The organism is Pseudomonas paraeruginosa PA7, from assembly GCF_000017205.1.
Lineage (GTDB): Bacteria > Pseudomonadota > Gammaproteobacteria > Pseudomonadales > Pseudomonadaceae > Pseudomonas > Pseudomonas paraeruginosa.
Map to the genome: position 1 here is coordinate 2,872,961 of NC_009656.1, position 115,343 is coordinate 2,988,303.

Sequence of the window (115,343 nt, forward strand, 5' to 3'; positions counted from 1 at the left end):
GCCGTGGTGGCACGCCAACTGGCCGAGGGCGCGGCAGAGGAGGCGCCGATCGCGCACCTGCCACGTGGCATCGACCTGCCGCAGTCGGCGGCGCAGCAGCGTCTCTGGCTGACCTGGCAGATCGATCCGCGGGGCGCCGCCTACAACATCCCCGGCGGCCTGCGCCTGCGCGGCGAGCTGGACGAAGCGGCGCTGCGCGCCAGCTTCCAGCGCCTGGTCGAACGCCACGAAGCGTTGCGCACGCGTTTCCTCGAGCGCGACGGCGTGGCCTTGCAGCGTATCGATGAGCGGGGCGAGTTCGCCTGGCAGTTCATCGACCTCGCTAGGCTGGCCGAGCACGAACGCGCCGCGGCTGCCGCGCAACGCCGCGAAGCCGAGGCGCAGCAGCCGTTCGACCTGGAAAAGGGGCCGCTGCTGCGGGTCAGCCTGGTGCGCCTGGACGAACAGGAGCACCAACTCTGGGTCACCCTGCATCACATCGTAGCCGATGGTTGGTCGCTGAACCTGCTGCTCGACGAATTCTCGCGGCTCTACGCCGAAGCCTGCGGCGGCCAGCCGGCCGACCTGGCGCCGCTGGAACTGCACTACGCCGAATTCGCCGCCTGGCAACGGCAGTGGCTGGACGCGGGCGAGGGCGCCCGCCAACTGGCCTACTGGCGGGAACGCCTGGGCGACGCGGCGCCGGTGCTGGAACTGGCCACCGACCATCCGCGCACGGCGCGCCAGGCGTCGCCCGCCGCGCGCTACAGCCTGCGGGTCGACGAAGCCCTGGCGCGGGCCATCCGCGAGGCCGCGCTGGACCATGAGGCGAGTGTCTTCATGTGGCTGCTGGCGGCGTTCCAGGCGCTGCTGCATCGCCACAGCGGGCAGGGCGAGATCCGCATCGGCGTGCCCAGCGCCAACCGCCAGCGCCTGGAGACCCAGGGGCTGGTCGGCTTCTTCATCAACACCCTGGTCCTGCGTGGCAGGCCCCGGGCGCGCCAGCCGTTCGCCGCGTTGCTCGGCGAGGCTCGCGAGGCGACCCTTGGCGCCCAGGCCAACCAGGACCTGCCGTTCGACCAGGTGCTCGCGGCCTGCGGCCAGGGCGGCCAGTTGTTCCAGGTGCTGTTCAACCACCAGCAGCGCGACCTGTCGGCGTTGCGCCGGCTGCCCGGCCTGCTCGCCGACGAGCTGCCCTGGCACAGCCGCGAAGCCAAGTTCGACCTGCAACTGCAGAGCGAGGAGGACGCTCGCGGTCGCCTGACCCTGAATTTCGACTACGCCGCGGACCTCTTCGACGAGGCCAGCATCCGGCGTTTCGCCGCGCAATACCTGGAGCTGCTGCGCCAGGTCGCGGAAGACCCGCAGCGCTGCCTCGGCGATATCGCCCTGGTCGACGCCGAGCAGGCGGCGCGCCTCGCCGAATGGGGCAGCGCGCCCTGCGCGCCGGCGCGCGCCTGGCTGCCGGTTCTGCTGGAGCGGCAACTGGCGCAGTCCGCCGAACGCGTCGCCCTGGAGTGGGACGGCGGCAGCCTCGGCTACGCCGAGTTGCACGCCCGGGCCAACCGTCTGGCCCACTACCTGCGCGACAAGGGCGTCGGCCCGGACGTGCGGGTGGCGATCTGCGCCGAGCGTTCGCCGCAGCTGCTGGTCGGTCTGCTGGCGATCGTCAAGGCGGGCGGCGCCTACGTGCCGCTGGACCCGGACTACCCCAGCGAACGCCTGGCCTACATGCTCGCCGACAGCGGCGTCGAGCTGCTCCTGACCCAGGCCCATCTGTTCGAGCGCCTGCCTGGCGCGGAGGGCGTCACGCCGATCTGCCTGGACAGCCTCAAGCTCGACAGCTGGCCGAGCCAGGCGCCGGGCCTGCACCTGCACGGCGACAATCTCGCCTACGTGATCTACACCTCCGGTTCCACCGGCCAGCCGAAGGGTGTGGGCAATACCCACGCGGCGCTGGCCGAGCGCCTGCAATGGATGCAGGCGACCTACGCCCTCGACGGCGACGACGTACTGATGCAGAAGGCGCCGGTGAGCTTCGACGTGTCGGTGTGGGAGTGCTTCTGGCCGCTGCTCACCGGTTGCCGGCTGGTCCTCGCCGCCCCCGGCGAGCACCGCGATCCGGCGCGCCTGGTGGAACTGGTGCGGCAGTTCGGGGTGACCACGCTGCACTTCGTGCCGCCGCTGCTGCAACTGTTCATCGACGAACCCGGCGTCGCCGCCTGTGGCAGCCTGCGCCGCCTGTTCTCCGGCGGCGAGGCGCTGCCGGCGGAGCTGCGCAACCGCGTGTTGCAACGCCTGCCGGCGGTGGCCCTGCATAACCGCTACGGGCCGACCGAGACCGCCATCAACGTCACCCACTGGCAGTGCCGCGCGGAGGACGGCGAGCGTTCGCCGATCGGCCGGCCGCTGGGCAACGTGGTCTGCCGCGTACTGGACGCCGAGTTCAATCTGCTGCCGGCCGGCGTCGCCGGCGAGCTGTGCATCGGCGGCCAGGGCCTGGCTCGTGGCTACCTGGGACGTCCGGCGCTGAGCGCCGAACGCTTCGTCGCCGACCCGTTCTCGGCCGACGGCGAGCGCCTGTACCGCACCGGCGACCGCGCGCGCTGGAACGCCGACGGCGTGCTGGAATACCTCGGTCGCCTCGACCAGCAGGTCAAGCTGCGTGGCTTCCGTATCGAGCCGGAGGAGATCCAGGCACGCCTGCTGGCGCAGCCGGGCGTGGCCCAGGCGGTGGTGGTGATCCGCGAAGGCGTGGCCGGCAGCCAGTTGGTCGGCTACTACACCGGCGCTGCCGGCGCCGAGGCGGAAGCCGAGCAGAACCAGCGCCTGCGCGCCGCGCTACAGGCCGAACTGCCGGAATACATGGTCCCGGCGCAGTTGATGCGCCTGGCGCAGATGCCCCTCGGTCCGAGCGGCAAGCTGGATACCCGGGCGCTGCCGGAGCCGGTCTGGCAGCAGCGCGAGCACGTCGAGCCGCAGACCGAGCTGCAACGGCGCATCGCCGCGATCTGGAGCGAAGTGCTCGGCCTGCCGCGGGTCGGCCTGCGCGACGATTTCTTCGAGCTCGGCGGGCATTCCCTGCTGGCCACCCGCATCGTCTCGCGCACCCGCCAGGCCTGCGACGTCGACCTGCCGTTGCGCGCGCTGTTCGAGGCCAGCGAACTGGAGGTCTTCTGCGAACAGGTCCGCGCAGCCCAGGCCGCCGGACGCACCGATAGCCACGGCGCGATCCGCCGCATCGACCGCGAGCAGCCGGTGCCGCTGTCCTACTCGCAGCAGCGCATGTGGTTCCTCTGGCAACTGGAGCCGGACAGCCCGGCCTACAACGTCGGCGGCCTGGCGCGCCTGAGCGGGCCGCTGGACGTGGCGCGCTTCGAGGCCGCGCTACAGGCCCTGGTGCAGCGCCACGAGACCCTGCGCACCACGTTCCCCAGCGTCGACGGCGTGCCGGTACAGCGCGTGCACGGCGATGGCGGCCTGCACATGGACTGGCAGGACTTCTCCGCGCTCGACCGCGACAGCCGCCAGCAGCACTTGCAGACCCTCGCCGACAGCGAGGCGCACCGGCCCTTCGACCTCGAGAGCGGACCGTTGCTGCGGGTCTGCCTGGTGAAGATGGCCGAGCGCGAGCACTACCTGGTGGTGACCCTCCACCACATCGTCACCGAAGGCTGGGCGATGGACATCTTCGCCCGCGAGCTGGGCGCGCTCTACGAGGCCTTCCTCGACGATCGCGAATCGCCGCTGGAGCCGTTGCCGGTCCAGTACCTGGACTACAGCGTGTGGCAGCGCGAGTGGCTGGATAGCGGCGAGCGCCAGCGCCAGCTCGACTACTGGAAGGCCCAGCTGGGCAACGAGCATCCGCTGCTCGAACTGCCGGGCGACCGGCCACGCCCGCCGGTGCAGAGCCACCGGGGCGACCTCTACCGCTTCGACCTGAGCCCCGAGCTGGCCGAGCGCGTGCGGCGCTTCAACGCTGCCCGCGGGCTGACCATGTTCATGACCATGACCGCCACCCTTGCGGCCTTGCTCTACCGCTACAGCGGCCAGCAGGACCTGCGCATCGGCGCGCCGGTGGCGAACCGCATCCGCCCGGAGAGCGAAGGGCTGATCGGCGCCTTCCTCAATACCCAGGTGCTGCGCTGCCGGCTCGACGGGCAGATGAGCGTCGGCGAGCTGCTGGAGCAGGTGCGGCAGACCGTGATCGATGGCCAGTCGCACCAGGACCTGCCGTTCGACCACCTGGTGGAAGCCCTGCAACCGCCGCGCAGCGCCGCCTACAACCCGTTGTTCCAGGTGATGTGCAACGTCCAGCGCTGGGAGTTCCAGCAGACCCGGCAACTGGCCGGGATGACCGTCGAGTACATCGCCAACGATGCGCGGGCGACCAAGTTCGACCTCAACCTGGAGGTCACCGATCTCGACCAGCGCCTCGGCTGCTGCCTGACCTACAGCCGCGACCTGTTCGACGAACCGCGCATTGCACGGATGGCCGGGCACTGGCAGAACCTGCTGGAGGCGCTGCTGGGCGACCCGCAGCGGCGTATTGCCGAATTGCCGCTGTTCGCCGCCGAGGAGCGGGAGCAACTGCTGCTCGCCGGCACGGCTGGCGAGGCAGGGCTCCAGGACACCCTCCATGGCCTGTTCGCCGCCCGCGTGGCGGCCAGCCCCCAGGCCCCGGCGCTGACCTTCGCCGGACAGACCCTGAGCTATGCCGAACTCGATGCCCGCTCCAATCGCCTGGCGCGGGTCCTGCGCCGTCATGGCGTCGGCCCGGAAGTGCGGGTCGGCCTGGCCCTGGAGCGTTCGCTGGAGATGGTCGTCGGCCTGCTGGCGATCCTCAAGGCCGGCGGCGCCTACGTGCCGCTGGACCCGGAGTATCCGCTGGAGCGCCTGCAATACATGATCGAGGACAGCGGCGTACGCCTGCTGCTCAGCCACGCGGCGCTGTTCGAGGCCCTCGGCGAGCTGCCGGCGGGCGTGGCGCGCTGGTGCCTCGAGGAGGACGCCGCGGCGCTGGACGCCGAGGACCCCGCGCCGCTGGCAGCGCTGAGCGGTCCGCAGCACCAGGCCTACCTGATCTATACCTCCGGTTCCACCGGCAAGCCGAAGGGCGTGGCGGTCTCCCACGGCGAGATCGCCATGCACTGCGCCGCGGTGATCGAGCGCTTCGGCATGCGCGCCGACGATTGTGAACTGCACTTCTATTCGATCAACTTCGACGCCGCCAGCGAGCGCCTGCTGGCCCCGTTGCTGTGCGGCGCCCGTGTGGTGCTGCGGGCCCAGGGCCAGTGGGGCGCGGAGGAAATCTGCGAGCTGATCCGCGCGGAGGGCGTGAGCATCCTCGGCTTCACTCCGAGCTACGGCAGCCAGCTCGCCCAGTGGCTGGAGGGCCAGGGCCGGCAGTTGCCGGTGCGCATGTGCATCACCGGCGGCGAAGCGCTGACCGCCGAGCACCTGCAACGGATTCGCCAGGCCTTCGCCCCGGCGTCGTTCTTCAATGCCTACGGACCGACCGAGACGGTGGTCATGCCGCTGGCCTGCCTGGCTCCCGAATGTCTGGAAGAGGGCGCCGCCAGCGTGCCGATCGGCAGCGTGGTCGGCGCGCGGGTCGCCTACATCCTGGATGCCGACCTGGCCCTGGTGCCGCAGGGCGCGACCGGCGAGCTCTACGTCGGCGGCGCCGGCCTGGCCCGCGGCTACCATGAGCGTCCAGCGCTCAGCGCCGAGCGCTTCGTGCCCGATCCCTTCGCTGCCGAGGGCGGCCGGCTGTACCGCACCGGCGACTTGGTGCGCCTGTGCGACAACGGCCTGGTGGAATATGTCGGACGCATCGACCATCAGGTGAAGATCCGTGGCTTCCGCATCGAACTGGGCGAGATCGAGGCGCGCCTGCTGGAGCATCCGCAGGTTCGCGAAGCGCTGGTCCTGGCGCTCGACAGCCCGAGCGGCAAGCAGTTGGCCGGTTATGTCGCCAGCGCGGTGGCCGCGCAGGACGAGGACGCCCAGGCGGCGCTGCGCGAGGCGCTGAAAACGCACCTCAAGCAGCAATTGCCGGACTACATGGTGCCGGCCCACCTGCTGCTGCTCGCCAGCCTGCCGCTGACCGCCAACGGCAAGCTCGACCGCCGTGCGCTGCCGGCGCCCGATCCGGCGCTCAACCGGCAGGCCTACGAGGCCCCGCGCAGCGTGCTGGAACAGCAGCTGGCCGGGGTCTGGCGCGAGGTGCTGAACGTCGAGCGGGTGGGCCTCGGCGACAACTTCTTCGAACTGGGCGGCGACTCGATCCTGTCGATCCAGGTGGTCAGCCGCGCCCGCCAGCTCGGCATCCACTTCAGCCCCCGCGACCTGTTCCAGCACCAGACCGTGCAGAGCCTCGCCGCGGTGGCCCGGCACAGCCAGGCCAGCCAGGCCGAGCAGGGGCCGGTGCAGGGCGACAGCGCGCTGACGCCGATCCAGCACTGGTTCTTCGACCTGCCGCTGGTGCGCCGCGAGCACTGGAACCAGTCGCTGCTGTTGCAGCCGCGGCAGGCCATTGACCTCGGTCTGCTGCGCAAGTCGCTGCAACGCCTGGTCGAGCAGCATGACGCCCTGCGCCTGGCGTTCCGCCAGGTCGACGGCGAGTGGCTGGCGCAGCATCGTCCGCTGCGCGAACAGGAACTGCTCTGGCACGTCCCGGTGCAATCCTTCGACGAATGCGCCGAGCTGTTCGCCAAGGCCCAGCGCAGCCTCGACCTCGAACAGGGTCCGCTGCTGCGCGCAGTGCTGGTGGACGGCCCGGCCGGCGAGCAACGCCTGCTGCTGGCGATCCACCACCTGGCAGTGGACGGGGTGTCCTGGCGGGTGTTGCTGGAAGACCTGCAACAGGTCTACCGCCAGCTTGCCGCCGGCGCCGAACCATCGCTGCCGGCCAAGACCAGCGCCTTCCGCGACTGGGCCGGACGCCTTCAGGCCTACGCCGGCAGCGAATCGCTGCGCGAGGAGCTGGGCTGGTGGCAAGCCCGGCTGGGCGGGCAGCCGGCCGAGTGGCCGTGCGACCGTCCGCAGGGCGACAACCGCGAGGCGCTGGCGGAAAGCCTCAGCCTGCGGCTCGACCCGCAACGTACCCGGCAATTGCTGCAACAGGCGCCGGCGGCCTACCGCACCCAGGTCAACGACCTGCTGCTGACCGCCCTCGCTCGCGTGCTCTGCCGCTGGAGCGGGCAGCCATCGGCGCTGGTGCAGTTGGAAGGGCATGGCCGCGAGGCACTGTTCGACGATATCGACCTGACCCGTAGCGTCGGCTGGTTCACCAGCGCCTACCCGTTGCGCCTGACCCCGGCGCAGAGCCCGGGCGAGTCGATCAAGGCGATCAAGGAACAGCTCCGCGCGGTGCCGCACAAGGGCCTCGGCTACGGCGTGCTGCGCTACCTCGCCGATCCGGCGGTGCGCCAGGCGATGGCCGCGCTGCCGACGGCGCCGATCACCTTCAACTACCTCGGGCAGTTCGACCAGAGCTTCACCGACGCCCTGTTCCAGCCGCTGGACCAGCCCACCGGGCCGATCCACGACGAGCAGGCGCCGTTGCCCAACGAGCTGAGCGTCGATGGCCAGGTCTACGGCGGCGAGCTGGTGCTGCGCTGGACCTACAGCCGCGAGCGCTACGACGCGCGGACGGTGAACGAGCTGGCGCAGGCCTATCTCGCCGAACTGCAGGCGCTGATCGAGCATTGCCTGGAAGACGGCGCCGGCGGCCTGACCCCGTCCGACTTCCCGCTGGCGCAACTGAGCCAGGCGCAACTGGACGCCCTGGCGGTGCCGGCCGGCGAGATCGAGGACGTCTACCCGCTGACCCCGATGCAGGAAGGGCTGCTGTTGCACACCCTGCTGGAACCGGGCACCGGCATCTACTACATGCAGGATCGCTACCGGATCGACAGCCCGCTCGATCCCGAGCGCTTCGCCGCCGCCTGGCAGGCGGTGGTGGCCCGCCACGAGGCGCTGCGCGCGTCGTTCGTCTGGAATGCCGGCGAAACCATGCTGCAGGTGATCCACAAGCCCGGCCGCACTCGCATCGAGTTCCTCGACTGGGGCGAGCTGCCGGAGGACGGTCACGAGGAACGCCTGCAAGCGCTGCACAAGCGCGAGCGCGAGGCCGGCTTCGATCTGCTCGAACAGCCGCCGTTCCACCTGCGCCTGATCCGCCTGGGCGAGGCGCGCTACTGGTTCATGATGAGCAACCACCACATCCTCATCGATGCCTGGTGCCGTGGTCTGCTGATGAACGACTTCTTCGAGATCTACGGCGCCCTCGGCGAAGGCCGCACGGCGAACCTGCCGACGCCACCGCGCTACCGTGACTACATCGCCTGGCTGCAACGCCAGGACCTGGAGCAATCGCGCCGCTGGTGGAGCGAGAGCCTGCGCGGCTTCGAACGGCCGACCCTGGTGCCCAGCGACCGACCGTTCCTCCGCGAGCACGCCGGCGAGAGCGGCGGGATGATCGTCGGTGACCGCTACACGCGTCTGGACGCCGCCGACGGCGCGCGCCTGCGCGAACTGGCGCAGCGCTACCAGCTCACCGTCAACACCTTCGCCCAGGCCGCCTGGGCGCTGACCCTGCGCCGCTTCAGCGGCGAGCGCGACGTGCTCTTCGGCGTCACCGTGGCCGGGCGTCCGGTGGGCATGCCGGAAATGCAGCGCACCGTCGGCCTGTTCATCAACAGCATCCCATTGCGCGTGCGGATGCCGGCCGCCGGCCAGCGCTGCACGGTGCGCGAATGGCTGAACCGGCTGTTCGAGCGCAACCTGGAGTTGCGCGAGCACGAGCACCTGCCCCTGGTGGTCATCCAGGAAAGCAGCGAGCTGCCCAAGGGCCAGCCGCTGTTCGACAGCCTGTTCGTGTTCGAGAACGCCCCGGTGGAAGTCTCGGTGCTGGACCGCGCGCAGAGCCTGAACGCCAGTTCCGACTCCGGGCGTACCCACACCAACTTCCCGCTGACCGTGGTCTGCTATCCGGGCGATGACCTCGGCCTGCACCTGTCCTACGACCAGCGCTACTTCGAGGCGCCGACCATCGAGCGTCTGCTCGGCGAGTTCAAGCGCCTGCTGCTGGCCCTGGTCGACGGATTCCACGGCGAACTGGAGGCCTTGCCGCTGCTCGGCGAGGACGAGCGCGTCTTCCTCCTCGACGGCTGCAACCGCAGCGCCCGCGACTACCCGCTGGAGCAAGGCTACGTGCGGCTGTTCGAGGCGCAGGTGGCGGCCCATCCGCAGCGCATCGCCGCCAGTTGCCTGGAGCAGCGCTGGAGCTATGCCGAGCTGAACCGCCGGGCCAATCGCCTCGGCCACGCCCTGCGTGCCGCCGGCGTCGGCATCGACCAGCCGGTGGCACTGCTGGCCGAGCGCGGCCTCGACCTGCTCGGCATGATCGTCGGCAGCTTCAAGGCCGGTGCCGGCTACCTGCCGCTCGACCCCGGCCATCCGACCCAGCGCCTGACCCGGATCGTCGAGCTGAGCCGCACGCCGGTACTGGTCTGCACCCAGGCCTGCCGCGAGCAGGCGCTGGCGCTGTTCGACGAACTCGGCTGCGCCGCCCGGCCGCGCCTGCTGGTGTGGGACGAGATCCAGCAGGGCGCGGGCGCCGAGCACGATCCGCAGGTCTACAGCGGGCCGCAGAACCTCGCCTACGTGATCTACACCTCCGGCTCCACCGGACTGCCGAAGGGCGTGATGGTGGAGCAGGCGGGCATGCTCAACAACCAGTTGAGCAAGGTCCCGTACCTGGAACTGGACGAGAACGACGTGATCGCCCAGACCGCCTCGCAGAGCTTCGACATCTCGGTCTGGCAGTTCCTCGCCGCGCCGTTGTTCGGCGCCCGCGTGGCGATCGTGCCGAACGCCATCGCCCACGATCCGCAAGGCCTGCTGGCGCACGTCGGCGAACAGGGCATCACGGTGCTGGAAAGCGTGCCGTCACTGATCCAGGGCATGCTCGCCGAGGAGCGCCAGGCCCTCGACGGCCTGCGCTGGATGTTGCCCACCGGCGAGGCGATGCCGCCGGAGCTGGCACGCCAGTGGCTCAAGCGCTACCCGCGGATCGGCCTGGTGAATGCCTACGGGCCGGCGGAGTGTTCCGACGACGTGGCGTTCTTCCGCGTCGACCTGGCCTCCACCGAGAGCACCTACCTGCCGATCGGCAGTCCCACCGACAACAACCGCCTGTACCTGCTCGGCGCCGGCGCCGACGACGCCTTCGAACTGGTGCCGCTGGGCGCGGTGGGCGAGCTGTGCGTGGCCGGCACCGGCGTCGGTCGTGGCTACGTCGGCGATCCGCTGCGCACCGCCCAGGCCTTCGTCCCGCATCCGTTCGGCGCGCCGGGCGAGCGCCTGTACCGTACCGGCGACCTGGCGCGGCGGCGCGCCGACGGGGTGCTGGAATATGTCGGGCGGATCGACCACCAGGTGAAGATCCGCGGCTTCCGCATCGAGCTGGGCGAGATCGAGGCGCGCCTGCACGAACGCGCCGACGTCCGCGAGGCGGCGGTGGCGGTGCAGGACGGGGCGAACGGCAAGTACCTGGTGGGCTACCTGGTTCCCGGCGAGACACCGCGTTCCAGCGCCGACTCGCCGGCCGGACTGATGGTGGAGCAGGGCGCCTGGTTCGAGCGGATCAAGCAGCAACTGCGCGCCGACCTGCCGGACTACATGGTGCCGCTGCACTGGCTGGTGCTGGAGCGGATGCCGCTCAACGCCAACGGCAAGCTCGACCGCAAGGCGCTGCCGGCGCTGGATATCGGCCAGATGCAGAACCAGGCCTACCAGGCCCCGCGCAACGAACTGGAGGAAACCCTGGCGCGGATCTGGGCCGAGGTGCTGAAGGTCGAGCGGGTCGGGGTGTTCGACAACTTCTTCGAACTCGGCGGGCATTCGCTGCTGGCCACGCAGATCGCCTCGCGGGTGCAGAAGGCCCTGCAACGCAACGTGCCGCTACGGGCGATGTTCGAATGCAGCACGGTGGAAGAGCTGGCCAGCTACATTGAGTCCCTGGCCCCGAGCGAGATCAGCGAGCAGAAGGCCGAGCGCCTGAACGACCTGATGTCGAAGCTGGAAATGCTCTGATCGGATCCGGCCGCCGAGCCCTTCGCGGGGGGCGATGAAAATGGCCGGAAGGGAATGTTCCATGCTCCCTTCCGGCCATTCTTCATATATGTGCGTATATATAAACGCCGATATACGGGTCGGCTTGATTCATTACAACGCGATATTCCCGACTTTCGCCGAAGCCGCGTTGTAACGCTGGTGCTGTTTACGCTTGACCGAAGAACTGCGCTTGAAACGGCGGGTCGCCGTAAAGATGTTCTTCAAGGTGATCGGGAATACCGTGATCAATCCGTTGCCCTTGTGATATTCCGGGTTCCGATCGAGGAAGAAACGCACATTCGGATTGCTGTGCGTAGCCCAGTGTGCCCGTTCGTGATCGGCCTCGGTGGTGGTCCAGCCGGTGTCGACCACCAGCGGATCGTTGCTGCTGCGCTTGAAGCTGAACTGGGCGATCAGGTGCTCGAGGAATGTCACGTGGTGGCTTTCCAGGTCGCAGTGGCAGGGCCAGACGTCATCCACGTACTTGGTCAGGAGGGATGGATCAGGGTGTCGAGGAACAGCAGGCGCTTGCCGGGGTTGAGCAACTTGTAGCGCAGCACCTGGCGGGTAAGGAAGGAAATGCTCTGGTTGCTCCCGCGGTACTCCGGGAGGATCCCGGACTCGGCGCGGATCACGCAGGCCTTGCTGTACTGGAAGACTTCCGAGTCGTGGAAATGCACGGCGCAGTAGCCGACGATTTCTGCTGGCGGTTGCGGTAGATGGCGATGCGGGTGAGGCGGGCGGTGGAGTGGATGACCTCGCGAGCGAAGGACTCACACTGGACGCCATGAAAGATCCTGGCGTGAATCGCGTAGAGTTCGCTTGCGAGGTTTTCCCTCTGTGTCTCGTCGAGTTTTCCCGGGTTGACGACTTCCCGGTAGATCCTGGCAGTCATAATCTTCTCCGAAGGAATCATCCAATATTAATTTTCGAATTTTTTTCATGCCGATGGCTTCTTGTTGTTGTGAATGACGGTGAGGCTAGGGCGGGTGTATATCCGTATTGTTAACTGGCGCCGCGACATGCCTTAAGCTGCCAGATCTGGCAGGGTATAAACTTGTATTCTGAACTTGCTTCGGCGGAGCGCGGTCGGTGGGCCTGGCTGCCAATCGCCGGGCGACTCTTCGTCATCGGATTCAGCTCATGTCCCAGAATATCTATGATTGCGATGATTTCTTCGCGGGCTACAGTCAGTTGCCGCGCTCGCGCGAAGGCCTTGTCGGTGCGCCCGAATGGCCGGCGCTGCGGGCCATGCTGCCGGAGTTGACGGGAAAGCGTGTGGTGGACCTGGGCTGTGGCTTCGGCTGGTTCTGTCGCTGGGTCCGCGAGCAGGGCGCCGCCGAGGTGCTCGGCATCGACGTTTCGCAGAACATGCTCGGCAAGGCGCGGGCCATGACCGACGATCCGGCGATCCATTACCTCCGCCAGGACCTGGAGACCCTGGAGCTTCCGGCGGCGGCGTTCGATTTCGCCTACAGCTCGCTGGCGCTGCACTACATCGAGGACCTGCGCCGTCTGCTGGGCACCCTGCATGCCGCGCTGCGACCGGGCGGCGGGCTGGTGTTTTCCATCGAGCACCCGATCTACATGGCGCCCAGCCAGCCGGGCTGGCGACAGGATGGTGAAGGCCGGCGGACCTGGCCGCTGGATGGCTACTCGATCGAAGGACCGCGCAGCACCGACTGGCTGGCCAGGGGGGTGATCAAGCATCACCGCACCCTGGGAACGCTGCTCAATCTGCTGCTCGAACTCGGTTTCCGGCTCACCCGGGTGGAGGAGTGGAGCCCTAGCGACGCGCAACTGGCCGCGCGCCCCGAACTGGCGGAGGAGCGCGAGCGGCCGATGCTGTTGCTGGTGTCCGCGCTGCGTTGAGCCGCCGCCCCGACCGCGGCATCGGAGCCGTCCTGCGCCACGGGCTCGCCCGCCGTGGTGTACCCTGCCGCGCCTGCGCTCGCGACAGATTCTAGAGCGGGCGCAACTTGCGCAGCCAGCGTCGCCAGTCGAGCGGCGTCGTCGGTCCGTCCCGGCGCTGGAGCAGGTCGGGCATCTCGCTGAAATTCACCCAGAGCTTGCCCTGCCAGTCGAGCATGTGTACCACCTGGCGCTCCCAGCGTAACTTGACGTGGCGCGGCATGTCGCTGTCGTCGGCGGCGCTGCGCAATTCCGGAACCACCTCGCCGCTGAGCCAGCGGCGCAGGTCTCCGCCATCGCCTTGCTGGTAGTAGATCAGCGCCGCGTAGGCGCCGGACTCGCTGATCAGCCACTGTGCCTCGTCCTCGCCACGCTCGGTATGCAGCGCTTCCTGGCGTGCCTGATCGTCATCCAGGCGGGTAAGCAGCTGTTCGGGGCAGGGCAGGTCGAGCAGGCGCGAGAAGTCGTCGAGGACGAACCAGGCCTGGTCGTCGATCAGCAGGGCGCGCAACAACCGCTGCTGTCGGAAGAAATAGTGCGGGGCTAGCTGGGTATGGCCGTGCATGGGAGAAATCCTTCTCTGAGCTGTCCGCTGCCTGGCTTCTGCCGGCGGCGGCAGGGAGACAGGCCGCTCGTGGGTATGAGGCCAGCAGGCTGTGGCCTGCCGGCGAGCGAGTCGCCGGCGGGAAAAAGCCTACTGACAGCGCCTGTAGGACGGCAATGGCTAAGACTTGTACGAAGAGTCTGATGGCACAAGCCCGCTGAACAGCTAGGCCGTTCTGAACCTTACGCCGGCATGGAGAAAACAGGGGATGGACGCTATGCTTGGGAACCCTTTTTTTGGTGGGTTTTTAAAGCCCTTTTAGATCAAAGGGTTAGAGGACGCTACAAAAAGAGGGTTTTTCCGGGCTTTGGCGCTGGAGCCCTTGGAGCTTGGAAGGTTGATGGGGTTTTGGTCTAGTTCACTGCCGTATAGGCAGCTAAGAAATAACTGTTTCGACAGTTCGCAATGCCAATGAAGTTCACTGCCGTATAGGCAGCTAAGAAAGTTGAAGCGCACCAGGCCCGACTCCTCACCGAGTTCACTGCCGTATAGGCAGCTAAGAAATCTCCGCCGTTACCAACGCCATGAACCACGCGGTTCACTGCCGTATAGGCAGCTAAGAAAATGCTCCTGCGCAACGAGTTGATCGACGTGCTGTTCACTGCCGTATAGGCAGCTAAGAAATGATGGCTGCAGTCACTCAACGTGCAATGTAGTGGTCAACCCATCCCGGACAGTGGGTTGAGTTTTTCTTCGGCCACCGCAGGCGGTAGCCCGTCGTTGAATTGATGCGGCCTGATCCAGTTGTAGCGGTGCATCAGGTAATGACTGATGTCCCGTTGGGCCTCCTGCGCCGTCAGGTAACCCGTTGACGGGACCCACTCCGACTTCAGACTGCGGAACAGGCGCTCCATCGGCGAGTTATCCCAGCAATTCCCCCGACGGCTCATGCTCTGCTGCATCCGATAGCGCCAGAGCCGTTGCCGAAACAGGCGGCTGGCGTACTGGCTGCCCTGGTCTGAATGGAACAGCACCTGCTGTGGCCTGCCGCGCTGTTCGTAGGCCATGCCCAGGGCCTTGATCACCAGCTCGGCATCCGGCTTGGCCGAGAACGCCCAACCGATCACCCGCCGGGTATGCAGATCCAGCACCGCGGCCAGGTAGTGCCAACGGCCTTGCGCCCAGACGTAGGTGATGTCGCCACACCACACCTGATTGGGATGCTCGGTCGCGAATTCGCGGTTCAGCCGATTCGGGATATCCGGCCGCTCAACCGTGGCCTGTTTGTAGGCGTGCGAGCCCGGTTGCTTGCTAACCAGGCCCAGCTCACGCATCAACCGACGCACTCGGAAACGGCCGATGGTCACGCCCTCTTCGCGCAGCATGCCCAGAATGCTGCGGCTGCCGGCCGAGCCCCGACTCTGGCTGAACAACTGGTTGACCTGGCTGCGTAGCGCCACGCGGCGAGCATCGACACGCCGCCGTCGAAGACGGTGGACGTAGTAGCAAGACCGCGCCACATCGAAAGCTGAACAGACCACTTCCACCGACTCCTGCTCACTCAACTGGTCTATCAGCGCGTACGATCGAGTTCGTCCGACATCAAGAGAGCGGTAGCCTTTTTTAATATCGCTTTCTCCCGCTCCAGCCGGTTGATCCGGGCTTCCAGCTCCTGGATCTTTTGCTGCTCAGGCGTCAACGCCTTGCTCTTCGGGGTCACACCCTGGCGCTCCGTCTCGAGCTGCTTCACCCAACGGCGCAAGGCCGAGTCCACCACCCCCAGCGAACGGCAGGCGTCGATATGGCTGTAGCCTTGCTCCAGCACCAAGGCGGCAGCCTCTCGTTTGAACTCGGCGGAAAACGTACGTCGTTGCTTGCTCATCAGACACCTCTCTCACGGCGAGGATTCTCGCCTAAATCGGTGTCCGGGATCAGTAGACCACTACAACTAGCCCCGAAAACCTATAACCAATTGAAGGAAAAAGAAATACAGGCTTTTCTCTGTCTGAGACCCTCTTTTTTCGATGGTTTGTAAGTTGTTGATTTTAAAGGGCGTCAGAAACCGTCCGAAAAAAGGTCGGAAGCTTCGGGCAATCGGAGGCCGTTTCGCGATGAGCGGAACGGGCGGTGAACCTCGCCGTTCGCGCGCGAATTGGGCCTCGAAGGGATCGCGTCTCAAAGCCCCCGGCCAGGCCGGGGGCGTCGCGTCTGGGACGGCGCTACTGGCGTGGGTGTGCCGCTTCGATCTCGGAGAGGGCGTCGCTGACCAGCTTCAGCAAGGCGCCGTTGATGTAGGCGAGGGTGTCGCCGGGCTCTTCGTTCTCGTCGAGCAGGCAGGTCAGGGCAAGGACGTTGATCGCCGACTTCAGGCACGCTTTCGCGCTCTCGAACAACTAGGCCGGGCGGCGCCTGGGTGTCGAGGTACAGCGTGGCGTTGCGCGGAAAGCGGTTGGCCTGCGGGGTGGGCAGCAGGGGGATGAAGCGGGGGGACGGTTCTGTTACGGAAGGGGTGGACGTATCATTCGGCTTAGCCATGAGTCAGCTCCTTGAAAAGCTGGGTTGTGGTTAGCGGGTCGCAGGTGTTCCAAGCACCTGCGGCCCGCGTCGTTTCTGGCGCTGGAACGCATCTTGGAAGATCGTCTTGCGACCCCTCCATCATCCTCCTACTGGGTTTTTCTCCAATTCCTGGGCGTCCGAGAGAGGCTGGGAAAATGTCCAGGGGAGTTGTCCGGCGTTTCCAGGGCATGTAGGGGAATAACGCCATGGGCGTTATTCACCGATACCCCGGATAAGCGGCGGATAACCGCAAGCGGTTATTCGCCCTACGAACCCGGCATCGGAGGTGGAGGCCGGGCATGCACGAAGTTGCTCACTCGCCAAGTGGTGAGGCGGCGAACCCGCCCCGTCAGGAGGCCGAGCGGAGTTGTTGCGCAGGGGGACAACAGGATGCCTGGGCGAGTCTTTCGGTTCCTTCTGGACGCTCGTGTCCGGTCGTACAGCGCTTGCAAAAGGAACTCGACCGCGAGGGCGAAGCAAGAAGTAGAGGCAGGCACAGAAAGCAGCTGGTCCACCAAGCCTGAAGCCCTCTCAGGCTTTAAGCAGCACCTACACCCTGCCGCGTAGGCAGCCAGGAAGGCGCGAACGATGTCGCTGTAGTGGACTTGGGTACTGTCCTCCCCTGGAGGGAGAGATAGTTCGCAGCGTGGGAATTTTCCGAGACACTATCGGCTTCCTTGTCCACCCGCGGTGCGCCGGCCATACCCAGTGGGCAACACCTTCGTTGCGCCCATCCAAAGGAGAGCCAAAGGATGTCGAAAACCAAGCACTGGTCCGGGCAGGCCTGCCCCAAGACCGCGGCCTATGGCCAGCATGACGACAAGGACGACAGCTACGCCGGCGCGAAGCATGACCGCCAGGTGGACAAGGGCGAGACCTTCCCGCCGTCGCTGAACAACCATCACTTCCAGGAGAAGTGACGGTCGGGCCACGGAGCCGCAGGCGGTTCCGTGGCTTCGGGTGTTTCCCGCCGAGTGCCTTTCCTTTCGACTCAGAACGCCAGCAGGTAGCGCAGGGTCAACTGGCTGCCTTCGCTGCGGTTGCGCGCGCCGCTTTCGGCGTAGAGGTTGGCGAACAACGTTTGCTTGCCGTGGCTGTACATCACCCCGGGACCGATGCCGAATACCCGCTCGCGCGAGTCGGCCTGCCTGTGCCCGTCGATGCGGTCGGCGCTGATCTGCTTCAGTTGGTAGCCGGCCAGGCCGACCCGCCAGTGTTCATCGAGCGCGTAGGAAACCGAGAAGTTGGCGTGCAGCGCCTGGCCGGGCTGGATGTCGTCGGCGGCCAGGCGCGGCGAGGGATCGTCGTTGCGGCTGATCCAGGCGTAGTGCAGGCGGCCGCTGAGTTCCAGGCGTTCGCCCAGTTCCCAGGTGAAGGCGTAGTGCGGGTTGAAGATCCAGGTGTTGCTGCCGGTGTTGATCGCGGCGTCCTTGTCATAGTCGCCGGTGGGCAGGGAGAAGACGAAGTTCAGGCGCTGCCAGTAGGGGCGGCCGAACAGCGTAGCGGGGCCCCATTGCAGCATCAGCGGACTGACGATCAGGTCACCCTGGCGGGTGCGCCGGCCGTCCGGGCCACCGTCGATATCGAGGTCCAGGCGCACCAGCGGCAGCAGCACTTCGGCGCCGTAGTGGGCGCCGAGCAGGGTGTTCTGGCTGAGGTAGGCGAAGTGCGGCAACAGCGTGGTGCTACGAACCCGTTGCCGGCCGGGAACCGAATGGCCGCCGGCATCGCTGGCGTTGTTCGCCCGAACGTATTGCAGGGGCAGTTCGAAGAGCATGCCGGGACGGCTGACGCCGTCCATGAAGCTGGTGTTGCCGAGCGCCAGCGGCGGCAGCGCGACGGCGTCGGCGCGGGCCTCCAGGCAGAGCACGGTGGAGAGGGCGACGAGGGTGGGTAGCAGGGCTGCACGCATGAGGGGATTTCTCTTTTTTCCTGGTTCCGTGGGGTCAAAGCAACCTGATCGGGTAGTCGACCACCACCCGGTACTCGTCGGAGCTGGAGTTGCCGCGGGTGTTGCCGGGGGCGGTGTAGCCTTCGCCGGGGCGATGGGTGGCCCAGCGCAGGGTCACGCTGAGGCCCTTGGCCGGGCCGGCGGGGAAGGCGTAGCGCAGCGACAGGTCGCGTTCCCAGTGCCGGGCGTTCCTGCCGTCGGGGTTGTAGAGGTAGCCATAGCCCGCGCTGTGCGGATCGACCCGGGTCAGGTCGGCCTCGCCGCGACCGTAGGCGGCGCCGAACTGCCAGTCCGGGGCGGCGAGGAAGGCCAGGCTGGCCTGGTACTGGATCTTCCACGAGCGCTCGCCGGGGCCGTTGAAGTCGGCGTACTGCATGGCATTGCTTTCGTAGAGGAAGGTCCGGTCGTTCTGCGCGATGAAGTCGAATGGCGTGTCGCCATCCACTTTCTGCAGGCTGAAGCTCAGCGACTGGCCGCCGCCGGCCAGGGTCAGGCCGGCGTTGTAGAGGTCGTTGTCGATGCGGCCGAGCTGGCTGCGGCCCTGGTCGCGGGTCTTGTAGTAGTGCAGCCAGGGCGTCAGGGTCATCCGGCCGGAGAGTCGAAATGGCTGGCTGAGGCCCAGGTAGTGCTGGTTCCAGATATCCGCCAGGCGCCCGCTGTAGAGGTTCGCGACGGCGCCGCCGGGCGCGCTGTAGTTGGCGCCGAGCCAGGCGATGTGTGGACTCTCGCGGTCGGCGGCGATACCGCCCTTGGTGCCGTTGCCGTAGCCGGTGGTGAGAGGGCTGTGTCCGCTCTGGTTGCGCAGGCGGGTGGCCTCGACGAAGCCGGCGTCGAAGTCGAGCGATTGCAAGTGGTAGTTCTTCAGGGTCACGCCGCGATAGCTCTGTGGCACCATGCGGCTGACCCCGCTGGCGATCACCGGGTTTTCCAGCAACTGGTCGCCGATCTTCACCAGGCTGTCGAAGCCACGCAGCTTGAGGGCCGCCCCGGCGGCGGAGAAGCGGTCCTGGGGGCGCCCCCGGGCGTCCAGCGGCAACACGCCGGAACCGCCGCTTCCACCGCCGCCATCCAGGCGCAGGCCGTAGAAGCCGTGTACGTCCAGGCCCACGCCGACCGGGGTGTCGGTATAGCCGGAGCGGAACGACAGCATGAACCCCTGGGCCCATTCGCGCTGGTCGCGGCGGGCGGGCGTGTCGTGGTTGTCGCGGGCGAAGTAGTAGTTGCGGATGAAGCCGTTCAGCGTCGAACCTTCGACGAAGCCCGGCGGCACTTTCATCTCGGCTTTCTGTCGCTGGTTCAGGCCGGTGCTGATGTTGTCGCGATGGCCCAGGGAGTCGTCGGCCAGAGCGGCGCCTGGAGCGGTGGAAAGAGCGAGGCAGAGCGAAACACCACACTTCATGAAGGATTCAGGCATGGATCCAGTCCGTCTTCGTTGCTGTCTGCCAAGCGTCCGCCCGGAAAGAAGGGGCATGCAGCCCCTTCTTTCTCATGGTCACTTGCGCTGCGAGTCCAGTTGCTCGTGGTTGGTGACCACGGCCTGGGCCTTGGCGTAGCTTTCGATCAGCAATTGGTAGTGCGGGAACACCGCGCTGTAGGCCTCGGCGAACTGCACGGCGTCGTCGCGGTTCCAGGTGCGCTGGATCTCCGAGCAGACCGCGGCGGTGTCCATCGGCACCACGCCGGCCTGGACCACGCGCGCCAGGGTGATTTCCTGGGCCATCTTGGAGTAGGTGCCGGAGGCGTCGATCACCGCGAACACCTGGTAGCCGTCATGCACCGCGGCGATGCTGGGGAAGGCCATGCATACGCTGGTGATGGTGCCGGCGATGATCAGTTGCTTCTTGCCGGTGGCCTTGACCGCGGCGACGAACTCGGGGTTGTCCCAGGCGTTGATCTCACCCTTGCGCGCCACGTACTGGGCGTGCGGCGCGGCTTCGTGGATTTCCGGGATCAGTGGGCCGTTGGGGCCCTGCGGCACCGAGGCGGTGGTGATCACCGGGATCTTCGCCAGGGTGGCGACCTTGGCCAGGGTGGTGGCGTTGGCGCGCAGTTCGGTCATCGGCATGTCCTTGACCGTCTGGAACAGGCCGCTCTGGTGGTCGATCAGCAGCATGGCCGCGTTGGCCGGGTCGATCTTCGGGGTCTGGCCGTTGAAGTTGGCGGGTGCGCTCATATCCATTTCCTCTTTGCAGGGTTGAAGCGTCCTTGGCTTACGGGGCAATGCCCGGCGCTTCCTGCGCCAGGCGTGTCGTGGACGATCTCAGTGGGCGCGGATGAAACGGCCGTTCTCGAAGTCCTCGATCGCTTGGTCGATTTCCGCCTGGCTGCTCATGACGAACGGGCCGTAGCCGATGATCGGCTCGTCCAGCGGCTCGCCGCTGAGCACCAGCAGCCGCACGTCGTTGTTGGCTTCCAGTTCCAGCCGCTCGTCCTCGCGGTCGAGCAGGGCGACCTGGGCCTCGCGGACGATCTCGTCGCCGACCGCCAGGGTGCCGCGCAGGACCACCACGGCGCAGGTATGGCCCCTGGGCAGGTCCAGGCCGAGGTGCTTGCCGGCATTCAGTTGGATGTCCCAGACCGCCAGCGGCGAGTGGGTCAGCGCCGGACCCTGGTGGCGCCCGTGGCGGCCGGCGATCACCCGCAGCTCGCCGGCCCTGTCGGGCAGGCCGACGCGCGGGATGTCGGCGTCGAGCAGGGTCTGGTAGCGCGGCGGGTTCATCTTGTCCCGCGAGGGCAGGTTGACCCAGAGCTGGACCATCTCCAGCGTTCCACCCGTGGTACGGAATCGTTCCGAGTGGTACTCCTCGTGGAGGATCCCCGAGGCCGCCGTCATCCATTGCACGTCGCCCGGGCCGATATGCCCGCCGGCGCCGGTGGAGTCGTGGTGCTCCACCTCGCCCTGGTAGACGATGGTCACGGTCTCGAAGCCGCGATGGGGGTGCTGGCCTACGCCACGACGATGCTGCGCGGGTGGAAAATCAGCAGGCCCGGCATAGTCCAGCAGGAGGAAGGGACTGATATGCTGGCCCAGCGTGTTGTAGGAAAAAAGTGAACGAACGGGGAATCCATCGCCCACCCAGTGGCGGTTGGCGTTACCGTAGATTCCCAGGACCTTTTTCACGTCGGTGCTCCTCGATTGAGTCGATGGAGCGATACGCTAGTTCCCGGGATGGGGAACCGGTAGTCCGTAAATCAAGTCTCAGAGTCTCGCAGGTGGAACGATGAGTGGTGAGCCGGTGTTCGATCTGAACGAACTCTTCATCTACGCCAAGGTGGTCGAGCACGGCGGTTTCGCGCCTGCCGGACGGGTTCTGGGGATTCCCAAGTCGACGCTCAGCCGCAAGGTTGCCCAACTCGAGGCGCGCCTGGGTGTGCGCCTGTTGCAACGCTCGACCCGGCAGTTCCAGGTCACCGAGATCGGCCAGGCCTACTACCGGCATTGCGTGGCAATGACGGTGGAAGCCGAGGCCGCCGAGGACGTGATCGAGCAGAACCGTTCGGAACCTTGCGGCACGGTGCGGCTGACCTGTTCGACGCCGTTGCTGCACTTCGGACTGGCATCCATGCTGGCACGCTTCATGGCGCAGTACCCCAGCGTCGAGCTGTACGTGAAGACCTTCAACCGCCGCGTCGATGTGATCGCCGAAGGCTACGACCTGTCCCTGTCGCTGCGTTTCCCGCCGCTGGAGGACAGCGACCTGGTGATGAAGGTGCTGGCGCGCAGCCCGCAGCTGCTGGTGGCGAGCCCGGAACTGCTGGCGCGCTACCGTCCGCCGGAGCTGCCGGCCGATCTCTCGGCGATGCCTTACGTGGGCTGGGAGCGTTCGCGCCTGGACGGCAGCCTGCGCCTGGTCGGTCCGGACGGTAGCAGCGCCAGTCTCAACCTGCGCCCGCAATTGCTCAGCGACGACCTCGGCAGCCTGCGCCAGGCGGTGCTCGAAGGCGTCGGCATCGGCGGCCTGCCGTCCTGCGTGGTCGGCCGTGACCTGGCCGAGCGACGCCTGGTGCGGGTGCTGCCGTACTGGACGCCGGTGGAGGGCATGGTGGTGGCGATGTTTCCCTCGCGGCGCGGACTGTTGCCGTCGGTGCGCGCGCTGATCGACTTTCTCGGCGAGGCGTTTGGCGAGGCGCACCGCCGGCAGGTCGAAATCACCGAGGGGGCGATGCCGGAGCCGGCGCTCCATGGCTGACGCTCACCATGCTCGAGCCGCCCCGGCGGTTGTGCCGCCAACCGTCGGGGCGGCGGCCGGAGTCGCGGCGCCGTAGAGCTTCAGCAGTTCAAGGGTAACGCCGTTGGACCAGCCGAAGCCGTCCTGCAATGGATACTCGCCGCCACCGCCTCCACCCTGGCCGCCGCTGATGTCGTACTTCTCCACCAGCTTGCCCTCGCGTTCGTAGACTTGCCGCACCTGGGCGAGGAAACGCCGGCCGATGTCCGCCGCCAACCGGTCCCGGCCATACGCGCGCAGGCCCTGCACCGCGACCCACTGCAACGGCGCCCAGCCATTCGGCTCGTCCCATTGCTGGCCGCTGGCGCGGGTGGTGGTGGCCAGTCCGCCCGGGCGCAGCAGGTTGGCGGCGACGCTGCCGGCGGTACGTGCGGCGCGTTCGGCGCTGGCCAGGCCGGTGTACAGGGGGAAGAGGGTGGCGGCGTTGATCCGCTCGATGGGACGCCGGCGTTGCCAATCGTAATCGGCGTAGAAGCCGTCCGGGTGCCAGAGGTGCTCCTCGATGGCCTGGCGACGCTTCTCCGCTCGGGTGCCGTAGCCTCGCTCGCAGGCCTCCAGCGCGCTGCTGGCGCAGGCCTTGGCGATGGTGCGCTCGAGATGGTAGAGCAGGGCGTTGAGGTCCACCGGGACGATGGCGGTGGTGCGGATGCTGGCCAGTTCCCGGCCATCGTCCAGCCAGCGGGAGGAGAAGTCCCAGCCGCTTTCCGCGCCGGCCCGCAGGTCGCGATAGACCTCGCTGGCGGGACGCTGCGGGGCGCGCGCGGCGGTCGCCCGGTCTTCCAGGTAGGACTCCTGGCGCGGTGTGTCGCGGTTGTCCCAGTAGCGGTTGAGCAGGCTGCCATCGCCCAGTCTCACCACGCGCAGGCGCGCCTCGTTGGGGCGCAGTCCGGTGGAGCCTTGCATCCAGTAGGCATATTCCTTCTGTAGCTGCGGCAGGTAGCGGCGATACGCGGCGTCGCCTTCGCGCCGTGCCTGCAGGTCCACCATGTAGGCGAAGAAAGGCGGCTGCGAACGGCTCAGGTAGTAGCTGCGGTTGCCGTTGGGTATGTGCCCGTAGGTGTCGATCAGGTAGGCGAAGTTGTCGACCATGTCGCGCACGCGCTGGTGTTGCCCGCTTTCCGCAAGGCCGAGCATGGTGAAGTAGGAGTCCCAGTAGTAGACCTCGCGGAAACGTCCGCCGGGGACGACATAGGGTTTCGGCAAGGGCAGCAGGCTGCTGTGGGCCGGGACCTGCTCATAGTGACGGGTCAACGCCGGCCACAGGTCGCTGATGTGGCTGGCGAGGTCGGCACCCGCTTCGGGCGGGGCGGTCTCGACGCTGCCGGACTCTTCGAAGTTGCGCGCGACGAAGGCGCGCAGATCGAAGCCGGGGCGTTCCTTCTCGCTCAGGTAGTCGGCGCGGATCCGCGCGGGCTCGCGCAGCGGGAGCGCATCGACGAAGTGCTTCTGGTCGCTGAACAGCCGGCTTTCCTGCACGGCCTGGAACAGCTCGGGATAGGCCTGGTCGGGGGCGATCGCGCGTTCGCCGCTGGCGTCCTGCCAACCCCAGGACGCGGGTGGCGCTGGCGCCGGGCCCTGGCTGCAGGCCGCCAGCAGAAGCAGGGCCCAGGCCGCGAGCATGGCGCGGGGCAGAGTGGTTCGAGCGGGCATCGGCTGTCTCCTCTTCGCCAACGCCGGGCGCGGATCGGTCGCCGGCGGGGGCCTGGGTGGCGCGACAACCCGACGGGAGGGCCGGGGATGTCGCTATCCTGTTTCGGTGAGCCGCGCCGCACGAAGTTCCATCGAAAGGATCGCCAGCCTACCTATCGCTTTCGACAGGACCTTGCGGATGAACTCCAGCGCTTCGCGCAGGTCCGTCGCAGAAGGGGCGCGAGCCCCCAGTCGCCGTTTCGCCGTGCCGTTCCCCGCTGCCCGCGCCTTGCGCAGGGCCTCGGCGGTTCGAATCTCCTGCCCGTCCCTTCACGTCGGGAAGCCTGCGTTTCCCGAGAGGAGTGTTTCGCAATGGCCACCGCACTACGTTTCAGACCCCTGGACGCCTTCTACAACGTCCTCAACCCGGTTCCCTTCGGTTTCTTCGTCGCCGCCCTGGTCTTCGACGCCGCCTACTTCGCCACGGCGGAGGTGATGTGGGGCAAGAGCGCAGCCTGGTTGATCACCCTCGGCCTGCTCTTCGCCATCCTGCCCTGCGTTGTCGATCTGTTGCGCGTATGGCTGCTGCGGCGCGCGGCGGTCGTCGCGGCGGCCAGGGTTGCCTCGCTGCTGAAGTTCGCCGGCATCGTCCTGGCCATCTTCAATGCCTTCGTGCATAGCCGCGACGCCTATGGGGTGATGCCGGTCGGACTGTGGCTGTCGATCGCGACGGTGTTGCTGCTGGCGCTGGGAGAGGCGCTCCTGGCGGTATCCGAAGAGGAGGTGGCGCATGGCTAGCCTCCACTCGCTGCGCCCCGTCGCGCTTACCGTCGGCCTGGTCCTGGCCGGCTGCAACCAGGGATCGCCGAACGATCCGCAGCGGCAGACCGGCGCCAACCCGTCGCTCCCGGAGCCGAAACACTTCCTCCTGCCGCCGATGAAAGTGCCGGAAGGCGTGGGCTGGTCGGGAGAGGCCAGGCCGACGGTGGCGCAGGGCCTGAAGATCGAGAAGATCGCCGATGGCCTGCAGCACCCTCGCCAATTGCTGGTCCTGTCCAACGGCGATGTACTGGTGGTGGAGGCCAACTCGCCCGGCACCGCGCCGGTGACCACGCCGAAACAGCTCATCGCGGGGATGGTCAAGGGTCAGTCCGGCAAGGCCGGCAAGGGCGGCAACCGCATCACCCTGCTGCGCCGCGCCGACGGCGGAGGCCACTGGCAGAAATACCTGTTCCTTGAGGGGCTGGACTCGCCGTTCGGCGTGCAACAGGTGGGGAACTACCTGTATGTCGCCAATACCGGAAACATCATGCGCTACCGCTACGTTCCCGGCGAAACCCGCATCGCCGGCCCCGGGATGGAGTTCACCGACCTGCCGGACACCATCAACCACCACTGGACCAAGGCCCTGCTCGCCAGCCCGGACGGACGCAAGCTCTACGTCGGCGTCGGTTCGAACAGCAACATCACCGAAAACGGCGCGGCGATCGAATACCGTCGTGCGGCGATTCTCGAGGTGGACGTCGCCAGTCGCGGCAGCCGCATCTACGCCTCCGGCCTGCGCAACCCGACCGGCCTGCAGTGGGAACCGGTCTCCGGCAAGCTGTGGACCATCGTCAACGAGCGCGACGAGATCGGCAACGACCTGGTCCCGGACTACCTGACCTCGGTACGGGAAGGCGGCTTCTACGGCTGGCCCTACAGCTACTTCGGCCAGCACCTGGATCCGCGGGTGAGGCCGCAGCGTCCCGATCTGGTGGCGAAGGCCATCGTTCCCGACTACGCACTGGGTTCCCACGTGGCCGCGCTGGGCCTGTTCTTCTATACCGGCGACCAGTTGCCGGAGCGCTATCGCAACGGCGCCTTCGTCAGCGAGCACGGTAGCTGGAACCGCTCGCCGGTCAGCGGCTTCCAGGTGGTTCACGTGCCGTTCGTCGATGGCAAGCCCGCCGGAGCGCCGCAGCCGGTGGTGACCGGGTTCGTCTCCGCCGACGAGAAGCAGCTGTTCGGCGCGCCGGTGGGCTTGGCGCAAGCGGATGATGGGGCGCTGCTGATCGCCGATGACGTCGGCAACGCCATCTGGCGGGTGAGCGCCGCGGGCGCCGACTAGCGGCCGGGCCGACGATAACCGGGCCGGTGGCGACGCTCCGGCCTGGTCTCCGACCCCTCGACCCGGCGCAGTAAATCCGTGCGGCCCTCCTGCGTCTCCTCTGCATCCGATCCGTGAATGTCGCCACAGGCGTGCGGATCGCCGGTTGCCAGTGGAACACCACCACGCCTCGAGGGTTGAAGACATGCACGTCGCCACCAGCGTCATCGAAGACCAGCCGCTCCGCGCCACCCCGGCGGAGGGCGAAACGCTCTATGAATTTTCCGAGTCGCCCCTGCTGCAACGGCAGAGCCGCCAGGAGTCCAACGCGCGCAGCTATCCGCGACGGATTCCGCTGGCGCTGAAGAAGGCCAGGGGGCTGCTGGTGGAGGACGTCGAGGGGCGCACCTTCATCGATTGCCTGGCTGGCGCCGGGACCCTGGCGCTGGGGCACAACCATCCGGTGGTGATCGAAGCGATCCGCCAGGTCCTGGCCGACGAGTTGCCGCTGCACACCCTCGACCTGACCACCCCGGTGAAGGACCAGTTCGTCCAGGACCTGTTCGGTCTGCTGCCGCCGGCGCTGGCCACCGAGGCGAAGATCCAGTTCTGCGGCCCGACCGGCACCGACGCGGTGGAAGCCGCGCTGAAGCTGGTACGCACCGCCACCGGACGCAGCACCATCCTGTCGTTCCAGGGCGGCTACCACGGCATGAGCCAGGGCGCGCTGGGGCTGATGGGCAACCTCGGGCCGAAGAAACCCCTGGGCGCGCTGCTCAGCACGGGCGTGCAGTTCCTGCCGTATCCCTACGACTACCGCTGCCCGTTCGGCCTCGGCGGCGAGGCCGGGGTCAAGGCCAACCTGCATTACCTGGAGAACCTGCTGAACGATCCGGAGGGCGGCGTGCAACTGCCGGCGGCGGTGATCGTCGAGGTGGTCCAGGGCGAGGGCGGCGTGGTCCCGGCCGACCTCGACTGGCTGCGCGGCCTGCGGCGGATCACCGAGAAAGCCGGGGTGGCGCTGATCGTCGACGAGATCCAGAGCGGCTTCGCCCGAACCGGCAGGATGTTCGCCTTCGAGCACGCCGGCATCGTCCCGGACGTGGTGGTGCTGTCCAAGGCCATCGGCGGCAGCCTGCCGCTGGCGGTGGTGGTCTACCGCGAATGGCTGGACAAGTGGCAGCCCGGCGCCCACGCCGGTACCTTCCGTGGCAACCAGATGGCCATGGCCGCCGGCTCGGCGGTGATGCGCTATCTCCGGGAGCACGACCTGGCGGCCCACGCGGCGGCCATGGGCGAGCGCCTGGCCGAGCACCTGCGCATCCTCCAGCGCGACTATCCGCAACTGGGCGACATCCGCGGTCGTGGCCTGATGCTCGGCGCCGAGATCGTCGATCCGCAGGGTGTCGCGGATGCCCTCGGCCACCCGCCGAGCGATGGCGCGCTGGCCTCGCGGGTCCAGCGCGAATGCCTGAGGCGCGGCCTGATCCTCGAGCTGGGCGGCCGCCACGGCAGCGTGGTGCGCTTCCTGCCGCCGCTGGTCATCAGCGCCGAGCAGATCGACGAGGTGGCCCGGCGCTTCGCCCGTGCCCTCGGCGCGGCGCTGGCCGGCTAATTTTCCCGCCGGGCTTTTCGTTATCCAACGCAAGGGCCGTGCTGCGCGCGGCCGTTCGATCCCATCAGGAGCAAGCAATGACTTCAGTGTTCGACCGTGACGACATCCAGTTCCAGGTAGTGGTCAACCATGAGGAGCAGTATTCCATCTGGCCGGAATACAAGGAGATTCCCCAGGGCTGGCGGGCGGCCGGCAAGAGCGGGCTGAAGAAGGACTGCCTGGCCTACATCGAGGAAGTCTGGACCGACATGCGCCCGCTGAGCCTGCGCCAGCACATGGACAAGGCGGCCGGCTGAGTGGGCGGCATGCCCGTACGGCTGTTCTGCCTGCCGTATTCCGGCGCTAGCGCCATGACCTACAGCCGCTGGCGACGCAAGCTGCCGGCCTGGCTGGCAGTGCGTCCGGTGGAATTACCGGGGCGTGGGGCGCGGATGGCCGAGCCGCTGCAGACCGACCTGGCGGGCCTGGCGCAGCAACTGGCGCGCGAGCTGCACGACGAGGTCCGCCAGGGCCCCTACGCGATACTCGGGCACAGCCTCGGCGCCTTGCTCGCCTGCGAGGTGCTGTATGCCTTGCGCGAGCTGGATTGCCCGACGCCGCTGGGGTTCTTCGCCTGCGGCACCGCGGCGCCGTCGCGACGCGCCGAGTATGACCGCGGTTTCGCCGAACCGAAGAGCGACGCCGAGCTGATCGCCGACCTGCGCGACCTGCAAGGTACGCCGGAAGAGGTGCTGGGCAACCGCGAGCTGATGAGCCTGACCCTGCCGATCCTGCGCGCCGATTTCCTGCTCTGCGGCAGCTATCGCCACCAGCGGCGCCCGCCGCTGGCCTGCCCGATCCAAACGCTTGGCGGCAGGGAGGACAAGGCCAGCGAGGAACAGTTGCTGGCCTGGGCCGAGGAAACCCGCAGCGGTTTCGAACTGGAGCTGTTCGACGGCGGGCACTTCTTCATCCACCAGCGCGAGGCCGAGGTGCTGGCGGTCGTCGAGCGCCAGGTCGAGGCCTGGCGCGCGGGGCAGGGCGCCGCGGCGTTGGCGATCGAGGCGGCGGCGATCTGCTGATGCCCGCGAGGGCGCCATAGGCCCTGCGGCGGCTCCGATGTCGACGAAAAAAGGCCGGTGAGCAGCGCTCCCCGGCCTTTTTCGTTACGACGCGCGGCTCAGCCTTTACCGGCCAGCAGCCCTTCGACTATCGCTTGCATGTCACTTTCCAGGCCGGCCACCGGGTCCGCCGCCTCGGTGTCCACCACTACCAGGCGTGCGCCGCTGGCGGCGATGGCATCGGCGAGAGGCCTGGGTGGCTGGCGGTGATGCAGGACCAGGGCGATGTCCTCGCTCTTCAGCTCCTCGGCGAAGGCCTGGATACTGGCCTCGGTCCAGCCATCGTCGGCCTGGATCTCCACGTCCAGCGGGTCCAGGTTGAGCCCGGCGAGCAGGTAGCCGAGGCGTTCGGAGAGGCTGATCACGCTGAGGTTGTCGGCCTTCGCCAGGCGATTCTCGTTGCTGGCGGTCGCTTCCAGCAATTGCTTCTTCAGCGTCGCCAGGTTGGCCTGGATGGTCGCTGCGGCGTCGGGCGCCAGGCGTTCCAGGTCGCTGGCGAGGACATCGGCCATGCGTCCCAGGTTGCTCGGGTTGAGCCAGGGGTAGGCATGCAGGTCGCTGCCGGGGCGCAGGGCGATGCCGGGCAGGGCGCCGTCCACCGGACGCGCGGCGTCGATCTCGACGATGCGGATGTTGCTGCGGCGGGCCAGCGGGTAGAGCGGGTCGTCGCTCCAGATCGAGCGCAGGTCGATCACCGCGTCGGCCTGCCCGGCGGCCTTGGCCAGTCCGCCGGCGCCGCGCCCGGCGAAGAACGAGGCCTGGCGGCTGGCCGGCAGGTTGGCCGGGGCGACCCGTTGCAGCTTGACCTCGGTGTCCCGCAGCAGGCGTTCGGCGAGGGCGTGGGTGACCGGCAGGCTGGCCAGTACCGTGACTTGCGCGGACTGGGCCGCGGCCGGCGTCGCGGCGAGGGCCGGGAGCGGGCCGGCGAGTCCGGCGCAAGCCAGGGCCAGGGCGAGGCAATGGGGTTTCAGGTTCATCCGGGGGTTCCTTTCAGGTGCGGCAGGCAGCCGCGAGCGATGGCGGCGAGGCCGAAGGCCAGGCCGGCGACCAGGATGATCGCGGCGCCGGAGGGAATCGGCAGGTCGAACATGATCGGCAACAGGATACCGGCCAGCGTGCTGACGGTGGCGATCAGCACTGCCAGCCAGAAGAACCCTTTCAGCGACTGGCTGACCAGGCGCGCCGCCGCCGCCGGGATCACCAGCAGGGCCCCGACCAGGATCGCGCCGATCACTTTCACCGCGGCGACGGTGACCAGGGTCACCAGGGCCACGAACAGGTAGTCCAGGCTCTTCACCGCGACCCCGCGCACCGCCGCCAGTTGTGGGTTGAAGCTGGCCAGCATGATGCGGTTGTACAGCGGCAGGGCCAGGCACGGCACCAGCACGGCGACTGCCGCCAGCACCGCGAGGTCATGGCCGTTCACGGTCAGCACCGAGCCGAACAGGACGTTCTCGAGAATATGCACGTTGATCCTGCCGGCCAGCACCAGCAGCAGGCTGGCGCCGAGCGCCAGGGACACCGAGAGGAACACCCCGATCAGGGTGTCCGGGGCCAGGCCGGTGCGGTTGCGCAGGTAGTTGAGCAGGACGCCGAACAGCAGGCAGTAGCCGAACAGGCTGCCGTAGGGCCCGGTGTAGGGTTCGCCGAGAAGGATGCCGATGGCCACGCCGGTGAGCGCGGCGTGGCCGACCGCCTCGGAGAAGAAGGCGAAGCGCTTGACCACCACCAGGGTGCCGAGGCCGCCGAGCACCGGGCCGATCAGCAGGCCGGCGAGCAGGGCGTTGACGACGAAGCCGTAGGCCAGGGTCTCCGGCAGGTAGCCGGCGGCGGCCCAGGCCTGGACGGCCTGGCGCAGTTGTTCGTAGGCGTCGTTCATCGGCTGGCCTCCGCGTTCTTCCGCGGCTGGGTGGAGAACAGCGTGAGCAGGCGTTCCGGGGTCAGGCTGCTGGCCGCCGGACCGTCGAACAGCAGGTGGCGGTTGAGACCGCTGACCCGGTCGGCGAGGCGGCCGACGGCCTCCAGGTCGTGCTCGATCCAGAGCACGGTGACGCCGGCCTGGCGCCAGTCCAGCAACAGCCGTTCGAAGACCTGGATGCCGCCCTCGTCGAGGGCCGACATCGGTTCGTCCAGCACCAGCAGTTGCGGCGGCGGTACCAGGCCCTGGGCCAGCAGCACGCGCTGGCGCTCGCCGCCGGAGAGGGCGCCCATGCGCCGACTGCGCTTGGCCAGCATGCCGACCCGCTCCAGGGCCGCGTCGATCGCCGGGCGCCGGCTGCGCGACAGGCCGAGGAAGGCCGGACGACGCTGGCACATGGCGGCCATGAAGTCGTCGACGGTGAGCGGCAGTCCGCGGTCGAACTCCAGCGCCTGCGGTACGTAGCCGATGCAGCCGGGCGCGCCGGGCCACTCCAGGCGCAGTTCGCCGCGATGCGGCATCTGTCCGAGCAGGGTCTTGACCAGCGAGCTCTTGCCGCCGCCGTTCGGACCGACCAGCGCGTGCACGCTGCCGGCCTCGACGCGCAGGCGCACGCCATCGAGGATGCGGCTGCCGCCGAGGCTCAGGTCGATCCCGGCGAAGTCGATGGCCGGCCCGCAAGGCGTGGCGCAAAGCCGTTCGGCCACGGTCATGCGCCGGATTCCTGGATGGCGCGGACCACGGTGTCGAGGTTGCGCGCCATTTCTTCCTCGTACTTGCCGGCGCTGTAGTCGCCATAGGAAATGTGCGACAGCGAATAGAGCTTCACCCCGGACTCGCGCTGGATGGTCTCGACGTAGGTGGAGGGGAAGTCGATCTCGGAGAAGATCACCTTCACGTCCAGCGCCTTGAGCTGGTCGATGGTCTTCTTCAACTGGCTCGGACTCGGCTCGATGCCGTGGGCCGGTTCGACCACGGCGGTGACCTCCAGGCCGAACTCGCGCAGCAGGTAGTCGTAGGCGCCGTGGATGGTGGCGACGCGGAAGTCGGCGGCCGGGGCCTTGTTCAGCCGCGCCAGGGCGTCGGCGCGCAGGGCCCGCAGGCGCTTGGCGTAGGCCCGGGCGTTGCGGGTGTAGGCCTTGGCGTTGGCCGGGTCGAGTTTGCCCAGTTCGCGGGCGATGGTGTTGACCTGGGTGATCGAGGCGCTGATGGACAGGAAGGTGTGCGGGTTGACCACCTTGCCGGCGCCGCGCGCGGCCATGCCGGTGGCGGCCAGCAGCGGCACCTTGGCGTTGGCCTCGATCACCGGGATGCCGGGCTTTTCGCTGGAGGCGATCATGCGCTCGGCGAAATCGTCGTGGCCGACGCCGTTGAGCACCACCACGTCGAGCGTGCCGATGCGCTTGATGTCCTCGGCGCGCGGCTCGTAGGCATGTGGGTTGAAACCGGCGGGGATCAGCGGCACCACCTCGGCCTTGTCGCCGACGATGTTGCTCACGTAGCTGTAGTAGGGGTGCAGGGTGATGCCGATGCGCAAGCGCTTGCCGTCTTCGGCCAGGGCCAGCGGGGCGAGCAGGGCCAGCAGCAGGGCGGCCGGCAGGGCGCGGCCCGGGACCAGGCCGCGCAGGAGGGAGGACAGACGGGAGAACAGCATGGGAAATCGCCTTCTGTGGAGTCGGTGAGCGGTCAATGGCGGTGCTGGCGGGTCACGCCGGCGTCGAAGCGGCTGACCACCTGGCGCCAGCCGGCATCGGCCAGGGCTCGGGCGTCGCCCGGTACGGCGCCGGCCGCGGCGGGCTTCAGCCAGACCTCGGTGGGGCCGAGCAGCAGGAGGAACGAACCGGCCACCCCGGGCTTGCCGCTGACGCCCAGGTAGCTCGGACGCCCGGCGGTTTCGCCGTGGCTCCAGCGGTGCTCGCCGCGACTGCTCGCGGCGACGTCGGCGACGAAGGGCGGGAAGCCCTCGGCGGCCAGTTCGTCGACGGAGGCCGCGGCTTCGCCGTCGTCCAGGCGCGCCTGGATGTCTTCGGCGGCGACCTGCAGGTCGGCGTAGATGCCCTGTTCGGCGGCATTCAGGTCGAGTCGGGCGTCCACCTGGTGGGGCTCCAGGGCTTGCGCTTCATGGGACTGCTGGCGCAGCCCGACCACCGTGGCGGCGAGGGCCAGGATCAGCACACTGCCGAGCAGTACGTAGAGGGTCTCGTGGCCGGCGCCGGCCGGGCGGACGGTTTCGACGCTCATGGCGCGGCGATGTCGGCGTGGTCGATTTCCACCACGTGGCCGGGGCCGGCGTCGAACAGCACGTAGAACTCGCCCTCGGGACGCTTGAAGGTCAGGGTCGAGTCGGCGCCGAGCTTGCCGGGAACCAGGATCTGCTCGTCGTAGCCGATCACGTCGAGGGTTACGCCGGGGGCGCCGCTGCCGTCGGAGAAGCCGCCCTTGCAGCGGATCTCGCCGGCCTGCACTTCCTCGCATTCGCAGATCGGGTTGTGCGCCAGGGCCGCGCCGCTCAGGCCTAGCAACAGGGCGGCCAGGGGCAGGCGCCAGGGGCGGGTGTAGATGCTCATTGCTTACCTCGTTTGTTCAGCCAGGCCACGGTGGCGGGGGATGCCTCGGCCAGGGGAATGGAAGCCTGGTGCATGGAGCCGTCCCAGCCTTCCATGGTGATCCACAGCTCGGCGTCGGGCCGGGTGCGCGGCGGGATCGGCACGCTGGTGCCCATGCGGTAGGGGCTGCCGAAGAAGATCACCCCGGCGGCACGCAGGCTGCGCGGCTTGCCGATGCGCAGGTAGGTCGCCTTGACCTGGGGAATGCAGGCCTGGCAGAGGGCGGCATTGAAGTCCTTCATGAAGCCGGCGGGGCCTTCGTCGTGCGGCGGTTCGATACGCATTTCCGCCAGGCGCAGGCTCCAGGGGCCGACCTGGATCTCGCCTGCCTCTCGTTCGCCGAGGCCGCTGGTGCCGCGGAACAGTGCGACGTCGGCGAAATAACGCGGCATGAAACCGAGCGGGATCAGGATCAGCAGAACGTTCAGGTGGAAACGCCAGCGCAGCCAGAACTGGCGCAGCGGCGAAACGGGCTGGGCAACGGCGGCCTTGCTCATGGCTGTCCCTCCGCGGTCTGGTTGGCTATTACCGGCGCCGGCTTGGCCGGTTTCGGCTGGCGCGCCGGGCGCTTGCCGCGCTTGACCAGCGCGGCGGTGGCCTGTGCGGTGCGTTTGCTCCAGATCAGCAGGCCGCTGAGCACCATCATGCTCAGCAGCAGGCCGAAGACGAACCAGATCAGCTTGACCCAGATACCGCCGAAATCGCCGGTGTGCAGGGGGCGCATGGATTCGGTGACGAACTCCAGCGGGGTGCGGTCGCCGAGCAGGCGGGAAGACTCGATCCTGCCGTTGTAGGGATTGATCGCCGCCGACTGGTACATCAGCGGGTACCAGCCGCGGCCATAGACATAGAGCGGGCTGTAGGCGTTGCCTGGGAGGAACAGCCCGCTGGCTTCCAGTCCGGAAATGTCCCGGGTGGCGATGCGCACGGCTTCGTCGAGGTCGATCTGCGCCGCCGGCTGGCCGGAAGGCGAGAGCGGCACTTCGCTGCGGGCGATGACCGGCGGCGGGCCTTCGCTGGAGAGGGTGATGTGATTGTCGGCGAGAATCGCCTGGATCAGGAACCAGGTGCCGGTGATGGAGATCACGGCGATGAACCAGATCGACCAGATGCCGCCCAGGCGGTGGAAATCGCCCCAGAAGATGCGCGCGCCCTGGCTGATACGCAGACGCGGTCTGAAGAATCCCTTCCAGAATCGTTTATAGACCACCAGACCGGTGACCAGCGAGGCCAGCATCGGCAGTCCGAGTAGCGAGACCAGGTACCAGCCCCAGCTGTAGCCGTTGTCGAACGGCATCAGCCACCAGCCGTGCAGGGCGCGGGTGAACTGGCGGAAATCGAAGTGCGGGCTCTTGCCCTGGATGGCACCGGTGTAGGGATTCACGTAGAGCGCCGCGCTGCTGCCATCGGGATGGCTGACATCGACGGTCAGGGCGAAGTGGGATTCGTCGGGGCGTTCGATCGATTCGACCTTCAGCTCGGGCCGGGCCTGGTTGATGGCGGCGAGGACCTGGCTGTAGCTCAGCGGTTCGGCGGCGTCGCTCGGCTTGCTGGCACGGATTTCCGGGTTGGCCAGCCAGACGATCTCCTGGCTGACCACCGCCAGGGTGCCGGTGACGCAGACGATCAGGACGAAGAACCAGATGGGCAGGGCCAGCCAGCTGTGGACGAGGAACCAGAGTCTGGAGCGGGACTTTTTCGACATGAGGCTAACGGTAGGTTAGAGGCCGCTGGCGCGGTCCATGGGTTTCGAGGACTGGATACGCCCCGTTCATCGATATAGGACGAATGAGTCGCGCAGAACCTGAAAGGGAAGATGAAAGCAAATGTTTCCCAATGGCTTTCGTGCCCGTCCCGAAGGATTTCTTCGTCATTTGCCTAAGCGCCTGATGGCTATGCAAAAAACCGATCGGCCAAGGTGCGGCCGGAAGTCGCTGCCCGGTTAATTTTCACGATGTGTCGTCCGTTTCACATGAATGACCGAGCCCCGCGCTCGCTGCCCATGTGCACGGAAGAAGACCGATGAACGCAGAAGATTCCCTCAAGCTCGCCCGCCGCTTTATCGAACTGCCCGTTGAGAAGCGTCGGGTCTTCCTCGACACCCTGCGAGGGGAGGGAATCGATTTCTCGCTGTTCCCGATTCCGGCCGGCGTGGCTTCTGCCGAGCGTGATCGGCTGTCCTACGCCCAGCAGCGCATGTGGTTCCTCTGGCACCTGGAGCCACAGAGTGGCGCCTACAACCTGCCCAGCGCGGTGCGCCTGAACGGGCCGCTGGACCGCCAGGCGCTGGAGCGCGCGTTCGCCAGCCTGGTGCAGCGTCACGAAACCCTGCGCACGGTGTTCCCGCGCGGCGCCGACGACAGCCTGGCGCAGGCGCCGCTGCAACGCCCGCTGGAGGTTGCCTTCGAGGATTGCAGCGGCCTGCCCGAGGCCGAGCAGGAAGCCCGCCTGCGCGAGGAGGCGCAGCGCGAGTCGTTGCAGCCGTTCGACCTGTGCGAGGGGCCGTTGCTGCGGGTCCGCTTGATCCGCCTGGGCGAGGAGCGGCATGTGCTGCTGTTGACCCTGCATCACATCGTGTCCGACGGCTGGTCAATGAACGTGCTGATCGAAGAATTCAGTCGTTTCTACAGTGCCTATGCGACTGGCGCGGAGCCCGGCCTGCCGGCCTTGCCGATCCAGTACGCCGATTACGCCCTGTGGCAGCGCAGCTGGCTGGAGGCCGGCGAGCAGGAGCGCCAGCTGGAGTACTGGCGCGGCAAGCTCGGCGAGCGGCATCCGGTGCTGGAGTTGCCGACCGACCATCCGCGTCCGGCGGTTCCCGGCTACCGTGGCAGCCGCTACGAGTTCAGTATCGACCCGGCGCTGGCCGAAGCCCTGCGCGACACCGCGCGGCGCCAGGGGCTGACCCTGTTCATGCTGTTGCTCGGCGGCTTCAATATCCTCCTGCAACGCTATAGCGGGCAGACCGACCTGCGGGTCGGCGTGCCCATCGCCAACCGCAACCGCGCCGAGGTGGAAGGGCTGATCGGCCTGTTCGTCAATACCCAGGTGCTGCGCTCGGTATTCGACGGCCGCACGTCGGTGGCGACCCTGCTGGCCGGGCTCAAGGACACCGTGCTGGGTGCCCAGGCCCACCAAGACCTGCCGTTCGAGCGCCTGGTCGAGGCGTTCAAGGTCGAGCGCAGCCTCAGCCACAGCCCGCTGTTCCAGGTGATGTACAACCACCAGCCGCTGGTGGCGGACATCGAGGCGCTGGACGGCGTGGCCGGCCTCAGTTTCGCCCCGCTCGACTGGAAGAGCCGCACCACCCAGTTCGACCTGAGCCTGGACACCTACGAGAAAGGCGGGCGCCTGCACGCCGCACTGACCTACGCGACCGACCTGTTCGAGACGCGGACCGTCGAGCGCATGGCGCGGCATTGGCAGAACCTGCTGCGCGGCATGCTGGAAAACCCGCAGGCCAGCGTCGACTCGCTGCCGATGCTCGATGCCGAGGAGCGCGGCCAGTTGCTGGAAGGCTGGAACGCCACTGCGGCCGAGTACCCGCTGCAACGCGGCGTGCACCAGCTGTTCGAGGAGCAGGCCGAACGCAACCCGGAGGCGCCGGCGCTGGCCTTCGGCGAGGAACGCCTGGACTACGCCGAGCTGAATCGCCGGGCCAACCGCCTGGCGCATGCCCTGATCGAGCGCGGGGTCGGTGCGGACCGCCTGGTGGGTGTGGCCATGGAGCGTTCCATCGAGATGGTCGTGGCCCTGATGGCGATCCTCAAGGCCGGCGGTGCCTACGTGCCGGTGGACCCGGAGTATCCCGAGGAGCGCCAGGCCTACATGCTGGAGGACAGCGGCGTGCAGCTGCTGCTCAGCCAGTCGCACCTGAAGCTGCCGCTGGCGCGAGGCGTGCAGCGGATCGACCTGGATCGCGGTGCGCCCTGGTTCGAGGGTTACAGTGAGGCGAACCCGGATATTCATCTCGATGGCGAGAACCTCGCCTATGTCATCTACACCTCCGGTTCCACCGGCAAGCCCAAGGGCGCCGGCAACCGCCATTCGGCGCTGAGCAACCGCTTGTGCTGGATGCAGCAGGCCTACGGCCTGGGCGTCGGCGACACGGTGTTGCAGAAGACCCCGTTCAGCTTCGACGTGTCGGTCTGGGAGTTCTTCTGGCCGCTGATGAGCGGGGCGCGTTTGGTGGTGGCCGCGCCGGGCGACCATCGCGACCCGGCGAAGCTGGTGGCGCTGATCAATCGCGAAGGGGTCGATACGCTGCACTTCGTGCCGTCGATGCTGCAGGCCTTCCTGCAGGACGAAGACGTTGCCTCCTGCACCAGCCTGAAACGCATCGTTTGCAGTGGCGAGGCGCTGCCGGCGGACGCCCAGCAGCAGGTGTTCGCCAAGCTGCCGCAGGCCGGCCTCTATAACCTCTATGGCCCGACCGAGGCGGCCATCGACGTCACCCACTGGACCTGCGTGGAGGAGGGCAAGGATGCGGTGCCGATCGGCCGGCCGATCGCCAACCTGGCCTGCTACATCCTCGATGGCAACCTGGAGCCGGTGCCGGTGGGCGTGCTCGGCGAGCTGTACCTGGCCGGTCGGGGCCTGGCCCGTGGCTACCACCAGCGTCCGGGGCTGACTGCCGAGCGTTTCGTCGCCAGCCCGTTCGTGGCCGGGGAGCGGATGTACCGCAGCGGCGATCTGGCGCGCTACCGCGCCGACGGGGTGATCGAGTACGCCGGGCGGATCGACCACCAGGTGAAGCTGCGCGGCCTACGCATCGAGCTGGGCGAGATCGAGGCGCGCCTGCTGGAGCATCCGTGGGTACGCGAGGCGGCGGTGCTGGCGGTGGACGGCAAGCAACTGGTCGGCTACGTGGTGCTGGAGAGCGAGGGCGGCGACTGGCGCGAAGCGCTGGCCGCGCACCTGGCGGCGAGCCTGCCGGAATACATGGTGCCGGCGCAGTGGCTGGCGCTGGAGCGGATGCCGCTGAGTCCGAACGGCAAGCTGGAGCGCAAGGCGCTGCCGGCGCCTGAAGCAAGCGTGGCGCAGGCAGGCTACAGCGCACCGCGCAACGCGGTGGAGCGAACCCTGGCGGAAATCTGGCAGGACCTGCTGGGCGTCGAGCGAGTCGGCCTGGACGACAACTTCTTCAGCCTCGGCGGCGACTCGATCGTCTCGATCCAGGTGGTCAGCCGTGCGCGGCAGGCCGGATTGCAACTGAGCCCGCGCGACCTGTTCCAGCACCAGAACATCCGCAGCCTGGCCCTGGCGGCCAAGGCGGGTGCGGCGACGGCGGAACAGGGGCCGGCAAGCGGCGAGGTGGCGCTGGCGCCGGTACAGCGCTGGTTCTTCGAGCAGGCGATTGCCAACCGCCAGCACTGGAACCAGTCTCTCTTGTTGCAGGCGCGCCAGCCGCTCGACGGCGACCGGCTGGGGCGTGCCCTGGAACGCCTGCAGGCCCAGCACGATGCCCTGCGCCTGCGTTTCCGCGAAGAGGACGGCACCTGGCGTCAGGCCTACGCCGGGCAGGCCGGCGATTCGTTGTGGCGCCGCCAGGCGGAGTCGGCGGAAGCGGTGCTGGCGCATTGCGAAGAAGCCCAGCGCAGTCTCGATCTGGAGCAGGGCCCGCTGCTGCGCGCGCTGCTGCTGGACCTGGCCGACGGCAGCCAGCGCCTGCTATTGGTCATCCACCACCTGGTGGTGGACGGGGTGTCCTGGCGGATCCTGCTGGAGGACCTGCAGCGTCTCTATGCCGACCTCGACGCCGATCTCGGCCCGCGCAGCGGTTCCTACCAGGCCTGGACCCGCTTGCAGCACGAACAGGCCGGCGCGCGCCTCGGCGAACTCGCCTACTGGCAGGCGCAGCTAGAGGGTGCACCGGACACGCTGCCCTGCGACAACCCCCAGGGTGCCCTGGAAAACCGTCACGAGCGCAAGCTCGCCCTGACCTTCGACGCCGAATTCACCCGCCGGTTGCTGCAGGACGCCCCGGCGGCCTACCGGACCCAGGTCAACGACCTGCTGCTGACCGCCCTGGCCCGAGCGACCTGCCGCTGGAGCGGCGACGCCAGCGTGCTGGTGCAGCTCGAAGGGCACGGCCGCGAGGACCTCGGCGAGACTATCGACCTGAGCCGCACGGTGGGCTGGTTCACCAGCCTGTTCCCGCTGCGCCTGACTCCGGCCGCGGACCTCGGCGAGTCGCTGAAGGCGATCAAGGAGCAACTGCGCGGCGTGCCGGACAAGGGCGTCGGCTACGGCCTGCTGCGCTACCTGGCTGGAGAGGAGGCTGCGGCCCGCCTGGCCGCGCTGCCGCAGCCGCGGATCACCTTCAACTACCTGGGCCGGTTCGACCGCCAGTTCGACGAAGCGGCGCTGCTGCTACCGGCCGCGGAAAGCGCCGGCGCCGCCCAGGATCCGTGCGCCCCGCTGGCCAACTGGTTGAGCATCGAAGGCCAGGTCTACGGCGGCGAGCTGAGCCTGCACTGGAGCTTCAGCCGGGAAATGTTCGCCGAGGCGACCGTCCAGCGCCTGGTCGATGACTACGCGCGGGAGCTGCGGGCGCTGATCGAGCATTGCTGCCAGGACGGCAACCTTGGCGCCACGCCCTCGGACTTCCCCCTCGCGGCGCTGCGCCAGGAGCAACTGGATCGCCTGCCGCTGGCGCAGATCGAGGATATCTACCCGCTGTCGCCGATGCAGCACGGCATGCTGTTCCACTCACTCTACGAGCAGGCCAGCGGCGACTACCTGAACCAGCTCCGGGTCGAGGTCTGCGGACTCGATCCCGCGCGTTTCCGTGCGGCCTGGCAGGCGGCCGTCGACCGCCACGATATCCTGCGCGCCGGCTTCCTCTGGCAGGGCGACCTGGAGCAGCCGCTCCAGGTGATCCACAAGCGCCTCGAACTGCCCTTCGCCGAGCACGACTGGCGCGGCCGCGAGGGGCTCGCCGAGGCCCTCGACGAACTGGCCGCGAGCGAACGCCAGCGTGGCTTCGACCTGGAGCGGGCGCCCTTGCTGCGACTGGTGCTGGTACGCAGCGACGAAGATAGCTACCACCTGATCTACACCCATCACCACATCCTGCTGGACGGCTGGAGCAGCGCGCAGTTGCTCGGCGAGGTACTCGCTCGCTATGCCGGCGAGCCCGGGCAGGAGATGGGCGGGCGCTACCGCGACTACATCGCTTGGCTACAGGCGCAGGACAAGGGCGCCAGCGAGGCGTTCTGGAAAGAGCAACTGGCGGAACTGCTGGAGCCGACCCGCCTGGCCCAGGCGGTCGCCGCCGAGCGCGAGCAGGTCGGCGGCGGCCAGTTCCAGCGCAGCCTGACGCCGGCACGCACCGCGCGCCTGAAGGCATTCGCCCAGCGGCACGCTGTGACCCTCAATACCCTGGTGCAGGCTGCCTGGTCGTTGCTGCTGCAGCGCTACACCGGCCAGGACACCGTGGTCTTCGGCGCCACCGTCGCCGGGCGGCCCGCCGAACTGGCCGGAATCGAGCGGCAGATCGGCCTGTTCATCAACACCCTGCCGGTGGTCGCCACGCCGCAGCCGGGCATGCGCCTGGCCGACTGGCTGCAGGAGGTGCAGGCGCGCAGCCTGGCGCTGCGCGAGCAGGAGCACACGCCGCTGTTCGAGATCCAGCGTTGGGCCGGGCTCGGCGAGGCGCTGTTCGACAGCCTGCTGGTATTCGAGAACTACCCGGTGGCCGAAGCCCTGGAAAAGGGCTCGCCAGGCAGCGTGCGTTTCGGTCCGGTGAGCAACCATGAACAGACCAACTACCCGCTGACTGTAGCCCTGGGCGTCGGCGACAGTCTGTCGCTGCAATACAGTTATGACCGCCAGGCGTTTTCCGATGCCGCGGTCGAGCAGTTGGACCGGCACCTGCTGAACCTGCTGGAAGGCTTCGTCGACAACGCCGAACGGACGCTGGTCGAGCTGAGCCTGCTGGATGCCGAGGAGCGCGTGCTGATCGATTCGCTGTGGAACCGCAGCGAGTCGGGCTTCCCCGCTTCGCCGCTGATCCACCAGCGGGTGGCGGAGCGTGCGCGCCTGGCGCCGGACGCGCCGGCGGTGCTGTTCGACGACCAGGTGCTGAGCTTCGCCGAGCTGGACAGCCGGGCCAACCGCCTGGCACACGCGCTGATCGACCGCGGCGTCGGGCCCGAGGTGCGGGTGGCGATCGCCATGCAGCGCAGCGCGGAGATCATGATTGCCTTCCTCGCCGTGCTGAAGTCCGGCGGCGCCTACGTGCCCCTGGACATCGAGTACCCGCGCGAACGCCTGCTGTACATGATGCAGGACAGCCGCGCGCACCTGCTGCTGACCCAGAGCCACTTGCTCGAGCGGTTGCCGATCCCCACCGGCCTGGCCTGCCTGTCCCTGGACCGCGAGGAGGAGTGGGCCGGCTTCCCCACCCATGATCCAGAGGTGGCGCTGCACGGCGACAACCTGGCCTACGTGATATACACCTCCGGCTCCACCGGCATGCCCAAGGGCGTGGCGGTGTCCCACGGCCCGCTGGCCGCGCACATCGTGGCCACCGGCGAGCGCTACGAGATGACCCCGGCGGACTGCGAGCTGCACTTCATGTCGTTCGCCTTCGACGGCTCCCATGAAGGCTGGATGCACCCGCTGATCAACGGCGCGCGGGTGCTGATCCGCGACGATAGCCTGTGGCTGCCGGAGCAGACCTACGCGCAGATGCATCGCCACGGCGTCACCGTTGCGGTGTTCCCGCCGGTCTACCTGCAGCAGCTGGCCGAACATGCCGAACGCGACGGCAACCCTCCGGCGGCCCGGGTCTACTGCTTCGGCGGCGACGCGGTGGCGCAGGCCAGCTACGACCTGGCCTGGCGCGCGCTACGCCCGCAATACCTGTTCAACGGCTACGGACCGACCGAAACGGTGGTCACCCCGCTGCTCTGGAAAGCCCGCCCGGACGACGCCTGCGGCGCCGCCTACATGCCGATCGGCACGTTGCTGGGCAATCGCAGCGGCTACATCCTCGATGCCCAGCTGAACCTGCTGCCGGTCGGCGTGGCCGGCGAGCTGTACCTGGGCGGGGAAGGCGTGGCGCGCGGTTACCTGGAGCGTCCGGCGCTGACCGCCGAGCGTTTCGTGCCGGATCCCTTCGGCGCGCCCGGCAGCCGCCTGTACCGCAGCGGCGACCTGACCCGCGGCCGCGCCGATGGCGTGGTGGACTACCTGGGCCGGGTCGACCACCAGGTGAAGATTCGCGGCTTCCGGATCGAACTGGGCGAGATCGAGGCGCGCCTGCGCGAGCAGACGGCGGTGCGCGAGGCGGTGGTGGTCGCCCAGGCCGGCGCCAGCGGCCAGCAACTGGTCGGCTACGTGGTCCCGCAGGATCCGGCGCTGGTCGAGGACGCCGGTGCCCAGGCGGCCTGCCGCGACGCCTTGCGCAAGGCGCTGAAGGAGCGCTTGCCCGAGTACATGCTGCCGGCGCACCTGCTGTTCCTGCCGCGCATGCCGCTGACCCCCAACGGCAAGCTGGATCGCAAGGGCCTGCCCAAGCCCAGCGCCGACCAGCAGCAACGCGACTACCAGGCCCCGCGCAGCGAAGTGGAAAGGCAACTGGCGACGATCTGGGCGGATGTCCTGAAGCTGGAGCAGGTCGGCCTGGCCGACAACTTCTTCGAGATCGGCGGCGATTCCATCATTTCCCTGCAGGTGGTCAGCCGTGCGCGCCAGCTCGGCATCCATTTCACTCCGAAGATGCTCTTCGAGGCGCAGACCATCGGTGCCCTGGCCCCGCTGGCCGAGGGCGGTACGCAGGTGCTGGCTATCGACCAGGGACCGGTGACCGGCGTCACGCCGTTGCTGCCGATCCAGCAGGGTTTCTTCGCCGAGGAGGTCGCCGAGCGCCACTGGTGGAACCAGTCGGTACTCCTGGAAGCCCGCGAGCCGCTCGATGCCCGGCACCTTGAGCAGGCCCTGCGGGGTGTGCTGGCGCACCACGATGCGCTGCGCCTGTCCTTCACCCGCGAGGCGGCCGGCTGGACGGCGCGCCACCGGGGTGTGGAAGAGGGCGCTGCGGCGCTGCTCCGCGTCGCTCGGGTCGCCGACCTGGCGGCGCTGCGGGCGCTGGCCGACGAAGTCCAGCGCAGTCTCGACCTGGCCGATGGGCCGTTGTTGCGCGCCCTGCTGGCGACTTTCGACGATGGCAGCCAGCGCCTGCTGCTGGTTTTCCACCATCTGGTGGTGGATGGTGTGTCCTGGCGGATTCTCTTCGAAGACCTGCAGACTGCCTACCGGCAGTTGCTGGCGGGTCAGGCCGTCGAGCTACCGGCCAAGACCAGCGCCTTCAGGGATTGGGCCGAGCGCCTGCGGGCGTTCGCCGGTGACGGCGGCCTGGATGGTGAACTGGCGTACTGGCAAGGGCAATTGCAAGGCGCCTCCAGCGACCTGCCGTGCCTCGACCCGCAGGGCGACCAGAGCAACCGCCATGCCCGTTCGGTCGTTTGTGCACTGGACGCCGAGGCGACCCGGCAATTGCTGCAGGAGGCACCGGCCGCCTACCGCACCCAGGTCAACGACCTGCTGTTGACCGCGCTGGCGCGGGTGGTCTGCCGCTGGACCGGGCAGGCCGATGCGCTGATCCAGCTGGAGGGGCATGGCCGCGAGGAGCTGTTCGCCGAGATCGACCTGACGCGCACGGTGGGCTGGTTCACCAGCCTGTTCCCGCTGCGCCTGACCCCGGCCGAGGGCATCGCCGCGTCGATCAAGGGCATCAAGGAGCAACTGCGCGCGGTGCCGAACAAGGGCATCGGCTTCGGCGCCCTGCGCTACCTGGGCAGCGCGGCGAGCCAGGCAGCCCTGGCCGGGTTGCCGGTGCCGCGCATCACCTTCAACTACCTCGGCCAGTTCGACGGCAGCTTCGCCATGGAGGAGGGCGCGCTGTTCGTTCCGGCCGGCGAGCGCGCCGGCGACGACCAGAGCCCGGACGCGCCGCTGGCCAACTGGCTGGCGCTGAACGGACGCATCTATGGCGGCGAGCTGCGCATCGACTGGAGCTTCAGCGGCGAGCGCTTCGAAACCGCCAGCATCCAGCGCCTGGCCGACGCCTATCGCGACGAACTGCTGGCGCTGATCGCCCACTGCCGCGTGGCCGAGGGCCAGGGCCTGACGCCCTCGGACTTCCCGCTGGCGCGCCTTGACCAGGCGCGTCTCGATCAGTTGCCGCTGGCGCCCTGCGAAGTCGAGGACCTCTACCCGCTATCGCCGATGCAGCAGGGCATGCTGTTCCACAGCCTGTACCAGCAGGAGGCCGGCGATTACATCAACCAATTGCGGGTGGACGTCGACGGTCTGCATCCGGAGAGTTTCCACGCGGCCTGGCAGGCGGCGCTGGACGAGCACGATGTGTTGCGCAGCGGCTTCCTCTGGCAGGGCGCCTTCGAGACGCCGCTGCAAGTGGTGCGCAAGCGTGTCGAAGTGCCGTTCAGCGTACTCGACTGGCGCGGTCGCGAGGACCTGGCGGCGGCTCTCGACGAACTGGCCGCCGGCGAAGGCCGGCTGGGCTTCGACCTGAGCGAGGCGCCGCTGCTGCGCCTGGTGCTGGTGCGGATCGACGAGCGGCGCCATCACCTGATCTACACCAACCACCACATCCTGATGGACGGCTGGAGCAACTCGCAGCTGCTCGGCGAGGTACTGCAGCGCTACCGTGGCGAAACGCCGCCGCGCTCCGGCGGCCGCTACCGCGACTACATCGCCTGGCTGCAACGCCAGGACGCCGCGCTCGCCGAGGCCTTCTGGCTGCCGCGCCTGCGTCGGCTGGACGAGCCGACCCGCCTGGGGCAGTCGATCGCCCAGGCCAAGCGACGCGGCAAGGGCTACGCGGAACTGTCGCGCGAACTCGATGGCGAGCAGACCCGGCGCCTGGCCGAACTGGCCCGCGAGCAGAAGGTCACGCTCAATACCCTGGTCCAGGCCGCCTGGCTGATGTTGCTGCAACGCTATACCGGACAGGACAGCGTGGCCTTCGGCGCCACTGTCGCCGGCCGCCCGGCGGAACTGAACGGGATCGAGGAGCAGATCGGCCTGTTCATCAACACCCTGCCGGTCATCGCTACCCCGCTTCCGCAGCAGAGCCTGGCGTCCTGGCTGCAGGCGGTACAGGGCGAGAACCTGGCCCTGCGCGAATTCGAACACACGCCGCTGTACGACATCCAGCGCTGGGCCGGGCAGGGCGGCGAGGCGCTGTTCGACAATATCCTGGTGTTCGAGAACTACCCCGTTTCGCAGATGCTCCAGCAGCAGGCCTCGCAAGGTCTGGCCTTCGGCACCGTGGGCAACCACGAGCAGACCAACTATCCGCTGACCCTCAGTGTGAGCCTGGGACAGTGTCTGGAATTGCAGTTCGCCTACGACCGCGAGCATTTCGACGATGCCGGCGTGGAGCGCCTGGATCGCCACCTGACGCACTTGCTGGCGCAGATGGTCGAGCGTCCGGCCAGCACCTGCCTGGCCGAGTTCCAGCTGCTGGAAGCGGCGGAGCAGCGCCAGGCGATCTTCGACTGGGGGCGCAACCCGGGACGCTATCCGGACCAGCGCAGCGTCGAGCAGTTGTTCGCCAGCCGCGCGGCGATGGAGCCCGAGCGGGTGGCGTTGCTCTTCGAGGAGCGCCAGCTGAGCTACGGCGAGCTCAACGCCCAGGCCAACCGCCTGGCCCACCGCCTGATCGAACTGGGCGTGGGACCGGACGTGCTGGTGGGGATCGCCGTCGAGCGCGGGCTGGAAATGATCGTCAGCCTGCTGGCGGTGCTCAAGGCCGGCGGCGCCTACGTGCCGCTGGACCCGGAATATCCGCAGGAGCGCCTCGGCTACATGATCGAGGACAGCGGCATCGCCCTGTTGCTCAGCCAGAGCCACCTGCTGCAACGCCTGCCAGCGGCCGCCGGGATCGCCTGCCTGGCGCTCGACCGGGCACGGGACTGGCAGGACCGTCCGGCGCACGACCCGCAGTCGCGGGCGCATCCGCAGAACCTCGCCTACGTGATGTTCACCTCCGGCTCCACCGGCCGGCCCAAGGGCGTCGGCATCAGCCGAGAGAGCCTGTCGCGGCATACCCACGTGTCGCTGGAGTTCTTCGGCATCGGGCCGGACGACCGGGTGCTGCAATTCTCCACCTTCAATTTCGACGGCTTCGTCGAGCAGCTCTATCCGCCGCTGGCCTGCGGCGCCTCGGTGGTGCTGCGCGGCACCGAGATCTGGGACAGCGAGACGCTGTACCGGGAGATCGTCGAGCGACGCATCACCACGGTGGACCTGACCACCGCCTACTGGAATATGCTGGCCAAGGACTTCGCCAACCAGGGCGTGCGCGACTACGGCGCGCTCCGTCAGGTCCACGCCGGGGGCGAGGCGATGCCACCGGAAAGCCTGTTGGCATGGAAGGCCGCCGGGCTGGAGCATGTGCGCCTGCTCAACACCTACGGCCCCACCGAGGCGACCGTCACCGTCACCACCCTGGATTGCGCGCCCTACGTCGATGGCAGCATGGCGATCCCGGCGACCATGCCGATCGGCAAGGTGTTGCCAGGCCGCGCCATCTATCTGCTGGACGATGCCGGACAACCGGCACCGGTCGGTGCGGTCGGCGAGCTGGTGATCGGCGCCGAGCTGCTGGCGCGCGGCTATTTCAAGCGTCCCGACCTGACGGCCGCACGCTTCATTCCCGATCCGTTCGACGAGCAGGGCGGCGGCCGCCTGTACCGCACCGGCGACCTGGCACGCTACGGCGCCGACGGGGTGATCGAGTACGTCGGTCGGGTCGACCATCAAGTCAAGGTCCGTGGCTTCCGCATCGAACTGGGCGAGATCGAGGCCTGCCTCGGCGAGCACCCGGCGCTGCGCGAGGCCCTGGTCATCGCCGTCGAGGGCGCTGCCGGGGCGCAACTGGTGGCGTATCTGGTGCCGCAAGCGGAAGCGCTGGCTAGCGCCACGCTGGAGGTACAGGCCGCGCTGCGCAACGAGCTGAAGGCCCTGCTGCGCGACAGCCTCCCCGAGTACATGGTGCCGGCGCACCTGCTGTTCCTCGAACGCCTGCCGCTGAGCCCCAACGGCAAGGTCGACCGCAAGGCGCTGCCGGCGCCCGACGCCAGTCTCCTCCAGGAAGCCTACGTGGCGCCGCGCAGCGAGCTGGAATGCCAGGTCGCGGCGATCTGGCAGGAAGTGCTGAAGCTCCAGCGGGTTGGCCTCGACGACCATTTCTTCGAACTCGGCGGGCACTCGCTGCTGGCCATCAACGTGATTTCGCGCATTCAACTGGAGCTGGGCATGAAGCTCACCCCCCAACTGTTGTTCCAATTCCCGACCCTGGGGCTTTTCGTCAGCAATCTGGAGAAGGCCGGTGGGCAGGTCGACACATCGAAACTGAACAAGCTGGAAGCCCTGCTTGATGAAATGGAGGAAGTCTGAATGGACATGAGCGTAGCTTTGCGGGTTGCCCGGCGCTTCATCACGCTTCCCCTCGACAAGCGCAAGCTGTACCTGGCGAAGATGCAGGAGGAGGGCGTGACGCCGGCCAACCTGCCGATTCCCGAGGTGGCCTCGGCCTTCGAGCGCATCCCGCTGTCCTATGCCCAGGAGCGCCAGTGGTTCCTCTGGCAGATGGACCCGCAGAGCGCTGCCTACAACATTCCCTCGGCGCTGCGCCTGCGTGGCGAACTGGACGTCGAGGCGCTGGCCGCCAGCCTGGGCGCCATCGTCGAGCGCCACCAGAGCCTGCGTACCGTGTTCGTCGAGGACGAACAACTGGATGGCTTCCGCCAGCAGGTGCTGGCGTCGGTCGACCTACCCGTCCCGGTCACGCTGGCGAGCGGCGACGACGCGCAGGCGCAGATTCGCGCCTTCGTTGAAAGCGAGACGCAACAGCCCTTCGATCTGCGTAACGGGCCGCTGCTTCGCGCGCGCCTGTTGCGGTTGGCGGCCGACGATCACGTGCTGACCCTGACCATCCACCATGCGGCGGCCGATGGCTGGTCCATGCGGGTACTGGTGGAGGAGCTCATTGCCCTCTACGGCGCGCGCCGCCAAGGCATCGAGGCGACGCTGCCCGATTTGCCGATCCAGTATGCGGACTATGCGATCTGGCAACGGCACTGGCTGGAGGCCGGCGAACGCGAGCGCCAGTTGGAGTACTGGATGGCGCGGCTGGGCGGAGGGCAGACCGTGCTCGAACTGCCGACGGACCGCCAGCGCCCGGCGCTGCCGAGCTACCGTGGCGCGCGCCATGAACTGCGGTTGCCGCAGGCGTTGGGCCGACAGTTGCAGGCGCTGGCGCAGCGCGAAGGGGCGACGCTGTTCATGCTCCTGCTGGCCTCGTTCCAGGCGCTCCTGCATCGCTACAGCGGCCAGGACGACATCCGCGTCGGCGTGCCGGTGGCCAACCGCAACCGGGTCGAGACCGAGCGGCTCATCGGCTTCTTCGTCAATACCCAGGTGCTGCGCGCCGACCTCGATGCGCAGATGCCTTTCCTTGACCTTCTACAGCAGACCCGTGTCGCCGCGCTCGGCGCCCAGGCCCACCAGGACCTGCCGTTCGAGCAACTGGTCGAGGCCTTGCAGCCGGAGCGCAGTCTCAGCCACAGCCCGCTGTTCCAGGCCATGTACAACCACCAGAACCTGGGTTCCGCAGGTCGCCAGTCGCTGGCAGCGCAGTTGCCGGGGCTGAACGTCGAGGACCTCTCGTGGGGCGCGCACAGCGCGCAGTTCGACCTGACCCTGGACACCTACGAGTCGGAACAGGGCGTGCACGCCGAGTTCACCTACGCCACCGACCTGTTCGAGGCCACGACCGTGGAGCGCCTGGCGCGCCACTGGCGCAACCTGCTCGAGGCCATCGTCGCCGAGCCGCGGCGACGCCTCGGCGACCTGCCGCTGTTCGACGCCGAGGAGCGCGCCGCGCTGCTGCAACGCAGCCGCCTGCCGGCGAGCGAGTATCCCGCCGGGCAGGGCGTGCATCGCCTGTTCGAGGCCCAGGCCGGCCTGACCCCGGACGCGCCGGCCTTGCTGTTCGGCGAGGAACGCCTGAGCTACGCCGAACTCAATGCGTTGGCCAACCGCCTGGCCTGGCGCCTGCGCGAGGAGGGTGTCGGCAGCGATGTACTGGTCGGCATCGCGCTGGAGCGCGGCGTACCCATGGTGGTGGCCCTGCTGGCGGTGCTCAAGGCGGGTGGCGCCTACGTGCCGCTGGACCCGCAGTATCCCGCGGACCGCCTGCAGTACATGATCGATGACAGCGGGCTGCGCCTGTTGCTCAGCCAGGAAAGCGTGCTGGCGCGCCTGCCGCGGGCGGATGGGCTGCGAAGCCTGCTGCTCGATGACCTGGAGCGACTGGTGCAAGGCTACCCGGCGGAAAACCCGGACCTGCCGCAGGCGCCCGACAGTCTCTGCTACGCGATCTACACCTCCGGTTCCACCGGCCAGCCGAAAGGCGTGATGGTCCGCCACCGCGCCCTGACCAACTTCGTCTGCAGCATCGCCCGACAACCGGGCATGCTGGCGCGGGACCGCCTGCTGTCGGTGACCACCTTCTCCTTCGATATCTTCGGCCTCGAGCTCTACGTGCCGCTGGCGCGTGGCGCCAGCGTGCTGCTCGCCAGCCGCGAACAGGCCCAGGACCCAGAAGCCCTGCTCGACCTGGTCGAGCGACAGGGCGTCACGGTACTGCAGGCGACCCCGGCGACCTGGCGGATGCTGTGCGACAGCGAGCGTGTCGACCTGCTGCGTGGCTGCACCCTGCTGTGCGGTGGCGAGGCGCTGGCGGAGGACCTGGCGGCGCGCATGCGCGAACTGTCGGCGTCGACCTGGAATCTCTACGGGCCGACCGAGACGACGATCTGGTCGGCGCAGTTCCGCCTCGGTGAGGAGGCCCGGCCGTTCCTCGGCGGGCCGCTGGCAAACACCGCGCTGTACATCCTCGACAGCGAAATGAACCCATGCCCGCCCGGCGTCGCCGGCGAGCTGCTGATCGGCGGCGACGGACTGGCGCGTGGCTACCATCGCCGCCCCGGCCTGACCGCCGAACGCTTCCTGCCCGACCCGTTCGCCGCCGACGGTTCGCGCCTGTACCGCACCGGCGACCTGGCGCGCTACCGCGCCGACGGGGTCATCGAATACCTTGGACGGATCGACCACCAGGTGAAGATCCGCGGATTCCGCATCGAGCTCGGCGAAATCGAGACGCGCCTGCTGGAGCAGGACAGCGTGCGCGAGGCGGTGGTCGTCGCCCAGCCGGGCGCGGCCGGGTCGATCCTGGTGGCCTACCTGGTGCCCGCCGAGGCCGCGCTGGTCGGTGCCGAGTCGGCGCGCCAGCAGGAGCTGCGCAGCGCATTGAAGAACAGCCTGCTGGCGGTTCTCCCGGACTACATGGTGCCGGCGCACATGCTGCTGCTGGCGAGCCTGCCGCTGACGCCGAACGGCAAGATCAACCGCAAGGCGCTGCCGCTGCCGGACGCGAACGCGGTCCGGGACGCCCATGTCGCGCCCGAAGGCGAGCTGGAACGGGCCATGGCGGCGATCTGGAGCGAGGTCCTGAAGCTCGGGCGCATCGGTCGGGACGACAATTTCTTCGAGCTGGGCGGCCATTCGCTGCTGGTGACCCAGGTGGTTTCCCGGGTACGCCGCCGCCTCGACCTGCAAGTGCCGCTGCGCACCCTGTTCGAGCACAGCACCCTGCGCGCCTATGCGCAGGCCGTGGCGCAGCTGGCGCCGGCCGCCCAGGGCGGGATCGTCCGGGGCGCCAGGGATGCGTCGCCGCAGCTGTCGTTCGCCCAGGAACGCCAGTGGTTCATCTGGCGCCTGGAGCCGGACAGCGCGGCCTACAACATCCCGGTGGCGTTGCGTCTGAAGGGGCCGCTGCGGCGCGACGCCCTGCAGGAGGCCCTGGACCTGCTGGTGCAGCGCCATGAAACGCTGCGCACCACCTTCGTCGAACACGATGGCGCGCCGCGCCAGGTCATCCACTCGGTGCTGCCGGTGCCCATCGAGGAGCGCCCCCCGCTGGCGGCCGGCGAAGACCTGAAGACACTGGTGGAAACCGAGGCCCATCGGCCGTTCGACCTGCAGCGCGGACCGCTGCTGCGGGTCCTGCTGTTGCCGCTGGCGACGGACGAATGCGCGCTGCTGCTGACCCTGCACCACATCATCGCCGATGGCTGGTCGATGCAGGTCCTGGTGGACGAGCTGATCCGTGTCTACGCCGCGCTTCGGCAGGACGAGTCTCCCGCGCTGGCGGAGTTGCCGATCCAGTACGCCGACTTCGCGGCCTGGCAGCGCCAGTGGATGGATGGCGGCGAGCGCGAGCGCCAGCTGGGCTACTGGGTCTCCCGCCTGGGCGGCGAGCAGCCGTTGCTGGAGTTGCCCGGCGACCGGCCGCGACCGCAGCAGCAGAGCCATCGTGGCCGGCGCATCGGCATCCCGTTGCCGGCGGAGCTCGCCGAGGCCCTGCGGCGGCTCGCCCAGGCCGAGCAGAGCACGTTGTTCATGCTGCTGCTGGCGTCGTTCCAGGCGCTCCTGCATCGCTACAGCGGGCAGGACGACATTCGCGTCGGCGTACCCATCGCCAACCGCAATCGCGAGGAAACCGAGGGGCTCATCGGCTTCTTCGTCAACACCCAGGTGCTGCGCGCCGAACTCGACGGACAACTGCCGTTCCGCGAGCTGCTGCGGCAGGTCCGGCAGGCGGTGGTGGAAGCGCAGGGCCACCAGGACCTGCCGTTCGAGCAACTGGTGGATGCGTTGCAGCCGGAACGCAGCCTCAGCCATGCGCCGTTGTTCCAGGTGATGTACAACCACCAGCGCGACGATCATCGCGGCTCGCGCTTCGCCGCTCTGGGCGAACTCGAGGTCGAGGACCTGGCCTGGGACGTGCAGACCGCGCAGTTCGACCTGACCCTGGATACCTACGAGTCCTCCCGTGGCCTGCTTGCCGAACTGACCTATGCCACCGATCTCTTCGACGTGTCGAGCGCCGAGCGCATCGCCGGCCACTGGCTGAACCTGCTCCAGTCGATCGTCGCCCGGCCGGACGCGCGCATCGCCGAGCTGAAACTTCTGCACGAGGCCGAAGCGCGCGCCGACCTGCTGCAATGGAACCCCCATCCGCAGGACTTCCCCCCGGCGTCCTGCCTGCACCGCCTGATCGAGCGCCAGGCCGCCGAGCGTCCGCAGGCGACGGCGGTGGTCTACGGCGAACGCGCGCTCGACTATGGCGAGCTGAACCGGCGGGCCAATCGCCTGGCTCACCGGCTGATCGAACTCGGTGTCGGCCCCGACGTGCTGGTCGGCCTGGCGGCCGAGCGCAGCCTGGAGATGATCGTCGGCCTGCTGGCTATCCTCAAGGCCGGCGGCGCCTATGTCCCGCTCGATCCGCGCTACCCGCGCGACCGGCTGGGCTACATGATCGAGGACAGCGGCATCCGCCTGCTGCTGGCCCAGCGCGAGGCGTGCGAACGCTTGCCGCTCGGCGAGGGCTTGCCGTGCCTGCTGCTGGATGCGGAACAGGAGTGGGCCGGCTACCCCGAGAGCGATCCGCAGAGCGCCGTCGGCGTCGATAACCTGGCCTATGTGATCTACACCTCCGGCTCCACCGGAAAACCGAAGGGCACCCTGCTGCCGCATGGCAACGTGCTACGCCTGTTCGACGCCACCCGGCACTGGTTCGGCTTCTGCGCGGACGACGCCTGGAGCCTGTTCCACTCCTACGCGTTCGATTTCTCCGTCTGGGAGATCTTCGGCGCGCTGTTGCATGGCGGCAGGCTGGTCATCGTCCCGTACGAGACCAGCCGTTCGCCCGAGGACTTCCTGCGCCTGCTGTGCCGGGAGCGGGTGACGGTGCTGAACCAGACGCCGTCGGCCTTCAAGCAGTTGATGCAGGTCGCCTGCGCCGGCCAGGAGGTTGCGCCGCTGGCCCTGCGGCATGTGGTGTTCGGTGGCGAGGCGCTGGAAGTGCAGGCCCTGCGCCCATGGTTCGAGCGCTTCGGCGATCGCGCGCCGCGCCTGGTCAATATGTATGGGATCACCGAAACCACGGTCCACGTGACCTATCGTCCGCTGTCGTTGGCGGACCTCGAAGGCGGGGCGGCCAGTCCGATCGGTGAACCGATCGCGGACCTGTCCTGGTATCTGCTCGACGCCGGGCTGAACCCAGTGCCCAGGGGCTGCATCGGCGAGCTGTATGTGGGGGGCGCGGGATTGGCGCGGGGCTATCTGAACCGCCCCGAGCTGAGTTGCACGCGCTTCGTCGCCGATCCGTTCTCCACGACTGGGGGACGTCTGTACCGGACCGGCGACCTGGCTCGCTATCGTTGCGACGGAGTGGTCGAGTACGTCGGTCGGATCGACCACCAGGTCAAGATTCGCGGCTTCCGCATCGAACTGGGCGAAATCGAGGCCCGCCTGCTCGAACAGCCGGGCGTGGCCGAGGTAGCGGTGCTGCCTCACGAGGGAGCGGGCGCTACCCAACTGGTCGGCTATGTCGTGACGAAGGCGGCGCCCGGCGATCCCGCCGCGTTGCGCGATACGCTGCGCCAGGCGTTGAAGGCGAGTTTGCCGGAGCACATGGTGCCCGCCCACCTGCTGTTCCTCGAGCGCCTGCCGTTGACGGCCAACGGCAAGCTGGACCGGCGTGCCTTGCCTGCGCCGGACGCCAGCCGTCTGCAGCAGGGCTATGTCGCGCCGCGCAGCGAGCTGGAGCAGCGCCTGGCGGCGATCTGGGCGGATGTGCTGAAGCTTGGCCGTGTCGGCCTGGACGACAACTTCTTCGAACTTGGCGGCGACTCGATCATTTCCATCCAGGTGGTCAGTCGCGCGCGCCAGGCCGGGATCCGGCTGGCGCCCAGGGACCTGTTCCTGCACCAGACGATCCGCGGCCTGGCCGGCGTGGCCGTCGAGGGCCGCGGCCTGGCCAGCGCCGAACAGGGGCCGATCAGCGGGAGCACGCCGCTGCTGCCCATCCAGCAGATGTTCTTCGAGCAGGATATTCCGCGGCGCCAGCACTGGAACCAGTCGGTCCTGCTGGAACCGGGGCAGGCGCTCGACGGTACGCTGCTGGAACAGGCGCTGCAGGCCTTGCTGGCGTACCATGATGCGTTGCGCCTGGGCTTCCGTCTCGAAGACGGGAGCTGGCGCGCCGAACACCGCGCGGTCGAGGCCGGCGAGGCGTTGCTGTGGCAGCGCTCGGTCGCCGATGGGCAAGCGCTGGAAGCCCTGGCGGAGCAGGCCCAGCGCAGCCTCGACCTGGGCAACGGGCCTCTGTTGCGCGCGCTGCTGGCGACACTCGGAGACGGCAGCCAGCGGCTGTTGCTGGTGATCCACCACCTGGCGGTGGATGGGGTGTCCTGGCGGATCCTGCTCGAAGACCTGCAGACCGCCTACCGCCAGTTGCAGGCCGGCCAGGCCGTTGCGCTGCCCGCCAAGACCAGCGCCTTCAAGGCATGGGCCGAACGCCTGCAGGCGCATGCCCGCGACGGCGGCCTGGAGAGCGAGCGCGGCTACTGGCTGGCGCAGCTCGAAGGCGTGTCCACCGAACTGCCCTGCGACGATCGCGAGGGCGCGCAATCGCTCCGGCATGTCCGTTCGGCACGTACCGAGCTGAGCGAAGAGGCCACGCGCCGGTTGTTGCAGGAAGCGCCGGCGGCCTACCGGACCCAGGTCAACGATCTGTTGCTCACCGCGCTGGCGCGGGTCATCGGTCGCTGGAGCGGCCAGGCGGATACCCTCATCCAGCTCGAAGGACACGGGCGCGAGGAGTTGTTCGAGGACATCGACCTGACCCGCACGGTGGGCTGGTTCACCAGCCTGTTCCCGCTGCGCCTGTCGCCGGTGGCGGAGCTGGGCGCTTCGATCAAACGGATCAAGGAGCAATTGCGCGCGATTCCGCACAAAGGACTGGGCTTCGGCGTCCTGCGTTACCTCGGCAGCGCCGAGGATCGGGCGGCGCTGACGGCCCTGCCGAGTCCGCGCATCACCTTCAACTACCTGGGGCAGTTCGACGGCAGCTTCTCCGCCGATTCCTCCGCGCTGTTCCGTCCCAGCGCCGACGCGGCCGGCAGCGAGCGCGACAGCGACGCGCCGCTGGACAACTGGCTGAGCCTCAACGGCCAGGTCTATGCCGGCCGGCTCGGCATCGACTGGAGCTTCAGCACCGCGCGTTTCAGCGAGGCGAGCATCGTTCGCCTGGCCGATGCCTATCGCGACGAGCTGCTGGCGCTGATCGAGCATTGTTGCGCCGCCGGTGTCGAAGGCGTGACCCCATCGGACTTCCCCCTGGCCGGGCTCGACCAGCGGCAGTTGGACGCCTTGCCCCTGGCGGCGGGTGAGGTGGAGGATCTCTATCCGCTGTCGCCGATGCAGCAGGGCATGCTGTTCCATAGCCTGTACCAGCAGAACAGCGGCGACTACATCAACCAGATGCGTCTGGACGTGGAAGGTCTGGATCCCCAACGCTTCCGCGAGGCCTGGCAGGCGGCGCTGGATGCCCACGAAGTCCTGCGCAGCGGCTTCCTCTGGCAGGGCGCGCTGGAGAAGCCGCTGCAACTGGTGCGCAAGCGCGTCGAAGTGCCGTTCAGCGTGCACGACTGGCGCGACCGCGCGGACCTCGCCGAGGCGCTCGATGCCCTCGCGGCCGGCGAGGCCGGGCTCGGCTTCGAACTCGCCGAGGCGCCGCTGCTGCGGCTGGTGCTGGTGCGTACCGGCGAGCGCCGGCACCACCTGATCTACACCAACCATCACATCCTCATGGACGGCTGGAGCAACTCGCAGTTGCTCGGCGAAGTCTTGCAGCGCTATCGCGGCGAGACGCCGCCGCGCTCGGATGGGCGCTATCGCGACTACATCGCCTGGCTGCAACGCCAGGATGCGGGTCGCACCGAGGCGTTCTGGAAGCAGCGCCTGCTGCGGCTGGGCGAGCCGACCCTGCTGGTTCCGGCGGTCACCCGTGGGGTACGGGGCGCCGAGGGCCATGCCGATCGCTACCGGCACCTGGATGCCACCACGAGCCAGCGCCTGGCAGCGTTCGCCCGCGAGCAGAAGGTGACGCTCAATACCCTGGTCCAGGCCGCCTGGCTGATACTGCTGCAACGCTTCACCGGGCAGGACACCGTGGCCTTCGGTGCCACCGTGTCCGGTCGTCCGGCGGAGTTGCGCGGGATCGAGGAGCAGATCGGCCTGTTCATCAACACCCTGCCGGTGGTCGCCAGCCCGCGTCCGGAGCAGTCGCTTGGCGACTGGTTGCAGGCGGTGCAGGGCGAGAACCTGGCGCTGCGCGAGTTCGAGCACACGCCGTTGTATGACATCCAGCGTTGGGCCGGGCAGGTCGGCGAGGCCCTGTTCGACAACATCCTGGTATTCGAGAACTACCCGGTTTCCGCAGCGCTGGCGGAAGAGACACCGACGGACATGCGGATCGACGCGCTTAGCAACCAGGAGCAGACGCACTATCCGCTGACGCTGCTGGTGAGCGCCGGAGAGACCCTCGAACTGCACTACAGCTATTCCCGCCAGGCTTTCGACGAGGCGGCGATCGAGTGCCTGGCGGAACGCCTCGAACGCTTGTTGCTGGGGATGTGCGAAAACCCGGGGGCGTCGTTGGGCGAGCTGGACAGCCTGGCTGCCGCCGAGCGCTACCAGTTGCTGGAAGGCTGGAACGCCACTGCGGCCGAGTACCCGCTGCAACGCGGCGTGCACCAGCTGTTCGAGGCGCAGGCCGAGCGCAACCCGGAGGCGCCGGCGCTGGCCTTCGGCGAGGAACGCCTGGACTACGCCGAGCTGAATCGCCGGGCCAACCGCCTGGCGCATGCCCTGATCGAGCGCGGGGTCGGTGCGGACCGCCTGGTGGGTGTGGCCATGGAGCGTTCCATCGAGATGGTCGTGGCCCTGATGGCGATCCTCAAGGCCGGCGGCGCCTACGTGCCGGTGGACCCGGAATATCCCGAGGAGCGCCAGGCCTACATGCTGGAGGACAGCGGCGTGCAACTGCTGCTCAGCCAGTCGCACCTGAAGCTGCCGCTGGCGCGAGGCGTGCAGCGGATCGACCTGGATCGCGGTGCGCCCTGGTTCGAGGGTTACAGTGAGGCGAACCCGGATATTCATCTCGATGGCGAGAACCTCGCCTATGTCATCTACACCTCCGGTTCCACCGGTAAGCCCAAGGGCGCCGGCAACCGCCATTCGGCGCTGAGCAACCGCCTGTGCTGGATGCAGCAGGCCTATGGCCTGGGCGTCGGCGACACGGTGTTGCAGAAGACCCCGTTCAGCTTCGACGTGTCGGTCTGGGAGTTCTTCTGGCCGCTGATGACCGGCGCGCGTTTGGTGGTGGCCGCGCCGGGCGATCATCGCGACCCGGCGAAGCTGGTGGCGCTGATCAACCGCGAAGGGGTCGATACGCTGCACTTCGTGCCGTCGATGCTGCAGGCCTTCCTGCAGGACGAAGACGTCGCCTCCTGCACCAGCCTGAAACGCATCGTTTGCAGCGGCGAGGCGCTGCCGGCGGACGCCCAGCAGCAGGTGTTCGCCAAGCTGCCGCAGGCCGGCCTCTATAACCTCTATGGCCCGACCGAGGCGGCCATCGACGTCACCCACTGGACCTGCGTGGAGGAGGGCAAGGACGCGGTGCCGATCGGCCGGCCGATCGCCAACCTGGCCTGCTACATCCTCGATGGCAACCTGGAGCCGGTGCCGGTGGGCGTGCTCGGCGAGCTGTACCTGGCCGGGAAGGGCCTGGCCCGTGGCTACCACCAGCGTCCGGGGCTGACTGCCGAGCGTTTCGTCGCCAGCCCGTTCGTGGCCGGGGAGCGGATGTACCGCAGCGGCGATCTGGCGCGCTACCGCGCCGACGGGGTGATCGAGTACGCCGGGCGGATCGACCACCAGGTGAAGCTGCGCGGCTTGCGCATCGAGTTGGGCGAGATCGAGGCGCGCCTGCTGGAGCATCCGTGGGTGCGCGAGGCGGCGGTGCTGGCGGTGGACGGCAAGCAGTTGGTCGGCTACGTGGTGCTGGAGAGCGAGGGCGGCGACTGGCGCGAAGCGCTGGCCGCGCACCTGGCGGCGAGCCTGCCGGAATACATGGTGCCGGCGCAGTGGCTGGCGCTGGAGCGGATGCCGCTGAGTCCGAACGGCAAGCTGGAGCGCAAGGCGCTGCCGAAGCTCGAAGCGGAAGACGGACTCGGCGAATACGTAGCGCCGGCCAGCGATACGGAACGGCAACTGGCGGCGATCTGGGCGGATGTTCTGGGGCGCGAGCGGGTTGGCGTGACCGATAACTTCTTCGCCCTCGGCGGCGACTCGATCGTCTCGATCCAGGTGGTCAGCCGAGCGCGCCAGGCCGGATTGCAACTGAGCCCGCGCGACCTGTTCCAGTTGCAGAACATTCGCAAGCTGGCCGAGCGCTGCGGCGCGGCGGCGCCCGTCGCAGAGCCGGCGAGCGTGCCCGACGGCGCCGTCCTGCACAATCTGCTGCCGCAGCAGGTGCAGGCGCTGCCGTTGCCCCACCAACAGCTGGAACACCTCTACAGCCTCTCGCCGATGCAGCAGGGCATGCTGTTCCTCGGACTGAACAGCCCGGACGCCGAGTTGTACATCAACCAGTTGAGCATCGCCGTCGACGGACTCGATCCGCAGCGCCTGCAACGCGCCTGGTCGGCGGTGGCGCAGCGCCATGAAGTGTTGCGCAGCGGCTTCCTCTGGCTGGACCAGGAGGAGCCTCTGCAATTTGTCCTGGCCGATCCCGGGCTGCCATTCGAGGTCCTCGACTGGCGTGGGCGGGCGATAAGCGATGAAGCACTGGAACAGGTCGCGCAACAGGAGCGGCGCAAGGGCTTCGACCTGGGCCAGCCGCCGTTGCAACGGGTGCGCCTGCTGCGCCTGGGCGAGGATCGCTACCAGTTGATCTGGACCTACCACCACATTCTCATCGATGGCTGGAGCACTTCGCAGCTGTTCGGCGAGATACTCGAACTCTATTCCGGCGGCCGCCTGCCGCCCGCCGTCCCTTACCGGCACTACATCGCCTGGCTGCGGGCGCGCGATGGCAAGGCCAGCGAGGCCTTCTGGCGCCGCCAGCTGGCGCGCATGGACGAGCCGACCTACCTGGCCGACGCCTTCAACGCTGCCCGCGAAGGATATGGGCACCAGGCGTTGTACACGCGCCTGGACAGCGATGCCACCGAGCACCTGAAACGTTTCGCCCAATCCCAGCGAGTGACGCTCAATACCCTGGTACAGGGCGCCTGGCTGCTCCTGCTGAGTCGCTACAGCGGCCAGCGCTGCGTGTCCTTCGGCGCCACCGTTGCCGGTCGGCCGGCCAGCCTGGAGGCGTCGGAACGGATCCTCGGGCTGTTCATCAATACCTTGCCGGTGGTCTGCGAAGTGGCGCCGGAACAGTGCGTCGGCGATTGGCTGAGAGCCTTGCAGGACTACAACCTGGAGATGCGCGAGCAGGAGTACACCCCGCTCAGCGACATCCAGCGCTGGGCCGGGCGCAGCGGTCAATCGCTGTTCGACAGCATCATCGTGTTCGAGAACCATCCGGTTGACCGGACGCTGCGTGACTGGCGCGACGATTCGCTGCGCTTCGGCGAGATGCGCAGCGCAGGCCTGACCAACTTCCCCATGGACCTGATGGTGACCAGCGACGATTCCGGCCTGGCGATCGAATACATGTTCCTGCGCGAGCACTTCGCCGTGGCTTCGGTCGAGCGTCTGCGTACGGACATGGAAGGGCTGCTCGCAGCCTTGAGCGGCGACGCCGAGTGCCGCCTGGGCAACATCGGCTTGCCGAGTGCCCGGGTGCCGTTGGCGGATGGCGCGTGTCCGGATCGGTATCCGCTGGTACACCAGCGCATCGGCGAGTGGAGCCGGCGCACGCCGGACGCCACCGCGCTGGTGTTCGACGAGCGCAGCCACTCGTTCGCCGAGCTGGACGCGCGGGCCAACCGCCTGGCGCATGCGCTGGTCGAGCGCGGCGTGGCGGCCGATGTGCGGGTCGGTGTGGCGCTGCCGCGCGGCACCGAACTGGTCGTCGCGCTGCTCGCCGTGCTCAAGGCCGGTGGCGCCTACGTGCCGCTGGACCTGGCGTATCCGCGTGAGCGACTGGCTTACCTGATGCAGGACTCCGGCATCGCCCTGCTGTTGAGCGAAAGCCAGGCGCTGGCGCAGCTGCCGGTACCCGCCGGCGTTCCCGCCCTGGCCCTGGACCGCCTGGATCTGCTGGAGCATCCGGCGCAGGCGCCGCAGGTCGAGGTCCATCCCGCCAACCTCGCCTACGTCATCTATACCTCCGGCTCCACCGGCCTGCCCAAGGGCGTCGCGGTGAGCCATGGTCCTCTGGCGATGCACATCGACGCGGTCGGCGAGCGCTACGAGATGACCCCGGCCGATCGCGAGCTGCACTTCATGTCGTTCGCTTTCGACGGCGCCCATGAGCGCTGGCTGACCGCCCTGGGCCACGGTGGCAGCCTGCTGCTGCGCGACGATGCACTGTGGACGCCGGAGCAGACCTACGCGGCGATGCAACGCCACGGGGTCACGGTTGCCGCGTTCCCGCCGGTCTACCTGCAACAGCTGGCCGAGCATGCCGAGCGTGACGGCAACCCGCCGCCGGTACGTATCTACTGCTTCGGCGGCGACGCGGTGCCGGTGGCCGGTTTCGAACTGGCCAAGCGCGCGCTGAAACCGCGCTACATCATCAACGGCTATGGCCCGACGGAAACCGTGGTCACGCCGCTGATCTGGAAGGCTGCCATGGACACCGAATGCGGCGCTGCCTATGCGCCCATCGGCAGCTTCGTCGGCGAGCGCTGCGGCTATGTCCTGGACGCTGACCTGAACCCGTTGCCGGCGGGCGTGGCCGGGGAGCTGTACCTCGGTGGCGTCGGCCTGGCGCGAGGTTATCTGCAGCGGCCGGGGTTGAGCGCCGAGCGCTTCGTCGCCAGCCCGTTCAGCCGCGCCGGCGAGCGTCTCTATCGCACCGGCGACCTGGTTCGCCAGCGCGAGGATGGTACCTTCGACTACCTCGGACGCATCGACAACCAGGTCAAGGTACGGGGCTTCCGCATCGAACTGGGCGAGATCGAGGCGCGCCTGCAGGATGCCGGCGAGGTCCGCGAAGCGGTGGTGATCGCCCGCGACGGGGCGAGTGGCAAGCAACTGCTCGGCTATGTGGTCGCGGAAGATGGCGTGGACGCCCCGGGCCTGCTCGAACGTCTGCGCGAGCGCCTCAAGCGCGATCTGCCGGAGTACATGGTACCGGCGCACCTGGCCCTGTTGCCGGCGATGCCGCTGACGCCGAACGGCAAGATCGACCGCAAGGCGCTGCCGGACATCGACGTCACCGCCAGCGAGGCCTACGTGGCGCCGCGCAATGAGCTGGAGCAGGCCCTGGCCGGTATCTGGCAGGAAGTGCTCGGCATCGCAAGGATCGGTGTGCACGACAACTTCTTCGAACTGGGTGGCGACTCCATCCTCAGCATGCAGGTGGTGGCCAAGGCCCGTGCCCTGAAGAAGCTGGGCTTCAGCCTGAAGCTGCGCGACCTGATCCAGAAGCCGAGCATCGCCGCCTTGTCCGGGTACGACGACAGCGCTGCGCCGCCGTCGCCGATCCTGGCACTGAACGCGGCGGTGGCCGGCTGCCCGGCGCTGTTCTGCGTGCATGCCGGCTTCGGCACGGTGTTCGACTACGAACCGCTGGCCCGGCGCTTGAATGGCCGCCGTAGCGTACTGGCGATCCAGGCCCGCTCGCTGCTGGATCCGAACTGGCGGGACGTTTCCCTGCAACGGATGGCCGAGGATTACGTCGCACTGATCCGCCAGCGCCAGGCCGAGGGGCCCTATCACTTGCTCGGCTGGTCGCTGGGAGGGACCCTGGGCATGTTGATGGCCGCCGAACTCGAGCGGCAGGGACAGCAGGTGGCCTTCCTCGGTCTGCTGGACAGCTATGTGCCGGGAACCGAGGCGCCTGCCGCCGATGACTGGCGCGAGGATCTGCTGGACTTCCTCAGCGTCAGCGCCGGCCTGGAAACCCGTCCGCCACTGGCCGCCGGGTTGGAGCAACGCGACAACGTCAGCGCCGCCATCGCCGAGTGCCTTGGCGTCGGCCAGACCGGGAAGGGAGGGCTGGGCTGCGACGAACTGGCCCAGGTATTCCTGGTCGCCCGGCAACTCAAGCAACTCTCCGGGCAACTGGACAGTTGCTCGCCGATCCAGGTCCGGCCGCTGTGCTGGTGGACGCGCGGGCGTGGTGAAGAGGTGCGGGCGCTGTCGCGGCAATTGGGTGGTCAGCCTCTGGCCGGTCGGGTCGCCGCGTGCGGGCATTTCCAGATACCCCATGCGCAGGAGGTGCTCGACTCCCTGGTGGAGGCGCTTGAAGAAATCCACGGCAGCCTCGTCTATTCATGACGAAGCTTTGGCCGGCCCCGCCGGGGCCGGCCCGTTGGAGACTATGAAATGGCCTTGAACCCCGATATCGCGGCATACCTGGAACTGGTCGGCAACGGCCGCAGCAGTGGCAAGAGCCTGCCCATGCACCAGTTGACGGTGCAACAGGCGCGCGAGCAGTTCGACCAGTCGTCGGCGTTGATGGACCCAGGCCTCGACGAGCCGCTGGCGCGCGTCGAGACGCTGTTCGTCCCGGCGCGGGACGGTACGCCGTTGCCGGCGCGCCTCTACAGTCCCCAGGGGCTGTCCGCGTCGCCGCCGTTGCCGGGCGTGCTGTACCTGCATGGCGGCGGCTACGTCGTCGGCAGCCTGGATTCCCACGACGCGCTGTGCGCCAGCCTGGCCGAGCGCGCCGGTTGCGTGGTGCTTTCTCTGGCCTACCGGTTGGCGCCGGAGTGGCGTTTCCCGACCGCCGCCGAGGACGCCGAGGACGCCTGGTGCTGGTTGGCTGCCGAAGCCGAGCGATTGGGTATCGATCCGCAACGCTTGGCGGTTGCCGGCGACAGCGTCGGTGGCAGTCTGTGCGCGGTGTTGTCGCGTCAGTTGGCGCTGCGCGGAGACGCCTCGCAACCGCGTCTGCAGGTACTGATCTACCCGGTCACCGATGCCAGCCGCACGCGCCAATCGATCGAGCGCTACGCCGTTGGCCACCTGTTGGAGAAGGACAGCCTGGAGTGGTTCTACCAGCACTACCAGCGTAGCCCCGAGGACCGCCAGGACCCGCGTTTCTCGCCGCTGCTCGGCGCGGTGCCGGCTGAGCTGGCGCCGACATTGCTGCTGGTCGCCGAGTGCGACCCGCTGCATGACGAGGGCATCGCCTATGCCGAGCACCTGCGCCAGGGCGGCGTGCAGGTGGAGCTATGCGTCTATCCCGGGATGACCCACGATTTCCTGCGCATGGGTGCGATCGTCGACGAGGCCGACGAAGCCAAGGACATGATCGCCGAGGCGCTGGTGGCGGCCCTGGCACGCTGAGACTTCGGCATTCACCACGAAAAAGCCCCGCCAGGTGAACCTGGCGGGGCTTTTTCATGAAGGTTGGGGCGAGGGGAGGCCAGCGGTCTCCCCGGACGCCTTACCAGTTGTAGGTCAGGTCGGTGGTGAGGGTACGGCCCTGGCCGTAGTAGCAGTCGAGATCAGAGGTGCAACGGCTGACATATTTCTTGTCCTCGAGGTTCTCCAGGTTGACCTGCACCTTCAGGCCTTTCACCTGCAGCGGGGATTTCTCGAAGTCGTAGGACAGCTTGCCGTCGTACAGCGTGTAGGACGGGATGGTGAAATGGCCGACAGCGGTTTCGGTGCCGTCGCTGCCCCGGGTGTAGCGCGCGCCGATCCCCGCGCCGAGGCCGGCGAACGCGGTATCCGCGCCGAGGGTGTAGTCCAGCCAGACGGCGGCGGTCATCGGCGGCGTGCCGGCCGGATGGCGGCCTTTGCGCCCGTCGTTGTCCTTGGTGTACTTGATGTCGTTGCGCGAGAACGAGGCGATGACATCGAGATTGTTGGTCAGGCTGGCCTTGCCTTCCAGCTCGAAGCCCTTGGAGCGCATGGCGCCGGACTGCTTGCTGAAGTTGGGGTTCAGCAGATCGGTGGTGAGCACGTTCTTCTTGTCGATCTGGTAGACCGACATCTGGATGAAGCTGTTCTGCCCCGGCGGCTGGTACTTGATGCCGGCCTCGTACTGTTTGCCGGTGGTCGGTTTGAAGGCCTTGTTGCCTTCGTCCATGTTCAACCCGCCGACCGGCTGGAACGACTCGGAGTAGCTGACATAGGGCACGATGCCGTTGCTGAACTCGTAGCCGAAGCCGGCGCGGCCGCTGAACTTCTCGTCCTTGGCGTCGACCTTGCCGTTGGTTTCCTTGGCGTCGGTCTTGGCCCAGTCATAGCGGCCGCCGAGGGTCAGGAACCACTGGTTCCATTTCATCTGGTCCTGCAAGTAGATTCCGGTCTGGTCGGTGGTGCGGTTCCAGCGATAGGGATTGGTGAAGGTGAACTTGCTGCCGTACACCGGCTTGTACAGATCGATGATCGTGGTGGGTTCCTGGTTCGAGTAGAGACCGAAGAACTTGGTTTTGAAGTGGTAGAAGTCGATACCGATCAGCGCGGTGTGATCGATCGCGCCGGTCTTGAATTTGGCCTGGGCCATGTTGTCCATGCCGAAGGCCTTGTTGGTCTGCGACCAGTCCACGCCATAGCGCGTGGCATAGCGTCGGTCATTGGCACCGGTGTTCGGGTTGGGTACGAAGTTGTAACCGTGCAGTGGCGCCACGTACTGGTCGTCGAGATAGGCGTAGCGGGTGTTCTGCTTGAAGGTCCAGACATCGTTGAATTCGTGGCTGAACTCATAGCCGAGCACGAACTGGTCGCGGTCGTAGGAGTTCAGCCCCGGCTCGCCGATGAAGGTGCTGCGCTTGATCCGCCCGTTGGGCGTGCTGAACACCGTGCCGTAGGCCGGCAGGCCCTGGGCCTCGGGTACGTCGTTGTCCTTCTGGTATTGGCCGTAGAAGGTCAGGCTGGTCTGCTCGTTGGGGTTCCAGGTAAAGCTCGGTGCCAGCATGAAGCGTTTCTGCTCGGCATAGTCGATCTCCGAGTTGATGTCCCGGCCCACGCCGGTCAGCCGGTACAGGTAGGTGCCCTGTTCATCGAGCGCGCCGCCGACGTCGAAGGCGCCGTAGCGGCGGTCCTGGCTGCCGCCGCCGAGCACCACTTCGCGGATCGGGGTGGCGGTGGGACGCTTGGACACCATGTTGACGATGCCGCCGGGTTCGTTCTGGCCGTAGAGCACCGAGGCCGGCCCCTTCAGCACCTCGATGCGCTCCAGGGTATAGGGGTCGATCTGCAGGGCGCCGCCGGTGCTGCCGCCGCCGTAGGGCATGTGCAGGCCGTCGAGGTACAGCGGCGCCGGGCTGAAGCCGCGCGAGGTCGGCTCGTCGAAGATCTTCACCCGGTCGGCGAAGCCGCCGCCGGTGATCCCCGGGGTGTAGCGCAGGGCCTCGGTGACGGTCTGCGAGCCACGCGCCTTGATCTCGTCCTGGGTGACCACGTTGATGGTCTGGGGGATCTCCTTGAGCGGGGTGTCGGTCTTGGTGCCGGTACCGCTGCGCTTGGCCACGTAGCCGTTGACGTGGCCCCAGGCCGACTCCTGGCTGGTGACGGTGATGTCGCCGAGGTCCACCGAGTCCGCCGAGCGCTGGGCGCTGATGGTGACGCTGGAGCCTTGCAGGCTGTAGCTGGCGCCGCTACCGCGGAGAAGTTCGGCGAGAGCCGCTTCGACGCTCAGTTGGCCGCGGACCGGGTTGCTGCGCAGGCCCCGCACTTCATCGGCGCTGTAGAGCACCTGCAACTGGCTCTGCTGGCCGAATTGGCGCAGGGCGCTGGGCAGCGGCTGGGCGCCGATGTCGAACTGGATCTTCTGCGCCTCGGCCTGGCTGGCGAGCGGCGTCAACAGGGCCAGGGCCAGGGCGGCGGTGCTCAGGCGCGGATGCAGCGTCAGGGTGTTGCGCATCACTAGAGCCTGGGTGAAACGGGGGAGTGCGCGGAGTGCTGGCATGCTCTCTAATACTCTTATGGATGTCATGATTGGGAATAATTGTTATTTGGTTTCCCATTGAGACGTTTGGTCGGCGCGAAACCGGAAAACAAAAATCGTTTTTTCCGTGTTTCGCGGGCTGGGTGCTTCAGGCCGGTTGCAGCTCCTCGACCACCCGGCCACCGGCCAGGCGCAACAGCTGGTCGGCGCTGTCGAAGTAGCGGTCGTCGTGGGAGATCACGATGATGGTCTTGCCCATTCGCTTCAGCTCGGGAAGCAGCTCGGTATAGAAGATCCGGCGGAAGGTGGGATCCTGGTCGGCCGCCCACTCGTCGAAGACCAGTACCGGGCGCTTCTCGATCCATGCATTGACCAGCGCCAGGCGCTTGCGCTGGCCGGTGGACAGGTCGGTGGTGGTGAAGCTGCCGTCGCTCACGCTGACCTTGTGGGCGATTTCCAGGCGCTTCAGGTAGCGTCCGGCTTCCTCCGGCAATTGTTGTTCGCCGTCGACGAGGTCGTCGAACAGGTAGTAGTCGGCGAACACGGTGGTGAACAGCTGCCGATAGTCGTCGCGCGCCTGTGCCGTCACCTCCTCGCCGTTGAGCAGCAGCGAGCCCTCGTGGGGCGTGTACAGGCCGAGCAGCAGCTTGATCAGGGTGGTCTTGCCGCAGCCGTTCTCGCCGACGATGAAGAGGATTTCTCCCGGGCGGATCGTCAGGTTGACCGGGCCGAAGCGGAAGGGCGTCGAGCCCGGCACGCCCGGATAGCTGTAGCCGACATCGCGCAGCTCGATGCTGCGCACCTCCTGCGCCGGCCTGGGGACATCGTTCTCGAGCAGCAGGTAGGGTTCGGGATTGGAGAACTGCTCGTTGAGTTCGGCGATCCGGCGCAGGGCGATACGGTTGCGACTGATCAGCGGTAACAGGCTGAGTACGCTTTCCAGCGGCCCCTTCATGAACAGCAGGGTCATGACGAAGCCGCTGAGCACGCTGCGGTCGGAGGTCGGCCACCAGGTCTGGACCGCCAGGGCGGTGCCGATGACCACGAAGAACAGCAGCGAACCGAAGGTGCTGGCGGTGAGGAAGATGTTCACCGAACGCACCTGCAGGCGGCAGATGCGCTCCACGGTCTCGTCCAGCAGTCGCCCGTGCAGGCGCTGCCGGCGCGGGCGGTTGATGCGCAGCTCCTTGGCTCCTTCGGCCATGCCGCGGTAGTGCTTCTGCAACAGGTCTTCCTCTTCGCGCGCCGCTTCGAAACCGGCCATGCCATAGCCGCGGGCGATGTACTGGGCGATGGTGCCGAGCACCACGGCGCTGGCGGCGACCAGGAACATCGGCAGGGACAGGGTCGCCAGGTAGCCCAGGCAGCCGAGGGTCACGGTCAGGGAGATCACCAGTTGCGGCAGGCCGAAGGCGAGATCGCTGACCGTATCGATGTCGTGGGTGAGCACCGGGATCAGGCGATGCGTGCGGTAGCGTTCGAGTTGCTCGATCGGGGCGGACAGCACGCGGCCGCCGAGAGTCTTGCGCAGTCGGGCGATGACCTTCTGGCCGACGTAGTTGGTGCCGATATTGGACAGGATCGAACTGAGCAGGGCCAGCGCGCAGATGGCGCTGAAAGCCAGCATCATGCCGCTGGTCATGCCGCCTTCGGCGTTCAGTACGCGGTTGATCGAGGTGAGCAGCGCGGTGATGGCCAGGCCGCCGACGATGCCCAGTCCTATCGACAGGCTGAGCGCCGGCCAGAAGGGTTTGAGAATGCTCAGAAGTTCGCGAGTGGCGCTGCGGGGTGTTGCGGACATGGGGTTTCCTCGGCGCGGCCGGCTGGACGCAAGGGCAGAGAGGCGGATGGCGGAGTGGCGCACGCTCGCGCCTGCCCTGAAGACGAGGCCGGGAAGGGGAAATTTAGCCTGTGGCGATGCTTGGCCAGGGCGTCCGGCAAAAGCGCCGGGGGGCGATAAATTCGGCGGCCGGCCGTTCGTTGCGTTTAAGTGAGAGCGACGCTCGAGCGGGTTCCCCGGGAAGCCCTTGTCGAGTCCAACACTGTGCCGGAGCACGCGCTCAAGTCCGACCCATTCCCTTGAGAAAGACGAGATGACGAAAAGGAAATTAGCCTATATCTGGTCCCTGAGAAACGCCGCCGCCGACAAGGCCGGGCAACAGGTGGCCTACAAGGGCGAGCTGCGCTACATGAAGTCCCCGCTGGAATTTCTCGCCGAATCGCTGAACCGGACGGCGCTGGGGGACGCCTACGAACTGGTCGGGGTGATCTACGACGACGATCCGGAGCTGCCCCGCGACCAGCAGAAGATCGAGGACTACGGATTCGCCTACCGGCCTGGCCAGCAGTGGTTCTACCCGGCGGAACTGGAGGTACAGGGGCGGCGCATGAACGACCTGCTGCTGAACGTGCCATCCACCTACCGTCGCCATCCGCGCGGGACCGCGGAGCACATGGCCGGCAAGCGTGACTTCGAGCGACGCCTGTACGAGACGCTGGTGGAGCTGCGCGCCGAGGTCGTCGTCCTCGACGGCCTGCTGGTCATCCTCGATGAGCTGGTGCGGCCCGGGGCGCCATTCGCCCGGCGGATCATGAATATCCATCCCGGGGTCACCCGCGCCGACTCGCCCTACCAACGGCGCGGCGCCTGGGCGACCCTGGATGCATTGCATGGCGCGCGGGGAGAGAAGATCGTCGACTGGGCGACGATGGAAAGCGTGCCGGTCGAGCCCTTGTACCTGACCGGCGCCTCGTTCCACTACGTGGACAATGGCATCGATTCCGGCGAGGTCTTCCATGACGTGCTGAAAACGAAGATATCTCCCGACGACACCATCCTCGAACTGCGCTGGAACAACTTCAACGACAGTCTGTTCCCGGCCTTGCACGAAGGCCTGGCGCTGCTGGCCGAGAAGGACTGAAAACCCCAGGTCGCGGATGCGCAAGGGCCGGAGCGACGCGGGTCGCTCCGGCCCTTCTTCGTCCGTCTCAGAGTTCGCGGGCCACGCGGAAGCCGATCCAGTCGCCACGGGCGTCGGGGTAGGCATTGTTGCGGTTGCCCGAGCGCGAGAAGATCGGCGGCTCGCCCCAGTCGTTGCCGCGGATCTGTACCAGTTCGCACTTGTCCTCCATCCACGCGCTGCCGTCGCCCGGCGCGCCGTTGTAGTGGTCGTGCCAGCAATCGGCGACCCACTCGTAGACGTTGCCGTGCATGTCGTAGACGCCGAAGGCGTTGGGCGGGAAGCTGCCCACCGGCGAGGTGAAGTTGTAGCCATCGCTGGCGCCGTAGGTGTTGGCGTGCTTGGCGATGCTGTATTCCTTGCCTTCGTCGAACGGGAAGGGGAAGGGGCCGGCGCTGCCGGCGCGAGCGCCGTACTCGCGCTCGGCCTCGCTGAGCATGCGGTAGTGCTTGCCGGTCTTCTTCGTCAGCCAGGCGGCGTAGTTCTTCACGTCGTTGTAGTCGACGCACACCGCCGGCTGGCGAGGGCCTTGCTTGTAGCGCGGCTTGCCGGCGATGCATTCGCGGCCGGGGCGGGTATCGCCGTCGGCCAGCTTGACGCCGGTGGCTTTCAGGTAGGCGTCCAGTTCGCCGGCGGTGACCTGGTAGCGGCTGATGGCGAACGGCCTGGCGAAGGTCACGCGGTGCAGCGGGCCTTCGTCGGGCTGGCGGCCGACCTCGTCGTCCGGGGTGCCCATGGTGAAGCTGCCAGCGGGCAGCACGACCATTTCCGGACAGTCCTTGCAATCCTTGAACACCGTGCCGGGTTTCTTCGCTTCGTCGGCGAAGGCGGGGGCGGCGGCGATCAGTGCGGCCAGGACCAGGGGCGATAATGCGTGCATGGCGGTTCTCGTTGAGTGGCGAAAGGGGTCAGGCGAGCTGCGGGGCGAGGATTTCCAGCACCCGGTCGATCTCCGCCTCGTCGTTCAGCAGGCTCGGTGCCAGGCGCACCACCGGGCCGACGTCGCGATCCACGGCGTCGCTGATCACTCGATGGGCCATCAGGTGCCTGGCGAGCGTCTCGCACTCGCGGCCTTCGACGCGGAAGAAGGTGAAGCCCGAGGACAGCTCGGGGCTGGTCGGCGTGACCAGGCGGACCTTGGGATGCTCGCCCAGGCGCTGCTTGAGATAGGCGTTGAGCTGGTGGATACGCGCCTGGACCTCGGCCTTTCCCAACCGCAGGTGCAGCTCGAAGGCGGTGCCCAGGGCCAGGCGATGTTCGAAGGCGTGGTAGCCGCCGGGGGTCATCAGGGTGCCGAAGTTGTCGGCCCGGCTGAAGGTCGGGATGCTCGGCACCAGGTGCTCCTGGAGCTGCTCCGAGCGGGCGATGATGACCCCGGTGCCGCGCGGGCCGAACAGCCACTTGTGGGTGCCGGCAATGAAGTAGTCGCAGTCGAAGTCGGCGAAGCTGACGTCTTCCACGCCGAAACCATGCACGCCGTCGACCACGTAGATGATCCGGTCCTGTTCGTCGCGCTTCTGGTTGAGTTCGCGCACCAGCTTGCCGATCTCGCGGATCGGCAGCTTCACGCCGCTGCCCGACTGCACCCAGGTCATGCCCAGCACCCGGGTCTGCGGGCGGATCTGCGCGGCGATGCTGGAGAGGATCTCGTCGACGGAAACCCGGTGCGGGTCCTTGAACAGCGGAAACTCGCGGACCTGGGTACCCATGCGCTTGTGCCGGTACTCCAGGGTGGTGTAGGTGGAGTAGTGCTCGTGGGAGGAGGTCAGGATCTCCTTGCCCGGCTGCACCAGCAGACCGCCGTAGATCGCCGCCAGGCCGTCGGTGGTGCTGCCGGTGAGCGCCACCTGGCCAGGTTGCACGGCGAAGTAGCGACCTGCCCAGGCGCGAGCCTCGTCCTCGTATTTCCAGATTTCCTCGCGATGCCAGTCCACCGCTTCGCCCGGGTTGCGGTCGAAGCGGGCACGCAAGCGTTCGATGGCCTCCCGGACTGGTCGAGGGTGGGAGGTGAGGAGGAAGTTCGCGAAGTGCAGATACTGCGGGTCGAGATCGAATTGCTGGCGCAGCGCTTTCCATTTATTGCCGGCGCCGCTCGGGGCGCCTTCGGCGCGCAGCGGCTGGGCTGCGGAAAGCAGCGGCAGGCCGGCGGCGAGAATGCCGGCCTGCTTGAGAAAGGTACGACGGTCGTTCATCGGGAGGTCCGTGGCGGCGTGGTCAGGGGGTGGCTGTCGGCTTGGCGCGTTTCTGCACTTCGCCCCAGGCGCGGAGGAAGTTGCCTCCCCAGAGCTTGGCGATGTCGGCATCGGAATAACCGCGGGTGATCAGTTCGGCGGTGACGTTGCGGATTTCGCTGACATCCTTCCAGCCGTCCACGCCGCCGCCGTCGTTGAAGTCCGAGCTGATGCCCACGTGGTCGATGCCGACCTTCTTCACCGTGTAGTCGATGGCGTCCACCAGCTCCTTGAGGCCGGCCTTCGGCTCCTCTTCGAGGATGCCGTAGAGGGCGCTGGCGTATTCGCCGAAGCGTTGTTCCGGCCAGATGGCGATGATCGGGTCGCCCGGCATCAGGGCGTTGTCCAGGCCGTCGAGGGGTTGCAGGTCGAAGCGCGCGCGCAGGGCGTTGAGCTTGTCCAGGGTCGGTTTGCTCAGCGGGCGCAGGTAGGCGGGGAAGCCGACCACCTGGATCACGCCGCCGCTGTCCCTGATCAGTTGCATCTCGTGGTCGCTGAGGTTGCGCTTGATGTCCACCAGGGCGCGCGGCGCGGAGTGCGAGGCGACGATGGGCGCGCGGCTGAGGGCGGCGACCTGTTCCAGGGCCTTGGTCGACATCTGCGAGACGTCGATGATCACCCCGAGATCGTTGAGCCGTTCGACCGCCTGCTTGCCTAGCGGGGAGAGGCCGCCCAAGGCATCCGCCGTATCGTTGAAGAACGGCAAGGGCCGCGACGAGTCGGCCCAGTCGTTGTTGCCAACGTAGCTGAAGCCGAACATGCGTACGCCGCGGGCGGCCCATTTGTCCAGCTGGGAAAGGTCGTCGCCCAGCGGGTAGGCATTGAGCATGCTCATGACAATGGCGAACTTGCCTTCCATCGCCAGGCGGCGGAAGTCCTCGGGGGAGTAGGCGATGCCGACCTGGTTGGGGAAGTCGCGGACCATGCCGGTGAGAATCTTGTAACGAATTTCCTGCTGGTGGCGGGCTTCGTCGACGAAGCCCGGAGTCGGCTTGTGCGGCGCGTCGGGGCCGTTCCACATCTCCGGCCAGCCGAAGATCGCCAGGGCCGCGCCGGACAGGCGTCCGCGGCCGGCCTTGACCAGGTCCAACTGGCCCGGTCCGTCCTTGTCCACCTCGTTGCCGGTGGTGCCGAAGTCCAGTGGCACGGTGATCCGGCTGTCGAAGGAGAGGATGCGTTCGTGCAGTTCCTCGGCGTGCTGCATGACCTTGCGCGGGTAGCCGGCGTTGTCCCGCCACTGTGTCCAGGCCAGCCAGCCGCCGATGGCCAGCAGGACGATGAGCAGTGGCAGGCCGAGGTAAAGCGCCGTTCTTTTGCGAGTTCTAGTCATTGCCGTCCCAGTCAGGTTCGAAATCGGTGGGTGCCGGTCGTTCCGCGTCGCGGAGCGGGGCACCTGTCAGGGTGGGACGAGGGCAAGGGCGGAAAATTTAGCGGGCCGGCGAATTCGCCGGGTGCCGCCAGCGACGCCGGCTCCGGTAAATTTGCCGATGGACGGAACGTTCTAGCTGGATAAAGCGGGTTCCATGGCTGAACAGGTAGGACGATGACGGTTTCTCGACGCGGATTCATGGCGGGTTTGGCGCTCACCGGAGCGGCTGCCCTGCCGGTGGCTTACTACACACATCGTCATCTGGTCCGCCTGCGCGAAGACGAGGAGCACCCGGCCACACCCGGCGAAGCGACGCTGGACTTGGCCGCCACCGAGGCCATGCGCCTGGGCGACCGCCTGCGCGGCATCTGGGACCTGCGCCTGCTCGGCGCCGACGCCGGCCTGCCGGGGTTGCCGCTGGAGGGGTTGGAACTGGTGCTCGACGTGGCGCCCAGAGGGCTGGGCCTGATCGGCTACCTGGATACTCCGGAGCGCCTGAGAGCACCGCAGGAACCGCGCTTCCGCCTGCTTGGCGACCTGGTCGGTGCGCGCTCCGCACGCATCCGCTGGCGCCTGGTGGACGGCAACGCCGCATCGATGACACCGAGCTACGATTGCTCGGCGGTGTTCGACGAAGTCTGGGACAACCTGGCCAATGCCGGCGACGGCACCCTCAGCGGTCGCCTCGAGCGTCTCGAGCGCTCGCCGCTGCAGGCGCAGGAGGATTTCCGCTTCGTGGCGGTCAAGCGCCCGTTTCCGCTGGCTCGCGAGCGCATCGGCCTCAACGAGCGCTTGCTCGCCTGGCTGGTCTCGCCGCAGCATCGCCTGTTCCACCAGCTCTGGCACGCCTCGCGGGACAAGTGGCACCGGCTTTCCGAGAAGCAGCGCAACGCCCTGCGCGGCGTCGGCTGGCAACCCGGCCCGCTGGATCGTGAGCGCGACGCCCGTGGCCGGCGCAAGGACCGCAACGCCTCCGGCATCGACTTCTTCTTCATGCACCGGCACATGCTGTACACCGCGCGCTCGATGCAGGACCTGCCGTCCTGGCGGCGCCTGCCGTTGCCGGGCGTACCGCTGGCCCACGACCGGGTCGGCTTCCTGCGCTACTTCGACAATCCCGACGGCTGTTCCGTCCCGCCGGCCTGGGTCGCGGTGGACGACGACGAATACACCGAGTGGCTGCGTGGGCTGAAGAGCGACGAGGGCTATCACGCCAATTTCCTGGTCTGGGAGTCGCAATACCAGGACCCGGAATACCTGGCGAAACTGACGCTCGGTCAGTTCGGCTCGGAGATGGAGCTGGGCATGCACGACTGGCTGCACATGCGCTGGGCTTCGGTTACCCGCGATCCCTCCAATGGCGCGCCGGTGATGAGCGACCGGGTGCCATCGGACTTTTCCCCGCGCTGGTTCCGCCCGGAAAACGACTTCCTCGGCGATCCGTTCTCGTCCCATGTGAATCCGGTGTTCTGGTCCTTCCACGGCTGGATCGACGACCGCATCGAGGATTGGTATCGCGCCCACGAGCGTTTCCATCCTGGCGAAGTGCAGCGCCGCGAAGTGGAGGGCATCCAATGGTTCGCGCCCGGTCGATGGGTCGAGGTCGGCGATCCCTGGCTGGGTCCGGCGACCCATGGATGCGGCCTGTCGGATCTGCAGGCGAGCAGCAACTCGGTGGAGCTGGACGTGGAAACCATGAAGCTGGCCTTGCGCATCATCTTCAGCGAAGAAGACCAGTTGAGCGGCTGGCTCAAGCGTGCGCCGCGGCGGCCCTGGTACGCGCGCAACCTGAAGCTGGCGCGCGATCAGCTCAGGCGCTGAACGGCGAAAGAGCGAGTAAGGATGGAGAGGCCCGCGCAACGCGGGCCTCAGTCTTTCCGCACGAGATTCTCGCGGTCGCTCTGCCAGCCGCCGCCGAGGGCCTTGTACAGGCCGACCGAGGCCTGCAGGCGGGCCAGCCGCAGTTGCACGGCGGCATCCTGCGCCGCGTACAGCGTGCGTTGCGTTTCGAGGACCGTCAGCAGGGTTTCCGCGCCGGCCTGGTAGCGGCTGTCGGAGAGGTCGAAGGCGCGCTGCGCCTGCTCCAGTTCCTGCTGCTGCCAGTGCAGTTGTCGGTCGATGCCGTCGATGCTGTTCAGCGAGCGCTCGGTGTCGGCAAAGGCGGTGAGGATCGCCTTGCGGTAGGTTTCCAGCAGTTCTTCCTGGCGCGCCAGACTGCGGTCGCGGTCGGCGCGCAGGCGGCCGTGGTTGAAGATCGGTGCGAGCAGGTTGGCGCCGAGGTTGTAGTAGGGGCTGCGGAAAGTGTCGGCGGCGCGGTTGGCGCCGGACGACAGCGAGGCGCTCAGGGTCAGCCTGGGGAACAGCGCCGCGCGCGCCACCTGGACGTCGGCCTGGGCCGCGGCCAGTTGCGCTTCGGCGTTGGCGATGTCGGGACGGCGACCGAGCAGTTCGCTCGGCAGGCCCGCTCCGGTCTCCGGCCAGCGCAGGCTGTCGAAAGGCCGTTCGGCCACCCGCAGGTCCTGCACCGGCTCGCCGATCAGGGTGGCCAGGGTAATCAGCGCCTCATGGGTCTGCTGTTCGAGCAGCGGCAGCTGCTTGCGCTGGCTGGCGACCAGGCTGCTCTGCTGGGCGACCTCCAGGGCGGTGGCCGAGCCGGCGGCGTGACGGGTCTCCACCAGGCGCAGGACGTGCTCGGCGTTGTCCAGGTTGAGCCTGGCGATGCGCTGCTGTTCGCGCAGCGCCAATAGCTGCAGGTAGCTGTTGGCGACGCCGGAGAGCAGGGTCAGTTCTACCGTGGCGCGGTCGTACTCGCTGGCCTTGAGGCTTTCCAGGGCGCTGCGATAGGCAGCCCGGCGACCGCCCCAGAAGTCCACTTCGTAGCTGGCGCTGAGGCCGGCGGAGAAGGAGTCGACGGCGTCGTTGTCGGAGGTCGCGTCGGTACCGCTGTAGCCCGAGCCGCGCAGGAGTTTCTGCCGGCTGGCGCCGAGCGTCGCATTCAGCTCGGGCAGCAACGGCGCGCCGGCGATCACCGCCGAGGCCTGGGCCTGGCGCACGCGGGCTACCGCGGCGCCGAGATCCTGGCTGTTCATCAGGGCGCGTTGCAGCAGGCTGTCCAGCTCCGGCGCGCCGAAGGCCTTCCACCACTGGCGGATATCGCTGGCATCGCTGCGCCCGGCCGCCAGGTAGCGCCACTGGGCGGGCGCGGCCAGGCCGCTGTCGAGGGGCGCCGGCGCGCTGCCGCAGGCGCCGAGCAGCAGGCAGGCGGAAAGCAGGGAAAGATTCTTCATGGACATGTCCGTCATTGGCTGGCCAGGGCGGCCACCGGGTCCAGCTGGGCGGCCTTGCGCGCCGGCATGAAGCCGAACACCAGGCCGGTGACCAGCGCACAGCCGAAGGCGCCGACGATGGCCGACAGGGAAAAGGCCACCGCGACCTGGCCGAGCAGCAGCATGCCGCCGATGCTCAAGGCCAGGGCGATCCCGGCCAGGCCGCCGACCACCGAGAGCATCGCCGCCTCGGTGAGGAACTGGCGGAGGATATCGCCCTGGCGGGCGCCAGTGGCCATGCGGATGCCGATCTCACGGGTGCGCTCGCGCACGGTCATGAGCATGATGTTCATCACCCCGATCCCGCCCACCAGCAGGGAGATCGCGGCGATCGAGCCGAGCATCAGCGACAGGGTGTTCTGGGTCGCCGCCTCGGCCTGGATCATCGCCGCGTTGTTGGTCAGCGCGTAGTCGCGCTGGCCGCGGTGCAGGCGCAGCATCAACTGGTCGATGGCGCGCTCGGCCTGGTGCACGCGCTGGGCGTCGGCGGCGGCGATGATCACGTACTCGGGGTTGCGCGTGCCGAACAGGCGGATGCTGGCGGCGGAGTAGGGGATGGCGATGCGGTTGTCGGCGTCCTGGTCGCCGGAGCTGGAGCCTTTCTCGGCGAGCACGCCGATGACCTGGAACGGCACGTTCTCGATGAGGATGTAGCGGCCGATCGGGCTGGCGCTGCCGAACAGCTTCTTGCGCACCTTGTAGCCGATCACCGCGACCGTGGTGGCGGCGGCCTCGTCGCGTTCGGTGAAGTAACTGCCCTCGGCCACCGGCCAGTTGAGGATTTCCGGGAAGTCGGTGTTGTTGCCACCGACGTAGGCGTGGTAGTCGATGTTGCCGTAGCGCACCACCAGCTTGCCGCCGTTCACCGGCATGACCTTCTTCACCTGGGGCAGGGTGGCGATGGCGGCGACGTCGTCGCTGCTGACGATGCCCATCGGCGCGCGCGGGTTCGGCGAGTCGCCGCTGAGATAGATGATGTTCGAGCCGAACGCGCCCATCTGCGCCATCACCTGGCGCTTGCTGCCCTCGCCGACGGCGAGCATGACCACCACCGAGGCGACGCCGATGATGATCCCGAGCAGGGTCAGCGCGGTGCGGAACCGATTGATCCACATCACCCGCCAGGCGGCGCGCACCGCCTCCAGCAGTTCGGCGCGCCAGGCCCCAGAGGGTTCGCTGCTGCCCTCGGCGAGGCGCTGGCTGAGATCGTCGGCCTGCAGGTGGCGCCCGACGCCGGCGCTCGGGTGCGCCGGGCGGTCGTCGTTGGCGCTGTCGCTGACGATCTCGCCGTCGCGCACCTCGATGATGCGCTTGGCGCGGGCGGCGACGTCGCGGTCGTGGGTGATCAGGATCACCACGTGGCCCTGGCCGGCCAGTTCGTCGAGCAGCGCCATGACTTCCGCGCCGCTGTGGCTGTCGAGGGCGCCGGTGGGCTCGTCGGCGAGGATGATATGGCCGCCGTTCATCAGCGCGCGGGCGATCGAGACCCGTTGCTGCTGGCCGCCGGACAGCTGGTGCGGACGGTTGCCGGTGCGCTCGGCCAGGCCCAGGCGTTCGAGCAGGGCCCGCGCACGGGTGTGTCGCTCGCTCGCCGGGGTGCCGGAGTAGATCGCCGGCATCTCGACGTTCTCCTGGGCCGAGGCGGAGGGGATCAGGTGATAGCCCTGGAACACGAAGCCGAACGCCTCGCGGCGCAGCCAGGCCTGCTCGTCGCTGTCCAGTTCGGCGACGTCGTGGCCGGCGAAGTGGTAGCTGCCGGAGCTGGGCCGGTCGAGGCAGCCGAGGATGTTCATCAGGGTCGACTTGCCGGAGCCGGAGGCGCCGACGATGGCGACGAACTCGCCGGCGTGGATCGACAGCGATACGCCCTTGAGTACTTCGACTTCCGGAGTGCCGTTGCCGCCGTAGCGCTTGCGGATGTCGCGCAGTTCGATCAGAGGGACGGGCTGCTTGGCGTTTTCCATCAGCTGTCGCTGCCGTCGGGAACGGCCATCAGCAGGCGGTCGCCTTCCTCCAGGCCGGCAAGTACCTGCACCCGCAGGCGGTCGCTGATGCCGGTCCTGATCTGGCGGCTCTGCGGCTTGCCGTTGCTGCCGACCACCCAGGCGACCTGGCCGCCCTTGCCGTCGTCGTGAATGGCGGCGACCGGTGCGGTGAGGATGTTTTCCGCGGTGGCGGCGACGAAGAACACCTGGGCGGTCATTTCCGCCATCAGTTGGTGGTCGCCGTTGTCCACGTCGACCAGCACGGTATACAGCACCACCCGGCCGCTGCCGCTCTGCCCGCCGCTGCCGCTGGTGGGGCTGCCGCCGCCCTGGTTGCTCTGATCCAGCGGCTTGGGCGGCACCGGGAGGATCTGCCGGACCTTGCCGGTCCAGCGCCGGCCTTCGCCGCTGAGAGTCGTGAAGTAGGCCGGCATGCCGGGCTTGACCCGGCCGATGTCGGCTTCGGAGACCTGGGCCCAGACGGTCATCGGCGACAATCTGGCGATCCGCAGGATCAGCGGGGTCTGCTGCTGGGCGTTGAGGGTCTGGCCTTCGCGCGCATCGACGGCCACCACCGTGCCGGACATCGGCGCGTAGATGCGGGTATAGCCGAGTTCGGCTTCGTCGCTGCGCAGCGAGGCCTGGGCCTGGCGGATCTGCGCCTGGTACATGTCGATCCGCGCCTGGGTGGCGAGCATCTGCGCCTGGGCGCTCTGCACGTCCTCGGTGCGCGTCGCGCCGCCGGCGGCCAGTCGCTGCTGGCGCTGGTACTGCTGGCGGGCGAGGGTGTACTGGGCGCGTTGCTCGGCCAGTTGTGCCTTGAGCATCTCGATCGAATAGCGGCCGGCATCCACCTTGGCCTGCTGGGTGGAGGGGTCGATCTCGACCAGCAACTGGCCTTCCGTCACATCGTCCCCGGCCTCGACGTGCAACTTGCGGATCTGCCCGGAGGCCTGGGCGCCGACGTCGACGTAGCGCCGCGGCTGCAGGGTGCCGAGCGCCGAGACGCTGCTCTCGATGCTGCCGCGGCTGACGCTCACGGTATCGAAGCTGGTGCTGCGGAACGGGTAGGCCTGCCAGGCGGCCAGGGCGATCAGGGGGCTGAGGCAGACTGCGACGAGCAGTGCGCGACGAGTACTACGGGTTCGTCTCATTCGGGAATCCGGCCGGTGCGTGGAGAGACCGCCGTTGTATGTCGGGCGGGCTGGCGCTCCCAGGTATACGAAGGCGGAAGCGGATAATTTAGCGCCGGCTCAGAGTTGGGCGTAGCGGCTGCTGATGCGGATGCTGCCGTCGTCGCGGTGCTCGAGGTCGACCGGCAGGACCTTTGGCAGGGCCTCGACCAGGTTGCGTATCTCGCGGGTGCTGTAGATGCCGCCGATGCGCAGTTCGGCGCTGGCCTTGTCGGTAAGGACCAGCGGATGTTCCAGGTAGCGATTGATCAGCGGCAGGGCCTGGGCCAGTGGCAGGTCGTCGAGAACCAGGCGACCTTCGCGCCAGGCCAGGGCCTGATGGGTGTCGACCGCCTCGACCAGTGGTTGCAGCAGTCCGGGGTAGTAGCTTGCCTGCATGCCCGGGGTCAGGCTGCTGTCGCTGCCCGATCCTTCGCTGCGAACCTTCACCGAGCCTTCGGTCACGGTGACGACGACGTTGTCCTGGTACTTCCAGACATTGAAGCGGGTGCCGGTGACGGTGATCGAGCCCTTGCCGGCTCTGACCACGAATGGATGGGTCGTATCGTGGGTGACATGGAAATAGGCCTCGCCCTCGTCCAGGGCGACGCGGCGGATGTCCCTGAAGTTGGCGAAGCTGAGGCGGGTCTTGAGATCAAGCTCTACCTCGCTGCCGTCGGGAAGGGTGACGTGGCGGATGTTGTCCTGCGCCGCGTAGCGCTGGTAGCTGGAAGGTATCCAGCCCTGCAGCCAGCCCAGGTAGGCGGAGGCGGGGAGCAGGAACAAGGCGAGCGCGGCGGCTCGCGCCTGGCTTTTCCAGTGGCGCCGGCGGGACGCCCGCGGGCGTGGCCGTGCCTGGACGGCCGCCGGGGCGGCGGGGCGGCGGGGGAGCAACTCGCTGAGCTGCCAGATTTCTTCCATTGCCGCGTATTCGTCGGCGTGCCTCGGGTCGCTCGCCAGCCAGCGACGGAACTCGGCGCGCTCTTCCTCGCTGCAGTCCTCGGCATGCAGGCGCATGCACCAGTGAGCGGCGTCCTGGACCAGGGTGTCGCTGTCGGCGGGGAGGGGTGTCTTCATCGAGGGTTCCGTTTGCGCCTGTCGTCTCTCTTGGATGGCAAGGCTTTAAAGCTGGATGAGAATTATTATAAATTTAATGATTTCAGGCTGCCAACATCGCCTGTGGGGTTTCCCATTCGGTCAAGGATAGCGCTCACGCGGTAGCGAGCAGGAGTTGTCTTGGAAAACCATTATCGGGAGCTGTTGCGTTTCCTCTGCGCCAGGCTCGGAGACCGGCAGGCGGCGGCCGACGTTGCCCACGACGCGTATTTGCGCGTGCTGGAGCGCTCCAGTCAAGCGCGAATCGAGCATCCGCGGGCGTTCCTGTACCGGACGGCGCTCAATCTCGCGGTCGACGAACATCGCCGCAGCCGGGTGCGCAAGGCCGAGCCCTTGCACGTCCTCGACGAGGAGGAGGGTATGTCCGAGCCTTCCCCCCAGGTGCTCGAGGACCAGCGCCAGCGCCTGGACCTGCTGTCCCTGGCGCTGAACGAGTTGCCGCCGCTGTGTCGCGAGTCCTTTCTCCTGCGCAAGCTGGAAGGGCTTTCCCACAACGAGATAGCGGCGCACCTGAATATCTCCCGCAGCCTCGTGGAAAAGCACATCGTCAATGCGATGAAACACTGCCGCCTGCGCATGCGAGCCTGGGAGTCCAGTTGATCCAGCGCGGTTAAATTTCGTTTCCCGGTCCTCGTTCCTAGTCAACAGACGCCCTTACGGGCCGCTCTTGACCTATCGCTCCCCGGTTTCGGGAGCCTATCCAGAGGACACTGGAAATGACCCAGGCTACAGCAACCGCCGTCGTTCACGACCTTATCGGTATCGGCTTCGGCCCCTCGAACATCGCCTTGGCGATCGCCCTTGAGGAACGCGCGAAGACCCAGGGGGAACTGCAAGTCCTGTTCCTCGACAAGCAGGCCGACTATCGCTGGCACGGCAATACCCTGGTCAGCCAGAGCGAACTGCAGATTTCCTTCCTCAAGGACCTGGTGTCCCTGCGCAACCCGACCAGCCCGTATTCCTTCGTCAACTACCTGCACAAGCATGGGCGCCTGGTGGACTTCATCAACCTGGGTACCTTCTATCCCTGCCGCATGGAATTCAACGACTACCTGCGCTGGGTCGCCGGGCATTTCGCCGAGCAGAGCCGTTATGGCGAGGAAGTGCTGTCGGTCGAGCCGATGCTGGTCGAGCGCAAGATCGAGGCGCTGCGGGTGACTTCACGCAACGCCGAAGGCGAGGAATTGGTGCGGACCACTCGCTCGGTGGTGGTCAGCGCCGGCGGTACCCCGCGCATTCCCCTGGCGTTCCGCCACCTGAAAGACGATGGCAGGGTCTTCCACCATTCGCAGTACCTGGAGCGCATGCTCAAGCAGCCCTGTGTCAACGGCCAGCCGATGAAGGTCGCGATCATCGGCGGCGGACAGAGTGCCGCCGAAGCCTTCATCGACCTCAACGACAGCTATCCATCGGTACAGGTCGACCTGATCCTGCGCGGTTCGGCGCTGAAGCCGGCGGACGACAGCCCGTTCGTCAACGAAGTGTTCGCGCCCGAGTTCACCGACCTGATCTACAACCAGGAAGGCGCGGAGCGTGAGCGCCTGGTGCGCGAGTACCACAACACCAACTATTCGGTGGTGGATATCGACCTGATCGAGCGCATCTACGGCATCTTCTATCGCCAGAAGGTTTCCGGAGTCCCGCGCCACGCCTTCCGCAGCCTGCGCTCGGTGGAGAAGGCCACGGCAGGCGCCGAGGGCATCGAACTGGCGTTGCGCAATACCGCCAATGGCGAACTGAGCGTGCAGCGCTACGACCTGGTGATCCTCGCCACCGGCTACGAGCGGCAACTGCACCGTCAACTGCTGGAGCCGATGGCAGACTACCTCGGCGACTTCGAGGTCGACCGCAACTATCGCCTGATCACCGACCAGCGTTGCCAGGCATCGATCTACATGCAGGGCTTCTGCCAGGCCAGCCACGGCCTCAGCGACACCCTGCTGTCGGTGCTGCCGGTGCGCGCCGAGGAAATCTCCGGCTCGCTCTACCAGCACCTGAAGCCGGGTGCTCCGGCCCGTGCCCTGCACGAGCACGCCCTGGCCAGTTGACCGGCGTCACGCCGCCACGCCCTGTGTTGCCCGTTTCCCCGCCAGGGGATGTCCGGCACGCAGGGCGTTTTCGTTGCATGTTCCGGCCGTTCCGGCCACCACTTTGCAGAGAAACGACATCGATGGGGATGCGTACCGTATTGACCGGCCTGGCCGGCATGCTGTTGGGTTCGATGATGCCGGTCCAGGCCGATGTGGCCCGGCCGACCGGGCTGGCCGCGGACATCCGCTGGACCGCCTATGGCGTGCCGCACATCCGCGCCAGGGATGAGCGCGGCCTGGGCTACGGCATCGGCTACGCCTACGCGCGCGACAACGCCTGCCTGCTGGCCGAGGAGATCGTCACCGCGCGCGGCGAGCGGGCGCGCTATTTCGGCAGCGAGGGCAAGTCCTCGGCCGAACTGGACAACCTGCCGTCCGACATCTTCTACGCCTGGCTCAACCAGCCCGAGGCGCTGCAAGCCTTCTGGCAGGCGCAGACGCCCGCGGTGCGCCAGTTGCTCGAAGGCTACGCCGCCGGTTTCAACCGCTTCCTCCGCGAGGCCGACGGCAAGACCACCAGTTGCCTCGGCCAGCCCTGGCTGCGGGCCATCGCGACCGATGATCTGCTGCGCCTGACCCGGCGCCTGCTGGTGGAAGGCGGGGTCGGCCAGTTCGCCGACGCGTTGGTGGCCGCCGCGCCGCCCGACGCGGAGAAGGTCGCCCTGAGCGGCGAGCGGGCGTTCCAGGTGGCCGAGCAGCGGCGCCAGCGCTTCCGTCTGGAGCGTGGCAGCAACGCCATCGCCGTTGGCAGCGAGCGCTCGGTGGACGGCAGGGGCATGCTGCTGGCCAACCCGCATTTCCCCTGGAATGGCGCGATGCGTTTCTACCAGATGCACCTGACCATTCCCGGCCGGCTCGACGTGATGGGCGCCTCGCTGCCCGGTCTGCCGGTGGTCAACATCGGCTTCAGCCGCCACCTGGCCTGGACCCACACGGTGGATACCTCCAGCCACTTCACCCTCTACCGCCTGACGCTGGACCCGAAGGACCCGCGGCGCTACCTGGTCGACGGTCGCTCGCTGCCGCTGGAGGAGAAGTCCATCGCGATCGAGGTGCGCGGCGCCGACGGCAAGTTGTCGCGCGTCGAGCACAAGGTCTACCAGTCGCTCTACGGGCCGCTGGTGGTCTGGCCCGGCAAGCTGGACTGGAACAAGGGCGAAGCCTACGCCCTGCGCGATGCCAACCTGGAGAACACCCGGGTATTGCAGCAGTGGTACTCGATCAACCAGGCCAGCGACGTCGCCGACCTGCGCCGGCGCGTCGAGGCGCTACAGGGCATCCCCTGGGTCAACACCCTGGCCGCGGACGAGCAGGGCAACGCCCTGTACATGAACCAGTCGGTGGTGCCCTACCTGAAGCCGGAGCTGATTCCCGCCTGCGCCATTCCGCAGCTGGTCGCCGAAGGCCTGCCGGCCCTGCAGGGGCAGGACAGCCGCTGCGCCTGGAGCCGCGATCCGGCCGCGGCCCAGGCCGGCATCACCCCGGCGGCACAACTGCCGGTGCTGCTGCGCAAGGACTTCGTACAGAACTCCAACGACAGCGCCTGGCTGACCAACCCGGCCAGCCCGCTGCAGGGCTTCTCGCCGCTGGTCAGCCAGGAGAAACCCATCGGCCCGCGGGCGCGCTACGCCCTGAGCCGGCTGCAGGGCAAGCGGCCGCTGGAGGCCGGGATGCTCGAGGAAATGGTCACCGCCAACCATGTCTACAGCGCCGACCAGGTGCTCCCGGACCTGCTCCGCCTGTGCCACGACAACCCGCAACAGAAGGCGCTGGAGCAAGCCTGCGCGGCCCTGGCGCAATGGGACCGCAGCGCCAACCTCGACAGCGGCAGCGGCTTCGTCTACTTCCTGCATTTCATGCAGCGTTTCGGCGAGCTGGACGACGCCTGGAAGGAGCCGTTCGACCCGCAACGTCCGCTCGACACGCCGAACGGCATCGCCCTGGACAAGCCTGCGGTGGCCACCCAGGTACGCCAGGCGCTGCTCCAGGCCGCGGCGGAGGTGGAGGCGCTGGGCATTCCCCGTGGCGCGCGCTGGGGCGACCTGCAGCTCAGCACCCGCGGCCAGGAGCGCATCGCGATTCCCGGCGGCGACGGCCATTTCGGCGTCTACAACGCGATCCAGAGCGTCCGCAAGGGCGATCACCTGGAGGTGGTCGGCGGCACCAGCTACATCCAGTTGGTCACCTTCCCCGAGGGCGGGCCGCGGGCGCGCGGGCTGCTGGCCTTCTCCCAGTCCAGCGATCCGCGCTCGCCGCATTACCGCGACCAGACCGAGCTGTTTTCCCGCCAGCAATGGCAGGCGCTGCCCTTCAGCGACCGGCAGATCGATGCCGATCCGCAGCTGCAAAGGATGAGCATTAGCGAATGATAAGCAATGACTATCAGAATTGATGGGAAAATTCCTGACGGTTTTTTCGCGCTCGTTCGTCTTTAACCATAGAGGCGGCTGACGGCCGCCCAGTGCCAGGGAACACGTGCAGGCAGCGGGCAGGGATGCTCGGCTTCGGCGGGAACCCGCTACCCATTCGTCCACGAAAGGAGCGTCACGATGACCCATTCGCCCGTCAAGCAGATGTTGAAGGAGGCCGGCCTGAAGATGAGCCTGGCCCGGCTGAAAGTGATCGATGCGCTGTGGGAAGCTTCCGGGGAACAGGGCCGGGTACCGATCCGGGCCCTCCACCAGCGTCTCTCCGAGACCGGCACGCCGCTGTCGCTGGTGAGCATCCGCCAGGTACTCGGACGCCTGGTGGACAGCGGTCTGGTGACCCTCGACGAACAGGACGTCTACAGCCCCGGCCGGGCGTGTGCCGACGTTTCCGGCGGGCGCGGCGCGCCGGAGCGTCGCGAGGCGGCCAACGAGCAGCGGCTCTGATCCGCTATGCCTGACCTCGGGCAGCGGGTAAAGTCTGCCCCATGCTCAATCCCGACGATTTCCGTTTTCCTTCCATCGAAGCGTTGCAGGCGTTCGAGGCGGCTGCCCGGCTGGGCACCTTCGAGCGTGCCGCCGAACTCCTGTCGATCACCGGCAGCGCCGCCAGCAAGCGGGTCTCCGGTCTCGAGGGGATGCTCGGGGTCAACCTGCTGCAGCGTGATGGCCGCTCCCTGGCGCTGACCTCCCACGGCCGCGAGTATCTCGAACAGATCGCGCCGATCCTCGCCCAGCTCGCGGCGGTTCCGCTGCATCGTCGCCAGGTCCAGCGCCAGCAGCGGCTGACCCTGCGCACGCCGCCGACCTTCGCCCGGCAGATCCTGATTCCGCGCCTGGCGTCCTTCGCCGAGGCCTGTCCGGAAATCGAGCTGGAGATCCTCCTGTCGAGTCCCTCGGACGGCCAGGACCTGCCGCTGGCCGACGTCGAGGTGCGCGGCGACAGCCACGGCGTGGCGGCCGGCGAGCGGCTGCTGGAGGAGCGCGTGCTGCCGCTGGCCGCGCCGGGGCTGCTGCTCGGCCTGCCGCGGCCCTGGACGCCATCGATGCTCGCCGGCCTGCCGCTGCTGCGCTCGCCGCTGGAGCCCTGGCAGCCCTGGTTCCGCGTGGCCGGGCTGGACTGGCCGGAGCCCTGCGCCGGGCCGCGCCTGCTCGATTTGGGCATGACCCTGGAGGCCGCGGCCAACGGCCAGGGCGTGGCCCTGGCGCGACCGTCGCTGGCGCGCGCCTGGCTTGCCGAGGGGCGGCTGGTGGCGCTGTTCGCGCTGCGGTCGGCGCCCACCCATCACTATCATCTGCGCAGCCACCAGGCCTCGCCGGCCAGCCAGCGTTTCGCCGCCTGGCTGGCGGCGATCTGCCGCGAAGCGGTGGCCCAGGGCCGGGAATTCCTTGCGGCGGCGGACGACTGAAACGGCGGAATTTCCTTCCGCCGACGCCGAGAATTATTCCGCCTGCGGCGGCGCGTCGCGCTCTACCATCCAGCCACCCCCGAAGGAGTGGACTGCATGAGCGTCATCACCGATATCGAAGACCTGCGCCGCCTGGCGCGCAAGCGCGTGCCACGGATGTTCTACGACTACGCCGATTCCGGTTCCTGGACCGAGGGCACCTACCGCGCCAACCAGGACGACTTCGCCGCGATCAAGCTGCGCCAGCGGGTCGCGCGCAACATCGAGAACCGCTCGCTGCGCACCCGCATGCTCGGCCAGGAGATGGCCATGCCGGTGGCCATCGCGCCCACCGGGTTGGCCGGCATGCAGCATGCCGACGGTGAGATCCTCGCCGCCCGCGCCGCCGCCGAGTTCGGCGTGCGCTACACCCTGTCGACCATGAGCATCTGTTCCCTGGAGGACATCGCCACGGAAGTCGGCCAGCCGTTCTGGTTCCAGCTCTACGTGATGCGCGACCGCGATTTCATCGAACGCCTGATCGAGCGCGCCAGGGCCGCGGGCTGCGACGCGCTGGTGCTGACCCTCGACCTGCAGATCATCGGCCAGCGCCACAAGGACCTGAAGAACGGTCTCTCGGCGCCGCCGCGGCCGACCCTGGCCAACCTGCTGAACATCGCCACCAAGCCGCGCTGGGCGCTGGGCATGCTCGGCACCCGGCGTCGCGGTTTCGGCAACATCGTCGGTCACGTCAAGGGCGTCGACGACATGGGCTCGCTGTCCGAGTGGACCGCCCGCCAGTTCGACCCACGGCTGAACTGGGGCGACGTCGAATGGATCAAGCGGCGCTGGGGCGGCAAGCTGGTGCTCAAGGGCATCCTCGACGCCGAGGACGCGCGCCTGGCCGCCGACTCCGGCGCGGACGCACTGATCGTCAGCAACCATGGCGGACGCCAGCTGGACGGTGCGCCTTCGACCATCAGCGCGCTGCCGGCGATCGTCGAGGCGGTGGGCGAGCGCATCGAGGTCTGGCTCGACAGCGGCATCCGTTCCGGGCAGGACGTGCTCAAGGCGATCGCCCTCGGCGCGCGCGGGACCATGATCGGCCGTCCCTATCTCTACGGGCTGGGCGCGCTGGGGCAGGCCGGGGTGACGCGGGCGCTGGAGATCATCGCCCGCGAGCTGGACCTGACCATGGCCTTCTGCGGGCATACCGACATCCGTGAGGTCGGCCGGGACATCCTGTTGCCGGGAACCTATCCGCGATAGCCGGGAACGGCGGCGGGAGGGAAGAAGCGGAAGCCGCGCGGCTCGGCGGCCGCGCGGCAAAGAGGATCAGGCGGCGGAACTCCAGCGCAGGACGATGCTGCCGTCGCGTTGCGGGTCGAGCAGCCACTGGCTGGAACGGTCGAGGTCTTCCAGCAGGTGGGCCCAGTCGCCCTCGTCTTCACCGGGCAATCGGGAAATGCAGGCCTGGCAGGCCTGCTGGGCCGCCGGGGCGTGGATGATGCGCTGGATGCGGGTGTTCAGCAGGTCATAGGCCGTGGGCAGGGCGGGGATCGATGCAGTGTGGTTCATGGGTGCCTCCGCTTGCTTTCTCGGTTATGGGTGGGTTGGACAAGGAACCCTCGGTTCCGCGAGCTACCTTTGTAGCGGAAGTCGTGTGAAGAAAGTATTGCAACGTTGTCGCAGGGGCCGGGTGGAGATGTACGGTTCTTGGCAACGGGTCTGGCGCCGGGCGACACTGCGCCGGGGAAAATCGTTGCGCATTGTTTCAATGCGCGGAAAGACGTTTTTCCAGGGATGGGCTTTGACCGGCGGCCCGGGCAGGGCATGGTGGCCGGTACTTCTCGATGGATACGACTGCATGGCGTTAGAACCTTCCGATGTTTTGCTCGAATCGGTGTTTTGTCAGCTGGATGCCGACACCCCGCGTTCCCTCCACGATCTCAAGGGCGATCCCAGGGCCAACCTGATGGCGATCCGCCTGCTGTTCCGCCAGGGCCGTATCACCGGCGTGCTGCTGGACGACCCCGGCGGCGCCGAGGACCAGTACGGCCCGCTGATCTATCACGCCGAGCGCCTGCGCATCCGGCGCGGCTAGTCCCGGCCGGCGAAGCGCCTCGCGCTTGGCTAGGGTGATGGATGGCAGCGTTGCGGCGCATTCCGCCCCAGCCTCGGTATCGTTGAATTTCATTCAACGATACGTTCAGTCCTGCCTGGTTATCCGCCGCGGCGCGCTGGCGAATAATCTTCCGCTTCAGCCTGGGAGGCGGTTCGCGGCGCCTTGGGGCGCATCGCAGAGCCGCGCTGATCCATAAACAGAAACCAGAAAAGGCGTGCACCGATGATTACCCTCAACCTCAACGGTCAGGATCATCAGCTCGATGTCACCGAGGATATGCCCTTGCTCTGGGCCATCCGCGACGTCGTCGGCTATACCGGGACCAAGTTCGGCTGCGGCATGGGCCTGTGCGGCTCGTGCACCATCCACATCGACGGCCAGGCCACGCGCTCGTGCATCACGCCGGTGAGCCTGGCGCAGGGCAGGAAGGTCACCACCATCGACCACCTGCACACCGACAAGATCGGCGAGGTCGTCCAGCAGGCCTGGCTGGACATCGGCGTGGCGCAGTGCGGCTATTGCCAGGGCGGGCAGATCATGTCCGCCACCGCGCTGCTGAAGAGCAATCCCGCGCCCAGCGACGAGCAGATCGAGGCGGCCATGGCCGGCAACATCTGCCGCTGCGGCACCTACAACCGGATCAAGACGGCGATCCACAACGCCTCCGCCAAGCTGCAGGAGGCCAAGGCATGAAGCGCTCGACTCTCGACGACCTGGTCATCGGCAACCTCAGCCGCCGCGGCTTCCTCAAGGGCGTCGGCGCCACCGGCGTGCTGCTGGTCGCCGCCAACTGGGGCTGGCGCGACGCTCTGGCGGCGGAACAGAAGGCTTTCGGCGCCGACGCCATGCCCCACGGCTGGGTGGACAACCCGAAGATCTACGTGAGCATCGACAAGGACGGCACGGTCGGCATCGTCTGCAACCGCTCGGAAATGGGCCAGGGCGTGCGCACCAGCCTGGCGATGGTGGTGGCCGACGAGCTGGAGGCCGACTGGAGCCGGGTCAAGGTGATCCAGGCGCCCGGCGACGAAGCGCGCTACGGCAACCAGGACACCGATGGCTCGCGCAGCATGCGCCATTGGTTCGAACCCATGCGCCGCTGCGGCGCGGCGGCGCGGCAGATGCTCGAACAGGCCGCGGCCAATCAGTGGAAGGTACCGCTGGGCGAGTGTCGCGCCGAACAGAACAGGGTGCTCCACGCGCCCAGCGGCCGTTCGCTGTCCTTCGGCGAGCTGGCCGAGGCTGCCGCCGGCCTCGATGTGCCGGCGCGCGACAAGCTGGTGCTGAAGAAGCCCGAGCAGTTCCGCTACATCGGCAAGGACGTGGCGCGCGCCATCGACGGCGCCGACATCGTCAACGGCCGCGCCGGCTTCGGCTTCGACGCGCGCTTCGACGACATGCTCTACGCGGTGGTCGCCCGGCCGCCGATCTACGGCGGCAAGCTCAAGCGCTACGACGCCGCCGCCGCGCTGAAGGTGCCGGGGGTGCTCAAGGTGATCGAGATCGAAAGCCGGCCGATCCCGTCCGAGTTCCAGCCGCTGGGTGGGGTCGCCGTGGTGGCGAAGAACACCTGGGCAGCGATCAAGGGGCGCGAGGCGCTGGTGCTCGAGTGGGACGCCGGGGTCAACGGCGGCTACGACTCGGTGGCCTACCGCAAGCAACTGGAAGAGGCCGCGCGCAAGCCGGGCAAGGTGGTGCGTGACAGCGGCGATGCCGCGGCGCTGTTCGCCAGGGGCGGGGATATCGTCGAGGCCGAGTACTACCTGCCGCACCTGGCCCAGGCACCGATGGAACCGCCGGTCTCCACCGCCTGGTACAAGGACGGTGCCTGCGAGGTCTGGGCCCCGACCCAAGCGCCGCAAGTGACCCGCGAGCGCATCGCCGAGCGGCTGAAGCTGCCGTTCGACAAGGTCACGGTCAACGTGACCCTGCTCGGCGGCGGTTTCGGCCGCAAGTCCAAGCCCGACTACGTGCTCGAAGCGGCGATCCTGGCCAAGGCGTTCCCCGGTCGCCACCTGCGCGTGCAGTGGACCCGTGAGGACGACCTGCATTTCTCCTATTTCCACACGGTCTCGGTGGAGCGCCTGCAGGCCGTGCTCGGCGCCGACGGGCTGCCGCAGGCCTGGCTGCATCGCTCGGTGGCGCCGAGCATCACCGCGCTGTTCGGCCCGGACAGCAAGCACCAGGGCGCCTTCGAGCTGGGCATGGGCCTGACCAACCTGCCATTCGCCATTCCCAACGTGCGCCTGGAGAACCCCGAGGCCCCGGCGCACACCCGGGTCGGCTGGTTCCGCTCGGTCTCCAACATCCCCCATGCCTTCGCCATCCAGAGCTTCGTCGGCGAACTGGCGGCGAAGGCTGGCCAGGACCCGAAGGACTACCTGCTCAAGCTGCTCGGCCCGGCGCGGCGGATCGACACCGCCGAACTCGGCGACAGCTGGAACTACGGCGAGTCGCCGCAGCGCTACCCGCTCGATGTCGGCCGCCTGCGCGGGGTGATCGAGGAGGCGGCGCGCCAGTCCGGCTGGGGCGGCGAGCTGCCCAGGGGCAGGGCGCGGGGAATCGCCGCGCACTACAGCTTCGTCACCTACGTGGCGGTGGTGATCGAGGTGGAGGTGAAGGACGACGGCGCGCTGCTGGTGCACAAGGCCACCATCGCCGCCGACTGCGGTCCGCAGATCAACCCCGAGCGCATCCGCTCGCAGCTCGAGGGCGCCTGCGTGATGGGCCTGGGCCTGGCGGCGCTGGGCGAGATCAGCTTCAAGGATGGCAAGGTCCAGCAGGACAACTTCCACCAGTACGAGCTGGCGCGCATGCCGCTGGCGCCCAAGGCGGTGTCGGTGCATCTGCTCAAGCCGGACGGCGACCTGCCGCTGGGCGGGGTCGGCGAGCCCGGGGTGCCGCCGATAGCGCCGGCGCTGTGCAACGCGATCTTCGCCGCCACCGGCAAGCGCATCCGCGAGTTGCCGATCCGCAATCAGTTGCAGGGGTGGCGGAAGGCCTAGGTCCTTCGTCCTGGTCGTCGCCTGCGTGAGTTCGCGCGAGCGCAGGCGATGGATCAGGTTCCACGCGGAAGTCATTGTCGAAGAAGAGTTTTCCGTGCCGCCGTCCTTCCCTGGCAGAGGCCTGTCGGCGGATAACGCGCGAAGCCTCGTTCGCCCTGCGCAGCGAAGGCGGCAAGCGGACGCCAGGGCGGACAACGCGTAGCGTTATGCGCCGCCTTGTCGTCTCAACTTAAAGTGAATTCTAGTATTTTATTTGTATTATTAATCAATAAGATAAATCGTTTATTAAAAGTATTTTATAAGAAGTGAGGGTCTTCCCAGCCGCTCCAGGCCGCCTGCTTGCCGTCGAAACCGGATGCGCAATTCTCCAGGATCGACGACCCCGCGTCGTCCGTGCGCGAGGCCGTCATGGCGGTTCAGTAGATCGGCAGGTCCGGTTCGGGCAGGGCGACGATGTCGTTCGCCGTCAGCCCCAGCAGGCTCATCAGCGCCGGGTCGCGCAACGGCGACTCGCCGCGTACCGGGCCGAAGATTTCCGCCATGTGCCTGCGCAGGCTGGCCACCCGTTGGCGATCGGTCATCCAGCGGGTGAAATCGTGCACATCGACGTTCTTCAGCGACTCCAGTGGCGGCAGCCCAGGCGCTTCGCCGACGTCGGCGCGGGCGCGCCAGCCGCCGTAGCTGGACTGGAACTCGGCCGAGCCCAGGTAGGACAGCAGCAGCTTGGCCGTGGCCGGATGACGGGCGGCCTTGAAGATCGCCGCGCGCTGGTTCCAGACGATGAACGGCTCGTCGGTCGGGATGAAGTAGCCGGCCGGTGTATCGCTGTCGGTCGCATAGCCGGTCAGGTTGCCCAGCGAACCGATGGAGTCGGCGCCCACCGAGGCCGCCGGCGCCGCCGTGCCGCGCAGGAAGTTCGGTTTCTGCGCCGCCAGGGCGCGCAGGAACCCGCTGCCGTAGCGCCGTTCCAGCTTGTCGTAGACGTACAGCACCGCATCGTCGTCATGGGGATAGGTCAGCACCAGCTTGCCCTTGAAGGCCGGCTTCAGGTAATCGGCGAAGCGCGTCGGATAGCGCTCCGCTGGCAGCCGGACGGAAGCGTAGGTCGGCACGAAGGCGTTGTTGTAGGCCGTGACATAGGCGCCGTCGGGATCGGCGTAGCCTTTCTTCTGCCGGGCGAAGCCGACCGGCTTGTAGCGCAGCAGCACGTCGCGGGCCTTCCATTTGTCGAAATCGAAGGTGGTTTGCAGCATCGCCACGTCCGGCGTCAGGGTGCCGGCGGCGAGTTCCTGGTCGATGCGCAGGTCGTGGAACTTGGAGAGGTCGACCGTGACGTCCAGGGTCACGCCGGGAAAGCGGCTCTCGAAGGCCGTCTTCAACCAGTCCATCTGGTTCGGCGCGTCGCCGCCGGCCCAGAGCACCACCTTGCCGCCTTCGGCCTGTGCGCGGGCGTAGAGCGATGCGAGCCTGTCGGTCTCGCCGGGAATGACCAGGGTCGCCCCGGCGGTTTCCGGCCCTAGAGTTGGCTTTCGTGGCAGTTTTCCTGCCGTTTCGCCGGCGAACGAAGAAGATGCGAAGACCAGAACCCATGCCGCCATCAGCGGCTTCACCCTGTCGATCATGTGCCGTTCCTCTGCTGAAAACGAGCGTCGCCGCTCCCGGTGAGTCCGGCGTGCAGGCGCGCCCCTCATGGATGGGACCGGTCCGACGGGGCGGGCTTCAGCGCTGCGAGGAGACTTCGCGGAAAACGCGACCGGCTTCGCGATTCGGCAGTGCCGGGCGGTGGCGCGGGAACTCCGAGCGGGGGCGCGCAGAAGCAGAAACTGCCTAGAAGCCGGCCTTCACCGCCAGCGCCGCGGCGGCTGTCCGCGTGTTCACCTCCAGGGCGCGCAGCAGCGAGGAAACGTGCACGCGCACGGTGAACGGCGAGATCGACAGTGCGCGGCCGATTTCCTTGTTCGACAGGCCATCGGCGATCAGCCGCAGTACCGCTTGCTGCCGTGGGGTCAGTGCGTCCAGGCGGGCGCGTTGCCGACTGCCGGCGCTCGACCCGCCGCGCAGGCGCACCACCGGTTCGCCGCTGCCGAGCGTCTGCAACGCCGTGCCGATCTCCCCGGCCTCCAGGGATTTGCCGAGGTAGCCGTCGGCGCCGGCGGCCAGCACCTCGTCCACCAGGCGCGGGTCGTCGAGCATCGAGACGATGACGATTGCACTGTGCCGATAGGCGCGGCGCAAGCGCTCGATGGACTGGGAGGCGGCGAAGCCGGGGAGCAGCAGGTCGAGGACGAAGAGGGCGGGAGGTTCCGGCGAGACGCTCGAGGCCAGGCGCAGCACCTCGTCGAAGCTGCCCGCTTCGCTCACGGCGGCTTGCGGGAGGTAGCGGCGGACGACCCGTCTCAGGCCATCGCGGAACAGGGGATAGTCATCGGCGACGATGACCCGTGCGGGGAGGCTTCTTGTGCTAGGCATTGTCGTCCCGTCCTTGGGGGCGGCCAGGGTGCGGCAACTCCTGCATCGACCGGCCGCAGGCCGGCCGGCGAGGGCGCTGCGGGCACCGTTCGATCCGCCGAAAATCCTTTTTCGTCGATCCCTGTCGCGGAGCTCCGCCCCGCATGACAGCGGAATTCTAGCGCCGCTGGCGACACGCATGTCGGGCATTCGTCAGAAAAACAGCAGCCAGCCCCACGGTGAGCGCGATGGGCTGGTCTATCCTGCTACAACGCCATCGCGCTCGGGAGGACGGCATGGGCTGCCCGCAGGTCTGCGCCGGCGCCACCCTGCAATGCAGCTTCGGGGTGGCGCCGACGGTGCTCAACGTGTTGCCGCAGCACCGCACCCTGACCAGCGGGATGCCGGCGGCGAACATCATGGACCACATCCCGCTGCTGAACATTCCCACCTTCGGCCTCTGCCAGAGCCCGGCCAACCCCGTGGTGGCCGCCGCCACCGCCGCCGCCCTCGGCGTACTGACGCCGATGCCGTGCATTCCCGCCACCGCCAGCCCGTGGATCCCCGGCGGTCCGCCGACCCTGCTGCTGGGCGGGATGCCCGCGCTGGACGCCAACGGCACGCTGATCTGCACCTGGGGCGGGGTGATCAAGATCAGCGTGCCGGGACAGCTGCAGATGCTGATTCCCTGAGCGCCGCCTGGCCGATGCGCACGCCTAGGGCTCCGCCAGCCTGATCCACCACCAGCGCCAGCGCGCCATGGGCTTGCCCTCGCTGTCCAGCGGCCGGCCGTCGTCGGCGAACGGCTGGGCGCCGTCCAGTAGCTGGCCGTTCAGGTAGCGTCCGTCGAAGGCCAGTTGGCCATTGCCATGGAAGCGCTGGTAGACCCCGTCGCGCACGCCGTCGCGGTAATGCTCGCGCTCGGCCACCTGGCCGTTGGCGAAATAGTTGAGCGCTTCGCCGTGGAGCAGTCCGTTGCGGTAGTGCGCCTTGCGCTGCAACCAGCCTTCCGCGGCATGGAAACTGGCCGGCCCGTGCAGCTTGCCGTCGACGAAGGCGAGTTGCGCGGAGACCTTGCCGTTGGGATGGAACAGGGTGCTGGCGCCGTGCAACTGGCCCTGCCGGTAGCCGAGGCTGGCCTGCGGCCTGTCGTGCTCGTCGATGCGCAACGGACCTTCCAGGCTGCCGTCGAGCAGGCTGCCGGCGAGATGGCTGTCGCCTCGAACCAGGTCGAGCTTGCCGGATGCCGCCATGCACTTCTCCTCAGTTGACCTTTACCAGGCCGCCCTTGAGGGTCAGCATGCCGCCGCCGTCCACCGTCTGTTCGGCGCCGGCCTTGTTGGTCAGGCTGACGCCGGCATCGTTGGTCAGGCTGGTGCCGGCCTTGTTGGTGAGCGAGGTGCCGGCCTGGTTGGTCAGCGACGTCCCGGCCTTGCTGGTCAGCGAGGTGCCGGCCTGGGCGACGAGGTCGGCGTCGCTCTTCAGGGTCAGGCTGCCGCCGCTTTGCAGGGCGAGGGTGCCGCTGACCTTGATGGTCAGGTTGCCGTCCACCGTCAGCTCGAAGTCGCCGCTGACCTGGTGGCTGTAGTTGCCGCCGGTGCTGTGGGTCTGGTCGGCGCCCACCGTCACCGTGCGCGTTTCCTTCACATCCAGGCTGTCGCTGCCGGTCTGGATGGTCACCGTGCGCTTGCCTTTCTCCAGGGTGACGGTTTCGTCGCCTTCCTTCACCGTGCGGGTGCGGGCGTTCTGCACCGTCAGGGTCTCGTCGTGGCCGATGCTGGCGGTGCTGTCGTTGAGCACGTTGACGTTGAGGTCCTTCTGCGCCTGGAGGAAGACCTCCTCGGCGTCCTTCTTGTCCTCGAAACGCAGCTCGTTGAAACCGCCGCCGCCCTTCGACGAGTTGGTCTTGATGCCGGATTGCGTCTGGTTGTCCGGCAGCGCATAGGGCAGGGCGTTGTCGCCGTTGTAGACGCAGCCGGTGACCAGCGGGCGGTCCGGGTCGCCGTCGATGAAGGTGACGATCACTTCCTGGCCGATGCGTGGCACGAACTGCATGCCGAAGCCCTTGCCGCTCCAGGGCAGCACCACGCGCACCCAGCACGACGAGGTCTCGTCGTTCTTGCCGTCGCGGTCCCAGGGGAACTGGAGCTTGATCCGGCCGTACTGGTCGGTCCAGATCTCCTCGCCGGCCTTGCCCACCACTTTGGCGGTCTGAGTGTGCATGCGTGGCTTGAGCGTGGTGCGGGGAGGGCGGTAGGCGGTGGCCTTGGGGATGGCCTCGAAGCGGTTGCGGTAGTGCCCGTGGTCGGCCTCGTGGGTCACCGAGGTCAGCACCCAGTCGATGTTCAGGCTGGCGTCGTCATGTCCGGTCAGGGTGAACCAGTGCCCCGGCACCAGCCAGCGGCAGTCGCTCTCGCCGATCAGCCGCTTCTCCTGGCTGCGCAGGCCGTCCACGCGCTGCTTGGTCAGCGCATCGCCCCGCGCCTTGGCGGTATAGCCCCCGGGGTGTTCGTATTGCGCGCGTGGCCCTGCTTCCGCCTGGGCCTGGGAATAGAGCGAAGTGGTGGGCGTGGTGAACTCGTAGTCGGTGGCACTGTAGGTCCCGGCCACCGCCTGCAGGCAGTACTGCGCCGAACGGATGCCGTGCAACTCGCGCACGCCGATTTCCTGGCCCAGGTACGGCACCTTGGGCCCGTTGGGGATGGGCGGGAAGGCATCGTTGTTGTCCGCCAGCACCAGCGTGTGCTTGCCCTCTTCGTGGGTGAAGAACCAGAAGATGCCTTCCTCCTCCAGCAGGCGCGAGACGAAGGCGAAGTCGGTCTCGCCGTACTGCACGCAGTATTCACGGGGCTCGTAGCTGCCGGTCAGCGACAGCTTGAAGTCGGTGAAGCCGTGGGCCTTGAAGATCGTGGTGACGATGTCGCTGGTGGCGAGATTCTGGAATACGCGGTTGTTGCTGGCCAGGGTCAGCCACCAGAGCCAGGGGCGGAGGACGAGTTGATAGCGGTCGGCGGTAGCGTCGGCGGGCAGTTGGTGGATTTCGGCGATGAGGGCGTCGAGCGGGCGGGACTGTGAGTCGTTGTGGAGGGTGGTGGTGATGTGGGTGATTACGGCGTTAGCCAAGGTGAGCGGAGTGTTGGCAAAGCCCAGGACTAGCAGATTTGCGAGATCGTTCAGCGCCTCCTGTCCAGCAATGGCCCGCGGATAGAGTTCCGTGAGCGCCGACGCCGTCAAGGAAAGGCTGGAAGTGGTGTCGGTGTGCTGGGGCATGGTTTGTCTCGGGCAGCTATTAGTGACGGTTGCATCATTCGGAGAGGCTCGTTAACTCAGTCGAAATTACCGTTGTGAGTGAACACGACGGGATAGTGGTCACTGCGCATGGCTTTTCCTTTGCTCATCCGGATGGGCCTTATGAGACCTCCTGGTGCTGACAGGGAGGCGTCGCAAGTGGCCGACCAGGCTCCAAGGTCATCGACATAGGCAAAATCGAGGAGGCGAAACGTTGTGGTGTATCCGGTCACTTTTCCTGTGAGGACCAATGTTTTAGGTACAGTCCTCTTCAGTGAAACCCTTGGTTGTTTCTTCTGCTGTTCGGCGCTCTTGAGCAATCTGCGGCTTTTTGCGTCCGGTACGAATACTTCTTTGATACTTGCATGGGTGTAGCCGCTGCCCGTTGGCAGTAGTTTGTACAGAGAGGGGCCTGCCACCTGGAACACCCTTGCATAGGGATTGTTCTTGTCGCTCAGGTTTTTTCTGCTGGAGATTTCTTTGCTCTCGTAGTTTCCATCTGTATTCAGGTCGCCGCCGAAATAGCAGAGTTTCGAGATGCCTAGAGAACTCAGGTTGAGTTGAATGTACTGCACTGTATCGACAATGTTGGCCATTGCTCGGTACGAAGAGTTTGAATGATAAAAGGCGAATCCCAAGTGGGTTTTATTGTGCTTTATTATTACAGCGCCGCGCTGTTCGGTTGGGGAGAGAATGTAGTTGTCAATCAGGGAGAATTTCGTGGATATTATATTCTTTAGAAAAATCATGGTCCCCAGTGTCGTATTTTTTCTCGCGCCGCTTTCTTGTGATGTCGCTCCGATAAATGTGTACTCGGAGGATAGGTCGTCAATTAGAGTTTGATTGATGTCTCCGGTTTTTCCGGTTTCCATCAAAGCAATAATATCAATTTCTTCTTGTGTCAGGTAATGCCTGAGAAAATCAAGTTTATCCGTGTATGCCTGTGATCGGAAATATTTCTGGTTGTCGAAGTGTTGCGCATTCCAGATCATTATCTTCAGAGGCATGCTTACTCCGTTATCGTGATGATTGCGGGGGCTTTAGTGTTTTTGTGTTGCAGTCGCTGCTCCAGGCCGGGAGTAGGCTGATCATCCGTGAGTGTCCTTGCTATACATAAGACGAATCCTGAATGATGTATCGGTTATTTAACGGTGAGTTGCTTATCTGAAAGAGGTCCCTTGTTTGCCCCTGAGTGACGACCAGATGCTTTTCTCCGAATACTTCTGCAATTACTTGGCCATTCTGCGTTACTAAGGGTTGCGTACTGCCCTCGATGGCATCGTAGTTGTTTCCAGTGGTGGTGCAAAATGTTGGATCGTAAAGTCGATTTCCGTCGCCGCAGTCCCTGAGCCTGAAGTGATTTTCAAATACCCATCCTACATTTAGAACGTGATTGGGATGGGGGGCGCCTAATGCGAATTTCATCTGCGGTTGCCAGGGGAAAAGCATCCTGTTAGAGGTTCGATAGCGCACAACTCTTAGTTGATCGGAAGCAAACGCGCTGGCCGGTGCGTGAGACATCGCCAGTTCCTTCATGAGTAGTGCGGCACCCTCGCAATTCATGCGGCTCCCGGCAGCGGGAACCGGGCTCCCCAATGCATAGCCTTTGATTTGAGGCGCGTATTGATAACCTCGCGAGTGAATGGTGAGCATTATCTGCAGGAGAAAGTCCCTGCGGGCTTGCCCTATTAGTTGTGGCATCTCAACTGCTCCTGTGACTGCTTTACTCCAATGCCCACTCCGCCAACTTCCCCGTCACCTGCGCCATCAGCACGTTCTCGATATCCCGCGCGCCCGCCGCGCTGCACTTGGCGAGCACGGCCTTGACGATGGCCGGGTCGAAGTCGAACTGTTTGCCGGTAGCGGCCTTGTAGCGTTCCCGCAGTTTTTCCAGCTTGGCCACGACGATGCCTTCCAGGGTGGCTTCCTCCAGCGGCCGGTAAGGCACCACGGTCATGCGCGCGAGGAACGCCGGGCGGAAGGTTTGCAGCAGGACTTTGCGCAGGCGCTCGTCGAAGGCCGGGGTGGCGACCTGTTCGGCCGGGCTGTCCAGCAGCAGTTCGGCGCCGACGTTGCTGGTGGCGAGGATCACGGTGTTCCTGAAGTCCACCACCAGGCCGGTGCCGTCTTCCATCACACCCTTGTCGAACACGTTGTAGAAGGCTTCCAGCACGTCCGGATGGGCTTTCTCGATCTCGTCCAGCAGCACCACCGAATAGGGCTTGCGGCGCACCGCTTCGGTGAGCACGCCGCCGCTGCCGTAGCCGACGTAGCCGGGCGGGGCGCCCTTGAGCTGGCTGACGGTGTGGGCCTCCTGGTACTCGGAGAGGTTGATGCTGATCAGGTTGCGTTCGCCGCCGTAGAGGGCGTCGGCCAGGGCGTAGGCGGTCTCGGTCTTGCCCACGCCGGTGGGGCCGGGCAGGAGGAATACGCCGACCGGCTTGGCCGGGTCGCTGAGTCCGGCGCGATAGGCCTGGATGCGCTGGGCGATGGCGCCCAGGGCGGCCTCCTGGCCCATCACCCGCTGGCCCATGCGCTGGGCCAGGGTGCGGATGGCATGGGCTTCGTCGGCGAGCATCTTGCCAACCGGGATGCCGGTCCAGCCGGCGATCACCGCGGCCACGGTCTTCGAGTCGACCTGTTCGGGCACCAGCGGATCATCCTCGCGGATGGCGTCGAGGCCGGCTTCCAGGCGGGCCAGTTCGGCGGCCAGGTGGTCGATGCGGCCGTCGAGTTCTTCGTCGGGTTTGGCGGCGTCGGCGCTCTCGCTCAGGGTCAGCAGTTCGCGGCGTGACTGCAGCAGTTCGCGTACCGCCTCGCGTTCTTCGCCCCAACGTTTTTCCAGGGCGCGGATGGCCGACAGGTTACCCACCGATTCCTGCTCCAGGCCGGTGATGCGCACGCTGTGGTCCAGGCCGGTGGCCTGCTCGCGGCGCAGGCGTTGCAGCTCTTCCTCCACCGCCAGTTCACGGTGGCGCAGGTTCTCCAGGGCCGGCGGCACGTCGTGCTGGGCCAGGGCGACGCGGGCGCAGGCGGTGTCCAGCACGCTGATGGCCTTGTCCGGCAACTGGCGGCCGGAGATGTAGCGGTGCGACAGCTTCACCGCATCGACGATGGCCGCGTCCATGATCTGCACGCCGTGATGCTGTTCCAGCTTGCCGGCGACGCCGCGCAGCATCTCCACGGCGGTGGCCTCGTCCGGCTCCTCGACCTGGACCAGCTGGAAGCGCCGGGTCAGCGCCGGGTCCTTCTCGAAGTATTTCTTGTATTCCAGCCAGGTGGTGGCCGCCAGGGTGCGCAACTCGCCGCGCGCCAGGGCCGGCTTGAGCAGGTTGGCGGCGTCGCTGCCGCCTTCCGCGCCGCCGGCGCCGATCAGCGTGTGCGCCTCGTCGATGAACAGGATGATCGGCTGCGCGCTGTTGCGCACGGCGTCGATCACGCCCTTGAGGCGCTGCTCGAACTCGCCCTTCATGCTGGCGCCGGCCTGCAACAGGCCGAGGTCGAGCACCCGCAGGATCACCTCCTGCAACGACGGCGGCACTTCGCCGGCGGCGATGCGCAGGGCCAGGCCCTCGACCACCGCGGTCTTGCCGACGCCCGGCGCGCCGACCAGGATCGGGTTGTTCTGCCGCCGGCGCAGGAGGATGTCGACGCACTGGCGGATCTCCCCGTCGCGCCCGACTATGGGGTCGATGCGCCCGGCGCGGGCCTCGGCGGTGAGGTCCTGGGTGTACTGGTCGAGCAGCGGGTCCTGGGCGCTTTCCGGCTTGTCGCCGCCTGCCGCCGGACGGTTCGGCGCGGGCGGCTGTTCGCGGGAGGCCTGGATCCACTCCAGCAGGTTGGCCTGCAAGGCCTCGTGGGGAATCCGCAGCAGCGACGACGCGCTGTTCAGCAACAGGGCGCGGCGCTCCTCGCGGTCGAGCAGGGCGAGCAGCAGCAGGCCGGAACGGATCTGCGCCTGGCCGAGCACGCTGGCGTGGACCACGGCGTCCTCGAGCAGGCCGATGGTGTGCGCGGACAGCGCCGGAGTGCGGGTATTGCCGGCCTTGAACAGCTCCAGCGACAGGTTGATCTCGGCGACCAGGGCGTCGCGCTCCAGGCCGAAGCGCGGCAGCAGGCAGGCGAAGTCGCCGCCGTCGATGTCCAGCAGCTCCAGTAGCAGGTGCTCGATCTCTACGTAATGATGGGTGCGTTGCAGGCAGCGTTGCGCGGCGCGCTCCAGGGCGCGGCGACAGTCCGGGTTGAGGCGGCCGATCAGGGCGGCGAGTTCCACTTCAGGCTACCTCCGGCTGCCGCAGGTCGAGATCGATGCGCTGCCGCTGGCCGTCTGCGACGCGCCGCAGGCCGGTGTTCCAGCTCAGCCTGGGCGGCGCACCGCGCTCCAGGCGCAGCGGCGCGCCGCCGCTCACCAGCAGGCTCAGGCGACAATCCAGGTCGGGGCCGAAGTACAGCGCGGCGAGGCTGGCCAACTGGCCATGGGCGTCGCCGTCGGGGAAGAAGCGGGCGGCCTCGCGGGCATCCAGCGGACCGAGGCTGAGGGCGATGCCGGCGTGCTCGTCCCAGGTGCGCGTGCCGGCTATGGCGTCGCGGCCCAGGCGCAGGTTGCGCCCGCCGCGTTGCAGCCGGCTGCGGCTGGCCGCGGGGATTTCCTTCCAGGCGCCCTGGTAGGCGTCCAGCCGTGCCTCCACGCCGAAGTGCTGGCGCACCAGGCCGGCGAAGCCGGCCAGGGAGCGACGCCCGCCGGCGAACAGCGCGGTGCGTGCCAGCACCGCGCTGTCCGGCAGCGCCAGGCGCTCTTGCAGGGCTTTCGGCAACAGGCCGCTGAGGGCGCGTAGCTGCGCCTGCACCGGGGTCGCCGCCGGCACCGCGAAACCGAGCGCCACGCGATGCTTGCGCAGCACCCGGTAGAGCAGGCTGAGCAGGCGGTGCTGGAACAGGTCGAGGAACTCGGCGGGGGCATGGTCCTTCTGCCGGGCGCGTTGTTGCAGCCATTCCTGGTAGGCATAGGGCAACGGGCCGTCGGGTCCGCCGAGGCCGAACACCGGGGTGGACAGCACCGGTTGCTGCGGGTCGTCGAGCAGGCTTTCCACCTCGCTCGAGGCGAACAGCGGCAGCAGCGGCCCGCGCAGGCGCAGGGCCTCCGCCCGCGGCGCGTTGCCGGTGCCCAGCGGCAACGCCTGGGGACGCTCGCGTTCGAGCAGCAGCAGCGCCTGCAACAGTTCGAAGCGCTGCGGCGTGCGGCGCAGCCGCTGACTCAGAGGGAGAGCGGCGAGCCGGCCTGGGGTTGCCATGTCTTCACCTCCTTGTCGGCTTCCACCAGGACCGTGCGCACGAAGCGGTTGGCGGTGGCATACAGCGAGAAGAACTGCGCCAGCACGGCGGAGAACAGCACGCCGCTGGCGCCGACGAAGTGCTGCGGATCGAGTCGCAGGCGGATTTCCAGGCCATTGCGCCAGCCGCGCCAGGCATCCTCGCCGACGTGCGCCACCACCCGCTGGCAGTCGAGTTGCCGCAGGCCTTCTATCTGCCGGCGGGCGCTGGCGTCGTCGCGCAGGTTGTGCAGGGCGAGGATTTCCCGCAGGGCTTCGAGGGCGCGCGGGCCTTCCACCAGCGAGAGGTGGTTGAGGGTCAGCTGCGAGACCAGTCTCCAGCGCGACTGGCCGTCCAGGCGCGGCTGGCTCTGCGCGCTGGGCGCGTTGCGCAGGCGTGCGGCGGCGACCGGCCCGGGCCGTTCGAAGCCCAGCGCGGTGCCGGCACCCAGGCGCTCGGCCAGATAGCGATTGGTGCATAGCAGCTCGGCGGTCAGGCTGAAGGCCGGGGCCTCGCGCAACGGGTCGAAGCCGGTATCCACCAGGCTCAGCAGCAGGTCGCTGCCCAGCCGGTTCGGGGTCAGCCCGGCGATGCGCCGGGCGTGCCAGTAGAGCGTGCCGAGGTGGCTGTCGTGGCGGCAGCCATAGTAGGCCGGGACTGGCTGCACGGTGCTCCCGGCAACCGAGCGCACGGCGCGGATGCTATGGATTTCGACGCTGTTCTCGCGGTGACTGTCGGCGACCAGGCGGTACTCGCTTCGGGTGCCGTCCGGGCGCAGCGGCTCCGAGGTCCGTGGAAAGAGGTTGATCGCCGGCGCGCAGCCGAGCTGGAAGTCTTCCGCCTGCAAATGCAGGCGTGCCGTCGGTGCGCGATCGAAGACCAGGTACAGGTAGAGCGTCTGTCTGTCGGCGAGCGCGCCGGACAGTGGCAGGTCGAAGAAGTGGAACTTGTCGGGGAAGGCGAAGTACTCGGCGAGCAGGCGCAGGCCCGGATGTCCGCCGTCTTCCTCCGGCAGCAGCGCCTCGTCGGCGGCGAAGCCGACGATCTCCGGCAGTCCGCGGAGCGCCGCCGGCGGCGTGCCGGGCGCCCCCGCCATGACCTGCACGGTATGCGCGGCGAGCAGGTCGTAGAGGATCGCGCAGCCCATCGGCGAAGCCGCCAGGTGGATGCGCAGGCGCTCGATCGACAGTTCGTCCCAGCGGTACTCGCCCATGCAGCGCAGGCTCAGGCGCAACGCCGAGCGGGCGGCGGCGACTCCGGTCAGGGCTTGCGCCTCCTCGCCGCCGAGCAGGGTCGCTTCGTCGATCGCCAGCGGCCACAGGGTCGCCTCGGCGCTGCTGCGGAAATGCACGCTGTCGCCGCCGCGGGTGGTGACGAACAGCGCGGTGTCGCGCGGCAGCCGGTAGCCCTCGGCGAGGTTGCCCTGGGTCGGGTCCGGTTCGAACTGGACGATCGCGCAGGACGGCAGCGGGCGCAGCGCCAGGGGGTAGAGCTGTTCGAGGAGGGCGTCGCTGAACTCCGCGTAGTCGTCGTCGAGGCGCCGTTGCAGGCGCGCGGTGAGCAGCGAGAAGCCTTCCAGCAGACGCTCGACGTGCGGGTCGGGGCATTCGCCGGGGGCCAGTTGCAGGCGCCGGGCGACCTTCGGATAGCGCTCGGCGAAGGCGCCGCCGGCGTGCCGTAGCCAGGTCAGCTCGCGCTGGTAGTAGTCGAGCAGGTCGGCATCAATCGAATCGCTCATGGCGCACCTCGAGGCCATCGCTGCCCTGTTCGATGACGAATAGCGCAGGCGTCAGGCGCGACCCGCTGCGCAGGCTGCCGCCGAGCTGGATACGCAGGCGCTGCGGATTGCCCGGGTCAGGTTCGACCTCGACCTCGGCCAGTTGCAGGCGCGGCTCGAAATGCTCGACCGCCACCCGCACCTCGCGCGCCAGCTGGCGCCGGTCCTCGGCGCGCAGGCGTTGCACGGCGGTCCAGTCGGCGAGCCCATAGGCGAGGATGCCGCTGCGCGCATTCGCCGGACGCCGTGTATTGAGCAGGCGCAGCAGCTCGCCGCGGACCGACTCGGCCAGCGCCCGGTCGTCGAACGCGGGACGTTCGTCGGCCTCGGCGCTGAGGCGCTCGAACAGCGGCGGCAGGGCTCCGGACATGTCGGCGCCCGGTCACTTGACCAGCTGGTTGGCGGCCAGGTCCCAGGTCGAGGCGGCCGTGCCTTCCTTGGTGCCGTCGTCCTTCTGCGCGGTCAGCTCCCACTTGATCTTGGTGAAGTTCAGCGACAGGGTTTCCACCGGCTTGCCGCCGGCGCCGCCGCTGACGCTGACGTTGGAGAGCACCACGTTGTTCAGGGTGTAGACGATGAAGGGCATGATCTGCCCGTTGCCCTCGGCGGCGTTGCGGCCGATGGTGATGGTCGCCTCGGCGATCGGCTTGCCGGCGCAGCAATACTCGTTGAGGGTCGGGGTCGAGGTGTCGATGAACTTGGTGAGGGTGAATTCGCCGACGTGGGGTTTGCCGGAGGTGCGCTCCGAGTTACTGACGTCGTTGGTGACCTGCATCGCCACGTTGTGGCTGTAGGACATGATTTCGATCTTGTTTTCGTAGCCGACGAGCAGGCTGTCGCCTTTGATGTCGCTGCCGAAATCGAGAATGATCGCATCCATCGCATCTGACTCCTGGAGAGGGGCTGTCTGGAACGGGAAGGGCGCCCCGCCGGCGCTGCCGGCGGGGGCCGACTCACGCCGCTACCGGCGGCGGCAGGTTGGCGACCAGGCGGATCGACGCGCTGAGTTCTTCGAGCTGGAAGTGCGGCCGCAGGAACACCGTGGCGCGGTAGGCCCCCGGTTTGCCGGCCACCTCGCTGACATCCACCCGCGCCTCGCGCAGCGGGTATTGCGCCTTGATTTCCTGCGGTGCGTTGTCGTTGATCAGCACGTAGTCGGCGATCCAGTTGTTCAGGTAGGTCTGCACGTTGTCGCGGGTCATGAAGCTGCCGACCTTGTCGCGCATGATCACCTTCAGGTAGTGGGCGAAACGCGATGCCGCCAGCACGTACGGCAGCATCGCCGACAGGCGCGCGTTGGCGTTGGCCTCGTTGGTGTTGTAGAGCCTGGCCTTGTTGGTGGTCTGGCCGCCGAAGAACACCGCCACGTCGCTGTTCTTCTTGTGGCACAGGGAAATGAAGCCGAGATCGTTGAGTTCCTTCTCGCGGCGGTCGGTGATCGCCACTTCGGTCGGACATTTCAGCGACAGGTCGCCGGAGCTGGTGCGGAACGTGTGCGCCGGCAGGCCCTCGACCGCGCCGCCGCCTTCCGCGCCGCGGATCGCCGCGCACCAGCCGTACTTGGCGAAGGCCTCGGTGATGCGCTGCGCCAGGACCCAGGCGGCGTTGCCCCAGAGGTACTTGGAGTGGTCGGTGCCGTTGACGTCCTCGACATAGTTCATGCCTTCCACCGGGCGCGTCTCCGGGCCGTAGGGCAGGCGCAGGAGGAAGTTCGGCAGCACCAGGGACACGTAGCGCGAATCCTCGCTCTCGCGGAAGGCGCGCCACTTGATCAGCTCCAGGCTCTCGAAGATCTTGGTCAGGTCGCGCGGCACGGCCAGTTCGGTGAAGCTGTTCATGTCGAACAGGCGTGGGCTGGCGGCGGCGATGAACGGCGCGTGGGCAGCCGCGGCGACGTTCGACAGCTTCTCCAGCAGGCCGATGTCCTGCGGATGGCGACCGAAGGTGAAGTCGCCGATCAGCAGGCTGAAGGGGTGTCCGCCGAAGGTGCCGTATTCCTCTTCGTAGATCTTCTTGAACAGTGCGCTCTGGTCGAACTCGACCGCCTTCTCCAGGTCGTTCTGCAGTTCGTTCTTGCCGACGTTCAGCAGGCGCAGCTTGAGCCGCGCGCTGGTCTCGGTGTTGCTCACCAGTTGGTGCAGGCCGCGCCAGGAGGCTTCCAGCTTCTGCAACTCGGGGTGGTGGATGATCTGGTTGAGCTGGTCGCTGATCAGCGCATCGATCTGGCTGATGCGGTCGTTGATCATCGCCACGGTGTCCTTGTCGACGGCCATGCCCTCGTCGAGGACCTGGGTGGCGAATTCCGCGAGCATGTCGCGGGCATAGTCCTGCTGGCTGTCGTCGTGGGCCATGCGGCCCTTGGCGATGATCTCGTCGAGCAGGGACAGGGTCTGGGTCGAACTCTCGCCGGATTGTTCGGCGGCGGATGACTTGGGCATGGCGGCTTCTCCGGGAAGAGGGTCAGGCCGGCTGGTCGGCCGGGGGTTCGCTGTCGCCGGCCGGGGCCGCTTCGGCTTCCGGGCGGGCCGCTTTGATTTCCTGCAGGCCTTCGGTGTTGGCCACCACGTCCTGCAGCAACTGGTCGAGGTCGTCGTTGCCGTCGAGCTTGGTCAGCAGGTCGCGCAGGCGCTGGCGCGCTTCGAACAGGCGACGCAACGGGACCACCTGCTTCACCAGGTTGACCGGGTCGAAGTCCTCGATGTGGTTGAAGCGCAGCTCGACGTTCAGCTTGCTGTCGTCGCCGCTGATGGTGTTGTCGACCTGCAGGGTGGCGCGGGGAGAGATGGAGGAGAGGATCTCGTTGAAGTTGTCGCGGTCGATGTCGACGAAACGCCGTTCGACCAGCTTCGCCGGCGGGGTATCCGGCTTGCCGGAGAGGTCGGCGAGGATGCCGACCACCAGGGGCAGCTCCTTCTTCTCGATGGCGTTGCCGATCTCGACGTCGTAGGTGATCTGCACGCGCGGCGGGCGCACCCGGTCCAGCTTGTGCTGCGTACTCTCGGCCATGGCGGCTGACTCCGATGCAATGGTGGGGGAGCAATGCATCGGGGGGATGCCCTGATCATCGCAGTCCCTTGCTGGATCACAGGCATGACAGGGAAAACGGCGCAGAACCTGTCCTTGGCGATCCCTCTGGTCCGTCACTGGCGACGAACTACAAAAGACGCTAGAACAGGTCTATGGATTTGCAAAATAAAATTTTCTTTGGACTCCCATGAAGCACGGATGTTTCACCATATGTCGGAAATTCTTCCTGGCGCTGGCGATCCTGGCGCTGGCCGGCTGCTCGTATTTCTTCGCGCCGCGAGTCGAGTTGCAGCGGCTGACCCTGGATGTCGCCGCGCGCGCCAACGACGACTCGCCGATCGCCGTGGATTTCGTCGCGGTGAAGGATGCGGAACTGTTCAAGGAACTGGCCGGACTGCCGGCCAGCCAGTGGTTCGCCAATCGCGAGCAGTACCGCCGCGACTACCGGCAGCAGTTCGCGGTGTGGAGCCTGGAGCTGGTCCCGGGGCAGTTCATCGAGTCGGAGTCCTTCCCCTTGCGCGGCGACCGCGCAACTGGACTTTTGGTCTTCGCCGGCTATAACACACCCGGCGCGCACCGCTTGCGCCTCGACCAGCAGCAACGCGTCTGGCTGCGTCTGGATACCCGGGAAATGCGACTGGTCAACGATCCAGCCACGCGCTAGCGAAGGGGCAGGCGAGCGACCGTCGTGCACGACAACGTAGGACGTCGAAGGGGAGTCGTATGAGTGTTCTGCCTGACGCGGTGTGCTGGCACGAAGGGATGCAACTGCTTCCCCAGCATTTCCAGTTGCAGGGATTGCGTGCCGAGGCGCTGGCGGCGCGCATCGGACAGGCCTGCAACCCTTGGTTCTGGGGAGTGACCGCCCTGGAACTGGACCCCTCGGCGTTGTGCGCCGGCCAAGTGCGGGTCCTGCACCTCGAAGCGATCCTGCCCGACGGCCTGCCGGTGAGCGTGCAGGCTGGTGTCGACGCGCCGCTGGAGTTCGATCTGGAGACAGCGCTGGCGGCCGCCGAAGGGCCGCTGCTGAACGTCCACCTGGCGGTCAGTCCGCTGTGGCGGGCGGGTCAGTTGCTGCCGCTGAAGGGCCGTCTGCAATCGCGGGTCGGCGCGCCGCTGCCGGACCTGGCCAGCGGTGAGCACCCCGAGCCGATCACCGTCTGGCGAGCGTCGCTGCGGCTGGTCGGCGACGACGGCAAGGCCGACTCCGTGTGCCTGCCGTTGCTGCGCGTGGCGAAGGAGGGCGGCGCCTACGTCAGCCTGCCCTATGTCCCGCCGACGCCACTGATCCTGCCGGAGTCGCCCCTGGGCAGACGCGTGCAGTCGCTCTGCGCACGGGCCCGGGAGAAGGCGCTGTTCCTCGGCGGGCGCCTGCGCCTGGCGCAGCAGGCGGGCAACCAGGACGACGCGGTGGAAATCCGTCGCCAGCTTGCCGCGCTCTGGACCCGCCTGCCGGAGGTCGAAGGCCTGCTGGCAAGCCGCGCGGCCTCGCCGCTGGCCCTGCACGGCAGCCTGCTGGGCCTGGCCGGCGCCTGGGCGGCGCTCGATCCGCTGGCCGGCGTGCCGGTCTTCGAAGCGCTCGACTTCCTCGACCTGCGGCGTGGCTACGAGCCGCTGCTGGACTGGCTGGAGCGGGCCATCGAGTCGATCCGCGCGGGCTACCGCTGCCTGCCGTTCGAGCAGGAGGAACAGGTATTTTCCGTGCGCCTGCCCGATCCGGCGCCGCGCCAGCGCCTGGTGGTCGGCCTGCGGATGCCCGCCGGCGCCGGCGAACAGGCGGCGGCTGACTGGCTGGAGCGCGCCATCGTCGCCTCCGACCCGCACCTGCCGTTGCTCGCCCGGCAACGCATGAGCGGGCTGGCGCGGCAGCCGATGAATCGCCAGGAACAGGTGGCCTACAGCGTCGGCGACGACACCCGTTTGTTCGTCGTGCAGGGCGCCGGCGACTGGTTCGATGCCGGCCAGCCGCTGCGCATCGTCGCGCCGGTCAGCGGGGTTGCCAGCAGTCCCTGGCAGATCGTGCTGTTCGTCGCCGACGGCAGCGACAACACCTAGACAGGAAGGAGCCGCCAATGCCCGAAGGGAGTGCAGGGCCTTTTTCCCAGGCGTACCTGGAGCAGCCGCTCAGCACGGCATTCCGCCAGGCCTGGCAGGAATGGCTGGAGGCCTGGGGCGCCCTCGACCGCGACGCCCAGGATGTGCCACGGATGGTCGAACGCGCCCTCGAACTGTCCACCCGCATCACCCGGCGTCTGTGGCGCAGCGCCTTCGCCAGCGTCGGCGACGCGGCGGGCGTGCAGGTCAAGGCGATGGTCTATGCCTTCGTCGCCCTGGTCGACGAGACCCTGGTCTTCAGCGCCTGGCCGGGGCAGGGCGCCTGGCAGGACAAACCGCTGGAGTCGCATCTCTACGGCAGTCGTCAGGCGGGCGAATACCTGCCGCTGGCGATCAAGCGCCTGCTCGACGAACGCGCCCCGGCCAGTCGCGACCTGGCCAACGTCTACCTGCAATGCCTGATCCTCGGCTTCCGCGGTCGCCTGCGCGGGCCGCGCGGCGAGGCGCTGCACGAGAAGTGGCGGCAGGCGCTGTTCGCCTTCGCCTGGCAGCGCGAGGCGGACGCCGCCGACCTCGGCCGTCGCCTCGAGCAGCCTGCCGCTGCGCCGCCACGACGCCTGCCGGTGCGCGCGGCGCTGCCGGACGGCTTCCGCCTGGGCCTGGCGGTGCTCGGGCTGGTGCTGCTGATGAGCGGTATCGGACACCTGTTCTGGCGCGACATCCAGCACGAAATGGCGGCGGTGACTCACCTGGCCGATCCGGAGCAGGCGCCATGAGCGGCGCGACGCTGTTCATGCTGGTTCTCCTCCTGGTGCTGCTGGCGCTGCTGCTGGGGACGCTGGGCTGGTGGTGGCGAACCCGCGGTGGTACGGAGATCCGCAGCTTCTACGCGGCGGTCCGGCAGATGGAGCGCGAGCAGGGCTGGCAGGGCCGCTACGAAGCGCCGTGGCTGCTGATGCTCGGCAACGAGACCGAGGGCGAGCAGTTGTGCTCCACCTGGCGCCTGCTGCCGGTGGCGCGCCCGGCCTGGTTCGGCCGCTGGTGGTCGGACGGCGAGGGGGCGATCCTGCTGGTGCCCGAGTCGGTGTTCCTGCCCGACGAGGGCCTGCGCCGGCAAAGCGGCGCCTGGCTGCGCCTGTTGCGTCTGTTCCTGCGCCTGCGTGGCAGGCGCGCGCTGGACGGCGTGGTCTGGAACATTCCGCTGGCGCGGCTGCAGGATGGCGAGCAGGCGGCCAGCCTCGGCCTCGCCGCGCGCCGTCGCTACGTGGAACTGACCCAGCGCCTTGGCCTGAGCCTGCCGGTTTACGTGGTGATCACTGGCATGGAAGACCTACCTGGCTTCCAGGAACTTCTCGCGGCGCTGCCCGAGGAGGCGCGCGAGCGCGCCCTCGGCTGGTCCTCGCCGTTCGCCGCCGAAGCGGCCTGGCAGTCGCGCTGGTGCGAGCAGGCGCTGGAGGAAATCACCGCCACCCTGACCGAGTCGATCGTCGAACTCGGTACCTTGCGCGGCCAGGTGGTCAATGAGCTGTATTGCCTGCCGCCACGCCTGGAAAGCCTCCGCGGTTCGTTGCAGGCGCTGCTCGAACCGGTCTTCCAGGGCAACGCCAGGGGCGAGGCGCCGCGCTTTCGCGGTCTCTACCTGAGCGGCAGCGAGGCGGCGGGAGCGGCAGCCGACGAAGTCCTGCCGGCGGACGACGCGCCGCGTCGGCGCAGCAGCTTCGCCAGCCAACTGTGGGCACGGCGGATCCTTGCCGAGGAGGGCCTGGCCCAGGCGGTGCCGCGCATCCTCCAGCTGCGCCAGCGCTGGCAGCGTGGGATCGGCCTCGCCGCGCTGTGCCTGTGTCTGCTCTGGGGCGGCCTGATGACGTGGGTCTGGCGCGACGCGCTGCGCGACGCCGGCGAACTGTCGCAATTGCTGCATGGCGCCAGCGAGCGCTACCAGCCGCTCGACGACGACACTCGGCGCGCCGCCCAGGTCCGGCAGAACATCCAGGCCTGGTGGCAACTGGTGTCACAGGCGCCGCGCTGGCGCTTCGCTTCGCTGGCGTTTCCCAGTTCCTGGTTTTCCTCCCTGGATGCACGTATCGACAACGCGTATCGCCGCGTTTCCGAGCGCCTGCTGGTGCGACCGCTGCGCAGCCTGCTGGAAGGCGAGGCGAGCGACCTGCGGGCGATCCGCAGCGATGGCCAACCCGGCCTGAAGGAGGGCGACGACCCCAGCCAGTGGAAGGACTACCTGGCGGCGAAGGACCTTGTCGCCCGCGCCACTACGCTGGAGCGCCACAATCGCTTGTTCGCCCAGGCCATCGACAACCGCAGGACGCCGCTCGACGACCTTCTGCAACTGAGTAACGATGCCCTGGGCAGCAGCTACAACGCCGGCAGCCTGGCGCGCCTGGCCTATTACAACCGCACGCTGTTCGCCGAGCGTCCGGCCGATCTCGCCGCCCTCGACCTGGGCCGGGTCGCCGCCACGGCGGCGGATAACTTCCATGATCTGATGGCACGCTGGCTGAACGCCTACTTCCTCACCGACAGCCTGGAACGCACCGGCAATGCCCTGACCCAGGAACTCGCGCAGCTCGGCCAGGAACGAGACGCCACGGCGGCCCAGTTGCTGGGGATCGGCGAATTGATCAACCACCTGCAGCAACAGGTCAACCGCATCAACCTGATCTGGGGCAATGGCGTCGGCCAGGATCTCGTCCCTGGCTACCAGAACCTGCTCAAGAGCGCCCAGCAAAGCAGCCTGCTGGGAGACCGCGTGGAGGAACTGCAGAACCTCACCGTGCAGTTGCAGCAGCAGTTTCGCAGCGAATGGATCGCGCCTCCGGAGGCTGCCGGCGACGGCCTGCTGGTGAAACAGGGGGCGACCCTCAAGCTGGCCGATGACCTGCTCGGTCTGAAACGCGCCATCGATGACCTGAAGACCAAGGACTTCGTCTCCGTGGCCCTGGCGGACAAGACACTGGCGGACCACTCCTTGCTGAGCATCGACGATATCGGCGTGACTCAGGCGTTGAGCTTCTTCAACGACTTCAGCGGCTACTACGAGAGCACCCTGCCGTCGCTCAACCCGCGCTATCGCTATTCGGTCCTGCACGCCGCCGCCAGCGCGGCGACCGAGGCCATGTGGCAAAGCCTCGGGCCGCGCAGTCGCAGCCTGGCCAGTCGCAATGCCTCGCGTTTCGACGTGCAGGTCAAGCAGGTCCAGGTGTTGCAGGCGGCGCTGCTGGAGTTGCAGGACCTGCAGGCCGGCGCGCGCCTGCTGCTCAGCCTCAACGCGCTGGCCGTGGCCGATATCGGCCAGGCCCTGCGCGACATCGACGAGCAGGCGGTGCTGCGCGAGCCGGTCGATTTCAGCCGCTGGTCGGGCGCGCCGAATTTCGGCCTGCAGATGTTCCGCGCCCAGGACAGTGCCGAGCTGAAGCAAAGCCTGAACAGCCAGTTCAATGCCATGGCGGCGGTCGCCGAACGCCACGCCCCGGCGCTGGAGTGGTTGCAGGCGCAGCAATCCAGCCTGGCCACCGCCGACTACAACGCGTTCGTGCGCTTCAGCACGCTCAACGCCGAACTGCAGAAATTCAAGGCCGACAACCCGGCGAGCACCGCGGCGCAGTTGGCGAAGCTGGTGGGTAACGATTTCAACCAGATGGACATCGGCAGTTGCGCCGACATTCTCAACGGCGTGCTCCTGCCGACCAGCCGCAGCGACCTGGCGACGCGCCTGGTGGACCTGCGCCAGGGCGCGCTCGGGCGCTGCCAGTCGTTGCAACAGCAGCAGGCGGCGCAGGCCTGGAAGGACCTCGCCGACTACTTCAACCAGTACCTCGCCGGACGCTTCCCGTTCGCCTACAGCCTGGAAGCGGCCGATGCCGAGCCGGGGCGGGTGCGGCATCTGCTGAAACTGATGGAGACGCGCTTGCCGCAGGTGCGCGAAGGGTTGGCCCAGGTTCGCTCGCCGGACCTGCCGGCCGCCGAGGACTTCGTCCGCCGCCTGGAACAGGCGCAGCACTGGCTCGGCCCGCTGTTCGAGCGCGACAAGTCGGGCCTGCTCGGCGTCGCCCTGGACATCGACTGGCGCAGCGACCGCAGCCTGGAACGCGGCGCCGACCAGGTGATCGCCTGGAGCCTGTACTCGGGCGACCAGGAAAGCCGTTTCCCCGGCGCGCAGGACAAGGGCCTGACCTGGAATGTCGGCGATCCGCTGAAAATCATGCTGCGCTGGGCGAAGAACGGCTCGCAGCGTCCGGCAGACGACCCGCGCCAGGCCAGCCTGGCGGTGGCCGACCTCGAGGCCGGCTGGAGCTACCAGGGCTCCTGGGCGCTGCTGCGCATGATGCGCGCGCACTTCTCCCGGCAGCGCCCGCCGAACGTCGACTACACGGAGTTTCCGCTGGTCCTGCAACTGCCGGTGTATGCGCCCTACAGCCCGGAAAACGAGGCGCGGATGTTCCTCCGCCTGTCGTTGATGAGCCTGGGTGGCAAGACCCCGCTGTCCATCCAGCCGCTGCCGGTGCGCGCGCCGCAATCGCCGTTCGCGACGCTGTTGCCGGCCACCGTCGCCAGCACCGGAGGTACCCCATGACCCTGCCTCTTTCCGGCAACGCCCTGTCCCTGGAAGTGCTGCTCGAACCGATCGACCCCGGACAGCCGTGCGGCCCCAGCCTGCGCTACGACCCGGACTACGACCGCCTGCGCGAGTTGCGCCGGGAGGACGACAGCAGCCTGCCGACCGGCGTCTGGCAGGCGGAGGCCAAGCGCGCCGACTGGGCCGCGGTGGAGCGGTTGGCCAGCGAACTGTTGCAGCGGCGCAGCAAGGACCTGATGCTCGCCGCCTGGCTCGGCGAGGCCTGGCTGCAACGCGGCGGGCTGGGCGGATTGCAGCGCGCGCTGGTGCTGCTGGCGGAACTCTGCGAGCGCTACCCCGAGGAGGTGCATCCGCAAGCCCAGGACGGCGACCAGTCGTGGCGGGTGCCGCCCATCGACTGGCTGTTGCGCCGCTATGCCGAGTTGCTGCACACGCGCCTGCCGCTGATGGGGCAGGGCGCGTTCGCCGAGATCACCCTCTATGCCTGGCAGAGGCTGCAGCGCCAGCAGGTCGCCAGCGGCGACAGCAAGAGCGCCAAGGCGGCGCTGGAAGCGGCGCAACTTCAGCAGAAGAAGCTCGACGAAGCGTTGCGCGCGGAGCCCCTGGTGCAATGGCAGCGCAAGCAGGCCAGCCTGCTCGCCTGCCAGCAGCAACTACAGCGCCTGGAACAGTGGTGCGACCGCTGCCTGGGCGAACTCGCCCCCAGTTGCCAGCCATTGCGCGAGGTCATCGCGCAATGGCTGGCCTTGCTCAAGGAGTTCATCGCCATGCACCCGCAAGCTCCGCTGTCCGAAGAACAGCCCCCGGTCGCGGAGGCGGATGCCACCGAAGGCGACGCGGACGGCGAGGAAAGCCTCCCGGCGAGCGCGCCGAGCGGGCCGGCCGGCGCGCCGACCAGTCGCGAGGACGCCTACCGGCAACTGCTGCTGATCGCCGACTACCTGGCGCGCACCGAGCCGCACAGCCCGGTTCCCTACCTGATCAAGCGCGCGGTGGAGTGGGGCAACAAGCCGCTGAGCGAGCTGCTGGCGGAGCTGATCAATGCGGACTCGGAGGCGCGCCGGGTCTGGTCGCTGCTTGGCGTGCTGCCCTAGGAGCGGAGCTATATTTTTTATTCGAATATATAAATACGAATTCAGAATTTTTTAATCTATGAGTTCCTGGGGCAAGATGGGCGCACATTCCCCGGCTCGGAACCCAGCATGTCCGTCATCACCCATCCCCACGCCCGCGAGCTGACCAAATCGGTGCGCGCCACCGTGCTGGTGTTCAACGATCCCCGATCCCGCGAGCTGCTGGAGCGCATCGAGCGCCTGGCACCCAGCGAGGCCAACGCGCTGGTCATCGGCGAGACCGGCACCGGCAAGGAGCTGGTGGCGCGCCATATCCACGCCCTCAGCGGACGCAACGGCGGCCCGTTCGTCGCGGT

At 67.7% G+C, this 115,343-nt stretch carries 71 protein-coding genes and 1 CRISPR repeat array (2 of these 72 running past the window's edge); of the genes, 30 read left to right on the forward strand and 41 right to left on the reverse strand.

Translation table 11 applies throughout. The features are described 5' to 3' along the window. Positions 1 to 11,082: the 3' portion of a pyoverdine non-ribosomal peptide synthetase/polyketide synthase PvdL gene (pvdL, locus tag PSPA7_RS13480; RefSeq protein WP_012075639.1), read on the forward strand. It extends 1,947 nt beyond the left edge of the window; only the last 11,082 of its 13,029 coding nucleotides appear in the window; its start codon lies off the left edge, out of view; it ends in the stop codon at positions 11,080 to 11,082. Positions 11,083 to 11,214: 132 nt separating this feature from the next. Here pvdL and PSPA7_RS32435 read toward each other — a convergent pair whose 3' ends face one another. Together PSPA7_RS32435 and PSPA7_RS32440 are read right to left on the reverse strand one after the other, a co-directional pair. Then, on the reverse strand, positions 11,215 to 11,583 hold the full coding sequence (locus tag PSPA7_RS32435) for a hypothetical protein (RefSeq protein WP_171941869.1): 369 nt from the start codon (positions 11,581 to 11,583) through the stop codon (positions 11,215 to 11,217). An 8-nt stretch (positions 11,584 to 11,591) separates the two neighbouring features. Further along, a complete protein-coding gene (locus tag PSPA7_RS32440) occupies positions 11,592 to 11,783 on the reverse strand; it encodes a hypothetical protein (RefSeq protein ID WP_012075641.1) in 192 nt (63 codons plus the stop codon). Positions 11,784 to 12,246: 463 nt separating this feature from the next. On the opposite strand from PSPA7_RS32440, the gene PSPA7_RS13490 reads away from it, so the two are divergent. Further along, positions 12,247 to 12,975: a class I SAM-dependent methyltransferase gene (locus tag PSPA7_RS13490; protein ID WP_041025342.1), complete on the forward strand. Its 729-nt coding sequence runs from the start codon at positions 12,247 to 12,249 to the stop codon at positions 12,973 to 12,975. Positions 12,976 to 13,066: 91 nt separating this feature from the next. Here the strand turns inward: PSPA7_RS13490 and PSPA7_RS13495 are convergent, their stop codons facing one another. The 3 genes from PSPA7_RS13495 to PSPA7_RS33020 form a co-directional block, all read right to left on the reverse strand. Continuing rightward, a complete protein-coding gene (locus tag PSPA7_RS13495) occupies positions 13,067 to 13,579 on the reverse strand; it encodes a BRO-N domain-containing protein (RefSeq protein ID WP_003156532.1) in 513 nt (170 codons plus the stop codon). Positions 13,580 to 13,974: 395 nt separating this feature from the next. Further along, positions 13,975 to 14,242: direct repeats of the CRISPR family, unit length 28 nt; unit sequence GTTCACTGCCGTATAGGCAGCTAAGAAA. Positions 14,243 to 14,277: 35 nt separating this feature from the next. Beyond that, positions 14,278 to 15,440 (reverse strand): IS3 family transposase gene (locus tag PSPA7_RS13500; protein WP_086008390.1). Its coding sequence is split into 2 segments (ribosomal slippage): positions 14,278 to 15,185 and positions 15,185 to 15,440, totalling 1,164 coding nucleotides; the frame shifts between segments, so codons are not numbered across the junction. A gap of 337 nt (positions 15,441 to 15,777) precedes the next feature. Next, the gene (locus tag PSPA7_RS33020; protein WP_012075645.1) at positions 15,778 to 15,951 is read right to left on the reverse strand and encodes a hypothetical protein; all 174 of its coding nucleotides are present in this window, start codon (positions 15,949 to 15,951) and stop codon (positions 15,778 to 15,780) included. A 915-nt stretch (positions 15,952 to 16,866) separates the two neighbouring features. Between PSPA7_RS33020 and PSPA7_RS32450 the strand changes: the two genes are divergently transcribed. After that, positions 16,867 to 17,034: a hypothetical protein gene (locus PSPA7_RS32450; RefSeq protein ID WP_012075646.1), complete on the forward strand. Its 168-nt coding sequence runs from the start codon at positions 16,867 to 16,869 to the stop codon at positions 17,032 to 17,034. Between the two features lie 71 nt (positions 17,035 to 17,105). Here PSPA7_RS32450 and PSPA7_RS13510 read toward each other — a convergent pair whose 3' ends face one another. The 4 genes from PSPA7_RS13510 to PSPA7_RS13525 all read right to left on the reverse strand — a co-directional run bounded on the left by PSPA7_RS13510 (position 17,106) and on the right by PSPA7_RS13525 (position 21,186). Next, complete coding sequence (locus tag PSPA7_RS13510; protein WP_012075647.1) at positions 17,106 to 18,026, reverse strand: SphA family protein; 921 nt, start codon at positions 18,024 to 18,026, stop codon at positions 17,106 to 17,108. A 34-nt stretch (positions 18,027 to 18,060) separates the two neighbouring features. Next, positions 18,061 to 19,479 carry an OprD family porin gene (locus PSPA7_RS13515; RefSeq protein WP_041025343.1) on the reverse strand — a complete coding sequence of 473 codons (1,419 nt, stop codon included), beginning with the start codon at positions 19,477 to 19,479 and terminating at the stop codon, positions 18,061 to 18,063. Positions 19,480 to 19,557: 78 nt separating this feature from the next. Then, positions 19,558 to 20,238, reverse strand: a complete 681-nt coding sequence (locus PSPA7_RS13520; protein WP_003089647.1) for a hydrolase — start codon at positions 20,236 to 20,238, stop codon at positions 19,558 to 19,560. A gap of 87 nt (positions 20,239 to 20,325) precedes the next feature. After that, the gene (locus PSPA7_RS13525) at positions 20,326 to 21,186 is read right to left on the reverse strand and encodes a pirin family protein (RefSeq protein WP_012075649.1); all 861 of its coding nucleotides are present in this window, start codon (positions 21,184 to 21,186) and stop codon (positions 20,326 to 20,328) included. 100 nt (positions 21,187 to 21,286) lie between these two features. Here PSPA7_RS13525 and PSPA7_RS13530 point away from each other — a divergent pair, with 100 nt between their 5' ends. Beyond that, on the forward strand, positions 21,287 to 22,255 hold the full coding sequence (locus PSPA7_RS13530; RefSeq protein WP_012075650.1) for a LysR substrate-binding domain-containing protein: 969 nt from the start codon (positions 21,287 to 21,289) through the stop codon (positions 22,253 to 22,255). Between the two features lie 3 nt (positions 22,256 to 22,258). On the opposite strand, the gene treA is transcribed toward PSPA7_RS13530, so the two are convergent. Continuing rightward, positions 22,259 to 23,944: an alpha,alpha-trehalase TreA gene (gene treA / locus PSPA7_RS13535; RefSeq protein WP_012075651.1), complete on the reverse strand. Its 1,686-nt coding sequence runs from the start codon at positions 23,942 to 23,944 to the stop codon at positions 22,259 to 22,261. A 351-nt stretch (positions 23,945 to 24,295) separates the two neighbouring features. Here treA and PSPA7_RS13540 point away from each other — a divergent pair, with 351 nt between their 5' ends. From PSPA7_RS13540 to PSPA7_RS13560, 5 genes are all read left to right on the forward strand, one after another. Further along, the gene (locus tag PSPA7_RS13540) at positions 24,296 to 24,721 is read left to right on the forward strand and encodes a DUF2231 domain-containing protein (RefSeq protein ID WP_003155282.1); all 426 of its coding nucleotides are present in this window, start codon (positions 24,296 to 24,298) and stop codon (positions 24,719 to 24,721) included. Next, entirely contained in the window at positions 24,714 to 26,033 is a 1,320-nt protein-coding gene (locus PSPA7_RS13545; RefSeq protein ID WP_012075652.1) for a PQQ-dependent sugar dehydrogenase, read from the forward strand. Before PSPA7_RS13540 ends, PSPA7_RS13545 begins: the two co-directional genes overlap by 8 nt. Positions 26,034 to 26,217: 184 nt before the next feature. Next, positions 26,218 to 27,627, forward strand: a complete 1,410-nt coding sequence (locus PSPA7_RS13550) for an aspartate aminotransferase family protein (protein ID WP_012075653.1) — start codon at positions 26,218 to 26,220, stop codon at positions 27,625 to 27,627. A 77-nt stretch (positions 27,628 to 27,704) separates the two neighbouring features. Then, positions 27,705 to 27,923 (forward strand): MbtH family protein, encoded by a 219-nt coding sequence (locus tag PSPA7_RS13555; protein ID WP_003089636.1) that lies wholly within the window; start codon positions 27,705 to 27,707, stop codon positions 27,921 to 27,923. Beyond that, the gene (locus tag PSPA7_RS13560) at positions 27,924 to 28,688 is read left to right on the forward strand and encodes a thioesterase II family protein (RefSeq protein ID WP_012075654.1); all 765 of its coding nucleotides are present in this window, start codon (positions 27,924 to 27,926) and stop codon (positions 28,686 to 28,688) included. Between the two features lie 98 nt (positions 28,689 to 28,786). Here PSPA7_RS13560 and PSPA7_RS13565 read toward each other — a convergent pair whose 3' ends face one another. Genes PSPA7_RS13565 through PSPA7_RS13600 form a run of 8 tightly spaced genes read right to left on the reverse strand, consistent with a single transcriptional unit; the run spans position 28,787 to position 34,956 of the window. After that, on the reverse strand, positions 28,787 to 29,704 hold the full coding sequence (locus PSPA7_RS13565) for a metal ABC transporter solute-binding protein, Zn/Mn family (protein WP_012075655.1): 918 nt from the start codon (positions 29,702 to 29,704) through the stop codon (positions 28,787 to 28,789). Beyond that, positions 29,701 to 30,606, reverse strand: a complete 906-nt coding sequence (locus PSPA7_RS13570) for a metal ABC transporter permease (protein ID WP_012075656.1) — start codon at positions 30,604 to 30,606, stop codon at positions 29,701 to 29,703. The genes PSPA7_RS13565 and PSPA7_RS13570 overlap by 4 nt, the downstream gene beginning before the upstream one ends. Continuing rightward, positions 30,603 to 31,358, reverse strand: coding sequence for a metal ABC transporter ATP-binding protein (locus PSPA7_RS13575; RefSeq protein ID WP_012075657.1), 756 nt, complete (start codon positions 31,356 to 31,358; stop codon positions 30,603 to 30,605). The genes PSPA7_RS13570 and PSPA7_RS13575 overlap by 4 nt, the downstream gene beginning before the upstream one ends. Then, on the reverse strand, positions 31,355 to 32,299 hold the full coding sequence (locus PSPA7_RS13580; RefSeq protein ID WP_012075658.1) for a metal ABC transporter substrate-binding protein: 945 nt from the start codon (positions 32,297 to 32,299) through the stop codon (positions 31,355 to 31,357). The genes PSPA7_RS13575 and PSPA7_RS13580 overlap by 4 nt, the downstream gene beginning before the upstream one ends. Positions 32,300 to 32,331: 32 nt before the next feature. Continuing rightward, positions 32,332 to 32,886, reverse strand: a complete 555-nt coding sequence (locus PSPA7_RS13585) for a DUF6162 family protein (protein WP_012075659.1) — start codon at positions 32,884 to 32,886, stop codon at positions 32,332 to 32,334. Then, on the reverse strand, positions 32,883 to 33,212 hold the full coding sequence (locus PSPA7_RS13590) for a hypothetical protein (protein ID WP_012075660.1): 330 nt from the start codon (positions 33,210 to 33,212) through the stop codon (positions 32,883 to 32,885). The genes PSPA7_RS13585 and PSPA7_RS13590 overlap by 4 nt, the downstream gene beginning before the upstream one ends. After that, positions 33,209 to 33,748: a PA2404 family protein gene (locus PSPA7_RS13595; RefSeq protein WP_003089621.1), complete on the reverse strand. Its 540-nt coding sequence runs from the start codon at positions 33,746 to 33,748 to the stop codon at positions 33,209 to 33,211. Before PSPA7_RS13595 ends, PSPA7_RS13590 begins: the two co-directional genes overlap by 4 nt. After that, positions 33,745 to 34,956 (reverse strand): PepSY-associated TM helix domain-containing protein, encoded by a 1,212-nt coding sequence (locus PSPA7_RS13600; protein ID WP_012075661.1) that lies wholly within the window; start codon positions 34,954 to 34,956, stop codon positions 33,745 to 33,747. Before PSPA7_RS13600 ends, PSPA7_RS13595 begins: the two co-directional genes overlap by 4 nt. A 317-nt stretch (positions 34,957 to 35,273) precedes the next feature. Between PSPA7_RS13600 and PSPA7_RS13605 the strand changes: the two genes are divergently transcribed. Genes PSPA7_RS13605 through PSPA7_RS13615 form a run of 3 tightly spaced genes read left to right on the forward strand, consistent with a single transcriptional unit; the run spans position 35,274 to position 63,674 of the window. After that, entirely contained in the window at positions 35,274 to 47,684 is a 12,411-nt protein-coding gene (locus PSPA7_RS13605; protein WP_012075663.1) for a non-ribosomal peptide synthase/polyketide synthase, read from the forward strand. Continuing rightward, positions 47,685 to 62,660 carry a non-ribosomal peptide synthase/polyketide synthase gene (locus PSPA7_RS13610; protein WP_012075664.1) on the forward strand — a complete coding sequence of 4,992 codons (14,976 nt, stop codon included), beginning with the start codon at positions 47,685 to 47,687 and terminating at the stop codon, positions 62,658 to 62,660. A 48-nt stretch (positions 62,661 to 62,708) separates the two neighbouring features. Continuing rightward, the gene (locus tag PSPA7_RS13615) at positions 62,709 to 63,674 is read left to right on the forward strand and encodes an alpha/beta hydrolase (protein WP_012075665.1); all 966 of its coding nucleotides are present in this window, start codon (positions 62,709 to 62,711) and stop codon (positions 63,672 to 63,674) included. A 100-nt stretch (positions 63,675 to 63,774) separates the two neighbouring features. On the opposite strand, the gene PSPA7_RS13620 is transcribed toward PSPA7_RS13615, so the two are convergent. Together PSPA7_RS13620 and PSPA7_RS13625 are read right to left on the reverse strand one after the other, a co-directional pair. After that, the gene (locus PSPA7_RS13620) at positions 63,775 to 66,201 is read right to left on the reverse strand and encodes a TonB-dependent siderophore receptor (protein WP_012075666.1); all 2,427 of its coding nucleotides are present in this window, start codon (positions 66,199 to 66,201) and stop codon (positions 63,775 to 63,777) included. A gap of 172 nt (positions 66,202 to 66,373) precedes the next feature. Next, on the reverse strand, positions 66,374 to 68,026 hold the full coding sequence (locus tag PSPA7_RS13625; protein WP_003148545.1) for a cyclic peptide export ABC transporter: 1,653 nt from the start codon (positions 68,024 to 68,026) through the stop codon (positions 66,374 to 66,376). Positions 68,027 to 68,318: 292 nt separating this feature from the next. Between PSPA7_RS13625 and PSPA7_RS13630 the strand changes: the two genes are divergently transcribed. Continuing rightward, positions 68,319 to 69,146 (forward strand): formyl transferase, encoded by an 828-nt coding sequence (locus tag PSPA7_RS13630; RefSeq protein WP_003148547.1) that lies wholly within the window; start codon positions 68,319 to 68,321, stop codon positions 69,144 to 69,146. 67 nt (positions 69,147 to 69,213) lie between these two features. Here the strand turns inward: PSPA7_RS13630 and pvdO are convergent, their stop codons facing one another. Genes pvdO through pvdM form a run of 3 tightly spaced genes read right to left on the reverse strand, consistent with a single transcriptional unit; the run spans position 69,214 to position 72,746 of the window. Next, complete coding sequence (pvdO, locus tag PSPA7_RS13635) at positions 69,214 to 70,065, reverse strand: dihydropyoverdine dehydrogenase (RefSeq protein WP_012075667.1); 852 nt, start codon at positions 70,063 to 70,065, stop codon at positions 69,214 to 69,216. A gap of 28 nt (positions 70,066 to 70,093) precedes the next feature. Continuing rightward, positions 70,094 to 71,377 carry a pyoverdine-tailoring periplasmic protein PvdN gene (gene pvdN, locus PSPA7_RS13640; RefSeq protein WP_003148549.1) on the reverse strand — a complete coding sequence of 428 codons (1,284 nt, stop codon included), beginning with the start codon at positions 71,375 to 71,377 and terminating at the stop codon, positions 70,094 to 70,096. Positions 71,378 to 71,399: 22 nt separating this feature from the next. Then, entirely contained in the window at positions 71,400 to 72,746 is a 1,347-nt protein-coding gene (gene pvdM, locus PSPA7_RS13645) for a pyoverdine-tailoring dipeptidase-like protein PvdM (protein WP_012075668.1), read from the reverse strand. Positions 72,747 to 72,959: 213 nt separating this feature from the next. Here pvdM and pvdP point away from each other — a divergent pair, with 213 nt between their 5' ends. Continuing rightward, positions 72,960 to 74,606 carry a pyoverdine maturation tyrosinase PvdP gene (gene pvdP / locus PSPA7_RS13650; protein WP_041025344.1) on the forward strand — a complete coding sequence of 549 codons (1,647 nt, stop codon included), beginning with the start codon at positions 72,960 to 72,962 and terminating at the stop codon, positions 74,604 to 74,606. A 47-nt stretch (positions 74,607 to 74,653) separates the two neighbouring features. Here the strand turns inward: pvdP and ompQ are convergent, their stop codons facing one another. The 4 genes from ompQ to PSPA7_RS13670 all read right to left on the reverse strand — a co-directional run bounded on the left by ompQ (position 74,654) and on the right by PSPA7_RS13670 (position 80,345). Beyond that, positions 74,654 to 76,078: a pyoverdine export/recycling transporter outer membrane subunit OmpQ gene (gene ompQ, locus PSPA7_RS13655; protein WP_012075671.1), complete on the reverse strand. Its 1,425-nt coding sequence runs from the start codon at positions 76,076 to 76,078 to the stop codon at positions 74,654 to 74,656. Between the two features lie 5 nt (positions 76,079 to 76,083). Then, positions 76,084 to 78,075 (reverse strand): pyoverdine export/recycling transporter ATP-binding/permease subunit PvdT, encoded by a 1,992-nt coding sequence (pvdT, locus tag PSPA7_RS13660; protein ID WP_012075672.1) that lies wholly within the window; start codon positions 78,073 to 78,075, stop codon positions 76,084 to 76,086. Then, complete coding sequence (gene pvdR, locus PSPA7_RS13665; RefSeq protein ID WP_012075673.1) at positions 78,075 to 79,250, reverse strand: pyoverdine export/recycling transporter periplasmic adaptor subunit PvdR; 1,176 nt, start codon at positions 79,248 to 79,250, stop codon at positions 78,075 to 78,077. Before pvdR ends, pvdT begins: the two co-directional genes overlap by 1 nt. A 99-nt stretch (positions 79,251 to 79,349) precedes the next feature. Beyond that, on the reverse strand, positions 79,350 to 80,345 hold the full coding sequence (locus PSPA7_RS13670; protein WP_012075674.1) for a FecR family protein: 996 nt from the start codon (positions 80,343 to 80,345) through the stop codon (positions 79,350 to 79,352). Positions 80,346 to 80,504: 159 nt separating this feature from the next. On the opposite strand from PSPA7_RS13670, the gene PSPA7_RS13675 reads away from it, so the two are divergent. From PSPA7_RS13675 to lldA, 6 genes are all read left to right on the forward strand, one after another. After that, entirely contained in the window at positions 80,505 to 80,984 is a 480-nt protein-coding gene (locus tag PSPA7_RS13675; protein WP_003151871.1) for a sigma-70 family RNA polymerase sigma factor, read from the forward strand. Between the two features lie 116 nt (positions 80,985 to 81,100). Continuing rightward, positions 81,101 to 82,432 carry a lysine N(6)-hydroxylase/L-ornithine N(5)-oxygenase family protein gene (locus PSPA7_RS13680; protein ID WP_012075675.1) on the forward strand — a complete coding sequence of 444 codons (1,332 nt, stop codon included), beginning with the start codon at positions 81,101 to 81,103 and terminating at the stop codon, positions 82,430 to 82,432. A 122-nt stretch (positions 82,433 to 82,554) separates the two neighbouring features. Next, on the forward strand, positions 82,555 to 84,843 hold the full coding sequence (pvdQ, locus tag PSPA7_RS13685) for a bifunctional acylase PvdQ (RefSeq protein WP_041025346.1): 2,289 nt from the start codon (positions 82,555 to 82,557) through the stop codon (positions 84,841 to 84,843). A gap of 180 nt (positions 84,844 to 85,023) precedes the next feature. After that, a complete protein-coding gene (locus tag PSPA7_RS13690; RefSeq protein WP_003151868.1) occupies positions 85,024 to 85,347 on the forward strand; it encodes a hypothetical protein in 324 nt (107 codons plus the stop codon). A 41-nt stretch (positions 85,348 to 85,388) separates the two neighbouring features. Then, entirely contained in the window at positions 85,389 to 86,309 is a 921-nt protein-coding gene (locus PSPA7_RS13695) for a LysR substrate-binding domain-containing protein (protein ID WP_012075678.1), read from the forward strand. 96 nt (positions 86,310 to 86,405) lie between these two features. Continuing rightward, entirely contained in the window at positions 86,406 to 87,557 is a 1,152-nt protein-coding gene (lldA, locus tag PSPA7_RS13700; protein ID WP_012075679.1) for an L-lactate dehydrogenase LldA, read from the forward strand. A 66-nt stretch (positions 87,558 to 87,623) separates the two neighbouring features. Here the strand turns inward: lldA and PSPA7_RS13705 are convergent, their stop codons facing one another. Next, positions 87,624 to 87,866 carry a DUF1654 domain-containing protein gene (locus PSPA7_RS13705; protein ID WP_003154699.1) on the reverse strand — a complete coding sequence of 81 codons (243 nt, stop codon included), beginning with the start codon at positions 87,864 to 87,866 and terminating at the stop codon, positions 87,624 to 87,626. A 289-nt stretch (positions 87,867 to 88,155) separates the two neighbouring features. On the opposite strand from PSPA7_RS13705, the gene PSPA7_RS13710 reads away from it, so the two are divergent. The 3 genes from PSPA7_RS13710 (at position 88,156) to PSPA7_RS13720 (ending at position 91,418) form a co-directional block, all read left to right on the forward strand. Then, complete coding sequence (locus PSPA7_RS13710) at positions 88,156 to 88,392, forward strand: hypothetical protein (RefSeq protein WP_003154697.1); 237 nt, start codon at positions 88,156 to 88,158, stop codon at positions 88,390 to 88,392. Positions 88,393 to 88,635: 243 nt separating this feature from the next. Further along, positions 88,636 to 89,106: a (2Fe-2S)-binding protein gene (locus PSPA7_RS13715; protein ID WP_003154695.1), complete on the forward strand. Its 471-nt coding sequence runs from the start codon at positions 88,636 to 88,638 to the stop codon at positions 89,104 to 89,106. Further along, on the forward strand, positions 89,103 to 91,418 hold the full coding sequence (locus tag PSPA7_RS13720) for a xanthine dehydrogenase family protein molybdopterin-binding subunit (protein WP_012075680.1): 2,316 nt from the start codon (positions 89,103 to 89,105) through the stop codon (positions 91,416 to 91,418). The genes PSPA7_RS13715 and PSPA7_RS13720 overlap by 4 nt, the downstream gene beginning before the upstream one ends. A 416-nt stretch (positions 91,419 to 91,834) precedes the next feature. On the opposite strand, the gene PSPA7_RS13725 is transcribed toward PSPA7_RS13720, so the two are convergent. Together PSPA7_RS13725 and PSPA7_RS13730 are read right to left on the reverse strand one after the other, a co-directional pair. Then, positions 91,835 to 93,040 (reverse strand): ABC transporter substrate-binding protein, encoded by a 1,206-nt coding sequence (locus PSPA7_RS13725; RefSeq protein ID WP_012075681.1) that lies wholly within the window; start codon positions 93,038 to 93,040, stop codon positions 91,835 to 91,837. 205 nt (positions 93,041 to 93,245) lie between these two features. Next, positions 93,246 to 93,887, reverse strand: coding sequence for a LuxR C-terminal-related transcriptional regulator (locus PSPA7_RS13730; RefSeq protein ID WP_003116947.1), 642 nt, complete (start codon positions 93,885 to 93,887; stop codon positions 93,246 to 93,248). Positions 93,888 to 94,162: 275 nt separating this feature from the next. Between PSPA7_RS13730 and PSPA7_RS13735 the strand changes: the two genes are divergently transcribed. After that, a complete protein-coding gene (locus PSPA7_RS13735) occupies positions 94,163 to 94,558 on the forward strand; it encodes a DUF4280 domain-containing protein (RefSeq protein WP_041025348.1) in 396 nt (131 codons plus the stop codon). A gap of 24 nt (positions 94,559 to 94,582) precedes the next feature. On the opposite strand, the gene PSPA7_RS13740 is transcribed toward PSPA7_RS13735, so the two are convergent. From PSPA7_RS13740 to tssB, 11 genes are all read right to left on the reverse strand, one after another. Beyond that, a complete protein-coding gene (locus PSPA7_RS13740) occupies positions 94,583 to 95,119 on the reverse strand; it encodes a toxin-antitoxin system YwqK family antitoxin (protein ID WP_012075683.1) in 537 nt (178 codons plus the stop codon). A gap of 10 nt (positions 95,120 to 95,129) precedes the next feature. Further along, positions 95,130 to 97,136: a type VI secretion system Vgr family protein gene (locus tag PSPA7_RS13745; RefSeq protein WP_012075684.1), complete on the reverse strand. Its 2,007-nt coding sequence runs from the start codon at positions 97,134 to 97,136 to the stop codon at positions 95,130 to 95,132. A 56-nt stretch (positions 97,137 to 97,192) separates the two neighbouring features. Continuing rightward, entirely contained in the window at positions 97,193 to 98,161 is a 969-nt protein-coding gene (locus PSPA7_RS13750) for an endonuclease/exonuclease/phosphatase family protein (protein ID WP_003154689.1), read from the reverse strand. Positions 98,162 to 98,261: 100 nt separating this feature from the next. Further along, positions 98,262 to 98,855 carry a hypothetical protein gene (locus tag PSPA7_RS32085; RefSeq protein WP_138009459.1) on the reverse strand — a complete coding sequence of 198 codons (594 nt, stop codon included), beginning with the start codon at positions 98,853 to 98,855 and terminating at the stop codon, positions 98,262 to 98,264. 22 nt (positions 98,856 to 98,877) lie between these two features. Further along, positions 98,878 to 101,427, reverse strand: coding sequence for a type VI secretion system ATPase TssH (gene tssH, locus PSPA7_RS13755; protein WP_012075685.1), 2,550 nt, complete (start codon positions 101,425 to 101,427; stop codon positions 98,878 to 98,880). Between the two features lies 1 nt (position 101,428). Beyond that, a complete protein-coding gene (gene tssG / locus PSPA7_RS13760) occupies positions 101,429 to 102,445 on the reverse strand; it encodes a type VI secretion system baseplate subunit TssG (RefSeq protein WP_012075686.1) in 1,017 nt (338 codons plus the stop codon). Then, complete coding sequence (tssF, locus tag PSPA7_RS13765; protein WP_012075687.1) at positions 102,409 to 104,202, reverse strand: type VI secretion system baseplate subunit TssF; 1,794 nt, start codon at positions 104,200 to 104,202, stop codon at positions 102,409 to 102,411. Before tssF ends, tssG begins: the two co-directional genes overlap by 37 nt. Further along, a complete protein-coding gene (gene tssE, locus PSPA7_RS13770) occupies positions 104,186 to 104,611 on the reverse strand; it encodes a type VI secretion system baseplate subunit TssE (protein WP_012075688.1) in 426 nt (141 codons plus the stop codon). Before tssE ends, tssF begins: the two co-directional genes overlap by 17 nt. A 12-nt stretch (positions 104,612 to 104,623) precedes the next feature. After that, positions 104,624 to 105,121 carry an Hcp family type VI secretion system effector gene (locus PSPA7_RS13775; protein ID WP_003089495.1) on the reverse strand — a complete coding sequence of 166 codons (498 nt, stop codon included), beginning with the start codon at positions 105,119 to 105,121 and terminating at the stop codon, positions 104,624 to 104,626. A 73-nt stretch (positions 105,122 to 105,194) separates the two neighbouring features. Further along, positions 105,195 to 106,679 (reverse strand): type VI secretion system contractile sheath large subunit, encoded by a 1,485-nt coding sequence (tssC, locus tag PSPA7_RS13780; RefSeq protein WP_003089494.1) that lies wholly within the window; start codon positions 106,677 to 106,679, stop codon positions 105,195 to 105,197. Positions 106,680 to 106,701: 22 nt separating this feature from the next. Then, positions 106,702 to 107,247 (reverse strand): type VI secretion system contractile sheath small subunit, encoded by a 546-nt coding sequence (gene tssB / locus PSPA7_RS13785; protein ID WP_003089493.1) that lies wholly within the window; start codon positions 107,245 to 107,247, stop codon positions 106,702 to 106,704. 208 nt (positions 107,248 to 107,455) lie between these two features. Between tssB and PSPA7_RS13790 the strand changes: the two genes are divergently transcribed. The 6 genes from PSPA7_RS13790 to PSPA7_RS13815 all read left to right on the forward strand — a co-directional run. Beyond that, positions 107,456 to 107,932, forward strand: a complete 477-nt coding sequence (locus PSPA7_RS13790; protein WP_012075689.1) for a hypothetical protein — start codon at positions 107,456 to 107,458, stop codon at positions 107,930 to 107,932. A gap of 59 nt (positions 107,933 to 107,991) precedes the next feature. Then, entirely contained in the window at positions 107,992 to 109,323 is a 1,332-nt protein-coding gene (gene tssK, locus PSPA7_RS13795) for a type VI secretion system baseplate subunit TssK (protein ID WP_041025349.1), read from the forward strand. Between the two features lie 17 nt (positions 109,324 to 109,340). Then, positions 109,341 to 110,099, forward strand: coding sequence for a DotU family type IV/VI secretion system protein (locus tag PSPA7_RS13800; RefSeq protein ID WP_012075691.1), 759 nt, complete (start codon positions 109,341 to 109,343; stop codon positions 110,097 to 110,099). Continuing rightward, a complete protein-coding gene (locus PSPA7_RS13805) occupies positions 110,096 to 113,911 on the forward strand; it encodes a type VI secretion system protein (RefSeq protein ID WP_012075692.1) in 3,816 nt (1,271 codons plus the stop codon). The genes PSPA7_RS13800 and PSPA7_RS13805 overlap by 4 nt, the downstream gene beginning before the upstream one ends. Continuing rightward, the gene (gene tssA, locus PSPA7_RS13810) at positions 113,908 to 115,008 is read left to right on the forward strand and encodes a type VI secretion system protein TssA (protein ID WP_012075693.1); all 1,101 of its coding nucleotides are present in this window, start codon (positions 113,908 to 113,910) and stop codon (positions 115,006 to 115,008) included. Before PSPA7_RS13805 ends, tssA begins: the two co-directional genes overlap by 4 nt. 108 nt (positions 115,009 to 115,116) lie before the next feature. Beyond that, on the forward strand, positions 115,117 to 115,343 hold the start of the coding sequence (locus PSPA7_RS13815) for a sigma-54 interaction domain-containing protein (protein ID WP_003157599.1). It continues 859 nt past the right edge of the window; 227 of the gene's 1,086 nt are visible here — the first part of the coding sequence; its start codon is at positions 115,117 to 115,119; the stop codon falls past the right edge of the window.

Bases quoted from the DNA above. Each gene is read 5' to 3' on its own strand.
- PSPA7_RS13490 (WP_041025342.1), top strand. From the start codon at position 12,247: ATGTCCCAGAATATCTATGATTGCGATGATTTCTTCGCGGGCTACAGT.
- PSPA7_RS13495 (WP_003156532.1), bottom strand. From the start codon at position 13,579: ATGCACGGCCATACCCAGCTAGCCCCGCACTATTTCTTCCGACAGCAG.
- PSPA7_RS32450 (WP_012075646.1), top strand. From the start codon at position 16,867: ATGTCGAAAACCAAGCACTGGTCCGGGCAGGCCTGCCCCAAGACCGCG.
- PSPA7_RS13510 (WP_012075647.1), bottom strand. From the start codon at position 18,026: ATGCGTGCAGCCCTGCTACCCACCCTCGTCGCCCTCTCCACCGTGCTC.
- PSPA7_RS13515 (WP_041025343.1), bottom strand. From the start codon at position 19,479: ATGCCTGAATCCTTCATGAAGTGTGGTGTTTCGCTCTGCCTCGCTCTT.
- PSPA7_RS13520 (WP_003089647.1), bottom strand. From the start codon at position 20,238: ATGAGCGCACCCGCCAACTTCAACGGCCAGACCCCGAAGATCGACCCG.
- PSPA7_RS13530 (WP_012075650.1), top strand. From the start codon at position 21,287: ATGAGTGGTGAGCCGGTGTTCGATCTGAACGAACTCTTCATCTACGCC.
- treA (WP_012075651.1), bottom strand. From the start codon at position 23,944: ATGCCCGCTCGAACCACTCTGCCCCGCGCCATGCTCGCGGCCTGGGCC.
- PSPA7_RS13540 (WP_003155282.1), top strand. From the start codon at position 24,296: ATGGCCACCGCACTACGTTTCAGACCCCTGGACGCCTTCTACAACGTC.
- PSPA7_RS13545 (WP_012075652.1), top strand. From the start codon at position 24,714: ATGGCTAGCCTCCACTCGCTGCGCCCCGTCGCGCTTACCGTCGGCCTG.
- PSPA7_RS13550 (WP_012075653.1), top strand. From the start codon at position 26,218: ATGCACGTCGCCACCAGCGTCATCGAAGACCAGCCGCTCCGCGCCACC.
- PSPA7_RS13555 (WP_003089636.1), top strand. From the start codon at position 27,705: ATGACTTCAGTGTTCGACCGTGACGACATCCAGTTCCAGGTAGTGGTC.
- PSPA7_RS13565 (WP_012075655.1), bottom strand. From the start codon at position 29,704: ATGAACCTGAAACCCCATTGCCTCGCCCTGGCCCTGGCTTGCGCCGGA.
- PSPA7_RS13570 (WP_012075656.1), bottom strand. From the start codon at position 30,606: ATGAACGACGCCTACGAACAACTGCGCCAGGCCGTCCAGGCCTGGGCC.
- PSPA7_RS13575 (WP_012075657.1), bottom strand. From the start codon at position 31,358: ATGACCGTGGCCGAACGGCTTTGCGCCACGCCTTGCGGGCCGGCCATC.
- PSPA7_RS13580 (WP_012075658.1), bottom strand. From the start codon at position 32,299: ATGCTGTTCTCCCGTCTGTCCTCCCTCCTGCGCGGCCTGGTCCCGGGC.
- PSPA7_RS13585 (WP_012075659.1), bottom strand. From the start codon at position 32,886: ATGAGCGTCGAAACCGTCCGCCCGGCCGGCGCCGGCCACGAGACCCTC.
- PSPA7_RS13590 (WP_012075660.1), bottom strand. From the start codon at position 33,212: ATGAGCATCTACACCCGCCCCTGGCGCCTGCCCCTGGCCGCCCTGTTG.
- PSPA7_RS13595 (WP_003089621.1), bottom strand. From the start codon at position 33,748: ATGAGCAAGGCCGCCGTTGCCCAGCCCGTTTCGCCGCTGCGCCAGTTC.
- PSPA7_RS13600 (WP_012075661.1), bottom strand. From the start codon at position 34,956: ATGTCGAAAAAGTCCCGCTCCAGACTCTGGTTCCTCGTCCACAGCTGG.
- PSPA7_RS13605 (WP_012075663.1), top strand. From the start codon at position 35,274: ATGAACGCAGAAGATTCCCTCAAGCTCGCCCGCCGCTTTATCGAACTG.
- PSPA7_RS13610 (WP_012075664.1), top strand. From the start codon at position 47,685: ATGGACATGAGCGTAGCTTTGCGGGTTGCCCGGCGCTTCATCACGCTT.
- PSPA7_RS13615 (WP_012075665.1), top strand. From the start codon at position 62,709: ATGGCCTTGAACCCCGATATCGCGGCATACCTGGAACTGGTCGGCAAC.
- PSPA7_RS13620 (WP_012075666.1), bottom strand. From the start codon at position 66,201: ATGCGCAACACCCTGACGCTGCATCCGCGCCTGAGCACCGCCGCCCTG.
- PSPA7_RS13625 (WP_003148545.1), bottom strand. From the start codon at position 68,026: ATGTCCGCAACACCCCGCAGCGCCACTCGCGAACTTCTGAGCATTCTC.
- PSPA7_RS13630 (WP_003148547.1), top strand. From the start codon at position 68,319: ATGACGAAAAGGAAATTAGCCTATATCTGGTCCCTGAGAAACGCCGCC.
- pvdO (WP_012075667.1), bottom strand. From the start codon at position 70,065: ATGCACGCATTATCGCCCCTGGTCCTGGCCGCACTGATCGCCGCCGCC.
- pvdN (WP_003148549.1), bottom strand. From the start codon at position 71,377: ATGAACGACCGTCGTACCTTTCTCAAGCAGGCCGGCATTCTCGCCGCC.
- pvdM (WP_012075668.1), bottom strand. From the start codon at position 72,746: ATGACTAGAACTCGCAAAAGAACGGCGCTTTACCTCGGCCTGCCACTG.
- pvdP (WP_041025344.1), top strand. From the start codon at position 72,960: ATGACGGTTTCTCGACGCGGATTCATGGCGGGTTTGGCGCTCACCGGA.
- ompQ (WP_012075671.1), bottom strand. From the start codon at position 76,078: ATGTCCATGAAGAATCTTTCCCTGCTTTCCGCCTGCCTGCTGCTCGGC.
- pvdT (WP_012075672.1), bottom strand. From the start codon at position 78,075: ATGGAAAACGCCAAGCAGCCCGTCCCTCTGATCGAACTGCGCGACATC.
- pvdR (WP_012075673.1), bottom strand. From the start codon at position 79,250: ATGAGACGAACCCGTAGTACTCGTCGCGCACTGCTCGTCGCAGTCTGC.
- PSPA7_RS13670 (WP_012075674.1), bottom strand. From the start codon at position 80,345: ATGAAGACACCCCTCCCCGCCGACAGCGACACCCTGGTCCAGGACGCC.
- PSPA7_RS13680 (WP_012075675.1), top strand. From the start codon at position 81,101: ATGACCCAGGCTACAGCAACCGCCGTCGTTCACGACCTTATCGGTATC.
- pvdQ (WP_041025346.1), top strand. From the start codon at position 82,555: ATGGGGATGCGTACCGTATTGACCGGCCTGGCCGGCATGCTGTTGGGT.
- PSPA7_RS13690 (WP_003151868.1), top strand. From the start codon at position 85,024: ATGACCCATTCGCCCGTCAAGCAGATGTTGAAGGAGGCCGGCCTGAAG.
- PSPA7_RS13695 (WP_012075678.1), top strand. From the start codon at position 85,389: ATGCTCAATCCCGACGATTTCCGTTTTCCTTCCATCGAAGCGTTGCAG.
- lldA (WP_012075679.1), top strand. From the start codon at position 86,406: ATGAGCGTCATCACCGATATCGAAGACCTGCGCCGCCTGGCGCGCAAG.
- PSPA7_RS13705 (WP_003154699.1), bottom strand. From the start codon at position 87,866: ATGAACCACACTGCATCGATCCCCGCCCTGCCCACGGCCTATGACCTG.
- PSPA7_RS13710 (WP_003154697.1), top strand. From the start codon at position 88,156: ATGGCGTTAGAACCTTCCGATGTTTTGCTCGAATCGGTGTTTTGTCAG.
- PSPA7_RS13715 (WP_003154695.1), top strand. From the start codon at position 88,636: ATGATTACCCTCAACCTCAACGGTCAGGATCATCAGCTCGATGTCACC.
- PSPA7_RS13720 (WP_012075680.1), top strand. From the start codon at position 89,103: ATGAAGCGCTCGACTCTCGACGACCTGGTCATCGGCAACCTCAGCCGC.
- PSPA7_RS13725 (WP_012075681.1), bottom strand. From the start codon at position 93,040: ATGATCGACAGGGTGAAGCCGCTGATGGCGGCATGGGTTCTGGTCTTC.
- PSPA7_RS13730 (WP_003116947.1), bottom strand. From the start codon at position 93,887: ATGCCTAGCACAAGAAGCCTCCCCGCACGGGTCATCGTCGCCGATGAC.
- PSPA7_RS13735 (WP_041025348.1), top strand. From the start codon at position 94,163: ATGGGCTGCCCGCAGGTCTGCGCCGGCGCCACCCTGCAATGCAGCTTC.
- PSPA7_RS13740 (WP_012075683.1), bottom strand. From the start codon at position 95,119: ATGGCGGCATCCGGCAAGCTCGACCTGGTTCGAGGCGACAGCCATCTC.
- PSPA7_RS13745 (WP_012075684.1), bottom strand. From the start codon at position 97,136: ATGCCCCAGCACACCGACACCACTTCCAGCCTTTCCTTGACGGCGTCG.
- PSPA7_RS13750 (WP_003154689.1), bottom strand. From the start codon at position 98,161: ATGCCTCTGAAGATAATGATCTGGAATGCGCAACACTTCGACAACCAG.
- PSPA7_RS32085 (WP_138009459.1), bottom strand. From the start codon at position 98,855: ATGCCACAACTAATAGGGCAAGCCCGCAGGGACTTTCTCCTGCAGATA.
- tssG (WP_012075686.1), bottom strand. From the start codon at position 102,445: ATGGCAACCCCAGGCCGGCTCGCCGCTCTCCCTCTGAGTCAGCGGCTG.
- tssF (WP_012075687.1), bottom strand. From the start codon at position 104,202: ATGAGCGATTCGATTGATGCCGACCTGCTCGACTACTACCAGCGCGAG.
- tssE (WP_012075688.1), bottom strand. From the start codon at position 104,611: ATGTCCGGAGCCCTGCCGCCGCTGTTCGAGCGCCTCAGCGCCGAGGCC.
- PSPA7_RS13775 (WP_003089495.1), bottom strand. From the start codon at position 105,121: ATGGATGCGATCATTCTCGATTTCGGCAGCGACATCAAAGGCGACAGC.
- tssC (WP_003089494.1), bottom strand. From the start codon at position 106,679: ATGCCCAAGTCATCCGCCGCCGAACAATCCGGCGAGAGTTCGACCCAG.
- tssB (WP_003089493.1), bottom strand. From the start codon at position 107,247: ATGGCCGAGAGTACGCAGCACAAGCTGGACCGGGTGCGCCCGCCGCGC.
- PSPA7_RS13790 (WP_012075689.1), top strand. From the start codon at position 107,456: ATGAAGCACGGATGTTTCACCATATGTCGGAAATTCTTCCTGGCGCTG.
- tssK (WP_041025349.1), top strand. From the start codon at position 107,992: ATGAGTGTTCTGCCTGACGCGGTGTGCTGGCACGAAGGGATGCAACTG.
- PSPA7_RS13800 (WP_012075691.1), top strand. From the start codon at position 109,341: ATGCCCGAAGGGAGTGCAGGGCCTTTTTCCCAGGCGTACCTGGAGCAG.
- PSPA7_RS13805 (WP_012075692.1), top strand. From the start codon at position 110,096: ATGAGCGGCGCGACGCTGTTCATGCTGGTTCTCCTCCTGGTGCTGCTG.
- tssA (WP_012075693.1), top strand. From the start codon at position 113,908: ATGACCCTGCCTCTTTCCGGCAACGCCCTGTCCCTGGAAGTGCTGCTC.